The organism is Methylobacterium sp. XJLW, assembly GCF_003254375.1.
Taxonomy (GTDB): Bacteria; Pseudomonadota; Alphaproteobacteria; order Rhizobiales; family Beijerinckiaceae; genus Methylobacterium; species Methylobacterium fujisawaense.
In genome coordinates this window covers 4135001-4249719 of the sequence record NZ_CP016429.1, presented here as the reverse complement: position 1 = coordinate 4249719, position 114719 = coordinate 4135001, and the positions used below count along the sequence as shown (strand labels likewise).

Annotated in this window: 99 protein-coding genes and 1 other RNA gene (1 of these 100 cut by a window edge); 33 read left to right on the top strand and 67 right to left on the bottom strand. The window is 71.0% G+C overall.

Features of this window, described 5'->3' with window-relative positions; all coding sequences use genetic code 11:
* Positions 1-723, top strand: partial view of an NAD(+) diphosphatase gene (gene nudC, locus A3862_RS19670; RefSeq protein WP_043351766.1) — the 3' portion only. The gene continues 180 nt to the left of window position 1, outside the view; the window shows 723 of its 903 coding nt (coding positions 181-903); its start codon lies off the left edge, out of view; the stop codon is at positions 721-723.
* A gap of 15 nt (positions 724-738) precedes the next feature.
* Here nudC and A3862_RS19665 read toward each other — a convergent pair whose 3' ends face one another.
* The 9 genes from A3862_RS19665 to A3862_RS19630 form a co-directional block, all read right to left on the bottom strand.
* On the bottom strand, positions 739-1233 hold the full coding sequence (locus A3862_RS19665) for a cupin domain-containing protein (RefSeq protein ID WP_111473907.1): 495 nt from the start codon (positions 1231-1233) through the stop codon (positions 739-741).
* A 126-nt stretch (positions 1234-1359) separates the two neighbouring features.
* On the bottom strand, positions 1360-2832 hold the full coding sequence (gene cysG / locus A3862_RS19660; RefSeq protein ID WP_043384998.1) for a siroheme synthase CysG: 1473 nt from the start codon (positions 2830-2832) through the stop codon (positions 1360-1362).
* A 108-nt stretch (positions 2833-2940) separates the two neighbouring features.
* Positions 2941-5637: a nitrate reductase gene (locus tag A3862_RS19655; RefSeq protein ID WP_111473906.1), complete on the bottom strand. Its 2697-nt coding sequence runs from the start codon at positions 5635-5637 to the stop codon at positions 2941-2943.
* Between the two features lie 209 nt (positions 5638-5846).
* Positions 5847-7451, bottom strand: a complete 1605-nt coding sequence (locus A3862_RS19650) for a sulfite reductase subunit alpha (RefSeq protein WP_043385004.1) — start codon at positions 7449-7451, stop codon at positions 5847-5849.
* On the bottom strand, positions 7448-9265 hold the full coding sequence (locus A3862_RS19645; protein ID WP_043385007.1) for a NirA family protein: 1818 nt from the start codon (positions 9263-9265) through the stop codon (positions 7448-7450). Before A3862_RS19645 ends, A3862_RS19650 begins: the two co-directional genes overlap by 4 nt.
* Before the next feature lie 10 nt (positions 9266-9275).
* Complete coding sequence (locus A3862_RS19640; protein WP_052083615.1) at positions 9276-10544, bottom strand: NAD(P)/FAD-dependent oxidoreductase; 1269 nt, start codon at positions 10542-10544, stop codon at positions 9276-9278.
* 591 nt (positions 10545-11135) lie between these two features.
* Entirely contained in the window at positions 11136-11312 is a 177-nt protein-coding gene (locus A3862_RS31595; protein ID WP_158498452.1) for a hypothetical protein, read from the bottom strand.
* A gap of 130 nt (positions 11313-11442) precedes the next feature.
* Positions 11443-12444, bottom strand: coding sequence for a CmpA/NrtA family ABC transporter substrate-binding protein (locus A3862_RS19635; RefSeq protein ID WP_043757532.1), 1002 nt, complete (start codon positions 12442-12444; stop codon positions 11443-11445).
* A complete protein-coding gene (locus A3862_RS19630) occupies positions 12441-13028 on the bottom strand; it encodes an ANTAR domain-containing response regulator (RefSeq protein WP_043353887.1) in 588 nt (195 codons plus the stop codon). The genes A3862_RS19635 and A3862_RS19630 overlap by 4 nt, the downstream gene beginning before the upstream one ends.
* Positions 13029-13250: 222 nt before the next feature.
* Between A3862_RS19630 and A3862_RS19625 the strand changes: the two genes are divergently transcribed.
* From A3862_RS19625 to A3862_RS19595, 7 genes are all read left to right on the top strand, one after another.
* Positions 13251-13847 (top strand): hypothetical protein, encoded by a 597-nt coding sequence (locus A3862_RS19625; protein ID WP_043757535.1) that lies wholly within the window; start codon positions 13251-13253, stop codon positions 13845-13847.
* 107 nt (positions 13848-13954) lie between these two features.
* Entirely contained in the window at positions 13955-15844 is a 1890-nt protein-coding gene (locus tag A3862_RS19620) for a glycoside hydrolase family 15 protein (protein ID WP_043757538.1), read from the top strand.
* The gene (gene tkt, locus A3862_RS19615) at positions 15841-17916 is read left to right on the top strand and encodes a transketolase (protein ID WP_043757540.1); all 2076 of its coding nucleotides are present in this window, start codon (positions 15841-15843) and stop codon (positions 17914-17916) included. The genes A3862_RS19620 and tkt overlap by 4 nt, the downstream gene beginning before the upstream one ends.
* A gap of 233 nt (positions 17917-18149) precedes the next feature.
* Positions 18150-20996 carry a bifunctional transaldolase/phosoglucose isomerase gene (locus A3862_RS19610; RefSeq protein WP_111473905.1) on the top strand — a complete coding sequence of 949 codons (2847 nt, stop codon included), beginning with the start codon at positions 18150-18152 and terminating at the stop codon, positions 20994-20996.
* Between the two features lie 111 nt (positions 20997-21107).
* On the top strand, positions 21108-22085 hold the full coding sequence (gene gnd / locus A3862_RS19605; protein WP_043757546.1) for a phosphogluconate dehydrogenase (NAD(+)-dependent, decarboxylating): 978 nt from the start codon (positions 21108-21110) through the stop codon (positions 22083-22085).
* 65 nt (positions 22086-22150) lie between these two features.
* Positions 22151-22876 (top strand): 6-phosphogluconolactonase, encoded by a 726-nt coding sequence (pgl, locus tag A3862_RS19600; RefSeq protein WP_043757548.1) that lies wholly within the window; start codon positions 22151-22153, stop codon positions 22874-22876.
* Between the two features lie 322 nt (positions 22877-23198).
* Positions 23199-23720 (top strand): cysteine dioxygenase, encoded by a 522-nt coding sequence (locus A3862_RS19595; protein WP_043757550.1) that lies wholly within the window; start codon positions 23199-23201, stop codon positions 23718-23720.
* 22 nt (positions 23721-23742) lie between these two features.
* Here A3862_RS19595 and A3862_RS19590 read toward each other — a convergent pair whose 3' ends face one another.
* Both A3862_RS19590 and A3862_RS19585 read right to left on the bottom strand, forming a co-directional pair.
* Positions 23743-24204, bottom strand: a complete 462-nt coding sequence (locus A3862_RS19590) for an Lrp/AsnC family transcriptional regulator (RefSeq protein WP_043757551.1) — start codon at positions 24202-24204, stop codon at positions 23743-23745.
* Positions 24205-24239: 35 nt separating this feature from the next.
* The gene (locus tag A3862_RS19585; protein WP_043355214.1) at positions 24240-25364 is read right to left on the bottom strand and encodes a 2'-deoxycytidine 5'-triphosphate deaminase; all 1125 of its coding nucleotides are present in this window, start codon (positions 25362-25364) and stop codon (positions 24240-24242) included.
* 275 nt (positions 25365-25639) lie between these two features.
* On the opposite strand from A3862_RS19585, the gene apaG reads away from it, so the two are divergent.
* From apaG to speG, 3 genes are read left to right on the top strand one after another with little or no spacing between them, the layout of a single operon-like run.
* Positions 25640-26032, top strand: coding sequence for a Co2+/Mg2+ efflux protein ApaG (gene apaG, locus A3862_RS19580; RefSeq protein WP_043355208.1), 393 nt, complete (start codon positions 25640-25642; stop codon positions 26030-26032).
* 34 nt (positions 26033-26066) lie between these two features.
* Positions 26067-27236: an acetylornithine deacetylase gene (gene argE / locus A3862_RS19575; protein WP_043384180.1), complete on the top strand. Its 1170-nt coding sequence runs from the start codon at positions 26067-26069 to the stop codon at positions 27234-27236.
* The gene (gene speG / locus A3862_RS19570; protein WP_078946951.1) at positions 27233-27802 is read left to right on the top strand and encodes a spermidine N1-acetyltransferase; all 570 of its coding nucleotides are present in this window, start codon (positions 27233-27235) and stop codon (positions 27800-27802) included. The genes argE and speG overlap by 4 nt, the downstream gene beginning before the upstream one ends.
* Before the next feature lie 220 nt (positions 27803-28022).
* On the opposite strand, the gene A3862_RS19565 is transcribed toward speG, so the two are convergent.
* The 4 genes from A3862_RS19565 to A3862_RS19550 form a co-directional block, all read right to left on the bottom strand.
* Positions 28023-29297, bottom strand: a complete 1275-nt coding sequence (locus A3862_RS19565; protein WP_043757553.1) for a hypothetical protein — start codon at positions 29295-29297, stop codon at positions 28023-28025.
* Between the two features lie 169 nt (positions 29298-29466).
* Positions 29467-30510 (bottom strand): Hsp33 family molecular chaperone, encoded by a 1044-nt coding sequence (locus A3862_RS19560; RefSeq protein ID WP_043355216.1) that lies wholly within the window; start codon positions 30508-30510, stop codon positions 29467-29469.
* A gap of 275 nt (positions 30511-30785) precedes the next feature.
* Positions 30786-31766: an ornithine carbamoyltransferase gene (gene argF / locus A3862_RS19555; RefSeq protein WP_051045020.1), complete on the bottom strand. Its 981-nt coding sequence runs from the start codon at positions 31764-31766 to the stop codon at positions 30786-30788.
* 168 nt (positions 31767-31934) lie between these two features.
* Positions 31935-33125: an aspartate aminotransferase family protein gene (locus tag A3862_RS19550; RefSeq protein WP_043384310.1), complete on the bottom strand. Its 1191-nt coding sequence runs from the start codon at positions 33123-33125 to the stop codon at positions 31935-31937.
* A gap of 372 nt (positions 33126-33497) precedes the next feature.
* Between A3862_RS19550 and A3862_RS19545 the strand changes: the two genes are divergently transcribed.
* The 6 genes from A3862_RS19545 (at position 33498) to A3862_RS19520 (ending at position 38907) form a co-directional block, all read left to right on the top strand.
* Positions 33498-33971, top strand: coding sequence for a RidA family protein (locus A3862_RS19545; RefSeq protein WP_043757554.1), 474 nt, complete (start codon positions 33498-33500; stop codon positions 33969-33971).
* Positions 33972-33973: 2 nt separating this feature from the next.
* Positions 33974-34723: a glycerophosphodiester phosphodiesterase family protein gene (locus A3862_RS19540; protein ID WP_043757557.1), complete on the top strand. Its 750-nt coding sequence runs from the start codon at positions 33974-33976 to the stop codon at positions 34721-34723.
* Positions 34724-34765: 42 nt separating this feature from the next.
* The gene (locus tag A3862_RS19535; protein ID WP_052083616.1) at positions 34766-35200 is read left to right on the top strand and encodes a lysozyme inhibitor LprI family protein; all 435 of its coding nucleotides are present in this window, start codon (positions 34766-34768) and stop codon (positions 35198-35200) included.
* A gap of 209 nt (positions 35201-35409) precedes the next feature.
* Positions 35410-36687 (top strand): GNAT family N-acetyltransferase, encoded by a 1278-nt coding sequence (locus tag A3862_RS19530; RefSeq protein ID WP_043355130.1) that lies wholly within the window; start codon positions 35410-35412, stop codon positions 36685-36687.
* Between the two features lie 3 nt (positions 36688-36690).
* Positions 36691-37851, top strand: a complete 1161-nt coding sequence (locus tag A3862_RS19525; RefSeq protein WP_043355132.1) for a M20 aminoacylase family protein — start codon at positions 36691-36693, stop codon at positions 37849-37851.
* A gap of 465 nt (positions 37852-38316) precedes the next feature.
* Positions 38317-38907, top strand: a complete 591-nt coding sequence (locus A3862_RS19520) for a PAS domain-containing protein (protein ID WP_043355134.1) — start codon at positions 38317-38319, stop codon at positions 38905-38907.
* A 16-nt stretch (positions 38908-38923) separates the two neighbouring features.
* Here the strand turns inward: A3862_RS19520 and A3862_RS19515 are convergent, their stop codons facing one another.
* The 3 genes from A3862_RS19515 to modC form a co-directional block, all read right to left on the bottom strand.
* On the bottom strand, positions 38924-40567 hold the full coding sequence (locus tag A3862_RS19515) for a TadG family pilus assembly protein (RefSeq protein ID WP_111473904.1): 1644 nt from the start codon (positions 40565-40567) through the stop codon (positions 38924-38926).
* Entirely contained in the window at positions 40564-40941 is a 378-nt protein-coding gene (locus A3862_RS19510) for a TadE/TadG family type IV pilus assembly protein (RefSeq protein WP_236961402.1), read from the bottom strand. Before A3862_RS19510 ends, A3862_RS19515 begins: the two co-directional genes overlap by 4 nt.
* Positions 40942-41203: 262 nt before the next feature.
* On the bottom strand, positions 41204-42307 hold the full coding sequence (gene modC, locus A3862_RS19505) for a molybdenum ABC transporter ATP-binding protein (RefSeq protein WP_111473903.1): 1104 nt from the start codon (positions 42305-42307) through the stop codon (positions 41204-41206).
* A gap of 62 nt (positions 42308-42369) precedes the next feature.
* Between modC and A3862_RS19500 the strand changes: the two genes are divergently transcribed.
* Positions 42370-43026 carry a glutathione S-transferase gene (locus A3862_RS19500; RefSeq protein WP_043384205.1) on the top strand — a complete coding sequence of 219 codons (657 nt, stop codon included), beginning with the start codon at positions 42370-42372 and terminating at the stop codon, positions 43024-43026.
* Between the two features lie 30 nt (positions 43027-43056).
* Here the strand turns inward: A3862_RS19500 and modB are convergent, their stop codons facing one another.
* The 4 genes from modB to A3862_RS31590 form a co-directional block, all read right to left on the bottom strand.
* Positions 43057-43749, bottom strand: a complete 693-nt coding sequence (gene modB / locus A3862_RS19495; RefSeq protein WP_043345507.1) for a molybdate ABC transporter permease subunit — start codon at positions 43747-43749, stop codon at positions 43057-43059.
* A 15-nt stretch (positions 43750-43764) separates the two neighbouring features.
* Complete coding sequence (modA, locus tag A3862_RS19490; RefSeq protein ID WP_111473902.1) at positions 43765-44580, bottom strand: molybdate ABC transporter substrate-binding protein; 816 nt, start codon at positions 44578-44580, stop codon at positions 43765-43767.
* A 118-nt stretch (positions 44581-44698) separates the two neighbouring features.
* A complete protein-coding gene (locus A3862_RS19485) occupies positions 44699-44839 on the bottom strand; it encodes a hypothetical protein (RefSeq protein ID WP_236961392.1) in 141 nt (46 codons plus the stop codon).
* 213 nt (positions 44840-45052) lie between these two features.
* Positions 45053-45196, bottom strand: coding sequence for a hypothetical protein (locus tag A3862_RS31590; RefSeq protein ID WP_164706382.1), 144 nt, complete (start codon positions 45194-45196; stop codon positions 45053-45055).
* Positions 45197-45494: 298 nt separating this feature from the next.
* Between A3862_RS31590 and A3862_RS19480 the strand changes: the two genes are divergently transcribed.
* Positions 45495-46415: a 50S ribosomal protein L11 methyltransferase gene (locus A3862_RS19480; protein WP_043757570.1), complete on the top strand. Its 921-nt coding sequence runs from the start codon at positions 45495-45497 to the stop codon at positions 46413-46415.
* Positions 46416-46455: 40 nt separating this feature from the next.
* Positions 46456-46644, top strand: a complete 189-nt coding sequence (locus A3862_RS19475; protein WP_043757574.1) for a ribosome modulation factor — start codon at positions 46456-46458, stop codon at positions 46642-46644.
* Here the strand turns inward: A3862_RS19475 and A3862_RS19470 are convergent, their stop codons facing one another.
* Complete coding sequence (locus tag A3862_RS19470; protein ID WP_043757577.1) at positions 46645-46908, bottom strand: hypothetical protein; 264 nt, start codon at positions 46906-46908, stop codon at positions 46645-46647. It abuts the gene before it with no gap.
* A gap of 127 nt (positions 46909-47035) precedes the next feature.
* On the opposite strand from A3862_RS19470, the gene A3862_RS19465 reads away from it, so the two are divergent.
* Entirely contained in the window at positions 47036-48874 is a 1839-nt protein-coding gene (locus A3862_RS19465) for an aminopeptidase P family protein (RefSeq protein WP_043757582.1), read from the top strand.
* Positions 48875-48993: 119 nt separating this feature from the next.
* On the top strand, positions 48994-51165 hold the full coding sequence (locus A3862_RS19460) for a protein-disulfide reductase DsbD family protein (protein ID WP_193376725.1): 2172 nt from the start codon (positions 48994-48996) through the stop codon (positions 51163-51165).
* Positions 51166-51312: 147 nt separating this feature from the next.
* On the opposite strand, the gene phoB is transcribed toward A3862_RS19460, so the two are convergent.
* The 6 genes from phoB to pstS all read right to left on the bottom strand — a co-directional run bounded on the left by phoB (position 51313) and on the right by pstS (position 56876).
* Complete coding sequence (gene phoB, locus A3862_RS19455) at positions 51313-52008, bottom strand: phosphate regulon transcriptional regulator PhoB (protein WP_043345521.1); 696 nt, start codon at positions 52006-52008, stop codon at positions 51313-51315.
* A 188-nt stretch (positions 52009-52196) separates the two neighbouring features.
* Positions 52197-52916, bottom strand: a complete 720-nt coding sequence (gene phoU, locus A3862_RS19450; protein WP_043345524.1) for a phosphate signaling complex protein PhoU — start codon at positions 52914-52916, stop codon at positions 52197-52199.
* Between the two features lie 118 nt (positions 52917-53034).
* Positions 53035-53850, bottom strand: coding sequence for a phosphate ABC transporter ATP-binding protein PstB (gene pstB / locus A3862_RS19445; protein ID WP_043345526.1), 816 nt, complete (start codon positions 53848-53850; stop codon positions 53035-53037).
* Positions 53851-53870: 20 nt separating this feature from the next.
* On the bottom strand, positions 53871-54761 hold the full coding sequence (gene pstA / locus A3862_RS19440) for a phosphate ABC transporter permease PstA (protein WP_075380270.1): 891 nt from the start codon (positions 54759-54761) through the stop codon (positions 53871-53873).
* Positions 54762-54773: 12 nt separating this feature from the next.
* On the bottom strand, positions 54774-55751 hold the full coding sequence (pstC, locus tag A3862_RS19435; RefSeq protein WP_111473901.1) for a phosphate ABC transporter permease subunit PstC: 978 nt from the start codon (positions 55749-55751) through the stop codon (positions 54774-54776).
* Between the two features lie 84 nt (positions 55752-55835).
* Entirely contained in the window at positions 55836-56876 is a 1041-nt protein-coding gene (gene pstS / locus A3862_RS19430) for a phosphate ABC transporter substrate-binding protein PstS (RefSeq protein WP_043345532.1), read from the bottom strand.
* Positions 56877-57143: 267 nt separating this feature from the next.
* Here pstS and A3862_RS19425 point away from each other — a divergent pair, with 267 nt between their 5' ends.
* Positions 57144-57389: a hypothetical protein gene (locus tag A3862_RS19425; RefSeq protein WP_043757586.1), complete on the top strand. Its 246-nt coding sequence runs from the start codon at positions 57144-57146 to the stop codon at positions 57387-57389.
* Positions 57390-57404: 15 nt separating this feature from the next.
* Here A3862_RS19425 and A3862_RS19420 read toward each other — a convergent pair whose 3' ends face one another.
* The 13 genes from A3862_RS19420 to A3862_RS19360 form a co-directional block, all read right to left on the bottom strand.
* Entirely contained in the window at positions 57405-57605 is a 201-nt protein-coding gene (locus A3862_RS19420; RefSeq protein WP_043345537.1) for a hypothetical protein, read from the bottom strand.
* Between the two features lie 116 nt (positions 57606-57721).
* On the bottom strand, positions 57722-59395 hold the full coding sequence (gene recN / locus A3862_RS19415; RefSeq protein ID WP_111473900.1) for a DNA repair protein RecN: 1674 nt from the start codon (positions 59393-59395) through the stop codon (positions 57722-57724).
* A 172-nt stretch (positions 59396-59567) separates the two neighbouring features.
* On the bottom strand, positions 59568-60449 hold the full coding sequence (locus tag A3862_RS19410) for an outer membrane protein assembly factor BamD (protein WP_043345570.1): 882 nt from the start codon (positions 60447-60449) through the stop codon (positions 59568-59570).
* 191 nt (positions 60450-60640) lie between these two features.
* Positions 60641-61588: a UDP-3-O-acyl-N-acetylglucosamine deacetylase gene (lpxC, locus tag A3862_RS19405; protein ID WP_043345543.1), complete on the bottom strand. Its 948-nt coding sequence runs from the start codon at positions 61586-61588 to the stop codon at positions 60641-60643.
* Positions 61589-62026: 438 nt separating this feature from the next.
* Positions 62027-63799 carry a cell division protein FtsZ gene (ftsZ, locus tag A3862_RS19400; RefSeq protein ID WP_043757589.1) on the bottom strand — a complete coding sequence of 591 codons (1773 nt, stop codon included), beginning with the start codon at positions 63797-63799 and terminating at the stop codon, positions 62027-62029.
* A gap of 93 nt (positions 63800-63892) precedes the next feature.
* Complete coding sequence (gene ftsA, locus A3862_RS19395; protein ID WP_043384227.1) at positions 63893-65215, bottom strand: cell division protein FtsA; 1323 nt, start codon at positions 65213-65215, stop codon at positions 63893-63895.
* Between the two features lie 52 nt (positions 65216-65267).
* Entirely contained in the window at positions 65268-66221 is a 954-nt protein-coding gene (locus tag A3862_RS19390) for a cell division protein FtsQ/DivIB (protein ID WP_043757591.1), read from the bottom strand.
* Positions 66188-67111: a D-alanine--D-alanine ligase gene (locus A3862_RS19385; RefSeq protein ID WP_043356331.1), complete on the bottom strand. Its 924-nt coding sequence runs from the start codon at positions 67109-67111 to the stop codon at positions 66188-66190. The genes A3862_RS19390 and A3862_RS19385 overlap by 34 nt, the downstream gene beginning before the upstream one ends.
* A 111-nt stretch (positions 67112-67222) precedes the next feature.
* Positions 67223-68149, bottom strand: coding sequence for a UDP-N-acetylmuramate dehydrogenase (gene murB / locus A3862_RS19380; protein ID WP_043757593.1), 927 nt, complete (start codon positions 68147-68149; stop codon positions 67223-67225).
* Positions 68146-68679 (bottom strand): DUF559 domain-containing protein, encoded by a 534-nt coding sequence (locus tag A3862_RS19375; protein WP_111473899.1) that lies wholly within the window; start codon positions 68677-68679, stop codon positions 68146-68148. The genes murB and A3862_RS19375 overlap by 4 nt, the downstream gene beginning before the upstream one ends.
* A 4-nt stretch (positions 68680-68683) precedes the next feature.
* Entirely contained in the window at positions 68684-70090 is a 1407-nt protein-coding gene (gene murC / locus A3862_RS19370; protein WP_043356325.1) for a UDP-N-acetylmuramate--L-alanine ligase, read from the bottom strand.
* Positions 70091-70139: 49 nt separating this feature from the next.
* Complete coding sequence (gene murG, locus A3862_RS19365) at positions 70140-71249, bottom strand: undecaprenyldiphospho-muramoylpentapeptide beta-N-acetylglucosaminyltransferase (protein ID WP_043757595.1); 1110 nt, start codon at positions 71247-71249, stop codon at positions 70140-70142.
* The gene (locus tag A3862_RS19360; protein WP_043356321.1) at positions 71246-72412 is read right to left on the bottom strand and encodes an FtsW/RodA/SpoVE family cell cycle protein; all 1167 of its coding nucleotides are present in this window, start codon (positions 72410-72412) and stop codon (positions 71246-71248) included. Before A3862_RS19360 ends, murG begins: the two co-directional genes overlap by 4 nt.
* A 263-nt stretch (positions 72413-72675) precedes the next feature.
* On the opposite strand from A3862_RS19360, the gene A3862_RS19355 reads away from it, so the two are divergent.
* Positions 72676-74151 (top strand): methyl-accepting chemotaxis protein, encoded by a 1476-nt coding sequence (locus A3862_RS19355; RefSeq protein WP_043384241.1) that lies wholly within the window; start codon positions 72676-72678, stop codon positions 74149-74151.
* 13 nt (positions 74152-74164) lie between these two features.
* Here the strand turns inward: A3862_RS19355 and murD are convergent, their stop codons facing one another.
* The 9 genes from murD to A3862_RS19310 all read right to left on the bottom strand — a co-directional run bounded on the left by murD (position 74165) and on the right by A3862_RS19310 (position 84521).
* Positions 74165-75529, bottom strand: a complete 1365-nt coding sequence (gene murD / locus A3862_RS19350) for a UDP-N-acetylmuramoyl-L-alanine--D-glutamate ligase (RefSeq protein WP_043384245.1) — start codon at positions 75527-75529, stop codon at positions 74165-74167.
* A gap of 201 nt (positions 75530-75730) precedes the next feature.
* Entirely contained in the window at positions 75731-76816 is a 1086-nt protein-coding gene (gene mraY / locus A3862_RS19345; RefSeq protein ID WP_043356717.1) for a phospho-N-acetylmuramoyl-pentapeptide-transferase, read from the bottom strand.
* A gap of 77 nt (positions 76817-76893) precedes the next feature.
* Positions 76894-78342 (bottom strand): UDP-N-acetylmuramoylalanyl-D-glutamyl-2,6-diaminopimelate--D-alanyl-D-alanine ligase, encoded by a 1449-nt coding sequence (locus A3862_RS19340; protein ID WP_043757598.1) that lies wholly within the window; start codon positions 78340-78342, stop codon positions 76894-76896.
* Positions 78343-78362: 20 nt separating this feature from the next.
* Positions 78363-79820, bottom strand: coding sequence for a UDP-N-acetylmuramoyl-L-alanyl-D-glutamate--2,6-diaminopimelate ligase (locus tag A3862_RS19335; RefSeq protein WP_043757600.1), 1458 nt, complete (start codon positions 79818-79820; stop codon positions 78363-78365).
* A gap of 10 nt (positions 79821-79830) precedes the next feature.
* Positions 79831-81672 (bottom strand): peptidoglycan D,D-transpeptidase FtsI family protein, encoded by a 1842-nt coding sequence (locus tag A3862_RS19330; RefSeq protein ID WP_420845385.1) that lies wholly within the window; start codon positions 81670-81672, stop codon positions 79831-79833.
* Between the two features lie 54 nt (positions 81673-81726).
* Entirely contained in the window at positions 81727-82140 is a 414-nt protein-coding gene (ftsL, locus tag A3862_RS19325) for a cell division protein FtsL (protein WP_043384256.1), read from the bottom strand.
* Positions 82137-83129: a 16S rRNA (cytosine(1402)-N(4))-methyltransferase RsmH gene (gene rsmH / locus A3862_RS19320; protein ID WP_043757603.1), complete on the bottom strand. Its 993-nt coding sequence runs from the start codon at positions 83127-83129 to the stop codon at positions 82137-82139. Before rsmH ends, ftsL begins: the two co-directional genes overlap by 4 nt.
* A gap of 499 nt (positions 83130-83628) precedes the next feature.
* Positions 83629-84027, bottom strand: an RNA gene (rnpB, locus tag A3862_RS19315) — RNase P RNA component class A.
* A gap of 53 nt (positions 84028-84080) precedes the next feature.
* The gene (locus A3862_RS19310) at positions 84081-84521 is read right to left on the bottom strand and encodes a VOC family protein (RefSeq protein ID WP_043757605.1); all 441 of its coding nucleotides are present in this window, start codon (positions 84519-84521) and stop codon (positions 84081-84083) included.
* Positions 84522-84920: 399 nt separating this feature from the next.
* Here A3862_RS19310 and pepN point away from each other — a divergent pair, with 399 nt between their 5' ends.
* Together pepN and A3862_RS19300 are read left to right on the top strand one after the other, a co-directional pair.
* Positions 84921-87542 carry an aminopeptidase N gene (pepN, locus tag A3862_RS19305; RefSeq protein WP_043757608.1) on the top strand — a complete coding sequence of 874 codons (2622 nt, stop codon included), beginning with the start codon at positions 84921-84923 and terminating at the stop codon, positions 87540-87542.
* Between the two features lie 187 nt (positions 87543-87729).
* Positions 87730-90099 carry a PAS domain-containing sensor histidine kinase gene (locus tag A3862_RS19300; protein ID WP_043384266.1) on the top strand — a complete coding sequence of 790 codons (2370 nt, stop codon included), beginning with the start codon at positions 87730-87732 and terminating at the stop codon, positions 90097-90099.
* A 10-nt stretch (positions 90100-90109) separates the two neighbouring features.
* Here the strand turns inward: A3862_RS19300 and A3862_RS19295 are convergent, their stop codons facing one another.
* The 5 genes from A3862_RS19295 to A3862_RS19275 all read right to left on the bottom strand — a co-directional run bounded on the left by A3862_RS19295 (position 90110) and on the right by A3862_RS19275 (position 95229).
* Positions 90110-90364 carry a hypothetical protein gene (locus tag A3862_RS19295; RefSeq protein WP_043757611.1) on the bottom strand — a complete coding sequence of 85 codons (255 nt, stop codon included), beginning with the start codon at positions 90362-90364 and terminating at the stop codon, positions 90110-90112.
* Positions 90365-90705: 341 nt separating this feature from the next.
* Positions 90706-91845 (bottom strand): GNAT family N-acetyltransferase, encoded by a 1140-nt coding sequence (locus A3862_RS19290; RefSeq protein WP_111473898.1) that lies wholly within the window; start codon positions 91843-91845, stop codon positions 90706-90708.
* Positions 91842-93182 carry a lipopolysaccharide biosynthesis protein gene (locus A3862_RS19285; RefSeq protein ID WP_043757614.1) on the bottom strand — a complete coding sequence of 447 codons (1341 nt, stop codon included), beginning with the start codon at positions 93180-93182 and terminating at the stop codon, positions 91842-91844. The genes A3862_RS19290 and A3862_RS19285 overlap by 4 nt, the downstream gene beginning before the upstream one ends.
* Before the next feature lie 56 nt (positions 93183-93238).
* A complete protein-coding gene (locus A3862_RS19280) occupies positions 93239-94171 on the bottom strand; it encodes an SGNH/GDSL hydrolase family protein (RefSeq protein WP_043757616.1) in 933 nt (310 codons plus the stop codon).
* Complete coding sequence (locus tag A3862_RS19275) at positions 94132-95229, bottom strand: OpgC family protein (RefSeq protein WP_043757619.1); 1098 nt, start codon at positions 95227-95229, stop codon at positions 94132-94134. The genes A3862_RS19280 and A3862_RS19275 overlap by 40 nt, the downstream gene beginning before the upstream one ends.
* Before the next feature lie 169 nt (positions 95230-95398).
* Here A3862_RS19275 and A3862_RS19270 point away from each other — a divergent pair, with 169 nt between their 5' ends.
* Positions 95399-95665, top strand: a complete 267-nt coding sequence (locus tag A3862_RS19270; protein ID WP_052083618.1) for a hypothetical protein — start codon at positions 95399-95401, stop codon at positions 95663-95665.
* A 28-nt stretch (positions 95666-95693) separates the two neighbouring features.
* Here A3862_RS19270 and rfbA read toward each other — a convergent pair whose 3' ends face one another.
* From rfbA to rfbC, 4 genes are all read right to left on the bottom strand, one after another.
* Positions 95694-96593, bottom strand: coding sequence for a glucose-1-phosphate thymidylyltransferase RfbA (gene rfbA, locus A3862_RS19265; protein ID WP_043757622.1), 900 nt, complete (start codon positions 96591-96593; stop codon positions 95694-95696).
* Positions 96590-97495, bottom strand: a complete 906-nt coding sequence (gene rfbD, locus A3862_RS19260) for a dTDP-4-dehydrorhamnose reductase (RefSeq protein WP_043757624.1) — start codon at positions 97493-97495, stop codon at positions 96590-96592. The genes rfbA and rfbD overlap by 4 nt, the downstream gene beginning before the upstream one ends.
* A complete protein-coding gene (gene rfbB / locus A3862_RS19255; RefSeq protein WP_043757626.1) occupies positions 97495-98544 on the bottom strand; it encodes a dTDP-glucose 4,6-dehydratase in 1050 nt (349 codons plus the stop codon). The genes rfbD and rfbB overlap by 1 nt, the downstream gene beginning before the upstream one ends.
* Before the next feature lie 91 nt (positions 98545-98635).
* Positions 98636-99187: a dTDP-4-dehydrorhamnose 3,5-epimerase gene (gene rfbC, locus A3862_RS19250; protein WP_043345777.1), complete on the bottom strand. Its 552-nt coding sequence runs from the start codon at positions 99185-99187 to the stop codon at positions 98636-98638.
* A 175-nt stretch (positions 99188-99362) separates the two neighbouring features.
* Here rfbC and A3862_RS19245 point away from each other — a divergent pair, with 175 nt between their 5' ends.
* Entirely contained in the window at positions 99363-100265 is a 903-nt protein-coding gene (locus tag A3862_RS19245) for a DUF6925 family protein (RefSeq protein ID WP_111473897.1), read from the top strand.
* Between the two features lie 8 nt (positions 100266-100273).
* On the opposite strand, the gene A3862_RS19240 is transcribed toward A3862_RS19245, so the two are convergent.
* The 4 genes from A3862_RS19240 to queE all read right to left on the bottom strand — a co-directional run bounded on the left by A3862_RS19240 (position 100274) and on the right by queE (position 103125).
* Positions 100274-100702 (bottom strand): hypothetical protein, encoded by a 429-nt coding sequence (locus A3862_RS19240; RefSeq protein ID WP_043757630.1) that lies wholly within the window; start codon positions 100700-100702, stop codon positions 100274-100276.
* A 27-nt stretch (positions 100703-100729) separates the two neighbouring features.
* Positions 100730-100897 carry a hypothetical protein gene (locus A3862_RS31585; protein WP_158498453.1) on the bottom strand — a complete coding sequence of 56 codons (168 nt, stop codon included), beginning with the start codon at positions 100895-100897 and terminating at the stop codon, positions 100730-100732.
* Positions 100898-100998: 101 nt separating this feature from the next.
* Entirely contained in the window at positions 100999-102282 is a 1284-nt protein-coding gene (locus A3862_RS19235) for a hypothetical protein (RefSeq protein WP_236961390.1), read from the bottom strand.
* A 210-nt stretch (positions 102283-102492) separates the two neighbouring features.
* Positions 102493-103125 carry a 7-carboxy-7-deazaguanine synthase gene (queE, locus tag A3862_RS19230; RefSeq protein WP_043345774.1) on the bottom strand — a complete coding sequence of 211 codons (633 nt, stop codon included), beginning with the start codon at positions 103123-103125 and terminating at the stop codon, positions 102493-102495.
* Positions 103126-103390: 265 nt separating this feature from the next.
* On the opposite strand from queE, the gene A3862_RS19225 reads away from it, so the two are divergent.
* The 5 genes from A3862_RS19225 to A3862_RS19210 all read left to right on the top strand — a co-directional run bounded on the left by A3862_RS19225 (position 103391) and on the right by A3862_RS19210 (position 107821).
* Positions 103391-104923 (top strand): D-alanyl-D-alanine carboxypeptidase family protein, encoded by a 1533-nt coding sequence (locus A3862_RS19225; protein WP_051044599.1) that lies wholly within the window; start codon positions 103391-103393, stop codon positions 104921-104923.
* A gap of 66 nt (positions 104924-104989) precedes the next feature.
* Positions 104990-106081, top strand: a complete 1092-nt coding sequence (locus A3862_RS19220; protein WP_043384296.1) for a CobW family GTP-binding protein — start codon at positions 104990-104992, stop codon at positions 106079-106081.
* Positions 106082-106184: 103 nt separating this feature from the next.
* On the top strand, positions 106185-106796 hold the full coding sequence (locus A3862_RS19215; RefSeq protein ID WP_236961388.1) for a hypothetical protein: 612 nt from the start codon (positions 106185-106187) through the stop codon (positions 106794-106796).
* Positions 106793-107038, top strand: a complete 246-nt coding sequence (locus A3862_RS32130) for a hypothetical protein (protein ID WP_236961386.1) — start codon at positions 106793-106795, stop codon at positions 107036-107038. The genes A3862_RS19215 and A3862_RS32130 overlap by 4 nt, the downstream gene beginning before the upstream one ends.
* A 162-nt stretch (positions 107039-107200) precedes the next feature.
* On the top strand, positions 107201-107821 hold the full coding sequence (locus tag A3862_RS19210; RefSeq protein ID WP_236961385.1) for an endonuclease III domain-containing protein: 621 nt from the start codon (positions 107201-107203) through the stop codon (positions 107819-107821).
* Between the two features lie 3 nt (positions 107822-107824).
* Here A3862_RS19210 and A3862_RS19205 read toward each other — a convergent pair whose 3' ends face one another.
* From A3862_RS19205 to A3862_RS19195, 3 genes are all read right to left on the bottom strand, one after another.
* On the bottom strand, positions 107825-108142 hold the full coding sequence (locus A3862_RS19205; protein ID WP_043349643.1) for an HPr family phosphocarrier protein: 318 nt from the start codon (positions 108140-108142) through the stop codon (positions 107825-107827).
* A gap of 129 nt (positions 108143-108271) precedes the next feature.
* Positions 108272-112624 (bottom strand): translocation/assembly module TamB domain-containing protein, encoded by a 4353-nt coding sequence (locus A3862_RS19200; protein ID WP_043757637.1) that lies wholly within the window; start codon positions 112622-112624, stop codon positions 108272-108274.
* Positions 112625-114583 (bottom strand): autotransporter assembly complex protein TamA, encoded by a 1959-nt coding sequence (locus A3862_RS19195; RefSeq protein WP_043757642.1) that lies wholly within the window; start codon positions 114581-114583, stop codon positions 112625-112627.
* Between the last annotated feature and the right edge of the window lie 136 nt (positions 114584-114719).

Here is a 114719-nt window from a genome sequence, read left to right as displayed (position 1 = left end):
GGCCTCGACGGCGGGACGCGCATCTTCCTCGGGCACCGGGACGGGCAGCCCGTCTTCGCCGCCGCAGCCCCCGCCGAGGCGGCCGAGCGGTTCGCCGAGGCGCCGGTCCGCACCCTCGACCTGCGGTCGATCGCCACCGAATCCGCCGTGGAGGCCGAGGAGCTCGGCCTGCTGGCCGTGGCCAAGTCGATGCTCGACTGGCACGCCCGCCACGGCTTCTGCGCCAAGTGCGGCACCGCCACGGTGGCGAAGGCCGGCGGCTTCCGGCGCGAATGCCCGGGTTGCGACGCCCACCACTTCCCCCGGGTCGATCCGGTGGTGATCATGCTGGTGCGCCGGGGCGACACCTGCCTGCTCGGCCGGGGGCCGCATTTCAAGCCGGGCATGTTCTCGTGCCTCGCGGGCTTCCTGGAGCCCGGCGAGACGATCGAGGACGCGGTCCGCCGCGAGGTGTTCGAGGAGACGCGGATCCGCGTCGGCGCCGTTACCTACCGGACGTCGCAGCCCTGGCCGTTCCCGTCCTCACTGATGCTTGGCTGCGCCGCCGAGGCCCTCGACGCGGCCATCGTGACCGATCCGAACGAGCTGGAGGATGCCCGCTGGTTCGACCGGGACGCGGTCGCGGCGATGCTCGACGGGACGCATCCCGAGGGGATCCAGGCCCCGCCGCCCATGGCGATCGCGCACTACCTGATGCGCGCGTTCGTGGCGGGCGAGACCTGAGCCCCCCGCCCGTTTCTAGCCGGGCTTGCCGGCGTCCCGGCTCGGATCGTCGGCGGGGTTGATGTAGTTCAGCCCGAACGGCCCGGAGCCGTTGACCTGCAGTTCGACCGGCTCGTCGGTGGTCCACAGCGAATGCGGCATGTCCTCCGGCAGGTAGACGAAGCCGCCGGCCTTCAGCACCGAACCCTTGGTCTTGTCCAGGGTCCGCCCATGCGCGTGATGGATCGAGCCCGAGAGGATCGTCAGCGTCTCGGGCTTGGAATGGGTGTGCGGCGCGATCACCGTATTGGCCGGTACCTTCACCCGCAGCACGAAGGCGCCGGGCTTCGACGGATCGCCCGCGATCCGGCTGATCTGGGTCCCTTTGGGCAGGTTGGGCGGGCCAGGCTCGTAGGTGGCGGAGGCGCCATCCGGAACCACCACCAGCCCGGCGTGGTCGGCCGCCGAAGCCGGCCCGAAACCGCCGAGCATCGCCAGCGCCGCCGCGGCGCTGATCCATGACCGTGTCATTCCACCCTCCGTTTCTGCCCAAGGCCTGGGCCCACGGGCAGTTCTGGGTCCGGGCGGGCCGTTTCCCAGGCACGGCAACCGTTTCAGATCGTCGCAAGCCGCGCGGGGCACGCGGGATCCGTGCGGTCAGACGACCATCCGGCTCTGCGCCCCGTCTTCCGTCACGGCGCTCCGCATCTCCGAGAAGGCCGTACCGACCATCAGCAGCGCCGGCCCTTCGAGCCCCGCCGCCTCCACCCGGTCGGCGAGGTCGGCGGCCGTGCCCCGCAGGGCCTGCTGGTTCGGGCGCGTCGCGTTGAACACGAGCAGCGCCGGCGTCGACGGCGCCAGACCTTCCTCCACCGCGCGCGCCAGCAGCGCCCGCAGGGTCCGCTTGGGCATGTAGATCACCGTGGTGACGCTCGGATCGGCGAGCGCCCCCCAGTTCAGGTCGTCCGGCAGCGCCCCGCGGCGGTCGTGGCCGGTGACGAACTGGAGCCGGCGCGCGGCGTCCCGATGGGTCAGGGACACGCCGAGCGCCGCCGCTGCACCCTGCGCGGCCGAGACCCCGGGGACCACGGTGACCGGGATGCCGGCGGCCCGGCAGGCCTCGATCTCCTCGCCAGCCCGGCCGAAGACCAGCGGGTCGCCGGATTTCAGCCGCACCACCTGCTTGCCCGAGCGGGCGAGCTGGACCATCAGCGCGTTGATGTCGTCCTGGCGGCAGGACGGGCCGTGGCCGGTCTTGCCCACCAGCATGGTGCGCGCCTCGCGGCGGGCATAGTCGAGGATCTCCGGGGCGACGAGGTCGTCGTAGAGGATCACGTCGGCGTTGCGGAGCGCCCGCAGCGCCTTGAGGGTCAGAAGCTCCGCGTCGCCGGGGCCGGCCCCGACCAGGGTCACCGCTCCGCCCTTCGGGGCGGCTTCCGTCTCGCCGAGCAACTCCGCGAGATCCGTGTCGGAGGGGGCGCGGTCCGGCTCCGCGAAGGCCCGGTCGGTGAAGCGCTCCCAGAAGGCACGGCGCTCCGCGAAGCCGTGGAAGCGCGCCGTGACGCCGTCGCGCCAGTCGCGGGCGGCGCCGACCCAGCGGGCGAAGCCCCGGGGCAGCATCGCCTCGATCCGGGCGCGCACGGTCTGGCCGAAGACCGGGGCGGCGCCCTCCGTCGAGATGCCCACGACCAGCGGCGAGCGGTTGACGATGGCGCCGAACTTCACGTCGCAGAGATGCGGGCGGTCGACCGCGTTGACGATCGCCCCGGCTCCGCGGGCCGCCACCACGAAGGCGACGCACTCGGCCTCGTCCTCCAGGGCGCCGATGCAGAAGGCCGCGCCCCAGAGGTCGTCCGGCGTCCAGGCGCGCTCGTGCAGCGTGACGTGCCCATCGACGATCTCGCCCGGGACCGCGCGCAGCTCCTCGCCGGGATCGGGGGCGTAGACGTCCACATGGGCGCCGGCCGCCGCCAGGACCTTCACCTTCCACGGCGCCCCGCCGGAGGATCCGGCCAGAACCACCCGCTTGCCGCGCAGGGGCACGAAGACGGGCAGCACCGCCAGCGGCTCCAGGCCGGCGGCCTTGGTCTCGCGGGGGGCGCGGGCTGCGCGCAGGGGGGTCTCGGTCACGGGCCTGTCCTGAATCGTCTCGAACCGGCCTCTCCTGTCCACCCCCCCAGGATGAGGGGGTCCGGTTGGACGGGTCGGTCTGTCCTCGCCGGCAAGTGTATCAGAAAATCACGCGGCGCATGCGGTCTGCCCGGCCAGCATCTTGCGGATCTCCGGTATGCACGAGCCGCAATTCGTGCCGGCCTTGCAGGCGGCGCCCACCGCCTCGACGGAGGCGGCGCCCCCGGCGATGGTGGTGGCGATGACGTCGGCGCCGACGCCGTGGCAGGCGCAGACCACGGGCCCCGCCGAGGCCGTGGCCGCGCGGCCCGAGAGCAGCGCCCGTCGCTCGGCGGCGTCGGGCACCTCGGTGGCGAACAGGGCCTTGGCGGCCTCCCAGTCCGGCCGTTCCCCCGCGGGCGCGTAGGCGAGGCAGGCGACGAGGCGGTCGCCGTCATAGACCGCGCAGCGGTAGCGGTTGCGGGTGTGATCGGCATATTCCGCCAGCTCGCAGCCCGACAGGGCCTCGCTCTGGATCAGGCCGCGCACCATCAGCGCCACTGCCCGGGAGCTGTCGGCGGTGGCGAACTGCGCGCCCCAGCCGCCGGTGATCGCGGCGCGCGCCCACCACCAGCCCTCGGGCATCGCCACCTGCCGGCGCGTCAGCAGGAAGCCGCGGGCGCGGTAGCCGACGGACGCGATGGCCGCCGGGGTCGCCTTGAGTTCGGGCTGGCCCGAGACTGGGTCGGTCATGCCGCGCACCAGCGCGCCGACCCGGGCCTGCGACGCGAAGGCGCCGCCCCAGTGCATCGGCATGAACAGATTGCCCGGCACCACCGTGTCGGTGACCGTCACCTCCAGCTCGGCCGCGCCGTGCTCGGTCGAGAGCCGGGCGATGTCGCCCTCCGCCAGGCCGTGAGCCGCCGCGTCGTCCGGGTGGATTTCGACGAACGGGACGGCCCGGTGCGCCGAGAGGCGCTGGCTCTTCCCGGTGCGCGTCATCGTGTGCCAGTGGTCGCGGACCCGGCCGGTGTTGAGCATGAGCGGGAACGCCGGCGAGGCCGCGAGCGCGAGGGCCGGCGGCTGCACCGCGACGAAGCGGGCGCGCCGGTCGAAGGTGTAGAACCGGCCGTCGCCGAACAGCCTGGCCTTGCCCTGCGGGGCGCCCCGGAAGCCGGAGCGCTTCGGGATGGGCCACTGCACCGGCAGGGTCACGTCGTAGGCGGCGTCGCTGATGTCGGCGAGCGCGCCGAGGTCGAAGTCGCGGGTGCCGTTGTTCTCATAGGCCGAGAGCCCGGCATGCTCGCGGAAGATCGCGGCGGCGGAGTCGAACGCGAAGGCCTTTCCGTGCCCGAGGCGGCGGCCGACATCGGCCAGCGCCGCCCAGTCCGGCCGCGCCTCGCCGGGGCTCGCGAGGAAGCGGCGCTGGCGGGAGATCCGCCGCTCGGAATTGGTGACCGTGCCGTCCTTCTCGCCCCAGGCCTGGGCGGGCAGCAGCACCGTGGTTTTACCCAGGCCCCGGGCGGTGTCGGAATCCGCCACCGCCTCGGACACCACGTAGAGGTCGAGGCCGGCGAGCGATTCCCGGATCGCGTCGGCCCGCGGCATCGAGACCAGCGGGTTGGTGCCCATCACCCACAGCGCCTTGATCTTGCCCCGGGCGATCGCCTCGAACAGCGCCACCGCCTTCATGCCCTCGCCGGTGATGATCCGCGGTGCGCCCCAGTAGCGGCGCACCCGGTCCACCTCCTCGGGGGTGAAGTGCATGTGGGCCGCCAGCATGTTGGCCAGCCCCCCGACCTCGCGCCCGCCCATGGCGTTGGGCTGGCCGGTCAGGGAGAACGGCCCCATCCCGGTCTCGCCGATGCGGCCGGTGACGAGGTGGCAGTTGATGATGCTGTTGCCCTTGTCGGTGCCCTGCGCCGACTGGTTCACCCCCTGCGAGAAGGCCGTGACCACCCGGCGGGTACCGGCGAACAGGGCGTAGAAGGCCGCGATGTCGGCCTCCGGCGCGCCGGTGACGGCGGCGACCGCCGCCACGTCCGGCGCGATCTGGCGGGCGCGGTCGAGGGCGCCATCGAGGCCGGCCGTATGGGAATCGATGAAAGCGCGATCGCGGAAGCCGTTGTCCGACAGGTAGACCAGCAGGCCCGAGAACAGCGCGGTGTCGGTGCCTGGCCGGATGCCGAGGAACAGGTCGGATTCCTCCGCGGTCTGGGTCCGGCGGGGGTCGATGACCACGAACTTGGTCCCGCGGCGCGCCTTGGCGTCGGCCATGCGGCGGAACAGGATCGGGTGGCACCACGCGGTGTTGGAGCCGACCAGCACGATCAGGTCGGCCTCGTCGAGATCCTCGTAGCAGCCCGGCACCGTGTCGGAGCCGAAGGCCCGGCGGTGGGCCGCCACCGCGCTCGACATGCACAGCCGGGAATTGGTGTCCACGTGCGGCGTGCCGATGAAGCCCTTCGCGAGCTTGTTGGCGACGTAATAATCCTCGGTGAGGAGCTGGCCCGACAGGTAGAAGGCGATCGCGTCCGGGCCGTGCTCCTCGGCCACCGCGCGGAGCTTGCCCGCCACGGTGTCGAGGGCCGCATCCCATGAGACCTGCGCGTTGTCGACCTGCGGGTGAAGCAGGCGGTTCTCCAGCGACAGGGTCTCGCCCAGCGCCGAGCCCTTCGAGCACAGGCGCCCGAAATTGGCCGGGTGGTCGGTGTCGCCCGCGATCATGGCGCCGCCCTGCCCGTCCGGACTCGCGAGCACGCCGCACCCGACCCCGCAATAGGGGCAGGTGGTCCGCACCGTCGACGCCGCGACTGGCTGGGTCATGGCTGAAGTCCTCGAAGGTTCGCGCCGCGTCTCCCTCCCCCCTCTGCGGGGGAGGGTGGCCCCCGAAGGGGGTCGGGAGAGGGGAGCGACGCTTCCGGGAGGAGTGCAGCCTTCATGAAGGCCACAGCCCTCTTCTGCACCGTCGCTCCCCTCTCCCGCCCCGCATCCGCGGGGCACCCTCCCCCGCAGAGGGGGGAGGGTTGGGCTGCTCAGTACACGTCGGCCTGATAGCGCCCGGCCTTCTTGAGCGCCGCGAGATACGCCACCGCATCCTCGGGGCTCTTGCCTCCGTGCTGCGCGGCCACGTCGATGATCGCCCGCTCGACGTCCTTGGCCATGCGCTTGGCGTCGCCGCAGACGTAGAAATGCGCGCCGCCCTCGAGCCACTTCCAGAGCTCGGCGCCGTTCTCCCGCATCCGGTCCTGGACGTAGGTCTTCTCCTTGCCGTCCCGGGACCAGGCCAGGGACAGGCGGGTGAGCACCTTGTCGTCCTTCAGCTGAGTCAGCTCGTCCTTGTAGAAGAAGTCGCTGGCTTGGCGCTGGTGACCGTAGAACAGCCAGTTGCGGCCGGGCGCCTGAGTGGCGGCGCGTTCCCGCAGGAACGCCCGGAACGGCGCGATGCCGGTGCCGGGGCCGCACATGATCACGTCCTTCGACAGATCGGCCGGCAGCCCGAAGCCGTGCGCCTTCTGAAGATAGACCTTCACCTTGGTCTGCTCGGGCAGGCGCTCGCCGAGATGGGTCGAGGCGACGCCGAGCCGCAGCCGCGAGCGGTGGTTGTAGCGCACCGCGTCCACCGTCAGGGACACGCGGCCGACATCCATCTTGGGCGAGGACGAGATCGAATAGAGCCGCGGCTGCAGCTCGTCCAAAGCCTCCAGGAAGACCTCGGCGTCGGGCCGCGCGCCCGGGAACTTGTGCAGGGCGCCGAGGACGTCGAGATAGGCGGCATCGCCGTCCGGATCCTCGCCGGAGGCCAGCGCCTGCGCCTTCTTGCGCGCCGCGCCCGAGGTGAGGAGCGACAGGAGCTGGTAGAGGTTGTCCGGCGCGGCACCCAGCGCGTAGTTGATCAGCAGGTGCTCGCGCAGGGTTTTCTCGCCGATCACCCGCTCGGGCCGGGCGCCGAGCTCCGCGATCACCGCGTCGACCAGCGCTGGGGCGTTGGCGGGGAACAGGCCCAGCGAATCGCCGACCTCGTACTGGATCGGCGTGCCGTCCAGCCCGATCTCGATGTGCCACGTCTCCTTCTCGCCGCCCGGATCGTTGAGACGGCGGCGGGACAGGAACAGCGCCTCGACCGGGTTCTCGCGGCAGAAGCCGAGCGGCCCGAGGTCGGCGGCGGCCTTCGGGGCGTCGTCGTCCGCCTTCGGTGCGGCCGGGGCGCCTCCGGCGGCGCCGAACTCCTCGTCCAGCTTCTTGAGCATGCGCAGGGTTTCTTTGCCGCCGGGCTGGCAAAGGTTCAGGCGCGCCTCGTTCTTCAGAAAGATCGCGTTGGCGTAGTCGGCGCAGTTGTAGCCGCACTGGCCGCAATCCTGCTGGGCCATGGCGGCCATCAGCTTCTGCGGCTCGGGCCGGTCCTTGGCCATCTCCATCCGGTCGCCGAGCGGCATCGACGGGTCGTGCCAGGGGGCGTCGTCGTTGTCGGCCAGTTTCGGCCCGGTCGCGGGGCCTTCGCCGGGCGCGAGCGCCGTGGCGCCCGCGACGGCGGGGCCGAGCAGGGCCGCGAAGTAGCCCGAGAGCCAGGCGCGCTGGTCCTCGTTGAAGGGCGCGGTCTCGGGGATCAGGACGAGGGGGGGCGAGACGTGCTGGGTCATGCGGCGGCCTTCAGGGCGGGCTGGTCCTCGGCGGCGTCGCGGAGCGCCTCCGCGCCGGTGCGGCTGGTGAAGGCCTGGAAGCTCTCCTCGGGGCCCTGTCGCAGGGCGAGGTAGGCGCGCAGCAGCGCCTCGACGCGGGAGGGCGCATCCTCGGCCTTCACGGCCTTCCAGATCTCGGTGCCGATCTTCGGGTTCTCGGCGAAGCCGCCGCCGACCACGACGTCGTAGCCCTCGACGGTGTCGCCCTCCTCCGAGACGACGACCTTGGCGCCGATCAGCCCGATATCGCCGATGTAGTGCTGGGCGCAGCTGTGGTGGCAGCCGGTGAGGTGGACGTTCACCGGCACGTCGAGGTTCGGCACGGCCTTCTCGACATGGTCGGCGATGATCAGCGCGTGGCCCTTGGTGTCGGAGGCCGCGAACTTGCAGCCTTTGGCGCCCGTGCAGGCCACGAGGCCGGAGCGGATGCCGGCGGCCTTGGTGGTGAGGCCGAGCGCGTCCACGCGAGCCTCCACCTCGGCGACCTTCGCGTCCGGAACACCGGAAAAAATGAAGTTCTGCCAGACGGTGAGGCGGATCTGGCCGTCCCCGCACTCCGCGGCGATCTTGGCGAGCGCCCGCACCTGATCGCTCGTCATCTTGCCGACCGGCAGGACCACGCCGACCCAGTTAAGGCCGGGCTGCTTCTGGGCGTGGACGCCCACATGGGCGTAGCGGTCGGTGGCTTTACGCGGCGCCACGTGCTCGGGCGCGACCCGGTCGAGCTTGCGGCCGAGCTTGTCCTCGACGGCGGCGAGGTACTTGTCGAAGCCCCAGGCGTCGAGGACGTACTTCATCCGGCTCTTGTTGCGGTTCGTCCGGTCGCCGTTCTCGATGAACACCCGGATGATCGCGTCTGCGACGGTGTTGCAGTCTTCCGGCTTCAGGACGATGCCGGTGTCGCGGGCGAGGTCGCGGTGGCCCGAGATGCCGCCGAGCACGAGGCGCATGTAGATCCCCGGAGGCACCGAAGCGCCGTCGAGAACCTCCACCGCCTGGAAGCCGATGTCGTTGGTCTCCTCCAGGGTCGGCATCACGCCGCTGCCGTCGAAGGCGACGTTGAACTTGCGCGGCAGGCCGTAGAGGGAGCGGTCGTTCAGGATCCAGTTGTGCCAGGACTTGGCGAGCGGGCGCGTGTCCAGCAGCTCCTGGGCGTCGATGCCGGCGGTCGACGAACCGGTGACGTTGCGGATGTTGTCGGCGCCCGCCCCCCGGGCCGTGAGGCCGATATCGGTGAGCCCGTCGAGGAAGGGCTGGGCATGCTCGGGGCCGATCTCCCGCACCTGGAGGTTCGCCCGGGTGGTCACGTGGACGTAGCCGCCGCCATGCTCGTCGGCGAGGTCGGCGACGCCCGCGAACTGCCAATGGTGCAGGATCCCGTTGGGGATCCGCAGCCGGCACATGTACGAGACCTGGTTCGGCGCGACCCAGAACAGGCCGTGGTAGCGCCAGCGGAAATTGTCCTCGGGCTTCGGCTGCTTGCCGGCGGCGGCCTCCTGGATCAGGCGGTTGTGGCCGTCGAACGGGTTCTCGGCGCGCTTCCACTTCTCCTGGTCGCAGAGCTTGCCGCCCGCCTTGACGGTCTTGTCCTGTGCCTTGATGTGGATCGCGTCCGGGCCCGTGGGCTCGGCGGGCGGCGCGGCCGCCCCGGCCCCGCCCGCGGCGAGGCCGCCGGTCATGCGGACGGCGGCGATGCCGGAGGCGAAGCCCTCGAGATAGCGCTTCTGCTCGGCCTCGAACGCGCCTGCGGCGCTCTGGGTGGTGGTCTCGGACATCCGCGCCTCCTCAAGCAGCCAGCGGCTCGGGCACGGGGCGCCCGAACATCAAGTCGTCCACGTTCTCGATCGGGTCGCCGGAGCGGATCAGCCCCTTGCAGGCGCCCTGCTCGGCGATGTCGCCGACGAACACCGCGCCGATCAGCTTCCCATCGCGCACCAGAAGCTTGCGGTAGAGGCCGGCGCCGGGGTCGGAGAGCACGATCGCCTCCGCATCGTCGGGCGTGTCCACGATCCCGGCCGAGAAGACCGGCAGGCCAGACACCTTCAGGCTCGTGGACAGGGCCGTGCCCCGGTACTCGGCCGGCTCGCCGGCGAGGTGGCGGGCGAGCGTCTCGGCGTGCTCGTAGGCGGGCTCGACCAGGCCGTAGATCTGGCCGCGGTGCTCAGCGCACTCGCCGAGCGCGAAGATCCGCGGGTCCGAGGTGGTCATCCGGTCGTCGACCGTGATGCCCCGGCCGACCGCCAGTCCCGCGTCCTGCGCCAGCGCCACCGAGGGGCGCACGCCCACCGACATCACCACGAGGTCGGCCGGGAGCGCGGTGCCGTCCGCCAGGACGAGGCGCTCGACGCGGCCGTCTCCTTCGAGGCGGGCGGTATCCGCCTTGAGGATCACCCGAACCCCCCGCGCCTCCATGGCACGCTTCACGAGCGCGGCGGCATGGTGGTCGAGCTGGCGCTCCATCAGCCGGTCCATGACGTGGAGCAGCGTGGTCTCGACGCCGAGGCGCGCGAGCCCGACCGCCGCCTCCAGGCCGAGAAGGCCGCCGCCGATGACGATCGCCCGGGCGTGCTGCACGGCGGCCTTCCGGATCGCCGCCACGTCGGCGAGGTCGCGGAAGGTGATGACGCCGGGGAGATCCATGCCGGGCTTCGGCAGGCGGATCGGCAGGGAGCCGACCGCGAGGACCAGCCTGTCGAAGGGCAGGACGTGGGTCTCGCCCACGCGGACGTACCCGTTCTCCCGGTCGATCCGGGTCGCCGGCGCGCCGGTGATCAGGCGGATGCCGTGATCCGCGTACCAGTCGAGGCCGCGGAAGGCGCAGGCGGCCTCGTCGACCTCGCCGCCGAGCAGCGAGGAGAGCAGGACCCGGTTGTAGGCGACCGTCGGCTCGGCGCCGATGCAGGTGATGTCGTAACGGCCGGGCGCGATCTCCGTGAGCCGCTCCAGGAATCGCAGGGAGGCCATGCCGTTGCCGACGACGACCAATGTCTCGCGCGGCAGGCCGCTCTCGGCGCGCGCGTCGTGTCCGCGTGTGTCCTTAGGGGATGTCGCCATCGCTCGATCGTGTCTGGAACCTCGATTGCAGGGTCGTTGGCGGACCGCCCACGAAAAAGCCGCTGCCGGTCGTCTCCCGGCAGGCTTCAGCCCCAGGAGAACCGGATCAGCGGCCTCGCTGACGGCGCTGTCCGTCGCCGTTGACGGACGCGGCTCGCCACGCAGGTTCCGTGCCAATCGAAATGCGCCGCACGGCGCGCGCGGACGCTGACGCCGGGGCGAGGCCTGCAGAACGGAGGTGCCCCAGGGGCCGCCCGTCGGCGCTGCACAAAATCTGTGCGGCTCGTCGCAAAAGCGATCACGCGCCAGCGGCGCGGTGGGGCAAGCTGCGGAGGATTAAGGATGTCTTCCGGACTGACGGAGGGTCGGGTTGACGCTCACCGTCGTCGGATCACGACACGGGCAAACTGGAGAGCGAGCAAAAGTCGGTCGAGAATACTTCGACGACGAAATATCGAACTTATATGTGAACAACTTCCGTATTTGAACGGCATTCTACCTGTAACGAATGTCGAAGTCTGTCCTTTTGGACACCGCGGGCAATCAGCTCCCACTCTCGCTGGACGATAACCAGTCCAATTGATGTGGGGGCTACAGCAGCTGCGACAGCATCGCCAGGAGGCCCAGGGTCGGCATCGCGCCGGCCGCCAGCACCCAGTACCAAGCGTGGCGCGCACCGGCCCGCCGGTTGTCGTTGCAGGCGCGGGGGACGCGGCCGCCCCGGCATACGTAGCGTCGAAGTTCGACCCGCCCGCGCGGATGCGACATCAACGATCCAGTTTCGAGTTTGCGACATCCAGGCATGGCGTAGGCACAACGGGCGAGCCCGCCCGACGTTCCGCGGCTGTTCGCGCTGGCGTTGCGGGTGGATGACGAATGGCGCGAAGTGTCGCGGGCCTCAGATGTCGGCGACCGCCTGCCGGTAAAGGTCGTGTCTGTAGACGGTCGTGATCGCCGCCGGGATGTCGAAAGGCCCGGGGATCTGCTGCGCGGCGCGCATCTGCTCCAGCACCCAGCGGGCCTGCGCCGCGCGCGGCTCCTCGATCGCCGCGCCGAAGCGGAGACGCGCACCCGTCTCGGCCATGCCGTCCGGACCGTCGGAAAAGGTCCGCGCGACCAACGCCGGATCGAGATTCAGATAGGTCCGGCGTGCGAGGCGATGGATCAGCTCGGTCCGGTTCTCCGGATCCGCGCACCAGCGTCCCGCCCGGGCGACCGCCCGCACCAGCGGCAGGATCGCGCCGTCGAGCCGTGCGGAGACGGCCAGGACCTTCTCGGTCGCGTTCGGCGCGAGGGCGCTGCCGTGGACGGCGATGCGCCCATGGCCGGCCTCGGCCGCCACGTCGTTCCAGGGTGCGCCGGCGCAGAATCCGTCGACCAGGCCGCGGGCCAGGGCCTCCACGCAATGTTGCGGGGGGACCACGACCGTGCGGAACGCGGCAGGGTCGAGGCTCCCGGCTTCGGCGAACAGCCGTAGCTGGTAGCTGTGGCACGAGAAGGGATGCACGGTGCCGAGGGTGAGCGGGTCTCCGGCGCGGTGCCGCATCTCCGCGACGCCCGCGAAGGCGCGGGCGACATCCGGCAGGGCCTCGCTGTCGGGGGCCATCGCCGCCCAGAGGGTGCGGGACAGCGTGAGGGCATTGCCGTCGGTGCTGAGCTGGAGCGGCACGATCAGGTCGGAGGGCGGCCCGGACAAGGCGAGCCGGCTCGCCAACGCCAGCGGCGCCAGCATGTGCGCGCCGTCGAGGTGCCCCAGCGCCAGCCGGTCGCGCAGGGTCGCCCAGGAGGGCTCGGCGGTGAGGTCGAGGTCGAGCCCCTCGGCCCGGGCGAAGCCCAGTTCATGGGCCGCGATCAGGGGGGCCGCATCGCAGAGCGGGACGTAGCCGAGCTGGAGCCTCATCCGAGCAGGTCCGCGGTGGTGACGATCGCCCGGGCGATGTCGACGATCTTGCGCTTCTCGTTCATGGCCTTGCGGCGCAGCTGCTTGTACGCCTCGTCCTCGGACAGGCCCTTCATGGTCATCAGGATGCCCTTCGCCCGCTCGATCAGCTTGCGGTCGGCGAGTTCGCTGCGCGCCTCCGTCAACTCGCGCTGGAGGCGCGCGAAGGCGTTGAAGCGCAGGATCGCGATGTCGAGGATCGACTTGATCCGTTCCGCCCGCAGCCCGTCCACCACGTAGGCGGAGATCCCGGCATCGACGGCGGCCTGCATCATGGTCGAATCCGAGCGGTCGACGAACATCGCCACCGGCCGCTCGACCTGCCGGGAAACGCCCGACATCTGCTCCAGGATGTCCCGGCTCGGGCTCTCCAGATGGATCACCACCACGTCGGGCTTCAGCGCGGCCACGCGTTCCATGAGGTCGGCGGTATCGGGAATCACCACCACACGCCCGATTCCGGCGGCGCGCAGGCCTTCCTCCAGAATGGCCGCGCGGGCGCGGCTCGGATCGATCACGGCGACGGTGAGATTGGATTCGGTCATCTTGGCCCGGGACGGGGCGGGTCTTCTTCTGGAGGACGGCCCGGCTCGGGCCGCCGCGACCTAAGCAAGGCCCGTGCCCGCGTCGGGGCCCGCCGCGGACGCATCCGCGCAATCCCAATGTACGATGCCGGTAACCGCCGCGCAAAGAAACGGTCCAGCTTCCGCCGCAATGCTGGCCGCATTCTCTTCGCCTCACGGTGGTCAGGGAGATCGGTGATTCGGATGCGCAGGCCAGATCAGCCCGCCCTGACGGATGCCGCGAATGGCCGCGTGTCCATGCCCTTCCTGCCGACGCTGGCCGTCGTGGCGCTCCTGGGTGTGGCCTCGCTCTACTGCCCGTCGTCCAATCCCGTGCCCCCCGGTGCCCGGGCGGGCGGATCCCCCGCTCTCGGACCCACGGATTTCGCACCGGTCGCCGCGGTGGCGTCGCCGATCCGGCCGCCGGCCGCGATCGCGTTCGCCGAGCTGTACCCGCTGGACGCTGCGGTCTCGCGGACGGGGGCCCTGCCCGTCCGTCCGGCGACGGCGGCGCGGGCGACGTCCCATGTGGCGGTGGCGGGTCGGCGTCCCTGCCCGGGCCGGCGCTGCCCCGAGCTGCCCCGCAGCCCGATCGATCCCATGGCGCCCGGACGCGCGGAAGCCGCCGAACCGGCCGAGGATGCGCTGCTCCCTGGGCGGGCCCTGCCGTTTGCCACCTCGGTGGTCGAGACGCTGGTCCCTGCGGCCCGGGCGGTCGGCGATGCCGCGGACTTCGTGCGCAAAGGTGCGGCGTCGGTTCAGGGCTCGGTGGCCTTGGCGGTGGCCGACTGCCTGCGCTGACCGCATCCGCGGGCCGGCCCCAAACCTCTGGATCTCGTGGACGGACGTCCTAGGTGCGTCGCAGCGGATGGACCGAGCTTCCGTCCGCGGACCGGAGCCGGGGCCGGATGGCTGCACGCATCGAGGATTACGCGCTCGTCGGGGATTGCCGCAGCGCCGCGCTGATCAGCCGGCAGGGCAGCGTCGATTGGTTGTGCTGGCCGCGCTTCGACGCGGCCGCCCTGTTCACCAGCCTGCTGGGCACCGAGGCGCACGGCTTCTGGAAGATCTTCCCCGAGGCGGAGCACGTCGAGACCCGGTGGTCCTACCGCCCGGGCAGCCTCGTCCTGGAGACGCGGCACACCACGCGGCTCGGCGAGGTCCTGGTCACGGACTTCATGCCCGTCGGCGACGGATCGCATCTCGTGCGCCTCGTCGAGGGCGTGCACGGGCGGGTCGCCATGCGGATGGAGATGGCGGTCCGGTTCGATTACGGCTCGGCCGTGCCCTGGGTGTCGCGCTCCGAGCTGGGCGACCTGCGCGCCGTCTCGGGACCGCACAAAGTCGTGCTGCGCTCCGATGTCCATCTCAAGGGATCGGAGGCGCAGACCACCGTGGCCGAGTTCACGGTCCATGCCGGCGACCAGCACCGGTTCGTCCTGAGCTACGGGGCCTCCCACGAGGACGATCCGCCCCCGATCGAGCCGCGCAAGGTTCTCGAAGCCACGGATCAGCACTGGCGGGATTGGGCGTGCCGCTGCGCGGGCGGCGCCCCCTGGGACCGGATGCTCCAGCGCTCCCTGCTGACCCTCAAGGCGCTGATCTACGAACCCACCGGCGGCATCGTGGCGGCGCCCACGGCGTCCCTGCCGGAGGGGCTCGGCGGGATCCGCAACTGGGATTACCGGTTCTGCTGGCTGCGCGATTCGACCCTGACCCTGATCGCCCTGATGGATGCGGGCTATATCGACGAGGCCCGGGACTGGCTGGGCTGGCTGCTTCGGGCCGTGGCCGGCAATCCCGAGCAGGCGCACATCCTCTACGGGATCGGCGGCGAGCGGCTGCTGCCCGAGATCGAGCTCGACTGGCTGCCGGGCTACGAGAATTCGAGGCCCGTGCGAATCGGCAACGCCGCCGCCAGCCAATTCCAGATCGACGTCTACGGCGAGCTGTTCGACGCGCTCTATCAGGCTCATGCCCGCGGATTGCCGGTGAGCCAGGACGGCCTGCGGGTCGGCCTCGCGATCCTCGGCCACTTGGAACAGGCATGGCGCGAGCCCGACGAGGGGATCTGGGAGGTGCGCGGCGGGCGGCGCCACTTCACCCATTCCAAGGTCATGGCCTGGGTGGCGTTCGACCGGGCCCTGCGCATGCACGAGATGCACGAATCGGGCGCCACCGAGGAACATGCCAAGCGCTGGCGCGCCATCAAGGACGAGATCCACGCCGAGGTCTGCGCCAAGGGCTTCGACCCCGCGCTCAACAGCTTCGTCCAGTCCTATGGCTCGAAGGCGCTGGACGCGAGCCTGCTGCTCATCGCCCATACCGGCTTCCTGCCGCAGGACGACCCCCGGGTGATCGGCACCGTCGACGCGATCGGCAAGGGGCTGATGCGGGACGGGTTCATCCTCCGCTACGAGACCGAGGGCCAGACGACCGACGGCCTGACGGGCAGCGAGGGGGCTTTCCTGCCCTGCACCTTCTGGTACGCCGACAACCTCATCGGCCTGGGGCGCCGCGACGAAGCGGGGGTGCTGATCGAGCGCCTGATCGGCATCTGCACCGATCTCGGCCTGGTCAGCGAGGAATACGACGTGCAAGCCAAGCGTCTTGTGGGTAACTTCCCTCAGGCGTTCACGCACGTCGCGCTCGTCAACACGCTGCTCAGCTATACGCGCGGCGAAGGGCCGGCGGATCGGCAGGGTGGTAAGGCCAACGGAGCCCCTCCCGCCGTCCTACGGCAGCGCGAAGCCGCGAAACGGACCGCGCGAGGCGAACTGGAAGACGCGACATCATGAGCGGTGCTGACACTCCCGCCAAGGCGGACCTCGCTGAGATCGATACGCTCAGCATCAACACGATCCGGACGCTCGCGATCGACGCGGTGCAGAAGGCCAATTCCGGCCATGCCGGCGCGCCCATGGCGCTGGCGCCGGTCGCCTACACCCTGTGGAACCGCTACCTGCGCTACGATCCGGCCCATCCGCACTGGCCGAACCGCGACCGCTTCGTGCTGTCCTGCGGCCACGCCTCGATGCTGCTCTACGGGCTGCTGCATCTCGCGGGCGTCGCGCAGAGCGACGGCGGCAACGCGCCGGCGGTGTCGCTGGACGACATCAAGAAGTTCCGCCAGCTGGACAGCCGGACCCCGGGCCATCCCGAGTACCACTTCACCACCGGCGTCGAGACCACCACCGGCCCGCTCGGCCAGGGTGTGGCCAACTCGGTCGGCATGGCCATGGGCAGCCGCTTCCTCGGCCAGCACCTGAACAGGCCGAACCTGCCGCTCTTCGACTACAACGTCTACGCGATGTGCTCGGACGGCGACCTGATGGAGGGCGTGGCCTCGGAGGCTGCGTCCCTCGCCGGCCACCTCCGGCTCGCGAACCTCTGCTGGATCTACGACGACAACACCATCACCATCGAGGGCCACACCGAGCTGGCCTTCGGCGAGGAGGTGGCCACCCGGTTCCTCGCCTATGGCTGGCAGGTTCTGCGCGTTGCGGACGCCAACGACGTGCACGCGCTCGCCGGCTCGATCGAGACCTTCCTCGCCACCAACGACCGGCCGACCCTGATCATCGTCAAGTCGGTGATCGGCTACGGGGCGCCGAAGAAGCAGGGCACGTCCAAGGCCCACTCGGACGCGCTGGGCGAAGACGAGGTCAAGGGGGCCAAGCGCGCCTACGGCTGGCCGGAGGACGCGCAGTTTTTCGTCCCGGACGGCGTCCGCGAGAATTTCCGCGATGGGATCGGCAAGCGCGGCGCCGGCCTCTACGACGCGTGGCAGGGCCTGCTGAGCCAGGCCAAGGCGGCGGATGCCGCCCACGCCGAGGACCTGAACGCCTTCCTGGAAGGCCGGCTGCCGCACGGCTGGGACAAGGACATTCCGGTCTTCGAGGCCGACGCCAAGGGCCTCGCCACCCGGGAATCCTCCGGCAAGGTGCTGAACGCCATCGCCCAGCACGTGCCGTTCCTGCTCGGCGGCTCGGCGGATCTGGCGCCGTCCAACAAGTCGAACCTGACCTTCGAGGGCGCGGGCTCGTTCGGCCCGTTCTCGCCGGGCGGCCGCAACCTGCATTTCGGCGTCCGCGAACACGCCATGGGCTCGATCGTGAACGGCCTCGGCCTCTCGGGGCTGCGGGCCTACGGCGCGACCTTCCTGGTTTTCGCCGACTACATGCGCCCGCCGATCCGTCTCGCCGCCCTGATGGAGCTGCCGGTCTTCCACATCTTCACGCACGATTCGATCGGCGTGGGCGAGGACGGGCCGACCCACCAGCCCGTCGAGCAGCTGCTGTCGCTGCGCTGCATCCCGGGCCTCGTGACCCTGCGCCCGGCCGATGCCAACGAAGTGGCCGAGGCCTACCGGGTGATCTTCTCGCTGAGGAACCAGCCGGCCGTGCTCGCGCTCTCCCGCCAGCCGCTGCCGACCCTCGACCGGACCCGGTACGGCGCGGCCTCCGGCACCGCCAAGGGCGGCTACGTGCTCGCCGATTGCGACGGCACGCCCGACGTCATCCTGCTGGGCTCGGGTTCCGAGGTGCAGCTCTGCGTCGGCGCCTACGAGGCGCTGAAGGCCGAGGGCGTGAAGGCCCGGGTGGTGTCGATGCCGTCCTGGGACCTGTTCGAGCGGCAGGATCAGGCCTACCGCGACTCGGTGCTGCCGCCCGCCGTCAAGGCACGGGTGGCCGTCGAGCAGGGCAGCGTCATCGGCTGGGACCGCTACGCCGGCTCCGAGGGCGCGATCATCGGCATGCACACCTTCGGCGCCTCGGCGCCGATCAAGGATCTCCAGACCAAATTCGGCTTCACCCCCGACAAGGTCCTGGAGGCCGCGAAGGCGCAGATGGCCAAGCATAAGCGGTAACAGCTGATGCGCGACGCTTCCCTCGCCCCTCTGCGGGGGAGGGAGGCCCCGAAGGGGGTCGGGAGACGGGAGCGACGGTGCACAGGACGGTGCCGTCCTTATATGAAGGCCGCGACCTTCCCTGAACCCGGGTCCCCCTCTCCCGACCCTCGCTGACGCGAGGGCCACCCTCCCCCGCAGAGGGGGGAGGGAGAGCGCCCGGCAAGTAGCGGCACGCGAGACGAGGAACCGACATGAACGCGCTCAAGGCCCTGCACGACGCACAGGATCAGGCGGTCTGGCTCGACTTCGTGGCCCGCGGCTTCATCCAGAAAGGCGAACTGAAGCAGCTCGTCGAGCGCGACGGCCTGCGCGGCGTCACCTCCAACCCGTCGATCTTCGAGAAGGCGATCGGGCACTCGGACGAGTACGACGACAGCCTGAAGGCCGTTCAGGTGACCGGGGACAGCCGCGTCATCGACCTCTACGAGGGTCTCGCCATCGCCGACATCCAGGCGGCCGCCGACGTGCTCCGCCCGGTCTACGAGGCGAGCGACGGGGCCGACGGCTATGTCAGCCTGGAGGTCTCGCCCTACCTCGCCCTCGACACCGAGGAGACGCTGGCCGAAGCCCGGCGCCTGCACAAGGCGGTCGCCCGCGACAACCTGATGGTGAAGGTGCCGGCCACACCGGAGGGTATCCCGGCGATCCGGCAGCTCACCAGCGAGGGCATCTCGATCAACGTCACCCTCCTGTTCTCGCAGGAGGCCTACGAGGCCGTGGCCCGCGCCTTCATCGACGGGCTCGACGCGCGCGCGAAGGCCGGCCACGACGTCTCGAAGGTCGCCAGCGTGGCGAGCTTCTTCATCAGCCGCATCGACGTCCTGGTCGACAAGCGCCTCGACGAGAAGATCGCCGAGGCCAACGATCCCGACGAGAAATTCGCCCTGGAGCAGCTGAAGGGGAAGGTGGCGATCGCCAACGCCAAGCTCGCCTACCAGCGCTACAAGCGGATCTTCGCGGAGTCCAAGTGGACGGCCCTGGCCGAGAAGGGCGCCAAGGCGCAGCGCCTGCTCTGGGCCTCCACCGGCACGAAGAACAAGGCCTATTCGGACGTCCTCTACGTCGAGGAGCTGATCGGGCCGAACACCGTCAACACCATGCCGCCCGCCACCATGGACGCGTTCCGCGACCACGGCGTGGTGCGGGCGACGATCGAGGAGGACGTGCCCGGCGCCGAGGCCGTGATGGCCAAGCTCGCGCGGTCCGGCATCGACATCGAGGCCGTCGCCGAGCAGCTGGTGAAGGAGGGCGTGCAGCTCTTCATCGACGCCGCCGACAATCTGCTCGGCGCCGTGGCGGGCAAGCGCACCGCGCTCCTGGGGCATCGGCTGGACGGCCAGAGCCTCGTCATGGACGAAACCCTCGCGGCCGAGGCCAAGAAGACCGTCGAATCCTGGCGCGCGAGCGGTTCGATCCGTCGGCTCTGGGCGGGCGACGCCTCGGTCTGGTCCGGCCATGACGAGGCGAACTGGCTCGGCTGGCTGCACATCGTCGAGGAGGAACTGGAGAAGGCCGCCGACTACGCGGCTTTCTCGGACTGGGTGAAGGCGGAAGGCTTCACCGACGTCGTCGTGCTGGGCATGGGCGGATCGAGCCTCGGCCCGGAGGTTCTGAGCCTGACCTACGGCCAGCGCGAAGGCTTCCCGAAGCTTCAGATCCTCGACTCGACCCACCCGGATCAGGTGCGCGCCCTGGAGGCGAGCATCGATCTGGCGAAGACGCTGTTCATCGTCGCGTCGAAATCCGGCTCGACGCTGGAGCCCAACGTCTTCCGCGACTACTTCCTGGCGCGCGCCAAGGACGTGCTCGGCGACCGGGCCGGCGACCACTTCGTGGCCGTCACCGACCCCGGCTCCGACATGGAGCGGGCCGCGAAAGCGGACGGGTTCAAGCGCATCTTCTACGGCGTGAAGCAGATCGGCGGGCGCTACTCGGTGCTCTCGGCCTTCGGCCTCGTGCCGGCGGCCGCCATGGGCCTCGACGTCAAGGCGCTTTTGGAGACGGCCCGCATCATGGTCCGTTCCTGCGGCCCGGCGGTGCCTCCGGCCCAGAACCCGGGCGTGCTGCTCGGGACCGCCATGGGCGCGGCGGCGCTGGCCGGCCGCGACAAGGTGACGATCGTCGCCTCCCCGGCGATCGCGAGCTTCGGCGCCTGGGCCGAACAGCTGATCGCGGAATCGACCGGCAAGCAGGGCAAGGGCTTGGTTCCCGTGGACGGCGAGCCGGTGGGCGTTCCGGCGGTCTACGGGCACGACCGGTTCTTCATCTATCTCCGCCTCGACGGCAACGCCGAGGCGGCGCAGGACGAGGCCCTGCGGGCCCTGGAGCGGGACGGCCACCCGATCGCCCGCATCACCCTCGATTCGGTCGAGCAGCTGCCGCAGGAATTTTACCGGCTGGAGATGGCCACCGCCGTGGCCGGCGCGGTGATCGGCATCAACCCGTTCGACCAGCCCGACGTCGAGGCCAGCAAGGTCGAGACCAAGAAGCTGTTCGCCGAGGCCGAGGCGAGCGGCGCCCTCCCCGCGGAGACGCCGCTCTTCTCGGATGATGCGATCGCCCTCTACGCCGACCCGCAGAACGCGGACGGTTTGAAGCAGGCGACCGACGGCCTGGAGCCTGCGCTCAAGGCGCAGATCGCCCGGCTGAAGGACGGCGATTACCTCGGGTTGCTCGCCTACGTGCCGCGCAACGCCGAGGCCGCCGATATCCTCCAGGAGGCACGGATCGCCGTACGCGACACCCGCAAGGTGGCGACCTGCCTGGAGTTCGGGCCCCGGTTCCTGCACTCCACCGGTCAGGCCTACAAGGGCGGCCCGGATACCGGCGTGTTCCTGCAGATCACCGCGGATCCGTCGCAGGACCTGCCGATCCCGGGCCGCTCCCTCGGCTTCGCCACCGTCGTGGCCGCGCAGGCGCGGGGTGATTTCGCCGTGCTGGCCGAGCGGGGCCGGCGGGCGCTGCGGGTCCACATCAAGGGCGACCTTGAGGCCGGGCTGAAGCGCATCGCGGCGGCCCTCAAGGCTGCCGTGGCGTAGGCGCCGGAGGTGGGGGCGATTCCCGATGAGTCTCAGCGGTCCCGTCTGCACCACCCCCACCCCTGACCCCTCCCCGCACGGGGGAGGAAAACCCCCGAGGAGATGACGGCAATGCAACTCGGCATGATCGGCCTCGGCCGGATGGGCGGCAACATCGTCCGGCGTCTCCTGCGCGACGGACACACGGCCGTGGTGTTCGATCAGAACCCGGAGGCCGTCGCGGCGCTGGTGGAGGCCGGCGCGGTCGGCGCATCGAGCCTCGAGGATCTGGTCTCCAAGCTGGAGGTGCCGCGCGCGGCCTGGGTGATGTTGCCGGCCGGCGCGATCACCGAGCAGGCGGTCCAGACGCTGTCGAGCCTGATGCAGGCGGGCGACTGCGTCATCGACGGCGGCAATTCCTTCTACGGTGACGATGTCCGCCGTGGGCTCGCTCTGAAGGAGAAGGGCCTGCACTACGTCGATGTCGGCACCTCGGGCGGCGTCTGGGGCCTGGAGCGCGGCTACTGCATGATGATCGGCGGCGACACGGAGACCGTCGACCGCCTCGACCCGATCTTCAAGACCCTGGCGCCGGGCGTCGGCGACATCCCCAAGACGCCGAACCGCGAGGGGCGCGACCCGCGCGCCGAGCAGGGCTACATCCATGCCGGGCCGACCGGTGCCGGCCACTTCGTCAAGATGGTCCATAACGGCATCGAGTACGGGCTGATGCAGGCCTATGCCGAGGGTTTCGACATCCTCCGCCACGCCAATGCCCAGGAACTGCCGGCCGAGCGCCGCTTCGACCTCAACATGGGCGACATCGCCGAGGTCTGGCGGCGCGGCAGCGTCGTCTCGTCGTGGCTCCTCGACCTGACCGCCCAGGCGCTGGCGGGCGACGAGCAGCTCACCGACTTCTCCGGCTACGTGGAGGATTCGGGCGAGGGCCGCTGGACCATCAACGCCGCCGTCGAGGAAGGCGTCCCGGCGACGGTGCTCTCCGCCGCCCTCTACCGCCGCTTCCGCTCCCGGGAGCACGCGAGCTACGCCGACAAGCTGCTCTCGGCGATGCGCAAGGGCTTCGGCGGCCACCAGGAGCCGAAGGGCTGAGCCGGCCGCCTCGGGCCGCCCGCAGACCGACCCGTCCGACCCCCGAAGCCGCAGGGCCGTCACCCATGAGCCTTCCCGCCGGAAGCCACATCCTGAAGGACCCGGAGGCGGTCGCCCGCGCGGCGGCCGAGCGGCTCATCGAGGCCTGCGGCGAGAGCCGGTCCGAGCGGATCGCGATCTGCCTTTCGGGCGGTTCGACGCCCAAGGTGCTGTACGGCCTGCTGTCGGGGCCGGACTACGCGACCCGACTCCCCTGGGCGCGAATCCACTGGTTCTTCGGGGATGATCGCGCGGTGCCGTGGGACGACCCGCGCAGCAATGTCCGGATGGTCCGGGAGGCGTTCGGGCACGGTGCCCCGATCCCGCCAACGCACCTCCACTTCATCCCGTCCGACGCAGGCCCGGACGCGGGCGCCCGCGCCTATGAGCGGACGCTTCTCGACTTCTACGGCGCCGAGCGCCTCGATCCGGCGCGGCCGCTGTTCGATCTCGTTCTGCTCGGCCTCGGCGAGGACGGGCACACCGCCTCGCTGTTTCCCGGCACGCCTGCCGCCGACGAGGCCCGGCGGCTCGTCGTCCCCGTGCCCGAGGCCGGCCTGGAGCCGTTCGTCCCGCGGATCAGCCTGACGCTGCCGGCGCTCGCCTCCTCGCAGCACGTGCTGTTTCTGGTCACCGGCGCCGGCAAGCGGGCGCCCCTCGCCCGGCTCGCCGCGGGCGAGAGCCTGCCCGCCGGCCGTGTGACCAGCACGGGCGCCGTGGCGTGGCTGCTCGACGAGGCCGCGGCCGGCTGACACCCTCGGTGGTTCTCGCCGGCGGCATCGCGGGCTCATCCGCCGCCTTTTCCCGGCAGGAACCGATCCCCGGACAGCTATGGCGTCGGGACGGCCGGACGTTCGCCGCCGGCACGCCCAGTTCCGTCATGACGGCATCGGCTTCGCCGGGATAGCGGAGGGCGCGCAACGGGATTTCGTCCGATCGCCGCGTGGCGCAATCCCATTGCTCGATCGGGCGACATCGCGGTCAAGAATGCAACCCCGCGCCGTCGGGCCTGCGGTACGCTTCGCGCAGCCTCGTGAAGGGCGCCGCGTGAAGGGCGCCGAAGGAGACCCGCCGATGCCGCAGACGACCATCCCGACGGAAGTTGAGGCGATGATGGCGAGCCTCGCCCGTTCCGCGGGCCGCTCGCCGGAGGCCTATCTGGCCGCGGCCCGGGCCACGCTGGTCCGCATCCTGAACCAGCCGGATCTCCTCGACCCGTCGCGGCTGGTCGGCCGCGGTCCGGGCCTGAGCCGCAATCTGCTGTTCGGCACCGAGGCGATCAGCGTCTGGGCGATGGTGTGGGCGCCGGGCGCGGTGACGCCGGTCCACGACCATCACTGCTCGTGCTGCTTCGGCCTGCTGCGCGGCCGGCTGCGGGAAACGTGGTACCGCCCGATGAGCGAGACCCACGCGGTGGCGACGCAGGACGTCGTCCGCGAGCCCGGCTTCGTCGCCTGCATGATGCCGTCGGGACCGAACCTGCACCGGATCGCCAATGACGGGCCGGACGCGGCCGTCTCGATCCACGTCTACGGCTACGACCACCGGGCGCAGGATTCGTCGATCCACCGGACCTACGCGGTCGCGGCGGGCTGAGTCGCGCCGCGGAGCGACCGCGTCACGTCACGTAGATCGTCGGGACCGCGGTCGTGTACTTCATCTCCTCCATGGCGATGGAGGAGGACAGGTTCGAGAAGTCGAGCTTGGCGATGAGGCGCTGGTAGACCGCGTCGTAGGCCTCGATGTCCGGCACCACGATCCGCAAAAGGTAGTCGATCTCGCCGGTCAGGCGCCACGCCTCGACGATCTCCGGGAAGCCGGCGACGACCCGCCGGAACGCGTCGGACCAGTCGGCGGCGTGACGGGGCGCCTTCACGGCCACGAACACCGTGGTGGGGACGTTGACCTTGCGGCGATCCACCAGGGCGACCCGGCGCCGGATCACGCCGGAGTCCTCCAGCTTCTTCACCCGGCGCCAGCAGGGGGCCGCGCTGATCCCGACCTGCTCGGCGAGTTCGGCCACCGGGAGGGTCGCGTCCTGCTGGAGGAGGTCCAGGATCTTCCGGTCGACCGCGTCCATGCGAACGATGCTCCCGTCGACGGCTCCGGGCCGGATTACAACGCGAAGTGCTTCGAGAGCTTGAGGCCCTGGGCCTGGTAGTTCGACCCCGCCCCCGCCCCGTAGAGCGTCTCCGGGAGGTCGAGCATGCGCTCGTAGACGAGGCGGCCGACGATCTGCCCGTCCTCCAGCAGGAACGGCACGTCGCGGGAGCGGACTTCCAGGACGGCCCGCGCCCCCTCCCCGCCGGCTCCGGCATAGCCGAAGCCCGGATCGAAGAAGCCGGCGTAGTGGACCCGGAACTCGCCCACCAGCGGATCGAACGGCACCATCTCGGCGGCATGGTCCGGCGGCACCTGGACCGCTTCCTTGGAGGCCAGGATGTAGAATTGCCCGGGATCGAGGATCAGGCTGCCCGATCCGTCGGCCGCCAGGGGCTCCCAGAAATCCGCGGCGCGATGACGGCCGGGGGCGTCCACGTCCACGAGGCCGGTATGGCGCTTCGCCCGATAGCCGACGAGGCCGTCGAAGCCGGAGAGGTCCACCGAGACCGCCACACCGCCCTGAAGGGACGGACTGCCCACGTCGACCAGCGCCGAGCGGGCATGGAGGAGGCCGAGCTCGGCCTCGGTCAGCCGTGGCGCCCCGCGGCGGAAGCGGATCTGCGACAGGCGCGAGCCGGTCCGCACGAGGACCGGGAAGGTGCGCGGCGAGATCTCCGCGTAGAGCGGCCCGTCATAGCCGGGCTCCACCTGATCGAAGGCCTCGCCCCGGTCGGTGATGACTCGGGTGAAGACGTCGATGCGCCCGGTCGAACTTTTGGGGTTGGCCGCCGCCGCGAGGTCGCCCGGCAAGGCGAGGCTCTCCTGCAGCTCGGCGATGTAGACGCAGCCCGTCTCCAGGACGGCACCCGGTCGCAGGTCGACGGCGTGCAGCGACAGCCGGTCGACGCAGGCCTGGACCGTCCGGCCGGAGCCCGGCAGGAAGCTCGTCCGCACCCGGTAGGCCTTGGCGCCCAGGCGCAGGTCGAGGCTCGCGGGCTGGATCTGGTCGGGCGCGAAGGGCGTCGCGGCGCGGATCCCGCCCGCCCTGGCCAGGGCGGCGATCGCCTGGGCCGGCAGAATGCCGGACCGGCCATCCGCGCCCGAATCGGCGGCTCCCGTGGCTGCGCCCGCGTTCATCGCGCCCATGACTCCTTCGCGCGCCCGGCAGGTCCGCGTCGGCGAGCGTTGTCGGCCGGGACCCGCTAACGCGGGCTTAACCGCTTCCGAGGGCCGCGTCATGTCGGCGCCGCGACCCGGCCGGTCGCGGCGCCCGGCCCGGGGCCGGGATCGGGACGACGCGAGGTAGTCCGCCGCAATTGACGGCGATTCCGCCGCCTACTACGACCGGCCAGGAAGCGCGTTCCTTTCGGCTTCTGCGAATCGCACAGTCCGAAGAAGGGCCAAATAGGGCGATGTACAAGGCCGAGACGCGGGGAATTAGTGTGACCGTGCAATCTCGCTTCGTCGAGGAGGAATCCTCGCCGAATGAGAGCCGTTACTTCTTCGCCTACACGGTCGAGATCGTGAACAACGGCAGCGAGCAGGTTCAGCTGCGCTCGCGGCATTGGCGCATCATCGACGGCCACGGCGCCTGCCAGGAGGTGCGCGGCACCGGCGTGGTCGGGAAGCAGCCCGTGCTGGAGCCGGGCGAGTCCTTCTGCTACACCAGCGGCTGTCCCCTCAACACGCCCGACGGGTTGATGGCCGGCAGCTACACCATGGCGACGGTGGCCGGCGAGAGCTTCGAGGCCGAGATCCCCGCCTTCTCCCTCGACAGCCCGCACGTCCGCCGCAGCCTGCACTGAGGTCCCGGCCCGGGGCCTCGCCCCGGAGGAATCCATGTCCGCGACCGGCGAGCGGCTCAGCCCGCTCGACATGCTCGCCCGCCTCGTGTCCTTCGACACGGAGAGCGACAAGTCCAACCTCCCGCTGATCGAGGCCGTCTGCGATTATCTGGGCGGCTGGAACGTCCCGTATCTGCATCTGCCGAACCCTGGGGGCGACAAGGCGGCCGTCCTCGCCACGATCGGGCCGATGGTCGATGGCGGCGTCGTCCTGTCCGGACATACCGACGTGGTGCCGGTGACGGGGCAGGCCTGGACCAGCGACCCGTTCACGCTGCGCCTTGCCGACGGCCGGGCCTACGGGCGGGGCGCGGTCGACATGAAGGGTTTCGACGCGCTGGCCCTGGCCCTGGTGCCCGACATGCTCGCCGCCGGCCTGAAGCGGCCGATCCACATCCTGCTCTCCTACGATGAGGAGACGACCTGTCTCGGATCCATGGACGGGATCGCGCGGTTCGGCGCCGACCTGCCGCGGCCCGCCGCGGTGATCGTCGGCGAGCCCACCGGCATGGAGGTGGCAGACGCCCACAAGAGCATCGTCACCTGCCTCACCACGGTTCACGGCCATGAGGCCCATTCGGCCCGTCCCGCCCTCGGGGCGAACGCCGTCTCGGCCGCCTGCGATCTCGTGGCCGGCCTCAACCGGATCGCCGATCTGATGATCGAGCGCGGCGACCCGTCCGGGCGGTTCGACCCGGCCTCGACCACGGTCCATGTGGGGACGATCCAAGGCGGGACCGCCCGGAACATCCTGGCCAAGGAGTGCCGCTTCCTCTGGGAGTATCGCGGCCTCCCGGATCTCGACCCGGCCGAAATTCCGCGCCTCTTCGCCCAGGAGGTCGATCGGGTCACCCGCGAGCGCCTGAACCGCTACGGCGCGTATGGGCGGATCGAGACCCTTGAGGAGGTGGACATCCCGGGCTTGGCCCCCGAGCCGGGCTCGGAGGCCGAGCGGCTCTGCCTGCGTCTCGCCGGACGCAACCATACCGTCGCCGTCCCCTACGCCACCGAGGCCGGACGGTTCCAGGCGGCGGGCCTCCCGACGGTGGTCTGCGGCCCCGGCGACATCGCCCAGGCGCACCAGCCCGACGAGTTCATCACCCTCGACGCCCTCGGCCAGGGTGAGCGGTTCCTGCGCAACCTGATCGAGGCGTGTGCGTCATGAACGCGATGAGCGGAATCACCATCAAGCTGCGACCGCTGGAGCGGGAGGACCTGCGTTTCGTCCACCAGCTCAACAACAACGACAGCATCATGCGCTACTGGTTCGAGGAGGCCTACGAGTCCTTCGCCGAACTCCAGCAGCTCTACGAGCGCAACATCCACAATCAGACCGAGCGCCGTTTCATCGTCGCCGATCCGAGCGGAGAACCGGCCGGACTGATCGAGCTGGTCGAGATCAACCACCTGCACCGGCGCTGCGAGTTCCAGATCGCGATCCATCCGAGCTTCCAGGGGCGCGGCTACGCGTGGCAGGCCACCCGTATCGCTATGGATTACGCCTTCAGCGTGCTCAACATCCACAAGCTCTACCTGCACGTCGACCGGGACAATGCCCGGGCCGTGCGGATCTACGAGCGCTGCGGCTTCCATCCCGAGGGCGTGCTCAAGGACGAGTTCTTCGTGAACGGGCGCTACCGCGACGCCGTGCGGATGTGCCTGTTCCAGCCCGAATATCTCAGGGCCCGCGGCGGTGGCGGCGACATCGCGGAGCCCGTCCTGAAGGCGTGAGACCGTTCGGCCGGAGGGCTGGGGGCGAGGCAGCCCCTCGCATCAGCCGCGACGCCGTCGAAGATTGTCGCCGAGGCCATCCTGCACGTCCGGGCTCCGCGATGCCGCACGGCGGATGTTCACCGACCGGCCTCGCTCCGCGTCCTGAGACGGGGCGCGAGGCCGTCGACTGACACAGAAGGGGGGAGGAGCGCCACGGCTCCTCCCCCTGATCGTCGCGTCAGTTGCGGCCGGCACCCGCCTGACCGCCCGACCGGCCGGCACCCTGCGCACCATCCATGCCGGCCTTGCCGCCGTTCATGCCGCCACGCTCGGCGCCGCCCATCCGGCCGCCTTCGGCGCCGGACTTCATGCCGCCCGCTTGGCCGCCGCGATCCGACGCGTTGCGGATGCCGTCCTGCTGGCCGCCGCGCATGTCGCTGTTGCGCATGCCGTCCGTCTTGCCGCCCGTCTTGCCGTCCATCTTGCCGTCCATCTTGCCGTCCCGACCGGCGGCCCGATCCATGCCGCGATCCTGGCCGCGGTCGTTGCGGTCCGTCCGGGTGTCGTTGCGACCCTCGGTCCGCGAGACGTCGCGGATGCCGTCCCGGCCGCCGCGGTTGTCGAAGCGCGCGCCGGCCCGCTGCTCGGAGCGGAAGCTCGCGCTGACCGCGCCGCCGCCGCTGAGACGGCGATATTCCGCGGAGCCGTAGCGCACCCGCTGACCGCGGATCGTCACGAAGCGATCCTCCTGGACCGAGACGAGGCGACGGTACTCGGGCGAACCGTAGAGGACGCGCTGGCCGCGGACGACGACGTAGCGCGCGCGGGGTCCGGTCTCGCGGATGCTGACGAGACGACGGTACTCGGGCGAACCGTAGAGGACGCGCTGGCCGCGAATGACGACATAGCGGACGCGCGGGCCACGGTTCTCGGTGACGATCAGGCGCCGATACTCGGGGGAGCCGTACACGACGCGGCGGCCACCGATGAACACGTAGCGCCCCTCACGGCGGAAGCCGCCTTCGAAGCGCTCGGACCGGACATCGGTACGGCTCACATCCGTCCGACCGCGGAAATCAGCACGGTCGCCACGCCGCTCACCATGACGGTCGCCATGTCGATCACCGTGCCGGTCGCCGCGCTCGACGCGGTCGCCGGTGCGATCGCCGCGCTCATTCCGCTCGGCGCGGTCGCCATCCCGACCGCCACGCTCGGCACCGGCCCGATCCTTGTCCTGGGCCATGCGACCCTCGCCGCCGGCCTCACGGCCCTGCGCGGACCGGCCCGTCTCGGCGGCCCCGCGCTCGGAGCCCGCCTGGCGGCCGGCCTTCATGTCGCCTTGCGCGCCACCCTGCGCGCTACCCTGCATCCCGCCGCGCTCGCCGCCGCCGGCCTTCATGCTGGACTCGGCAGCCCCCTGACCGCCACGCCCGCCCATCTCGGCGCCACCCTGCTGGGCATAGGCCGAGGTGCTGATCAGCAGCGCAGCCAAACCAATCGACATCTTCCGCATGGCGAAACCTCCAATGTTGAATCTGCCACGCAACGTCGAAGGTCGCGAAACGGTTCAGACTGGAGGATCCAAAAATTCACGCAACGAATACCGATCTTCGTGCGTTTCGCGCGGAAAAGCTTGGCCATAAGCACGGGTCTGCGGACCCGTGCTTGCGCCGATCGGCGCTCTACTGGGTCGGCTGTCCGGCAACCTCCGCCTCGACCTCCTGGGGATCGAGATCGTAGCGCCGGGAGCAGAACTCGCAGGTGATGACGATGCGTCCGTCATCGGCCACCATGTCGTGGCGCTCCTGCGGGGAGAACGAGCGGATCATGCCCATCACGCGCTCACGCGAGCAGCGGCAGGTCTCCCGGACCGGCTGGCGGTCGAACACCCGCACCCCGCGCTGGTGAAACAGCCTGTAGAGCAGCCGCTCGCTGGAGACATGCGGATCGACGAGTTCGTGATCCTCGATCGTGGCGACCAGCGAGCGGGCCTCGACCCAGGCATCGTCCTCCGGTGCCTCGCCCGAGAGATGCCTGTGCCCCTCCGGGATGTCGCCCGGCGGCAGATCGGCGAGGCGCGCCCGGTCCACCGACTGAGGCAGGAACTGCACGAGGAGCCCGCCGGCCCGCCAGCGTCCGGCCCCCTCCTCCACGGCCTCGGCCACGGCGAGGCGCACCTGTGTGGGGATCTGTTCCGACTGCCGGAAGTACTGATACGCGGCCTCCTCCAGGCTCTGGCCCTCAAGGGCCACGACGCCCTGGTAGCGGCTGGCGGCCGTGCCCTGGTCGATGGTCATGGCCAGATGGCCGGTGCCGATCAGGTCGGAATCCGCGAGCGGGCCGGTGCCGAGGGCGGCCACGCGTGCCGGGTCGAACCGCGCGGTGGCGCGCAGCCGGTCCGGGGCCTCGAAATCGACCACGATCATCGCGACCGGACCGTCGGTCTTGGTCTGGAGCTGGAACCGGCCCTCGAACTTGAGGGAGGAGCCGAGCAGCACCGTCAGCGCCGCCGCCTCGCCGAGGAGGCGTGCCACCGGGTCCGGATAGCCGTGGCGGCGCAGGATCGTATCCACGGCGGGACCGAGCCGCACGACGCGTCCGCGCACGTCCAGCGCCTCGACGGCGAAGGGCAGCACGGCATCGTCCGCCCCTGCCTGGCCGTTGCCGGCATTCTCGGGCTGCGACGGGGAATGAGACGGGGAATGCGACTGGGTTCCTGAGGTCATGCCCTCTCCGATCGATGCGTCCGGCATGTCGTGCCGGCGAGGCGTGGATCCGTCCTCCCGGCGGACCGGGCGGCGTGAGGCGATGACCTTGGCGGAGCGATCGGATCCCTCACCCCGACCGGCCCGGAGTCGGAGCCGCCGCGCTGCGCGCGCCGTCCGTCGCCGGGATGCCGCCTGACGGCAGCCATGATGGGGAGGCGGACGGCACCGGCCGACCGCTCACGCCCATATGGTGCACCGACCCCGCCAGCGCGAGGCCGGTGACATCGACCGGATCAGAGCCCGTTCGCGCCCAGGCACCAGGCTAGGATGCCCTTCTGCGCGTGCAGGCGATTCTCGGCCTCGTCGAACACCACGGAGCGCGGGCCGTCCATCACGTCGGCCGTCACCTCCTCGCCGCGATGGGCCGGGAGACAGTGCATGAAGATCGCGTCCGGATTCGCCGCCGCCATCAGCTTGGCGTTGACCTGATAGGGGCTGAGCAGGTTGTGCCGGTGGGCCTCGTCGTCGTCGCCCATCGACACCCAGCAATCGGTGACCACGGCATCGACGCCCTCCACCGCCGCGAAGGCGTCGGTGGTGACGTGGATGTCGGCGCCCTCCTGCTGCGCCCAGGCGAGGAGCGCGGGGGGCGGGGCCAGCTCGGGCGGGCTCGCGATGTTGAGCGTGAAGTCGAACCGCGCGGCCGCATGGACCCAGCTCGCCAGCACATTGTTGGCATCGCCGGACCAGGCCACTTTGCGGCCCTTGATCGGCCCGCAATGCTCCTCGAAGGTCAGCACGTCGGCCATGATCTGGCAGGGATGCGAGACCTTGGTCAGGGCGTTGATCACCGGGACGGTGGCGTACTCGGCCAGTTCCAGCATCTGACCGTGGTCGAGGATGCGGATCATGATCGCGTCGACGAAGCGGGACAGCACCTGCGCGGTGTCGCCGATGGTCTCGCCGCGCCCGAGCTGCATCTCCGAGCCGGTGAGCATCAGGGTCTCGCCGCCGAGTTCGCGCATGGCGACGTCGAAGGACACGCGGGTGCGGGTCGAGGGCCGGTCGAACACCATCGCCAGGGTCTTGCCCGTGAGGGGGCGCTCCGCGGCCAGTTCGCCCTTCCGACGGCGCCCCTTGATGGCGGCGCTGGCATCGAGGACCCGGCGCAGCTCTGCTCCGGAAAAGTCCTTCAGATCGAGGAAATGACGAGGGCCGGCACCGTTCAGGTGCCTGGCCGGGGCCTGTGCCCGGCCGTCAATCTGGGCTTTCATCGCGTCACAATAACTAGAGTCTGCTCAACGATCACCTGATCATGAACCGCACTCTACCTCCTGGCAGGGGCATCTCCGTCAGGCGCGGCGGGATCGACCGCGCCCGGAAATGCTTCGGGCCGCCCCCCGGCATCCGGAGGGCGGTGTTCTGAAACTCTCGGATCGGTCCTACTCGGCCGCGCCGCGCACGGCCTCGAAGCTGGACGCCGCCGCGTCCAGGCGCCGGACCGCCTCGTCGATCTCGGTCTCGCCGATGGTCAGCGGCGGCAGCAGGCGGACGATGTTGTCGCCCGCCGGGATCACCAGCAGGTGCGCGTCCCGCGCGGCGGCGGCGAAATCCGTGTTCGGCACGCCGAGCTTGAGGCCGAGCATCAGCCCCTCGCCGCGGATCTCCTCGATGACGTGCGGATGGCGATCGCGCAAAGCCGCGAGCTTCTGCTTGAGCAGCAGGCCGGAGCGGGCGACGCGATCGAGGAAGCCCTCCTCCAGCACGACGTCCAGCACGGCGTTGCCCACCGCCATGGCGAGGGGGTTGCCGCCGAAGGTGGTGCCGTGCGTGCCGGCGGTCATGCCGCGGGCCGCCTCGCGGGTGGCGAGGCAGGCGCCGAGGGGAAAGCCGCCGCCGATGCCCTTGGCCGCGCTCATGATGTCCGGCGTGATGCCGGACCATTCATGGGCGAACAGCCGGCCGGTGCGGCCGACGCCGGTCTGGACCTCGTCCATGATCAGAAGCAGGCCCTTCGCGTCGCAGATCTCGCGCAGCCGGCGCAGGTCCGCGTGGGGAATCACCCGCACGCCGCCCTCGCCCTGGATCGGCTCGATCATCAGTGCCGCCGTCTCCGGCCCGATCACCGCCTCCAGCGCCGCCCAGTCGCCGGCCGGGACCTGATCGAACCCCTCGACCTTCGGCCCGAACCCCTCGATGTACTTCTGCTGTCCGCCGGCCGCGAGCGTCGCCAGGGTCCGCCCGTGGAAGGCGCCCGCGAAGGTGACGATCCGGTACCGCTCCGGATGGCCGTCGGCCGCGTGGTACTTGCGGGCGATCTTGATCGCCGCCTCGTTGGCTTCCGCGCCCGAGTTGCAGAAGAACACCACGTCCGCGAAGGTCGCATCGACGAGCCGCTGCCCGAGGCGTTCGCCGCCGGGGATCTGGAACAGGTTCGAGGTGTGCCAGATCTTGCCCGCCTGCTCGGTGAGCGCGCCGACGAGATGCGGATGGGCGTGGCCGAGGCCGTTCACCGCGATGCCGGCGCCGAAATCGAGGTATCGCTCGCCGCCCTCCGTCACGAGCCAGGCGCCCTCGCCGCGCTCGAAGGCGAGCGGCGCGCGGACGTAGGTCGGCAGAAGGGCTGACGTCACGGGTCCCATCTCCGTTTCATGCAGGATCCGGGAGCCAGCGTTGAGCCGGCTCCAAATGAAAGTGCCGCCTCAGTCCTGGGCGGCACGCGCGCGATTACTATGAAAGAGCCGGCTCCTGTCAACGTTTCAATGTCAGGTGGGCCCGCCGGGCAGGCCTGCACGGAGCACGGACAGAGCTGATCTCTGGGACAAATCCGCGGCTTTGCCGTGCGCCGTCGGCGAATCGCGAGCCCGCGAAACGGAGGCTGGACGGCCGCCGCCGCGGCCGGTCATCGAGGCCGCGATCCGAGCCTTCGCGGCGCGCGGCCCTTGCGCCGCGGGGCGCGGCCGTGCTCCTGCTCCCGCGGATTCGCAGGAACCAGGGAGAACCCGATGAGCTCGATCAAGGAACGCCTGGAGGCGCTGGGCCTGACCCTGCCCAAGGCGGCCGCGCCCGTCGCCAACTACGTGCCGTTCGTGCGCACCGGCAATCTCGTGGTGATCTCCGGCCAGGTCTGCTTCGGCGCTCACGGCGCCATCGCGGCCGAGCACAAGGGCAAGGTCGGCGGCGGGGTCTCGGCGGAGGCCGGCAAGGCGGCCGCCCGCCTGTGCGCCCTCAACGTCCTCGCCCAGCTCGAGGCCGCGGTCGGCGACCTCGACCACGCGGTGGTGCAATGCGTGCGGCTCGGCGGCTTCATCAACGCGGCGCCGGGCTTCTCGGCGGTGGCCGGGGTGATGAACGGCGCCTCCGACCTGATGGTCGAGCTGCTCGGCGACCGCGGGCGCCACGCCCGCTCCACCGTCGGCGTCGCGGAACTGCCCCTCGACGCCGCCGTCGAGGTCGAGGCGATGTTCGAGGTCCGCTGACGGTGGGCGCCCCCGACTGGCTCACCGCGCGGCCGATCGCCCATCGCGGCCTGCACGACCGGGCGGCGGGCCGGCCGGAGAACACGCTGGCGGCGGCCCGGGCGGCGGTCGCGGGCGGCTTCGCTATCGAGTGCGACGTCCAGTTGAGTGCCGACGGCGAGGCGATGGTGTTCCACGACGCCGCCCTCGGCCGCCTCACGACGGCGCGCGAGGCGGTGGACGAACGGTCGGCCGCCGAACTCGGGACGCTCAAAGTCGCCGGGTCCGCGGAGACGATCCCGACGCTGCCGGCCTTCCTGGCGGCGGTGGCCGGGGTCGTGCCGGTGGTGATCGAGGTGAAGTCCCGCTACGACGGCGACCTGCGGCTTGCGAACCGCACCGCCGAGGTCGCCGCGGCCTATGCCGGGCCGGTGGCGCTGAAATCCTTCGACCCACAGGTGGTCGCGGCCCTGCGCGATCTCTGCCCTGCCACGATCCCGCGGGGCATCGTGGCGGAGACCACGCAGGACGATCCCGCCTACGCGGCGCTGACGCCCTCGCTCCGCCGGTCGCTCTCCGACCTGCTGCACTTCGCCGAGACCCGGCCCGACTTCCTGTCCTGGCGGGTGGACGACCTGCCCTGCGCGCCGACCTATCTCTGCCGGCTGCTCGGACGGGTCCCCGTGATGACCTGGACGGTCCGGACCGAGGAGCAGCGCTCCCGGGCCGCCGCACACGCGGACCAGATGGTGTTCGAGGGATTCGTCCCGTAAATTTTCCTAAGACCCGTCCGATTCGTCACGACGAAGACCGCCATGACCGTTTCGAGTGAATCGCGCGCACGGTTCGTGCGGCACTGCGGCGCCCTCGCCCTCGCCGCGACCCTGCTCTCCCCGGCGCCCGCCGCGGCGGCCGACCCGTGCGAGGGCACGACCCAGGCGGATCTCAACGCCTGCGCGGGTGCCGATTACCGGACCGCCGATACGGCGTTGAACGCCGTCTATGGGCAGTTGATGAAGAAGGTCGGTCCGAAGACGAAGGACGCCCTGCGGGGCGCCCAGAAGGCCTGGCTGTCGTACCGGGACGCGACCTGCTTCCTCGAGACCATGGGTTTCGACGGGGGCTCGGCCTACGCGATGGAATACAACGGCTGCCTGAAGGGCCTGACCGACGCGCGGACCAAGATCCTGAAGGGATATCTCGACTGCAAGCCGGAGGACGTGTCCTGCGTGGGCCGGCTCGGGGAGTGAGCGCGGGCCGCGACGGCGGCGTCCCGTTCGGGTCTCAGGCCCGTTTCCGCGCCGTCGCGCACGCCGTCGAGCAAGCCGTCGAGGAAGCGCGCGACGGCGGGTCCGGCGCGCGCAGCGGGTGACGGCGGCGGCCATCTGACAAGGCAGCCATGGCTGCCGTGCGCATCCGCCCGCTTGCTCCCTGCGGGGCACAGGCTAGATTCCGGCCCATGAAGCAAGCACCCGGGCCGACGCCGGAGACCGCCGCACTCACCGTGCGGGCGCTTCCCGGATTGAAGGAGATCGGCGCCGCGGATTGGGATGCCTGCGCCTTCTCGGCCGAGACGCTGGCGGCGGGCGACGAGACCCACAATCCCTTCCTGTCGCACGCCTTCCTGTCGGCGCTGGAGGATTCGGGCTGCGTCTCCCGCAGGACCGGCTGGCTGCCGCTCCACATCTCGGTCGAGCGCGACGGCGAGCGCCTCGGCGTGGCGCCCTGCTACCTGAAATCCCACAGCCAGGGCGAGTACGTGTTCGATCACGGCTGGGCCGACGCCTATGAGCGGGCCGGCGGCGCCTACTACCCGAAGCTGCAAGTCAGCGTGCCGTTCACGCCGGTGACCGGCCCCCGCTTCCTGATCGCGCCGGGCGCCGATCCCGACGAGGCCACCGCCGGCCTCGTCGCGGGCCTGCGGGCGCTGCGGAGCGAGACCAAGGCCTCCTCGATCCACGTCACCTTCATGCGCGAGGCCGAGTGGGAGCGGGCCGGCGCCGCCGGCTTCCTGCAGCGCACCGACCAGCAGTTCCACTGGCAGAACGACGGCTACGCCACCTTCGACGACTTCCTGGCCGCCCTCGCCTCGCGCAAGCGCAAGACCATCCGCAAGGAGCGCCGCGACGCCCTCGCGCCCGGGATCACCGTGGAGCACCTCACCGGCGCGGACATCACCGAGGCCCATTGGGACGCGTTCTACGCCTTCTACATGGACACGGGCTCCCGGAAATGGGGACGGCCCTACCTCAACCGCCGCTTCTTCTCGCTCCTGTCCGAGCGCATGGCCGACCGGGTGCTCCTCGTGATGGCCAAGCGCGCGGGCACCTACATCGCCGGGGCCATCAACCTCATCGGCGACACGGCGCTCTACGGGCGCAACTGGGGCTGCATCGAGGACCACCCCTTCCTGCATTTCGAGATCTGCTACTATCAGGCGATCGACTTCGCGATTGCCCGAGGCCTGAAGCGGGTCGAGGCGGGCGCCCAGGGCGAGCACAAGCTCGCCCGCGGCTACCGGCCGGTCCTGATGCATTCGGCCCACGACATCGCCGACCCGGCCCTGCGCCGCGCGGTGGCCGATTACTTGCAGCGGGAGCGCGCCCACGTCGCCGAGGCGGTGGACGTCCTCGACACGTTGACGCCGTTCCGGCGCACGGACGAGGGCGGTGCCTGCGACGGCGCTGCGCCTTCCGAAACCTCGCCCTCCAAGACGTCAGCCCCCGAGAGTCCGTAAGACATGAGCCCGATCGACCGCATCCAGACCTATGCCGACGAGCTGACGGCCCTGCGCCGCGACCTGCACGCCCATCCGGAGCTCGGCTTCGAGGAGGTGCGCACCGCCGGCATCGTCGCCGACCTCCTCGAGACCTTCGGCTGCGAGGTGCATCGCGGCGTTGGCGGCACCGGCGTGGTGGGACTGCTCAAGGGCCGCACCGACAACGGCCGCCGGATCGGCCTGCGCGCCGACATGGACGCCCTGCCCATCGAGGAGGAGACCAACCTCCCCTATCGCTCGACCTATGCCGGCAAGATGCACGCCTGCGGCCATGACGGCCACACCACGATGCTGCTGGGCGCGGCGCGCTACCTCGCCGAGACCCGCGACTTCGACGGCACCGCGGTGTTCGTGTTCCAACCGGCCGAGGAGGGCCGCGGCGGCGCCCGGGCCATGCTGAAGGACGGGCTGTTCGAGCGCTTCCCCTGCGACGAGATCTACGGCCTGCACAACCAGCCGGGCGGCGGCCACGGCATGATCAAGCTGCGGCCGGGGCCGATCATGGCGGCGGCGGACTTCTTCGACATCCACATCCGCGGCAAGGGCATCCACGCGGCCCAGCCGCACCGGGGCGTCGATCCGATCATCATCGCCACCGGCCTCGCCCAGGCCTTGCAGTCGATCGTGTCGCGCAACGCCGATCCGCTGAAATCCATCGTGCTGTCGATCACCCGGATCGAGGCGGGCTCCGCCTACAACGTCATCCCGGAGACGGCCCATCTCGCCGGCACGATCCGCACCTTCGACAAGGAGATCCGGGCCCTCGCCGGCGCCCGCATGCGCGAGCTGGCGGCGGGCTTCGGCGCGGCCTACGGCGCCGAGGTCACGGTCGACCTGCAGGACGTGTTCTCCGTGTTGGAGAACGCCCCCGAGCAGGCGGCCGCCGCCACGGAGGTCGCCACCGAGCTGCTGGGCGCCGACATGGTCGAGGCGAATGTCGTGCCGAAGATGGGCAGCGAGGACTTCGCCGACATGACCATGGCGGTGCCCGGCGCCTATGTCTGGCTCGGCGCCAATCCGGGTCCCGGCCTGCACAATGCCGGCTACAACTTCGACGACTCGATCATCCCGATCGGCAGCGCCTTCCTCGCCCGGATGGTGGAGCGGCGCACCGCCGCCTGACGCCCGGAGGCCCCCGCCGTCCGGAGCTGTCCGGATGGCGGGCGATGATGGGTCTGGGCGCAGGCGACCGTCGACAGACCGACCGATCGGTGCGATTCTTGACGCAACCAGCCCGCGAACCAACACGGGCCGTGATGGGAGGGCGCCATGTCACCGGAGATACGGGAATCCCGCGCGGCGCTGATCCTGCTCGCCGCCTCGGTGGGAGCGGTTCTGATTTTCGGCGCGTTCACGCTGCTCACGCAACTCGGGTGACGTGCTGCCGGGATTGCAACTTGGGCGGGTCGTTAGGCGAGCGCAACGAAGTGGACCCGCTGCCGGAAAAAGAGAATCGTGATGGAGGCTCAGTCGCGTACCGGGATAGATGCCTCGCTATGGGTTGAGTTAACTGCTCATTAATTCTATCAAAGGTTGTATGTCTCCGGCGAATGCGTGCATGCGGCACGCCGGAATCGGAGATCGCCCATGATTGCCGACGCGATCCAAGATCCCCGTCCTCGGCCCGTCGATCTCGCGGCCGCGCTGAACGCGTCCGGGATCATCGGTGCGTGGTCCTGGTCGCCGCGGGACGAGCGGTGCATCCTCGATGCCGGCGCCGCCGACGTTCTGGCCGGGGATTCCGGGCTCGCCGGGCGTCCGCTCCCGCTCTCGGTCGCCAAGGCCTGCGTTCATCCCGAGGACCGGCCGGCCGTGGTGCGGCAGTTCAAGGCGGTGCGCGCGCGCGGCGGCCTGTTCGTGGCCGAGTACCGGACGCTGTCGCCCTCCGGCCAGGTCCGCCGGATCCTCGATCGCGGTCGCATTCCGGCGGGCGCGTCGAGCCGGCGCCTCGGACACGGCATCATCATCGACGTGACCGATGCGTCGCCGCCCGCGGCTGCGGCGGCGGAGCCCGCGGACGCGCTCACGCAGGCGGTGGATCGGGCCCTCGAATGCCGCGACGCCCTGGAAGGGGTGGCGGATACCGAGCTTCAGCTCCTCGTCGACATGCTGCTGCTGCACCTGGGCCGGCACATCGCCAAGGCTTCCACGACCGGTGCGCGCGGTCGCGGCCACTGAGCCGGGCCGGCCCGGCTCACTGCACCAGAACGGCCTGGCTGCAGAGGGTGCCGTCGACATCGAGATCGGCGTAGCCGAGGCGCAGGCCGAGGCTGCGCAGCACGTTGTCGAGCACGAGGTCGATCGCGGGCGCCACGGCGCCCAGGGTCGTCGTCAGGGCCGACTGGAGCAGCGGAGCCACGCCGATCCCGTTGATGTTCAGCGTGAGGTTGCGCAGCAGGCTGCCGGTCAGCGACTGGGTCAGGTTGCCCGACGCGACCGAGCGCACGGTGTGGTTGGCGATGTCCGCCTCCGAGAAGGTCAGGGTCTGCGCGCCCGTACCCAGTGTCACCAGCGCGCGGCCGGAGACGGTGATCAGCGGCAGGGCGATCAGGGGCGCCGGTTGCGAGAGGTCCGGACCTGTGCTGCCGCCGTTGATCGCCGTGCGCGGCACGCCGGCGATCGCGAGGGTCGCCAGCCCGGTCTGCGCGTCGAGGGTGACCTGACGTCCGCTGGGCCCCGCGCAGGTGAGCGCCCGCAGGGTCGCCTGGGCGGGCGCCACCTCGGCGTAGACCGGCAGGGTGAGGCTCCCGAGTCCGAGGGGTGCCGTGACCGTGGCCTCGATCAGCAGCCGGGTCTGCGCGGTCTGCACGGTGGCGTTCGGGCTGCCCGGGCGGACCCAGCCCGAGCTGCGCTTGCGCTCGCCGATCGCCAGGGTCAGGCGGGTCGCGAGCAGGCCCGGAATGGTCGCCCCGAGATCGACCGCCACCTGGTTCTGGCCGTTCGCCAGCGCGGCCGCGGCACCCAGAAGGTTCAGCACGTTGAGGGAGGGGCCGGCGAAGCCCCGGGGCGGCGCCAGCGCCGCGGCATCGCCCAGCCCGTCCACCTGGCCGATCGCGATGAGGTTGCCGGCATTCGGCAGGGCGTTGAGGATTCCCGAGATGGCCGAGACGACGCTGCCATTGTCCTGCGCGGCGACCCGGAGCGCCATCAACATCTGCCCGACGCTGGCCTGCGCCTGGACGATGTCGGTGTAGTTCGCCGCCTGCATGTTGAGGCTCGTCCCGAGCGCGTCGAGCACCCGCAGGCCGTCCACGCGGGCGCTCGCCAGGGCGTCGTAGTCGCTGACGCTGAGCGACAGCTTGGCGCCCAGAAGCGCGCCGAGCAGGGCGTTGGCGATGCCGCCCTGGAGTTGCAGGGTGCCGGAACCGATCGTGAAGGCGGCGAACTGCGCGCTCGCCGCGGTGCCCGTGACCCGCAGCGGCACCGCGGCCGGAAGGCCGATCGCCCGGCCGAAGGTCACAGGGACCGAAGTCGAGAGACCGACCCGCACGGCGTTGGCCGGGCTGCCGCCGGCCTTGAACCGGCTGCCGGGCGCGGTTCCCGGCGCGCTGGCGTCGTAGCTGCCCGGGCTGACCGTGGCGGTCGCTGTGGCGTAGCCGTTGTCGCCGAGGGAGCGCCGCGCCGCCGTGTCCGCCTGGGTCGGATCGACGGCCGCCAGCATGGCGGCGATGTCCACCGCCCCCTGTGCCTTGCGCCGCGCCTGGAAGACCATGCCGAGGTCGATCCCGACCGCGCCCGCTCCCATCAGCATCGCGCTGCCGAGGGCCACCAGGATCGCGACGTTGCCGCCCCGGGCCGCCCGGAAGCGCCGTGCCCGGCCTGCGCGCGGCCCGGTCACAGGCCGCCCTTTCGAACGCTGACGGTGCTGCGCAGCACGCTCGGCAGCATCGGCAGCAGGCGGGAAAAGACGTTGATGCCCAGCGTCGTGGCGTCGAGGGTGACGGTGACCGTGTACACCGTGGCGTCGCTGGGATCCGGCCCGACCTGCACGACGATGCTGCCCGGCCGGAACATCGCGCCGGCGTTCAGGCTCTGGTTCACCATTTTCTGGGCGAGGCTGGCGCGCTCGGAATCGGTGACGCCCGCCACGGAGGCGCGTGCCGCCTCCGCGGCGATCTGGCGGAGGTTGTGGGCCGCGCCGAGACAGATCCCGAACACCGCGATCCCGGCGAACAGCAGGAGCAGCATGGGCGCCACGAGGGCGAACTCCACCGCGGAGCTGCCCCGCCGGCAGGTCCACCCCTTCGGCGCGCCACGCCGGCGCAAGCGCCGCAAGTCCATCGCATCGCCCTCCACGGGTCGCGCAGCCCGATGACTGCACGACCTATGGTGGCGCCGATCTTCTAACCAATGGTTGTTTTAATCGTCGATTATACAACCTTTGGGCGAAAACAGCCGCTCCGGTGCGGCGCCGGCAGGGGGGACCGCGCTGCGCCACCGCGTGCGGCGCCGACGCCGTCGCGCCGGGGCGGCCTCAGATGGCCGTCGGCGGCCGCAGCAGACCGATGCCGGCGGGATCGAAGGCCGCGCTCTTGATAATGGCATGAACGTCGCGCCCCGGCACCAGCCCGAGTTCGCGGACGGCAGCGGCGGTGACGCGCGCCACGAGGCGCGCGCCGTTGCAATCGATCTCCACCGCCGTCTCGGCTCCCGCCGGGGCGAGCCCGCAGATCCGGCCCGCCAGCACGTTGCGGGCGCTGAGCCCGCGAGGGCGCTCTGTGGCGACGAGCACGTCGCGGGCGGGAATCCGGACGCGCAGCCGCGTTCCGGGCGGGCGCGACAGCCCCGGCACCAGCAGGCGCCCGGCGGCGCCCGTCAGACGCGTGAGCCCGGTGGCGTCATCGATGGCCTCGACGACCATGTCGAGCAGCGCGCCGGCTTCGGCCTCGTGGATCGGGACGAGATCGGCCCGGCGCAGGATCGTTTCCGCGGGGCCGGCGGCGGCCACGCGCCCGGATTCCAGCACGATCACCGTGGTGGCGAGCCGTGCCACCTCGGACACTGCGTGGCTGACGTAGAAGATCGGGATGCCGGCCTCGTCGCGCAGGCGCTCGATATAGGGGAGGATCTCGGCCTTGCGGGCCTCGTCCAGGGCCGCGAGGGGCTCGTCCATCAGCAGGAGGCGCGGTCTGGCCAGGAGGGCCCGGCCGATCGCCACCCGCTGGCGCTCACCCCCCGAGAGCCCGGCAGGCCGCCGGTCGAGGAGATGGTCGATCCCGAGCATGCCCGTCACCGCCGCGAAGGCCACCGGGTCGGCACGGTGCCGGGCGAAGATGCGGCCGTAGCCGAGGTTGGTCCGGACGCTGAGATGCGGGAACAGCCGCGCATCCTGGAACACCACGCCGACCTGTCGCCGATGCGGCGGCAGGATCAGTCCCGCCGCGGTATCGACCCATGGGGCCCCCCCGACCGTGATCCGGCCCCGATCCGGGCGGGCGAGGCCGGCGATCAGGTCGATCAACGTGGTCTTCCCCGAGCCCGAGCGCCCGAACAGGGCGGTGAGCCCCGGCCCGGCCTCGAAGGCGGCCTCGAGCGCGAAGGCGCCGCGCCGGATCTGGACGTCGACCTGGATGCTCACGCGGCGGGACTCGGGTAACAGGGGCCGCGGCGCGTTCCGGCGCCGGCCCGGACTCGCCCGCGATGATTACGGTCCATCACCTCGAGAACAGCCGGTCGCAGCGCGTGCTCTGGCTGCTGGAGGAACTCGGCCTGCCCTATCGCGTGACGCGCTATGCCCGCGATCCCCGGACCCTGCGCGCGCCCCCCGAGCTCGTGGCCGTGCACCCGCTCGGCAAGGCGCCGGTGATCACCGACGGCGAGACGGTGGTCGCCGAGACCGGCGCCATCGTCGCTTATCTCACGGAGCTGGCCGGCGCGAGGCTCGTGCCCGAACCGGGGACGGAGGCGCGGCGGCGCTACGTCTACTGGTCGCATTACGCCGAAGGGTCGGCGATGCCGCCGCTGCTGCTGAAGCTGGTCTTCGGTCGGCTGGCGCCGAGCAGCCCTTGGCTGCTGCGGCCCCTCGTGCGCCGGATCGCCGACACGGTGCTGCGGGGCTTCGTCGATCCGGATCTGCGCCGGCATGCAGCCTTCTGGGAGGCGGAGCTCGCGGACCGGCCGTATTTCTGCGGCACCGATTTCTCCGCGGCCGACATCCTGATGAGCTTCCCGCTGGAGGCTTTCGCGGCGCGCGGCACGGGAACGGGCCCGCAGGTCACGGATTGGCTCGCACGCATCCATACCCGCCCGGCCTATCAGAGGGCGCTGCAGCAGGGCGGCCCCTACGCCTATGCCTGAGCGGGTCTCCCCCTTGGCGGCGGCGGCCATTCAGCCCGCCCCCAGCCGTCGACCGGCCCGCGTGGCGAGGACTTCCGAGATCAGAAGGGCCGAGACCGACAGCGCGATCGAGATCAGGGTGAGGCGCAGGGCAGGCCCCTCCCCGCCGGGCACCTGCGTCAGCGTGTAGATCGCCGACGGCAGCGTCTGGGTCTCGCCGGGGATGTTCGACACGAACGTGATGGTCGCGCCGAACTCGCCCATCGCCTTGGCGAAGGCCAGCACGGCCCCCGCGAGGCAGCCGGGCAGGCTGAGCGGCAGCGTGATGGTCAGGAACACCGCGAAGGGATTCGCCCCCAGCGTCCCGGCCGCCTGCTCCAGCCGCCGGTCGACCGCCTCGATCGACAGCCGCATCGCCCGCACCATGAGCGGGAACCCCATCACCGCGCAGGCGAGCGCCGCTCCGGTCCAGCGGAAGGACAGCACCACGCCGATCTCGGCGAGGGGGGCGCCGAGCAGACCGCGCCGGCCGAAGGCCAGCAGCAGCAGGTAGCCGGTGACCACCGGGGGGAGGATCAGCGGCAGGTGGACCAGCCCGTCGAGCAGGGCGCGGCCGGGAAAGCGGCGCCGCGCCAGCAGCCACGCCACGGCGAGGCCGGGCACGAGGCTCGCAAGCGTCGCCACCGTCGCCACCCGAAGGCTCAGGCCGACGGCGGTCCACTCCTCCGGGGTCAGACCGAACACGGGGCCGGCGCGCCGCTACTGGCTGGCGCCGGGCTGCGCAACCACCGTGAAGCCCTGGCGCTCGAAGAAGCCCCGGGCCTCCGGGCCGCGCAGGTAGCCGAGCAGGGCTCCGGCATCCGGGTTGCGCGAAACCTTGGTCACGGCCGCCGGATAGATGATCGGCGGGTGGCTGTCGGCCGGGAAGGTCGCCAGCACGTGGACGCTCGGGTCCGCGGCGGCGTCGGTGGCATAGACGATGCCGAGGGGCGCCTCGCCCCGCGCGACGAGCAGCAGGGCGGCGCGCACGTTCTCCGCCTGCGCCACCTGCCCCTTCACGGCGTCCCAGGCGCCGAGCTTCTCCAGGGCCGCCTTGCCGTACTTGCCGGCCGGGACGGCGTCGATCGTCGCCATGGCCAGCCGGCCGCCGCCGAGAATCTGCGTCAGCGTGGTGCCGAGGTCCGGCGCCAGGGCGATCTGCGGGGCCGCGGCGCCGTTCTTCGGACCCGGCGCGATCAGCACCAGGGCATTGCGCAGGAAATCGATCCGCGATCCGGTCTTCAGGAGCCCGGCCCGGTCCACGTAGTCCATCCAGGCGAGGTCGGCCGAGATGAACAGGTCCGCCGGCGCCCCCGCCTCGATCTGCTTGGCGAGGGCGTTCGAGCCCGCATAGGAGACCCGCGCGGTCTTGCCCGTCGCCCTGGTCCAGGCGGCCGAAGCGTCGTCGAGGGCGTTCTTGAGGCTGGCGGCCGCGAACACCACGACGGGCTCCTCCGCCCGCGCCGCCCGATCCCCGGGGGCGAGCGCCAGCGTTGCGAGGGCCAGCGTGGCCAGGATCCGTCGGGTCAGGCGCATGGATGGGGTCTCCCCGGTCGCGACCCGCTATATCCGGCGGGGAACGACGGGGATCATAGGGACGTGGCGGCCGCCGGCCAAGGCCGGCGGTCACGCCGGGAAGGATGCCCTCGTCGGATCACCCCAGATTGGCGTCGCGGCGATCCTTGGGCTCGGCCTCGGCGCGGTGCAGGCGGCTCAGCAGAACCAGGAGGTGGCCCGGGAGGGGCCCGTCCGGTGCGGGGCCCCCGAAGATCCGCTCACGCGGTCGGGACTGCACGGCCGTGCCTGTGACGACCACGGGCCCACGGGGGCCGGAACGCCGGGACTTGGTCACGCTGTACGCACCCTGCTCAATCGTGATTCACGTAAAAAGCCGGCAAAAACGCCGCCCGAAGCGGCTGGTTCCACGGCCCCGGTGGATCATGTGATTAACGCGCGACCATCGTGCCGCATCCCTGGGCAGTCGCGCGCACGAATCGAAAGGCGGGGCTCACCAGGTCCGGATGTCGCGGCCTTCCACCGGCTGACTCTCCGGCGCGCCGCTCATGCCGTCCGCAACCAGCAGCGCCCACAGCGTGGCCGCGGCCGTGGTCACAACCGCGAAGGCGACGCTGATAAGGAAAGGCGATGTCATGGCAGCACGATCGTCTGTCAAAACCGGCGCGCCGCTCCACGAAGTGCGGCGCGCCTGAGTCGAGGGTCTGGCCTTGGGGAAGCCGAGATTGTTTAAGCACGCGCGATGCCCCTGGACACTGATTTAGATCGCTGAGATCACAAGTATTCACCCTTGTGTCTGTCCGGCAACAAAGGGCGGGACCGCGTGTCGGCCGCGCGTCGGCCGTGTCTCCCGGGCCTCCCTGCGCCGGCGGGGACCGTATTTTTTCGCGCCAGCCCCTGGGCTGCAGCGCGCCCCGGCGTTACAGCCCGGCATCATGCTCGAAGGCCTGCCGCCCCACCGCCCGTCTCACGTCCTGCGCCTGCTGACCGATGAACGGTCGGCCCGGGCGATGACCGACCTCCTGGGTGAGATGTTCGATCCCATGGACACGGCCGTCGCCGCCTTCGAGGACGAGGACGGCCGCACGTGGCGCCTCGAAGCCTATTTCGCCGACGCGCCCGACGAGGATTACGTCCGGGACCTGATCCGGCCCGTCATCGGCGATGCGGCGGATGCGGCCGAGTTTCGCACCATCGAGCAGCAGGATTGGGTGCGCGCGTCGCTCGAGGGGCTGAAGCCGGTCCGGGCGGGACGCTTCCTCGTCCACGGCTCGCATGACCGCGACGCCGTGCGGGGCAACGATCTGCCCATCGAGATCGAGGCGGCCCTCGCCTTCGGTACCGGCCACCATGGGACCACCCTGGGCTGTCTGCGCGCGCTGGTCTCGGAGCTGAAGCGCCGGCGCCCGGCCCATGTCCTCGATGTCGGTACGGGAACCGGGATCCTCGCCTTCGCGGCCGCCAAGGCCCTGCGGCAACCCGTCGTGGCCGGCGACCTCGACGCGGAGGCCGTGCGCACGGCCCGCGAGAACGCCCGGGCCAACGGGCTCGGGCCCTATCTCAAGCTCTACGAGGGGCCGGGGGTGCGCCACCGCCTCGCCGACCGACCGCGCCATTTCGATCTCGTCTTCGCCAACATCCTGGCCCGGCCCCTACGGCTCCTCGCGCCGACGCTGACGCGCGTGGTCGCCTCCGGGGGCGTTCTGGTCCTGTCCGGCCTGATCGCGCGCGACGTGCCCGGCGTCCTCTCGGCCTACCGCCTCCAGGGCTTCTCCCTCGTCCGCCGCGGCATGATCGAGGGCTGGGTCGCCCTGGTCCTGATGCGCGGCGGCGCCGCCCGCCGCCCACGGCCCTGAGGCGCCCCGAACCGGCGGCGCGCCGGCGCGTTGATTGGCCATGAGCCAGACGTCGCTCCATGATCCGCCCGCGGACCCCATCGCCGAGGGCGCCCGCGCCCGGGCCCAGGGCCGTCCCAAGGACGCGTGCCCCTATCCGGCGAATTCGCCCGCACGCGTTGCGTGGTTCGAAGGCTATGACGGCGCGCCCATCGAGCGCATGCCGGACCTGCCGGTCACGAAGCGCTGATCAGCGCGCGGTGCGGAGGCGGCCCGACGGCGTCGAACCATCCGAGGTGGGGGCGGTTTCTGTTGCTGTTTCCGCCCCGTCTGCCCGCGACACGGGAGCGCCGAGCGCCGCCATCAGAACGCGCAGACCGTCCACCCATTCCTCGAGTTCGGCGAGCGAATCGAATCCGTCCCGGCGAACCACCGTGTCGGGTTCGATCGTCACGATGGCGTCGAAGCGGCCATCGGGTCTGTCGCTGATCCGGTAGTAGACGCGGCGTGGCATGTCTGAGGAATAGGCCAAATCCGGCGGCGTGATAAGATTGTTAGCAATCTTTTAGGCACCGCACCCGGGCGCCTCCTCTGAGGACGGGGTGTTGCGGCGTGGGAGCGGCGGGCGCTAGGCTCGCCTCATGACTGAGCCCCGTCCGCCCCAGCCGCGTCAGCGCTTCCAGAGTTTCGACGACCCGAGCCACCGGAAGGGCGCCGAGCGGATCGAGGCCTTGCGGGCCGCTCTCCGCGAGCACGGGATCGACGGTTTCGTCGTGCCCCGGGCGGACGAGCACCAGTCCGAATACGTTCCGGCCGACGCCGAACGGCTGGCTTGGCTCACCGGCTTCACCGGCTCTGCGGGGACGGCCGTGATCCTGATGGAATCCGCGGCGCTGGTCGTCGACGGCCGCTACACCCTGCAGGCGCCCGAACAGGTCGATACCGGCATCCTCACGGTGGTGCCGCTGGCCGAGTCGACGCCGGAAGCCTGGATCGGCGTCAACCTCAAGAGGGATCAGGTTCTGGGCTACGATCCCTGGCTGCATACACCCGACGGTCTCGCACGCCTGGAGCGGGCCGCCACCCGGGCCGGCGGCACCGTGCGGGCCGTGCCGAACCTCGTCGACGCCGTCTGGGCGGGCCGCCCGAGGGCCCCCGCCGGACCGGTTGTGCTCCATCCGGATGCCCTGTGCGGCGAGGCCTGCACCGACAAAATCGGCCGGATCCGGGCGGCCCTCGCCGAGGGCGGCTGCGATGCCCTGGTCATCTCGGATCCGCACAATCTCGCCTGGGCCTTCAACCTGCGCGGCTCCGATGTCGGTCACACGCCCCTGGCCCTCGGCTATGCCATCCTGCCGCGCGAGGGGTTGGCGCGGCTGTTCCTGGTCTCGCCCGAGGTCGATCCGGCGCTGCGCGCGGTGCTGGCCCCGATCGCCGAGATCCTGCCCCGGGCGGAACTGGACGACGGGCTGGGATCCCTCGCCGGCGTGCGTGTCCGCCTCGACGCGGCGACCGGCGCCGTCGCCCTGAAGGAAAAGATCGAGGCTGCCGGCGGCACCGCCGATGTCGGCAAGGATCCGATCACCGGCATGAAGGCGGTCAAGAACGCCGCCGAGATCGCCGGTGCGCGCGCCGCCCATGTCCGCGACGGGGCGAGTGTCGTGCGGTTTCTTGCCTGGCTCGACGGTGCGGCCGCGGCCGGGGGCCTCACCGAGATCGCCGCCGTCGAGGCCCTTGAGGATTTCCGCGCGGCGGGCGGCGATCTGCGCGAGGTCTCGTTCCCGACGATCTCGGGATCCGGGCCGAACGGCGCGATCGTCCATTACCGGGTGAGCCGCGCCACCGACCGGACGGTCCGGACCGGCGAGTTGTTCCTGATCGATTCCGGTGCGCAGTATCCGGACGGCACCACCGACATCACCCGCACGGTCGCGGTGGGCACGCCGAGCGCCGAGATGCGCGACCGTTACACCCGGGTGCTGAAGGGCCACGTCGCGATTGCCCGGGCGGTGTTTCCTGTCGGCACGACCGGCGCTCAGATCGACGCCTTCGCCCGGGCGCCGCTCTGGCAGGCGGGACTCGACTTCGATCACGGCACCGGCCACGGCGTCGGCGCCTTCCTGTCGGTGCACGAGGGACCGCAGCGGATCGCCAAGACCGGCACGGTGGCGCTGGAGCCCGGCATGATCCTGTCGAACGAACCGGGCTATTACGCCCGCGGCGCCTACGGCATCCGGATCGAGAACCTCGTGCTGGTCGAGCCCCGCACGATCGCGGGCGGCGAGCGCCCGATGTTGGGCTTCGAGACCCTGACGCTCGCCCCCTATGATCGGCGGCTGATCCAGCCGGACCTGCTCGAACCGGAGGAGCGCGCCTGGATCGATTCCTATCACGCCCGGGTGCGCGAGACCCTGGCGCCCCGGGTCGATGCCGGGACGCGCGACTGGCTGGAGCGTGCGACCGTGCCGCTCGCGGACTGAGCGATCGGCGTGGGATCCCGGGCGCGGCCCGTGGTAAGACCCACCGCCATCGAAACGCCCGCGCTGGCCCGGATACACCGCGCGTGAAACCGCGCCCGCCCTGCGCGCGAAGGGACAGCATGATCCGCCGCCTCGCCATTCTGATCCTGGCCTTCGCCGCGAGCCTCTCGGCCGCCGCAGCCCAAGGGGTCCCGCAGGGCTTCCGCACGCCGGCCGACCTCGTGCGGGCGAGCCTCGTGGCCGAGCCCGCCTCGGTCGCCGGCGCGCAGCCGTTCACGCTGGCGGTGCGGATGCAGATCAAGCCCGGCTGGCACGTCTACTGGCGCAACCCGGGCGATTCCGGACTGCCTCCGGAGGTGACCTGGACCCTGCCGGCCGGCTTCAACGCCAGCGCGATCCGGTGGCCGGCGCCGGAGCGCATCCCGATCGCGACCCTCATGAATTACGGCTACGAGGGTGAGGTCACGCTCCTCGTGCCCGTGACGCCGCCGCCGAGCCTCGACCCGGCCAATCCCGTTCAGATCCAGGCGAAGCTGACCTATCTCGTCTGCAAGACCGAGTGCGTCCCCGGTTCGGCCGATCTCGCCCTCACCCTGCCGGTGGGCAAGGCCGAGCCGGACCCGGCCAACGCCGCACTGTTCGCGCACGCCCGGGCTGCCCTGCCCGCGCCGGCGCTCTGGCCCCTGCGCCTGTCGAGCCAGGGCGACACGCTGCAGCTCGATTTCGCCGCGACCGGCCTGAAGCCCGAATCCATCCGGAACGCCGCCTATTTCCCCTATGCCGAGACGGCGATCGACAACGCCGCCGCGCAGGTGATGACCGTCGACGAGACCGGTCTGCATCTGACCATCGCGCGCAGCAGCCCGACCGATCCTGTGCCCGCGGCCCTGCCCGGCGTCCTGACGATCGACGAGGTCGGCATGGACGGCACCCGCCGCCTCGCCTTCGCGTATGGTGACGAGCCGGTGCTTCCTGCCGTCGCGGCTGCGTCGAGCGCGCCGAATCCGGCCGGAGCCCCGCCGGCCGCCGCCGAGTTCGACGCGCTGACCCTCGCGACCGCCGCGGCCTTCGCCTTTTTGGGCGGCCTGATCCTAAACCTGATGCCCTGCGTCTTCCCGGTGCTGTCCATCAAGGTGCTGAGCCTCGTGCGGCATGCCGGCGAGGGCCCGGCGCGGCTGCGGCTGCACGGCCTCGCCTACACGGCCGGCGTGCTGGCGAGCTTCCTCGGCCTCGCATCCCTGCTGATCGCCCTGAAGGGCGGTGGGGCCGCGATCGGCTGGGGCTTCCAGCTGCAATCGCCCGCCATGGTCGCAGCCCTCGCCTATCTGCTGTTCGCTATGGGCCTGAGCCTGTCCGGAGTGGTCCATGTCGGCGGCCGGCTCGCCGGCCTCGGAGACGGCCTGACCCGGCGTGCCGGCCTGAGCGGCTCGTTCTTCACGGGTGTGCTGGCGACCCTGGTGGCGACCCCCTGCACGGCGCCGTTCATGGGCTCGGCGGTGGGCTTCGCGCTGACGCAGAGTGCCGGTGTCGCGCTCGCCGTCTTCGCGAGCCTCGGCCTCGGCCTCGCCCTGCCCTTCCTGGTGCTGACCCTCTGGCCGCCGGCCCTGCGGGCGCTGCCGCGGCCGGGCGCCTGGATGGAGACCCTCAAACAGGTCCTGGCCTTCCCGGTCTACGCCACCGTGGCCTGGCTGATCTGGGTTCTGGCGCAGCAGGTCGATCCGCGTGGGCTGCTGGCGGCGCTGATCGGCCTCGTCCTGGTGGGCTTCGCCGCCTGGGCCTGGGAACACGGCCGCGCCGCCGCGCCCGGGGCGGGCCGGGTCGCGCGGGTCGCTGCGGCCCTCGCGCTAATCGCCGTGTCGGCCCTCGCCGTGACCCTTCCGCGGGACCGCGCCGCGCCGTCGGCGCAGGCCGCCGCCGACGGGGTCGAGCCCTTCACTCAAGCGCGTCTCGACGCCCTGGTGGACGCGCACCGCCCCGTCTTCGTGGACATGACCGCCGCGTGGTGCATCACCTGCGCGGTGAACGAGGCGACCTCGCTCAACACCAAGGCCGTGCGGGCCGCGATGGCCGAGCGCGGCGTGACCTACATGAAGGGCGACTGGACCAACCAGAATCCCGAGATCACCCGTCTGCTGGAGAAGCACGGGCGCAGCGGCGTGCCGCTCTACCTCCTCTATACCGGAACCGGAGCGCCTCAGGTGCTTCCGCAGATCCTCACCGAGGGGACGGTTCTGGCGGCGCTCGACGCCGTGCCGGTCGCGTCCGGCCGGAGCGCGGCGCTGACCCGCTGAATCTGCGCGAGGCCCGGGGGGCCGCCGGGCCTCGCAGCATCCGCCGGCCTCGAACGTCCCTGGCTCCCTTCGCTGCAAGCGGGCGGGCGGCGCGGCCGACCGGCCTCCGGCCCGGAACCCTTTGTCCCGGAACGCTTCGCGCCCCTCTCAAGCGTCGAGCGAGAACGTCTCGTCGAAGGCGTAGCCCGAGCCGCGGACCGTACGGATCGGGTCGGCTTGGCGCGGGCCGTTCAGTGCCTTGCGCAGCCGCCCGACATGGACGTCGACCGTGCGCTCGTCGATGTAGACGTCGTGTCCCCAGACCCCGTCGAGGAGCTGCTCGCGGGAGAAGACCCGGCCCGGCGCCAGCATCAGGAATTCCAGCAGACGGAACTCTGTGGGGCCGAGATGCAGCTCCTCGCCGCCGCGGCGGACGCGATGGCCGGTGCGGTCGAGTTCGAGGTCGCCCGCCGCCAGCCGGTCCGAGACATGGGCGGGCTTGGCCCGGCGGAGCAGCGCGCGGATCCGGGCAAGCAGTTCCGGGACGGAGAACGGCTTGACGATGTAGTCGTCGGCGCCCGTCCCGAGACCGCGGATCCGGTCGCCCTCCTCGCCCCGGGCGGTGAGCATGATCACGGGCAGCCGCTCGGTCTCCCGGCGCGCCCGGATCCGCCGGCACAGCTCGATGCCCGACAGGCCGGGCAGCATCCAGTCGAGCAGGACGAGATCGGGGATCCGCTCCGCCAGGAGCAGCTCCGCGTCGTCGCCGCGAGCCGCGGAATCCACCAGAAAGCCCTCGGCTTCCAGATTGTAGCGCAGCAGCGTGGTCAGCGCCTCCTCGTCCTCGACGATCAGGACTTGCATGCTCACGTTCGAAGATCCGTTCACGAAGCGGCGCCATACGGCCTGCAGGCGCGCCGACGCTCCTTTGAGCCGGCGGGCAGGCGGAGGGTGCAGGAGGCGCCGCTCAGCCTCAACCCGCACGCTCCGATTCTCGGGCGGCGCCCCACAGGAGCGCGCGCAGGCCGACGCCTGGACCGGGGGCGGCCCGCTTACGGAGCCGGCACCCCGTCCACGGTCGCATAGTTCGACGCATCGTTCTTCGGCCGGTCGCCCGCCAGGGCCTCGCCCGTGGCGAGATAATGGATCGTCTCGGCGATGTTGGTGGTGTGGTCGCCGATCCGCTCGACGTTCTTGGCGCAGAACAGAAGATGCGTGCAGAACGAGATGTTGCGCGGATCCTCCATCATGTAGGTCAGGAGCTCGCGGAACAGCGAATTGTACAGGGCGTCGATCTCGCCGTCCCGCTCCCAGACATCGTGGGCTGCCTGGACGTCGCGGCTCGCATAGGCGTCGAGAACGTCCTTGAGCTGGCCCTCCGCGAGGTCGCTCATGTGGCGCACGCCGAGAACGATCTTCTGGGCCGGCGCCTGATCGGAGATCGCCACCACCCGCTTGGCGACGTTCTTGGCGAGGTCGCCGATCCGCTCGAGGTCGCCGGAGACGCGGATCGCCGAGATCGTCTCACGCAGATCGATCGCCAGGGGCTGACGCCGGGCGATCAACAGCACCGCGCGCTCCTCGATGTCCCGCTGCAGGGCGTCGAGGCGCTTGTCGGCGACGATCACCGCCTGGGCGAGCGTGTCGTCCCGGCGCACGAGGGCGTCCGTCGCCTCCGCGGTCATCTTCTCGGCCACGCCGCCCATCTCCGAGATCGAGCGACGCAGGTTCTCCAGGTCGGTGTCGTAGGAGGTGACGATATGGCCGGGCATGGCGAATCCTTCGATGGGTCCCGGGGGCGGCGCTCCGGGGAGGCCCTCGGGGACCCGCCGGCCCTCCGCGGATGCGGCGACCGGACGACCTTCCCCGAGACCGGAGCGTTCAGGCAGACTAGCCGAACCGGCCGGTGATGTAGTCCTGGGTGCGGCGTTCCGTCGGGTTCATGAACATCCGGTTGGTCGGACCGAACTCGATCAGCTGGCCCAGATACATGAAGGCGGTGAACTGCGAGATGCGCGCCGCCTGCTGCATGTTGTGGGTGACGATCACGATGGTGAACTCGTCGCGCAACTGCTCGATCAGCTCCTCGATGCGGCCGGTGGAGATCGGGTCGAGGGCCGAGGTCGGCTCGTCGAACAGGATCACCTCTGGGCGCTGCGCCACCGTGCGGGCGATGCACAGGCGCTGCTGCTGGCCGCCCGACAGGCCCGTGCCCTGCTGCTTGAGCTTGTCCTTCACCTCGTCCCAGAGGGCGGCCTTGCGCAGGGAGGCCTCGATCCGGCCGTCGAGTTCGGATTTCGGCAGCTTCTCGTAGAGGCGCAGGCCGAAGGCGACGTTGTCATAGATCGACATCGGGAACGGCGTCGGCTTCTGGAACACCATGCCGATGCGCGAGCGCAGCTCGTTCAGGTCGATGGAGGGGCTGAGGATGTTCTCGCCGTCCAGGAGGATCTCGCCCTCGGCCCGCTGCTCCGGATAGAGGCTGTAGATCCGGTTGAAGCAGCGCAGCAGGGTGGACTTGCCGCAGCCCGAGGGCCCGATCAGCGCCGTGACCTGCCGGTCGTGAAAGTTGAGGTTGACGTCCTTCAACCCGTGGAAGCTGCCGTAGTAGAAGTTCAGGCGCTTCACGGCGATCCGCACGGGACCGCCCTCGTCGGCGCGGTTGCGGTTCAGCTCGACCGTGGGGATCGCGGAGGCGGCGTTCATCGTCGTGTCCTCGAAGGGTCTCAGCGCGAGGTCTGCGGCTTGATCACAAGGCGGGCAATGATCGACAGCACCAGGATGGTGGCGGTGATCAGAAGCGCGCCGGCCCAGGCGAGGCCCTGCCAGTTCGGGTAGGGCGACAGGGCGAACTGGTAGATCATCACCGGCAGGTTCGCGACGCCGCCCATCAGGTTGGCCGAGAACCAGGAATTGTTGTTGAGCGCGGTGAACAGCAATGGCGCCGTCTCGCCGGCGATGCGCGCCAGGGCCAGGATGATCCCGGTGACGATGCCGGCCGAGGCCGCCCGCCACGTGACGTTGATGATCACCGTCGAGGGCGGCGCCCCGAGCGCCGCGCCGGCCTCCCGCAGGGTTCCGGGGACGAGCCGCAGCATGTCCTCGGTGGTGCGGACGATCACCGGAACGGCGATGATCGCGAGCGCGACGCCGCCGGCCCAGCCCGAATAGGTGCCCATCGGCCGCACCATCAGGGTGTAGACGAACAGGCCGATCAGGATCGACGGCGCCGAGAGCAGGATGTCGTTGAGGAAGCGGATCAGGGCTGCGAGCTTCGAGCCGCGCCCGTACTCGGCCAGGAACGTCCCGGCCATGACGCCGACCGGCGTCGCGATCACGATGCCGATCCCGGTCAGGACGAGGCTGCCCAGAATGGCGTTGGCGATGCCGCCGCCCTCGGATCCGGGGCCCGGCGTCGGGTTGGTGAACAGGGTCGGCGTGAAGCCGCGCACGCCCTGGACGATCAGCATCACCAGGATCGAGCCCAGGACCAGGGCGCCCACCAGAGTCGCCCCGGTGCAGGCAACCCGCAGCGTGCGGTCGGCGATGCGCCGGCCCTGACGGACCCGGCCGGAGCGGCGCCGGGGCGCCGCGGTCATCGTGGGGGAGGCGTCCATCGCGCGTGCTCCTCAGGCGGCCTGGACGCGGCGCGTCAGCAGCCGGGCGATGATGAGAACCACGAAGGTGATCACGAACAGGATGCAGCCCAGAGCCATCAGGGCGTTGAGCTGGAGGCCGTCGGCTTCGTTGAACTCGTTGGCGATGCGCGACGCGATGGTCGAGCTCGGATCGAAGATCGAGGCCGAGAGGCGGTTGGCGTTGCCGACCACGAAGGTCACCGCCATCGTCTCGCCCAGCGCCCGGCCGAGGCCGAGCATGATCGCCCCGATGATCGAGACCGAGGCCTGCGGCACCAGCACGTGGCGCACCACCTCCCAGGTGGTGCAGCCGATGCCGTAGGCGCTCTCGCGCAGCACGGTCGGGATCTGGTCGAGCATGTCGCGGGCGATCGAGGCGATGAACGGCACGATCATGATCGCCAGGATGATCCCGGCGGTGAAGACGCCGACGCCCGAGGGCACCCGGGCGTAGAACAAGGTGCCGACGATCGGCATGCCCTCGACGAGGTTCGAGGCCGGGATCTGGATGTAGCGCGCGAAGAGCGGCGCGAACACGAACAGGCCCCACATGCCGTAGATGATGCTGGGCACGGCGGCGAGCAGCTCGATCGTCATGGCGACCGGCTTGCGGGCCCAGCCCGGGCAGAGCTGGGTGAGGTAGACCGCGATCCCGAGGGAGACGGGGACGCCGATCAGGAGCGCCAGGAAGGCGGAGGCGACGGTCCCGATCACCGCCACCAGGGCGCCGTACTGCTCGGTCCCGACGTTCCAGGCGCTGGAGGTCAGGAATCCGAAGCCGAATTCGCGGAAGGCGGGCCAACCGCCGTAGAGGATCGAGCCCAGGATGCCGGCGAGGACGAGCAGCACCAGCAGCGCTGCGGCATACGAGGAGGTCCGGAACAGGGTGTCGAGGCTCCGGCTCGGCGCCTTCCGCGCCGTCGCGGAACGGGTTCGGCCGAGGGCGATCGATTCAGTCAAAGCGGGCATCCGCTGTTCTCTGCGAAGACGGCGTGGTAGCGCGGGGCGTTCCGAGAAGCGAGGGAGGAGGTTCGCACCTCCTCCCGGCCACGCTCACATGTTGAAGACGGGCTTACCGTCCTTGCCCTTCACGTCCTTCCACTCCTGGTGGATCAGCTCGACGACGTTGTCCGGCAGCGGGACATAGTCGAGGTCGACGGCGAGCTTGTCGCCGTTCTTGTAGGCCCAGTTGAAGAACTTGAGCACATCGGCGGACTTGGCCGGATCGACGGCATCCTTGTGGACCAGGATGAAGGTCGCCGCCGTGATCGGCCACGCCGCCTCGCCCGGCTGGTTGGTCAGGGAGATGCCGAAGCCCGGGGTCGCCTTCCAGTCGGCGCTCGCCGCCGCGGCCTGGAACGCCTTGTCGTCGGGCTGCGGATACTTGCCGGCCTTGTTCTGCAGCAGGGCGTAGGAAAGCTTGTTCTGCTTGGCGTAGGCCGACTCGACGTAGCCGATCGCGTTCGGGACCTGCTTCACCGTGGCGGTCACGCCCTCGTTGCCCTTGCCACCCTGCCCCACCGGCCAGGAGATCGTCGTGGCGGCGCCGTATTCCTTCTTCCAGGGCTCGGAGACCTGGGACAGGTAGGTGGTGAAGATGTTGGTCGTGCCCGACGCGTCGGAGCGGTAGACCGGGGTGATGTTGGAGTCGGGAAGCTTCAGCCCGTCATTGAGTTTCGCGATCCGCGGATCGCTCCACTTGGCGATCTTGCCGGCATAGATGTCGGCCAGCACGTCGCCGGTGAGCTTGAGCTTGCCCGGCTCGATCCCGGGGATGTTCACCACCGGCACGACGCCGCCCATCACGGTCGGGAACTGGACGAGACCGTCCTTGGCGAGCTGCTCGGGCTTGAGGGGCGCGTCGGTGGCGCCGAAATCGACCGTCTTCGCCTGGATCTGCTTGATGCCGCCCCCGGAGCCGATCGACTGGTAGTTGAGGCCCGAGCCGGTCTCCTTGCGATAGGCCTCGGCCCACTTGGAGTAGACCGGGAAGGGGAACGTAGCCCCGGCGCCGGTGATATCGGCGGCGAGCGCCGCGGACGCCAGCTGAACCGTCGCGAGGCCGACGGCGAGCGCGTAAGCGAAGGGTCTCAAGGGATTCTCCGTTGCCGTCGGGCAAGAGCCTGCGCTGCCCTGCCGGCAAGCCCATGCCCGCGGCAGAGCTCTGCGGCCGATCTTCCGAAGAGACCCAGCGCCGGCCGCCCGATGGAGGGGCGCATACGACAGGCAGATGACACCGGGATGACATCGCGCCGCGGGCCCGACGGCACGGTTCGTGGTTCTCGCGCGTTCATAACCCGCATGGGCAGCGGGAATGCCGGGGCAATGCCAGCGGCAGTGACAGCGGGAGGACGTCGGATCGTGGGCGGCGAGGAGGTCGATACGGGGGCGGATGCCGACCCGGTCTGGTCGGCCCTGCATGCGGAGCGGGAGGCCGTGGAGCGTGCCCTCACGCTGGCGCAGGCGCGCCAGAAATTCTCCACCGATCCGGAGCTGGCGGACGCAGCGCGGCGCGAGGAGGCCGAGCTGCTGGTCAACCTCGACCGGGTGCTGACGTTGATTCGTGCCGCCGAGTATCGTCGACGGCCGGGGGCGCGCCGCTGGTAGCGGCGCGGGGCCGGATCAGATCGCCCGGCGCAGCTCCCGCTCCTTCTGGCGCAGTCGCAGAAGCAGCTCGACGTGCGTGTCGGTGATCGGCTGCGTGTCGACGCTGCCTTCGTAGACCGTGCGAAGGTTGAGGCCGAGCTGGCGCGTGTCGAGCGCCCGCTTCAGCGACTGTCCCGCAGGCAGATGCCCATCGGACTCGACGATAGCCGGCTTCATGGCTCCCTCCCGCCCTTCGACCGCCCATGCCTTCCGCGGTACCGGGATGACGGCACTTTCAAGTCGAATAGTTAACGCATCGTTAAGCTCAACCAACGGTTAAGGCTGTCGCCGGGCTACGCCTCGGCGCCCTGAAGCAGGCGCGCGGCTGCCGCCCGGGCTTCGTCGGTGACGGTGGCACCCGCCAGCATCCGGGCGATCTCCTCCCGGCGCTCGGCGACCGGCAGGCTCGACACGCGGGTGGCGACGCGGCCGGCCCCCTTCACGGGCGCCTTGGCGATCAGGAAATGCGTCTCGGCGCGCGCGGCAACCTGGGGAGCATGGGTCACCGCGACCACCTGCACGGTGGCCGCCAGCCGGGCGAGGCGCAGCCCGATGGCGTCCGCCACCGCGCCGCCGACCCCGGTATCGATCTCGTCGAAGATGAGGGTCGGAGCGGAGCCCTTGTCGGCCAGCACCACCTTGAGCGCCAGCATGAAGCGCGACAGCTCGCCACCCGAGGCGACCTTCATCATCGGACCGGGCTTGGTCCCCGGGTTTGTCTGGGCCCAGAACTCGACGCGGTCGGTGCCGGCGGCATCGCGGGAATCCGGATCCGTGACGATCTCGGTGATGAACCGGGCCCGCTCCAGCTTGAGGGGCGGCAGCTCGGCCTTCACGGCGGCGTCGAGCTGCTTGGCCGCCCGGCGGCGCCCGGCGCTGAGCTTCTTGGCAGCCTCGGCGTAGGCGGCCTCCGCCGTCGCGAGCCCCTCCTCGAGGCCGGACAGCGCCGCCTCGCCGGCATCGATGGCCGCGACGTCGTTGGCGTAGCGCTCCGCCAGGGCGGCGAGGTCGTCGGCGGGCACGTCGTACTTGCGCGACGCGGCGCGCAGGGCGAAGAGCCGCTCCTCCACGCGCTCCAGGTCGCGGGGATCGAACTCCGTCTCGGCCACCGCCGCATCGAGGACCGCCCGGGCTTCGTCGAGGGCGACCATCGCGGCGTCGAGGGCGTTCACGCACGGGTCGACGAGGGCCGGCAGCTGCGCGGCGCGGCGCTCCAGCTTGCGCAGGGCGGCCGAGAGATGCGGCACGCCGGAATGGGGTCCGCCGACCGCCTCCAGCGCCTCGTTGAGTTCGCGCGCCACCTTCTCGGATTGCTGCATGATGGTGCGGCGCTCGGCGAGCTGCGCCTCCTCCCCCGGAAGCGGCGCGAGTTCGGCGAGTTCCTCCACGGAATGGCGCAGGAAGTCGGCCTCCTTGCGGGCCGTCTCGACCCGGGCGCGGTGCTCGGCGAGTTCGGTCCGAGCCGTCCGGACGGCCCGAGCGGCGGTGCCGACCTTGGCGAGCTGGGGCTGAAGCCCGCCGAAGGCGTCCAGGATCGCGCGGTGCGAGGCGGGGTCGGCGAGCGCCCGGTCGTCGTGCTGCCCGTGGATCTCCACGAGGGCCGCGCCGATCGCCCGCAGGACCTGCACGCCCACCGGCTGGTCGTTGACGAAGGCGCGGGTCCGGCCGTCCGCCATCTGGGTCCGGCGCAGGATCAGGTCGCCTTCGGTGTCGATCTCGGCCTCCTCCGCGATTCGGCGCGCGGGATGGTCGACGGGCAGGTCGAAGACCGCCGTGACCACGCCCTGCGCCTCGCCGTGACGCACCAGGCGGCCGTCGCCACGACCGCCGAGGGCCAGGGCGAAGGCGTCGAGCAGGATCGATTTGCCCGCGCCCGTCTCTCCGGTCAGGACGCTGAGTCCCGATCGAAAATTCAGTTCGAGCCTGTCGATCAGGACGATGTCGCGAATCGCGAGCTGCGCCAGCATGCGGCGACGGGGATTCCTCAGGACGGGACCGCACACATAAGGCCGCTGCGGCGCGGATTCACCCCAAAAATGCGTCGCACCACGCAAGGGGGCGCCGCAACGGGAAAGGCCCGGAGCGGCGGCTCCGGGCCTCGATCTGTGCGCGGGACGGCCCGGTTGCGGGCTCCGATGCCTACTCGGCCGAGGCGGTCTTGCCGGTGACCGTGCGGTAGATCTTCGAGAGGAACGAGGACTTCTCCTCGCGGGGCTCGAGGCCGCCCTGAGCCAGGAGCGCGTGGGCGTCCTTGTACCAGGGGCTTTCCGGGAAGTTGTGTCCGAGCACCGCGGCGGCATTCTGCGCCTCCTGGGTGATGCCCAGCGCCCAGTAGGCCTCGGTCAGGCGCTCGAGCGCCTCCTCGGCGTGGCGGGTGGTCTGGTACTTGGCGACCACGTCGCGGAAGCGGTTGATCGCCGCCGGGAAATTCCGCTTCTCGAGGTAGAAGCGGCCGATCTCCATCTCCTTGCCGGCGAGCTGATCGCGGGTGATCTGGATCTTCGCCTTCGCGTCGGCAGCGTATTCCGATGTCGGATACTTCTGCACCAGTTCCTGGAGGGCGACGAGCGCCTTCTCGGACCGGTCCTGATCGCGGGTGACGTCCGGGATCTGCTTATAGTTCGACATCGCCATCAGGTACTGCGCGTAGGCGGCGTCCTTGCTGGCCGGATGCCGCTGCAGGTAACGCTTCGACGCGCTGATGGCGTCGTCGTATTTCTGGCCTTCGTAGTTGGCGTAGGCCGTCATCAGCAGTGCCTTCCGAGACCACTCGGAATACTGATACTGCTTGTCCAGATTGTCGAATTTCTTGACCGCGCCCTCGTAGTCGCTGTCCTCGAGCTTGGCCAAGCCATCGCTGTACAGCTTGTCGGCCGGGACGTCCGGGACGACTTCGGGTTTGTACTTCTCAGCGAAGATGCTGGTCGGGTCGAAGTCGCAGCCGCCGAGGCCCAGGCCGAGGATGGCCACGAGGGGCGCCGCGAAGGCCGCTCCCCGGCGATGACGAATGGTGACAGGCATCTGGCGCTCTTTCCCGGAACCGGCGCCGTCTCGCGCCGTCATGCCATCGCGTGGGTGGATCCGGCCCGCCCCGGGCCGTGCCCGCCGTTCACGGACCGTTAAACCGTGCCGTTCGATTCGGGCACGAAAGCGGCAAGGCTGCGGCAGCCAGGATCGGTTGCCGGCTGTGTCCCACCGGCCACAGGCGCTTTCTAGAGGTCGCCCGCGAAGGCGGCGATGCCGAGGCCGACGCCGAGTTCGGACAAAACGGTCTCGCGGCGCGAGCCCTGCGCCTCGACGATGGCGTAGTTCGCCCGGTCGGCGAAAAGGGCCGAGAGCACGCCGACATTCATCCGGTGGCCGCCGCAATAGGAGCGGTACGCGCCCTGGATCGGCAGCCCGGCCAGCGCCAGGTCGCCGATCGCGTCGAGGATCTTGTGGCGGACGAATTCGTCCTGGAAGCGCAGCCCCTCGGGGTTGACCACCGCGGTCTCGCCGACCGCCACGGTGTTCTCCAGCGAAGCGCCGAGGGCGAAGCCCGCCTTCCAGTAGCGCTCCACGTCCCGCATCATCCCGAAGGTGCGGGCGCCGGCGATCTCGCGGCGATAGGTGGCGGGCGAGAGGTCCATCGCCTTGCGGGAGCGGCCGATCACCGGGCTCTCGAAATCGATCTCGACATCGAGGCGGAAGCCGCGATCGATCGGACGCAGCTCCGCGAAGGACGTGCCGGTCTCGATGCGGACGTGGCGGAGGATCTTGAGCCAGCGCCGGGGGGTGTCGCAGGTGGCGATCCCCACTTGGTCGATCGCCTGGACGAAGGGGAGCGCGGATCCGTCGAGGATCGGCATCTCCGGGCCGTCGATCTCGATCAGGGCGTTGTCGACGCCCAGGCCGAACAGGGCGGACATCAGGTGCTCGACGGTGGCGACTGCGCCCGTCTCGACGTCACCCAGAACGGTGCAGAGTTCCGTGGCGGAGACGAGGGCGTGGTGTGCCTTGATCAGGCGATCGTTGCCGTGAGTGGTGCCGGTGCGGAGGAAGGCGATGCCATGATTGGCCGGAGCGGGCCGGATCGTGATCTCGGCGGGATTGCCGGAGTGAACTCCGATGCCCGAGAGAGTCGCCGGCCCTTTGAGGGTCGTCTGTTTGTGCGTTCGCATTCCTTAGCCCCCGGGCGCGACCAGATCCCGACACCCCGACCGGGGGTGAAGAGAAAACCGACTGATCCGTCCGCTGCTTGATGCCCTAGCCCACGCGATCAGGTTGTGTCCCGATGCGTGTCGTCTCGATCACATGGTTTCTATAGCTGCACCGCACAGGGCAGCCAAATCACGGATTCTTACGGTCTGTTACAGACACGCTTACCGGCTCGTTGCCGCAAAACGCTGGTCCACCAAAGGCTTAAAGCTTGGTTAACGCATGGCTAACCCGCGGCCGTTCTGTGGCGCGGATGCACCACGGTCCCGGCCTCGCGAGACGCCGCATGCCCACGCGATGGGGCCTGTTTCAGGCTGTAACAACCACGAGTTGCTTTGTTGCAGCGCGAAGGGGCCGGCGGTTTCCCGCCGGCCCCCTGCCGTGTCCGAGATCTCGGCCTGTCAGTTCGCCTGACGGCGCAGGAAGGCGGGGATCTCGAGCTGATCGTCGTCCATCATCCGGGGCTGCGCGGAGACCCGGCCCTGCGCGTCGAGGTTGCCCTGGGCCGGGCGGTATTGCGGCACCGCGGGCGCGGCCGGGGCACGGGGGGCCGGCGGCACGTGGGACTGGGCCATGTGCGGTTGGGCCATGTGCGGCTGGGCCATGTGCGGCTGGGCCAAATGCGGCTGCGGGGCGGCGGGAGAGGCCGGCCGGGCCGCCGGGGCGCCCTCCATGTCCTCGCGGCGGCCGCCGAAGCCCACGGTGGCGAGCCGGCGCAGCAGCGAGGTCCGCTTGGATTCCGGAGCGGCCTCCTCGGCCGCGCGGTTCGCCATGATCTGGGTCTGGGCGATCGGCGGCAGCTCGTGGATCTGCGGCATGCGCGGAGCGCGGGCGAGCGGCGTGCCCGTCGGGGCGGCGGGACGCGGCGGCACGAACGGGCCAGCCTCGATGGCCGGTGCCGGCTCGGCCCGCTGCGGTGCGGGAGCCGGGACGAACGGTGCCGCGGCGCGCGCCTGGGCCGGGGCGAGCACGACGTCGTCGCGGGTCACCGGCGCGGCGCTCTCCATGCGGCTCTCGATCCGCGGCTCGGCCCGCATCTCCGTGCTGGGCTGCGGCACGGGGGCCGGCGCGGCCGACTCGGTGCGGATGCTCGGCACCGGCGAGGCGGCGCGAGAGCGGGCCTCGGCGCGCAGGCGCTCGGCAACCTCGGCGATGCGCTGCTCGGTCTCGGCGATGGCCGGGTTGTTGGGCGAGTTCGCCGAGATCAGCAGCGGCTCGATGCCGGTGGCGACCACCGACACGCGGATGATGCCGTCGAGGCTCTCGTCGAAGGTGGCGCCCAGGATGATGTTGGCGTCCTGGTCGACTTCCTCGCGGATGCGGGTCGCGGCCTCGTCGAGCTCGTACAGGGTTAGGTCCGAGCCGCCCGTGATCGAGATCAGCAGGCCGCGGGCCCCCTTCATGGAGACGTCGTCGAGGAGCGGATTGGCGATGGCCGCCTCGGCGGCGCGGTTGGCGCGCTTCTCGCCGGAGGCCTCGCCGGTGCCCATCATGGCCTTGCCCATGCCCCGCATGATCGCGCGGACGTCGGCGAAGTCGAGGTTGATGAGGCCTTCCTTCACCATCAGGTCGGTGATGCAGGCGACGCCGGAGTAGAGCACCTGGTCGGCCATCGCGAAGGCGTCCGCGAAGGTGGTCTTCTCGTTGGCGACCCGGAACAGGTTCTGGTTCGGGATCACGATCAGGGTGTCGACCGCGGCCTGCAGCTCCTGGATGCCGGATTCGGCGGTGCGCATGCGGCGCATGCCCTCGAACTGGAACGGCTTCGTCACGACGCCGACCGTCAGGATGCCCATGTCGCGGGCCGCACGGGCGATGACCGGAGCGGCGCCGGTGCCGGTGCCGCCGCCCATGCCGGCGGTGATGAAGCACATGTGGGCGCCCGAGAGCTGGTCACGGATCTCGTCGATCACCTCGTCGGCGGCGGCCGAGCCGACCTCCGGGTGCGAGCCGGCCCCGAGGCCCTGCGTCACGCCCAGGCCCATCTGGATCACCCGCTCGGCCTTCGAGGAGGTGAGCGCCTGGGCGTCCGTGTTGGCCACGACGAATTCGCAGCCGAGCAGGCCCGACTCGATCATGTTGTTGACGGCGTTGCCGCCGGCGCCGCCGACGCCGAAGACGGTGATGCGGGGCTTGAGTTCCCGGATGTCCGGCGCCTGGAGGGTGATGGCCATGGTGTCGAGCCTCTCGCTAACTGTGCTTTCCGTGCGACGCCTGGGCGCCGGATACTCTTCGATCCGCCCGTCCGCGGGGGCGGATGCGAAACCCTAGAAGCTGTCCCGGAGCCAGCGGCCGACCCGGTTCAGGTAGTTGTCGGTTCCGGTCGCCGCGAAGGCGCCGTGCCCCCGCGGCTCGAAATGCTCGGCATGCGCCACCTGCGGGTAGACCAGCAGGCCGACCGCCGCCGAGAAGGCCGGGCCCTTTGCGGCTTCCGGCAGACCCCGGATCCCGAGGGGCCGTCCGATTCGCACCTGACCCTGGAGGACGCGGCGGGCGACCTCCGGCAGGCCGACGAGCTGGCTGGCGCCGCCGGTGAGAACCACACGCCGTCCGGCCTGGGCCGCGAAGCCCGCGTCCCGCAGGCGGTCGCGGACCAGCTCGACCACCTCCTCGACCCGCGGCTTGATGATCCGCACGAGCTGCGAGCGCGGGATGTGGGCCGGGGCCTCGCCCTCGTCCTCGCCGACCCCGTGCACCGCGATCATGTCGCGGTCGTCGGAAGGCGTGGACAGGGCCGAGCCGTAGAGGGTCTTCAGCCGTTCGGCCGCGGCCATCCGGGTGGAGAGGCCGCGGGCGATGTCCATGGTGACGTGGTGCCCGCCCACCGCCAGGGCGTCCACGTGGACGAGGTGCCCGCCGGAGAACACGCCGACGCTGGTGGTGCCGCCGCCCATGTCGACGACGCAGACGCCCATCTCGGCCTCGTCGTCCACGAGCGCGGAGAGTCCGGCCGCGTAGGGCGTGGCGATCACCGCCTCGACGCCGAGGTGGCAATGCTCCACCGCCAGCATGACGTTGCGGGCGGCGGCCAGCTCGCTGGTGACCACGTGCAGGTCGACGCTGAGCGCCTCGCCGATCATGCCCGACGGGTCGATGACGGCGCCCTGCCCGTCCAGGGCGTAGCCGGTGGGCAGGGCGTGCAGCACGGCCCGGCCGGGGCTGACGCCGTGGGCGCTCGCGGTCTCGAGCACCCGCTCGACGTCGCTGCCCGTGACGGTGCCGGAGCGGACGTTCACCCGCGCCTGGAAATGCTGAGAGGCGAGCCGGCCGCCCGACATGTTGACGATGACCGACTGGACCTCGACCTTGGCCATCCGCTCGGCGGCGTGGACCGCCTGACGGATCGCGCCCTCGGCGGCGGCGAGGTCGACGATGGCGCCGCCCTTCAGGCCGAGCGAGCGCTGGTGGCCGATGCCGATGATGCGCGCGAGGTGGGTGCGCCCGCGCAGCGTGGTGAGCGCCTCGGCGGGCTGCAGCTCGGCGATGAGGCAGACCACCTTGCTCGTGCCGATATCGAGCACCGAGAGGGTGGTCGAGCGCCGGGCGGAGAGCGGCTTCAAGCGCGGCGTGAGGCCGTGTTGGCTGTGCATTGACGCTACCGGACGCGGGAGGCGGGACGGGCGGAGATCGACAGGAAGGGCATCAGCTGGCCGCGCCCTTCTTCTTCGCCTTCTGGGCTTCCGCACGGGCGGCGGCGGCCTCCTCGGTCAGGCGCACCACGAGGCGGTCCGGCATGCGCAGGTCCACCGCGATGATGTCCTTCTCAAGCAGGCCGGCCTCGCGCTCGAACCGGACGAGGCGGGCGAGCGCCGCGGCCGGGTCGGCCTCGGGCAGGCGCACGTCGATGCCGTCGAACTTGAGGGTCCAGCGCCGACCGGACACGTAGGTGCCGGCCTTGATCCGCTCGGCGAGCGGACCGGCGGCGGCGATGAGGGCGAGATATTCCGGAAGCTTGGTGTTGGCGTCGTCGCCGACCACCAGGGGGAGGCTGGCATAGCGGTCGTCCCGCATGGCGTCGATGACGGTGCCGTCGGCGGCGATCACGCTGATCTCGCCGTTCTTCTGCCAGAGGGCCGCGGGCTCGCGCTCCACCTGGGTGATGGCGATCTCGTTGGGATAGATCTTCCGGACGGAGGCCTGGGCGATCAGCGGCACGCGCAGCAGCCGCTCGCGGACCTCGTTGACGTCGAGGAAGGGAACCGAGGAGCGCCAGTCGATGCCGGCGGCGGCCAGCACCTCGCGCTCGTACATCCGGGAGATGCCCGAGATGGTGACGCGCTCGACGCCGAAGCCCGCGACGCGCGCGGCGATGTCGAGGGGACGGCCCTGCTCCGCCACGAAGGCGTCGTAGCGGCCGCTCGCCACGAAACCGGCGAGCGCCATGGCGGCGGCGGACACGGAGACCGCCACCACGCCGACGCCGCGCGGCAGGCGCTCGCTCAGGCGCTGACCCGAGCGGGCCCGGCGGACCGAGAGCGACCGAGGCGAGACGCGGCCGGCGAGCCGGCCCAGGATCGCGCCAGCGAGGCGCGCGGGACCGATCCGGCCGGCGGCGTCGCCGCTCAGCGATTCAGGGAAGCGTCCTCCACCATCCATCGGACGAGCTCACCGAAACTCAGGCCCGCATGGGCCGCCATCTCCGGCACAAGGCTCGTCTGGGTCATGCCGGGTTGCGTGTTGACCTCCAGCACGACGAGCAGACCGGTTCCACCCGGTGTGTCGTCGTAGCGAAGGTCGGCACGGCTGACGCCCCGACAGCCCAGTGCTTGATGCGCCGTTAACGACAGTTCTTGGACACGCTGGTAAACATTTGGTTTAAGTTCGGCCGGGAGCACGTGCACCGACCCCCCCGGGGCGTATTTAGCGTCGTAGTCGTACCAATCCCCCGTCGCGGCCTTCACCTCGATCACGCCGAGGGCCCTGTCGCCCATCACCCCGCAGGTGAGCTCGCGGCCGGCTATGTAAGGTTCTACAAGGACTTGCTCGCCGAACGTCCACTCCTCGGAGGCGAGGATCTGGGGCGGGTGCGAGCGCCCGTCGCGCACGATGATCACACCCACCGAGGAGCCCTCGGCGATGGGTTTCACCACATAGGGTGGCGGCAGGGGGTGTGTCCTGGCGGCCTCACGACGGTTAACGATCCGGCCTTCCGGCACGTCGACGCCGGCCGCGCGCATGACGGTCTTGGCCTGCTCCTTGTTCATCGCGAGCGCCGAGGCGAGGACGCCGGAATGGGTGTAGGGGATCCTGAGGATCTCCAGGAGACCCTGGATCGTGCCGTCCTCCCCGTCCGGGCCGTGCAGCGCATTGAAGGCCACGTCCGGCTTGAGCGCCGTCAGCACGGAGGCGATATCGGGACCGACATCAACCCGGGTGACCCGGTAGCCCTCGCCTTCGAGGGCGTCGGCGCAGGCCTTGCCGGAACTGAGCGAGACTTCGCGCTCGGCGGAGGTGCCGCCCAGCAGGACGGCGACGTGCTTGGACATCAGGGCACCTCGAATAGGTCGGCTTCAAACAGACTCTGCAGGGACCGGACGGTCACCGGTGGCAGACGAGCACCGTATCCCGGCCGCATCGGCGAGGCGGGAACACCGCGCTCACCGGGGAGCGGCCGCCGCGCCGATCCGCCGGATCTCCCAGCGCAGCTCGACGCCGCTCGTCTCGCGCACCCGGCGACGGACTTCCTCGCCGAGTCCCTCGATATCGGCGGCGGTCGCCTGGCCGGTGTTGATCAGGAAATTGCAGTGCATCTCGCTGACCTGGGCGCCGCCCCGGGTCAGGCCCCGGCAACCGGCGGCGTCGACGAGCTGCCACGCCTTGCCGCCCTCGGGATTGGCGAAGGTCGAGCCGCCGGTGCGCTCGCGGATCGGCTGGGCGGCTTCGCGGGCGGCCGTGACCCGCTCCATCTCCGCCTCGATGGCGGCCCGGTCGCCGGGCTTGCCCCGGAACAGGGCGCTCGTGAAGATGACGTCCTCCGGGGCATCCGAATGCCGGTAGGAGAAGCCCATGTCGGCGTGGCTGAAGGTGCGCAATGCCCCCCGGCGGTCGATTCCGCGCGCTTCCACCAGCACGTCGGTGGTCTCGCCGCCATGCGCGCCGGCATTCATGCGCAGCGCGCCGCCGATCGAGCCCGGGATGCCGCGGTAGAAGGCGAGCCCGTCGAGACCGGCCTCGGCGGCCGCCTTGGCGAGGCGCATGTCGGGAACCGCGGTGCCCACGGCCAGCGTGTCGCCGTCGATCGCGATGCTGCCGAACGCCTTGCCGCCGAGCCGGACCACCACGCCCGGCACCCCGCCGTCGCGGACGATCAGGTTCGAGCCGAGACCGATGACCGTGACCGGCACGTCGGGGTCCAGGGTGGCGAGGAGGCGCGCGAGATCCTCCTCGTCGGCCGGGGTGAACAGGACCTCGGCGGGGCCGCCGACCCGGAACCAGGTGAGGTCGGCCAGCGGCTGGTCGGCGAGCAGGCGCCCGCGAAGATCGGGCGCGGCGGCGCGGATACGGTCGTGGAGGGATGCGGTCATCTTTGGATCTCCCCGCTCCCCGCCTGCGGGGAGAGGGATGCGACGACCGTGTCGTCGCATCGGGGCGGCAGCCGAGGGTGAGGGGGCGGCTCCAGCTGTGGCTTGACTGAAGCCGCCCCCTCACCTTCGCCCTTCGGGCGTTCCGTGCCGACGACGGGGTCGTCGTGACCCTCTCGCGGCAAGCGGTGAGAGGGGGGCGGCACGGACAAGATCGTGTCTCGGACGCCGGCGACGGTGTTCACGATCCCGACGTTCCAGAACCCCAGGACGCGAGAGCCCTGTGCGGTCAGCCACGGGGCCCGAACGCCATGGTCGCTGTCCGCGTGGTGGTCGCCAGTCCGCTCGCCAATCAGGCGTGACGTTCGGGAGTCGAACTCCGCGACAGAGCGCCTGATCGATTCCTGCCGGACGACCTCGGCCCCGCCGAGACGCCGGTCCCGCAAGCGACACCGGAGGCGGCGCTCGGCCTCGGTCTGTGATCCGCGCAGGCATCGCCGGAAACGGGCCGGTTCCGGATCGGCCCCGCGCATCCCCTTACCGTCCCCGCGCGGCCAATTCGCCCGGCAGCGCGTAGGCCCATTGGGTGATCGTACCGGCCCCGAGGCACACCACGTAGTCGCCCGGCTTGGCGAGCTCCGCGATGATCCCCGAAAGTTCCTCAGGCCGCTCCAGCGCCCGGGCGTCGCGGTGGCCGCGGGAGCGCAGGCCCGCCACGAGGCTGTCGCGGTCGAAGCCCTCGATCGGCGTCTCGCCGGCCGCGTAGACCGGCGCCACGATCACCGTGTCGGCATCGTTGAAGCAGGTGCAGAAATCGTCGAAGAGCGATTGCAGCCGGGTATAGCGGTGTGGCTGCACCACGGCGATCACGCCGTGCTCGGTCGAGGCGCGCGCGGCCTTGAGCACCGCCTTGATCTCCACCGGATGGTGTCCGTAATCGTCGAAGATCGTCGCGCCGTTCCACTCGCCGGTGCGGGTGAAGCGCCGCTTGACGCCGCCGAAGCCGGCGAGCGCCTGGCGGATCGCGTCGGGCTTCACGCCGAGCTCGTGCGCCACGGCGAGCGCCGCGGTGGCGTTGAGCGCGTTGTGCTTGCCCGGCATCGGCAGGACCAGGTCCTCCATCTCCATCCGGTAGCCGGGGCGGCGGTCGCGGATCATCACCCGGAAGCGGCTCTGGCCGCCGCGCAGGTCCACGTCGATCAGGCGCACGTCCGCCTGCGGGTTCTCGCCGTAGGTGATGATCCGCCGGTCCTCGATATGGCCGACGAGATCCTGCACCACCGGATGGTCGATGCACATCACCGCGAAGCCGTAGAACGGGATGTTGTCGATGAACCGCCGGAACGCGTCCTTCACGGCATCGAACGAGCCGAAATGATCGAGATGCTCGGGGTCGATGTTGGTGACGATGGCGACGTCCGCCGGCAGCTTCAGGAAGGTGCCGTCGGACTCGTCGGCCTCCACCACCATCCAGTCGCCCTCGCCCATGCGGGCATTGGTGCCGAAGGCGTTGATGATGCCGCCGTTGATCACCGTCGGGTCGAGGTTGCCGGCCAGCAGCAGCGTCGCGACCAGCGACGTGGTCGTGGTCTTGCCGTGCGTGCCTGCGATGGCCACGCAGGACTTGAAGCGCATCAGCTCCGCCAGCATCTCGGCCCGGCGCACCACCGGCAGACGGCGCTCCCGGGCGGCTTGCAGCTCGGGATTGTCGCGCTGGATCGCCGTGGAGACGACGACCAGGGCCGCCTCCTCGACGTTCTGGGCGTCGTGGCCCACGAAGGTGCGCATGCCCTTCTCGGCGAGACGGCGGACATTGGTGTTGTCCGAGGCGTCCGACCCCTGCACCGTGTAGCCGAGGTTGTGCATCACCTCGGCGATGCCGGACATGCCGATACCGCCGATGCCGATGAAGTGGATGGGTCCGAGCTTGTCGGGCAGCTTCATGGGTCGAACCGTCTGGTGTCGGGATCGCCGGTGCGGAATCCCGGGAGGATCAGGTGCGGGCGGCCGTCTCGACGACGACCTCGGCCAGCCTCTCGGCGGCGTCATGGATGCCCGCGCTTCTGGCCGCATCGGCCGCTGCGGTCAATTTTGCCGGCGTCTCGAAGCAGGCCGTGAGGTCCGCGGCGAGGCGCTCGGGCGTGAAATCCGACTGTTTCACCGCCAGCGCCGCGCCGATCGCGTCGAGGGTCGCGGCGTTGGCAGCCTGGTCCTGATCCAGCGAGCCGGGCAGCGGGACCAGGATCGCCGGGCGGCCGATCGCCGCCAGTTCGGAGACCGTCGAGGCGCCCGAGCGCGAGACCACGAGGTGGCTCGCGGCCATGCGGGCCGGCAGGTCCTTGAAGAACGGCGCCGCCTCGATCCCCGCAAGCCCCATGGCGAGGTAGCGGTTCTGCACCGCCGTCAGGTCCTCGGGCCGGACCTGCTGGACGAGGTGCAGCCGGGCGCGCAGCGCGGCGGGCAGACGGGCGATCGCCTCGGGCACGACCTCGCCCATGACCCGGGCGCCCTGGCTGCCGCCGAAGACCAGGAGCCGCAGGGCGTCATCCGGACCGAAGGGGGGATACGGGATCTTCGCCGCCTCGATCACCGCCGGGCGAAGCGGGTTGCCGGTGTGGATCCGCGGGGCTTTGGCCTTCTCGGGCACGCCGCGCACGTCCTTGAAGCCGGTGGCGATGGTGCGGGCGCCCCGCGCCAGGAAGGCGTTGGCCCGGCCCATCACGGCATTCTGCTCGTGCAGGATCGTCGGCACGCGCAGGATCTGGCCGGCCAGCACCGGCGGGACGGTCGGATAGCCCCCGAAGCCCACGATGGCGGCCGGGTTGATCCGTCGGATCTCCTTCGCGGCCACGCCGAAGCCGCGGCCGAGCGTCAGCACGGCGCCGGCCCGCTTCAGCGGCGAGCGGCCGGACGGCGTCGCCGAGGCGATGGTGACGACCTCGGAGGCCGGGAACTCGGACGCGATGGCATCGACCCGGGCGTCGGTGGCGAGGGCCACCCGGATGCCGCGGGCGCGCAGCGCGTGGGCGAGGCTCTCGGCCGGGAAAAGGTGTCCGCCGGTGCCGCCCGCGCAGAGCAGGATCGTGGGGGTGAAGACCGTCACCGCATCACTCCGGCGACGGTGGCGGGCGCGGTGCCGGGGGGCTTCTGGCTGAGCATCACGGTGCGGGGACGCTTGCGGGTCAGGGCGACGAGGAAGCCGGTGCCGAGCGCCAGCGAGATCAGCGAGGAGCCGCCGTAGGAGACGAAGGGCAGCGTCATACCCTTGGCGGGCATCAGCTGGGTGTTCACCGCCATATTGATGCAGGCCTGGAGGCCGAACAGCGTGGTCAGGCCGGTGATCGCTAGCCGCGAGAAGGTGTCGTCGGTGCGGCGGGCGAGCTTGAGGCCGCGCAGGACGATGAAGGCGAACAGGGCCACGAGGCACAGGCAGACGATCACGCCGAACTCCTCGCCGGTGACCGAGAAGATGAAGTCGGTATGCGCGTCGGGCAGGTGGCGCTTGGCCACGCCCTCCCCCGGTCCGGTGCCGAACCAGCCGCCCGAGCGGAAGGATTCCCGCGACCAGAAATCCTGGAAGCCGCCGCCGGAATCCCGGTCGAGGAACTTGTTGAAGCGCTCACGCACGTGATGGAAGAACAGATAGGCAGCGAACACGCCTCCGAGGCCCAGCACGCCGAGGACGGCCACCCAGATCAGGTGGAGGCCGGCCACGAAGAACAGCGCGCACCACACCATGGTAATCAGCATGGTCTGGCCGAAATCGGGCTGGAGCAGCAGCGGCACGATGGTGATCGGCAGCAGCAGCAGGGCGAGGATCCCGCCCGGCATGTCGCGGCGCTGGGCGCCTTCCGAGAAGGCCCAGGCGGCGACGACCACGAAGGCGGGCTTCACGAACTCCGAGGGCTGCAGGCCGAAGGAGCCGAACTGGATCCAGCGGTGCGCGCCCTTGATCTCGGGCCCGAACTTGCCGGCGAGCAGGCACAGGACGACGCCGCAGACCCAGGTGACCAGCGCGAGCCGCCGGATGCCGCGCAGCGACAGGAACGACACCGCGCAGATCAGCAGGATGGTCGGCGCGAGGTACATCGCCTGCCGGTTGAGGAAGTAGAAGGTCGGGAGGCCGATGCGTTCGGCCACCGGGGGGCCGCCGCCCATCAGGAAGACCAGACCCGCGATCATCAGCGCGAACAGGGCCGCGAGCAGACCGCGGTCCACGGTCCACCACCAGTCCGTCAGGGGCGTGCGTTCCGCGCGTGACATCATGCCGGGCAACGACTCCAGGCCGCGCGGATGCCGATCCGCGCGGGTCGGGCCTGATCCTGTGCAGGAATGGTAAACGGAGCCTTATGGTCGCCGCGTGGGCTTTCGGCCGCCGCGAAACCGGCCTGCGGTGGAGTGCTGTATTCGACCGGTTTTATACTGGTATAAAGACACCCTATGTTAATCTTCCCATTGCAACTTTCAGGTGTACCCCCGGCGGGTCGAGGCGCGCTGCGCCTGGCCCGCCCAGAGGAAGCCGACGCGCCATGTTTTCTGCCCTGAACGTCCGTGAAGCGCATGCCAAGCTCGCGGCCCTCGACCGGGTTCAGGGCGTGATCGAGTTCGATCTGGCCGGGCGGATCCTCTCGGCGAACCGCAATTTCCTCGACGTCGTCGGGTACACGCTGCCCGAGATCGTCGGGCAGCACCACAGCCTGTTCATGGATCCGGCCCAGCGGGACGCGCCGGACTACCGGGCCTTCTGGGAACGCCTTCGGTCCGGCGCATTCGAATCCGGTCAATTTCAGCGGGTCGGCCGCGGCGGCCGGCCGATCTGGATCCAGGCCTCGTACAATCCGATGCTCGACGTCCGCGGCCGCCCCTACAAGGTGGTGAAGTTCGCCACCGACATCACGCAGCAGCGGACCGAGGAGGCCGACCGCGCCGGCCAGATCGCCGCGATCGACAAGGTGCAGGCGGTCATCGCCTTCGATCTCGACGGCACGGTGACGGCGGTCAACGACAATTTCCTGACCGCGATGGGCTACACCCGCGACGAGGTGATCGGGCAGCATCACAGCCTGTTCGTGGACCCCGCCCACCGCGAGAGCGAGGGGTACCGGGCCTTCTGGGCGGCCCTGCGGAACGGAACCTATCAGGCCGCCCAGTTCCGGCGGATCGGCAAGGACGGCCGCGAGGTCTGGATCCAGGCCTCCTACAACCCGATCCTCGATGCCGCCGGACGCCCCTACAAGGTGGTGAAGTTCGCCACCGACATCAGCGATCAGGTCCGGCTGCTCGCCAATCTCCGGACGCTCATCGACCAGAATTTCGGCGAGATCGAGCAGGCGGTGACGCATTCGACGAAGGCGGCCGCGCTGGCCTCGTCGGCGGCGGATTCCACCGCCGGCAACGTCCAGACCGTCGCGGCCGCGGCCGAGGAACTCGCGGCGTCGGTGGCGGAGATGTCCCAGAGCATCGTGCGCTCCCAGGGCGCCACCGACACCGCCTATGCCTGCGTCCAGGACGCGGATGGCCACACCAAGCGCCTCGCCGAGACCGCCACCGCGATGACCGGCATCGTCGGCCTGATCCGGGATATCGCCGGCCAGATCAACCTGCTGGCGCTGAACGCCACCATCGAGGCCGCCCGGGCGGGGGCGGCGGGCCGCGGCTTCGCGGTCGTGGCCTCGGAGGTGAAGGCGCTGGCCGATCAGGCGGCGCGCGCCACCGGCCAGATCAACGGCGAGATCGCCAGCGTGCAGCGCGTCTCGCAGGAGGTCGTGCAGGCGCTCAGTTCGATCGGATCCTCGGTCTCGGTGATGCGCGAGACCGTGGTGGCCACCGCGGCCGCCATCGAGGAGCAGAGCACCGTGACCCGGGACCTCGCCGAGAACATGCAGAGCGCCGCGGGCGCCGTCACGGCCATCACCGGCAATATCGGGGCGATCGTCCAGTCGGTGGCCAACGTCTCGCAGGCGGTCGGCACCACCCGCGACGCCGCCAAGGTTCTCGCGCGCTGAGAGCGGCGCACCCTCAGGGCAGCGCCTGGACCAGCTCGCGGAAGCGGTTGCCGCGGATCTCGAAGTTCCGGAACTGGTCGTAGGACGCGCAGGCCGGCGACAGCAGCACCACCGGCTCCGGCGCGCCCGAGGCGGCGGCGTTCTCGGCAGCCTTCGGGACGGCGTTCTCGAGCGTCTCGCAGCGGGTGTAGGGCACTGCGCCCTCCAGGGTCGCCGCGAAGGCATCCGAGGCGGCGCCAATCAGGTAGGCGTGGGCGACCCGCTCGAAATACGGCACCAGCGGGAAGATGCCGCCCTCCTTGGCCTTGCCGCCGAGGATCCAGTGGATGTCCCGGAAGGCGGTGAGCGCCTTCTCGGTGGAATCGGCGTTGGTCGCCTTGGAATCGTTGACGAACAGGACGTGGCCGCGCCGTCCCACCTCCTCCATCCGGTGCGGCAGGCCCGGAAAGGACGTCAGACCCGCCTGGATCTGCTCCGGCGACAGGCCGAGGGCCCGCGCCACCGCCACCGCAACGCCTGCATTCTGCCAGTTATGTGCCCCCCGGAGGGAGCCGATCCCATTGACGTCCGCGAGCGCCGTGCCGTCGACGTCGCGGACGATCCCCTCGCGCACCGTCAGCGCGTCGGTGCACAGCACGTCGCCGTGGGGCACGTGGACGCGCACGAGGTCGGCGCCGCGCCGGTCGGCGATCGCCCGGCTCGGCGCGTCGTCGATGCCGACCACCGCGAGGCCGGCGCCCTGGATCAGGCGCTCCTTGATGGCCGCGTACTGCTCCATGGTGCCGTGGCGGTCGAGATGGTCGGGGGTGATATTCATCAGCACGCCGACGCTCGGGTCGAGGCTCGGCGTCAGGTCGATCTGGAACGACGACATCTCGATCACGTGGACGCGGTCCGCCGCGGGGGGCTCCAGCGACAGGATCGCGGTGCCGATATTGCCGCCCATCTGAACGTCGCGGCCCGCCTGGGCGAGGACATGGGCGATCAGCGCCGTGGTGGTCGACTTGCCGTTGGTCCCGGTGATCGCCACGAACGGCGCCCCCGCCGCCTGGGCCCGCCGCTCCCGGCAGAACAGCTCGATGTCGCCGATGATCGCGACGCCCGCGTCCCGGGCGAGCCTGACGCTCCAGTGCGGCTCGGGATGGGTCAGCGGCACGCCCGGGCTGAGCACGAGGGCGGCGAAGCCGGACCAGTCGGCCTCGCGCAGGTCCCGCGTCTCGATCCCGGCCTCCCGCGCCCGCGCGAGGCTGTCGGCATTGTCGTCCCAGGCCTGCACCCCCGCGCCGCCGGCCTTCAACGCCAGGGCCGTGGCAAGTCCGGAGCCGCCGAGTCCGAACAGGGCGACGGTCTTTTCCTGGAAGACGGTGACGGGGGTCATGCGGAACTCTGGATGCGGCAGCCGAACCCGGCCGATCCCGCCCGCCGTCTCATCCCGTCGTGCCGGCGCGCGGCGGAGGTCTCGAAGGGCTCCAGGGATCGCGTGGCCGGCTGGAGGGCTCCTTCGAGGCTGCTGCGCAGCACCTCAGGATGAGGGCGAGCGTGGGATCGCCCACTTTCATCGCCCCTCTAGCACAGTTTTTCAGCGCAGCTTCAGCGTCGCCAGACCGGCCATCGCCAGGATCACCGCGATGATCCAGAAGCGGATCACCACCTGCGGCTCCTTCCAGCCCTTTTGCTCGAAATGGTGGTGGATCGGCGCCATGCGGAAGACGCGCTTGCCCGTGAGCTTGAACGAGGCAACCTGGATGATCACCGACATCATCTCCAGGACAAACAGCCCGCCGACGATGGCCAGGACGATCTCGTGCTTCGTCGCCACCGCGATGGAGCCCAGCAGGCCGCCCAGCGCCAGGGAGCCGGTGTCACCCATGAAGATCTGGGCCGGCGGCGCGTTGAACCAGAGGAAGCCGAGACCGGCACCGATCACCGCGCCGCAGACCACGGCCAGTTCGCCCGTGTCGCGGACGTAGTTCACCTGCAGATAGCTGGCGGTGAACGAGTTGCCGACGAGATAGGCGATGAACCCGAAGGTGCCGCAGGCGATCATCACCGGCACGATCGCCAGGCCATCGAGGCCGTCGGTCATGTTCACGGAATTGCCTGCTCCGACGATCACGAAGGCGCCGAACAGCGGGTAGAACCAGCCGAGATTGAGGAGGGCGTCCTTGAACACCGGGAAGGCGAGCTGGTTCTGGAGGGCGGCGGGGGAATAGACCGCGACGGTGAAGCAGGCCGCCATGGCGATCACGGCCTCCAGGGCGAGGCGGAACTTGCCCGAGAACCCCTTGTGCGACTGCTTCGTGACCTTGAGGTAATCGTCGTAGAAGCCGATCGCACCGAAGCCGAGCGTGACGGTCAGCGTCACCCAGACATAGTGGTTGCGCGGGTTGGCCCAGAGCAGGATCGCCACGACGGCGCCGGCCAGGATCATCAGGCCGCCCATGGTCGGCGTGCCGCGCTTGGTCAGCAGATGGGTCTGCGGCCCGTCCTCGCGGATCGGCTGACCCTTGCCCTGGCGGATCCGCAGCAGCGAGATGATCCAGGGGCCGAACCAGAACACGAACAGGCCCGCGGTGAACAGCGCGCCGCCGGTGCGGAAGGTGATGTAGCGGAACACGTTGAGCGGCGTGAAGGCGCTGCTCAGGTCCGAGAGAAGGTACAGCATCCGGGCGCTCGGCCCCCTTGTTCAGGCTCAGGTTTCGGGGAGCGGCGCCGGCTGCGCCGAACGCGCGGACGTGCCGGTCACGGGACGGCCTGGGTCCGCCGGGTCGGATCGACCGCGTAGCGGGCTTTCAGCGCCTCGACAATCCGGCCCATGCGGCTGCCGTTCGATCCCTTTACCATGACGACGTCGCCGGATCTGAGATTCCGGGCGAGCGGCTCGAGCAGGTCGGCGGCGGTGTCGGTCACGGCGCCGCGGCGGCTCACCGGCAGGGCCTCGAACAGGTGGCGCATCAGCGGACCGGCCGTGAAGACGAGGTCGATCCGTGCCGCCTCGATCGCCTCCGCGAGGCCGCGGTGCAGGTCGGGCGCGGCGGCGCCGAGTTCCAGCATGTCGCCCAGCACCGCGATCCGGCGTCCGCGGGGTCCGGTCTCGATCCCGGCGAGCGTCGCCAGCGCCGCGCGGACCGCGACGGGGTTGGCGTTGTAGCTCTCGTCCACGAGGTAGGCGGTGCCGCCACCGATCTCGAGGGCGGTGCGCTCGCCGCGGCCCGCCGGCGGCGTCAGGCTGCCCAGAGACAGGGCGGCGCGGGCGAGGTCGGCCCCGAGGCTGTGGACCACCGCCATGACGCCGAGCGAGTTCAGCGCCGCGTGCCGTCCGGCCGTGCCGAGCTTGTAGGTGACGGGCTGGCCCATCACCGCCGCGTCGATCACCGACAGGTCGGGGCGGAGCACGATCTTCAGGGCGCGCACGTCGGAATCCGGGTGCTCGCCGAAGGTGACGACCCGTCCCGCCCGGGAGGCCTGCGCGTGGGCCGCGAGCCGGTCGAAATGCGGGACGTCGCGGTTGACGATCGCCACGCCGCCGGGCTGGAGCCCGGAGAAGATCTCGCCCTTGGCGTCCGCGATGGCGGCGAGCGAGGCGAAGTGTTCGATATGGGCGGGCGCGATGGTGGTGATGAGCGCGATGTCGGGGCGGACCTGGGCGGTCAGCGGCACGATCTCGCCGCCGTGGTTCATGCCGATCTCGAACACGCCGTAGCGCGTGGAGCGCGGCATCCGCGCCAGGGTCAGGGGCACGCCCCAATGATTGTTGTAGGAGGCCGCCGAGGCGTGGGTCTCCCCCTGCTCGGCCAGGACGTGGCGCAGCGCCTCCTTGGTCCCGGTCTTGCCGACCGAGCCGGTGACGGCCACGACCTGCGCGCCTGTCCGGGCGCGGGCGGCGGCGCCGAGACGCACCATCGCGGTGAGTACCGGGTCGGCGCCCGCTTCGGGCACCGCCAGGACGGGACCGTGGGACGCGAGGTCCCCGAGGCGGGACGCGCTCACCACCGCGGCGCCGGCCCCGCGGCCCAGGGCGTCGGGAACGAAGTCGTGGCCGTCGCGTGCATCGCCGCGGATCGCGAAGAACAGGTCGCCGGGCTGGAGCGTGCGGGTGTCGATCGAGGCGCCGCCGATGGCGCGCGCGGGGCCGATCAGTCGGCCGCCCGTCGCGGATTCCAGCTCCTCCCGCGTCCAGAGTGCGGTCATCGTCGATTCCCCCGTCGTCCTCAGGCCGCCGCGGCAATCGCGGCACGCAGGACCGCATGGTCCGAGAACGGCAGCGTGCGATCCCCCACGATCTGGCCGGTTTCATGGCCCTTGCCGGCCACGACCAGGACATCGCCCGGTCCGAGCCGGCCGACGGCGCCGTGAATCGCCTCGGAGCGGTCGCCGATCTCCTCTGCGCCCGGAGCGGCGTCCAGGATCGCCCGGCGGATGGTGGCGGGATCCTCGGTGCGCGGGTTGTCGTCCGTGACGATGACGACGTCGGCGAGCCGCTTCGCGATGGCGCCCATCAGCGGCCGCTTGCCCCGGTCGCGGTCGCCGCCGCAGCCGAAGACCACGATCAGCCGGCCCGACGCGAACGGGCGGAGCGCGGCGAGCACGCTCTCCAGGGCCTCCGGCTTGTGGGCGTAGTCGACGAGGCAGAGCCCGCCCCGCGCCTCGCCGATCCGCTCCATGCGGCCGGGGACGCCGGTGAGATGGTCGAGCGCGGCGAAGACGCCGTCGGGATCGGCGGCGCCCGCCGGTGTGGCGAGGGCGAGGCCGGCCGCCACCAGGGCGTTCTCCACCTGGAATTCGCCGACGAGCGGCAGGCGCAGATCCCGGGCCCGGCCGGCGAACAGGACCCGGGCGGCCTGCGCGAACCCCTCGGTCCGGACGGATTCGACGTGCAGATCCCGGCCGCCCCGCCCGACCGTGCGGACCGGACGCCCTGCGCCTTCGGCCGCGGCGATCACCCGCTCGGCATAGGCGCCGTCGGCATTGACGATGGCCGGGCAGCCCGGCGGCAGCAGGTCTGTGAACAGGCGCAGCTTGGCCGCGAGGTACTCCTCGATGCTCGCGTGGTAGTCGAGATGGTCCCGCCCGAGATTGGTGAAGCCCGCCGCGTCGAGGCGCACGCCGTCGAGCCGGCGCTGCTCGATCCCGTGGGAGGAGGCCTCCATGGCGAGGTCGGTGACGCCCTCGGCGGCGAGACGCGCCAGCGTCCGGTGCAGCGTCACCGGGTCCGGGGTGGTCAGGGAGCCGTACTGCGCGCCGCGGTTCGTGACGATTCCGACGGTGCCGAGGCTCGCGGCGTCGCGGCCGAGGCGGGCCAGGATCTGGCGCACGAAGTCGGCCACCGAACTCTTGCCGGCGGTGCCGGTGACGGCCACCACGGTCCCGGGCTGCGCGCCGGCGAGGCGGGCCGCGGCGAGAGCGAGCGACCGGCGCGCGTCGGCGACCGGGATCCAGGCGACCGCGTCCGGCAGGTCGGCGGGGCGGGGCCCCTCCCCGGCCACCGCGGCGGCGCCGCGCTGGGCGGCCTGCGCGGCGAAGCGCCGGCCATCGGCCTTCGTGCCCGGCACCGCCACGAACACCGTGCCGGTGGCGACCTGCCGGCTGTCGGCCGTGAGGTCCGATACGGTCAGGTCCGCGGCCGGGCCGGTGGCCTCGGGGAAGAGGTCGGCGAGCCGCGCACTCATGAATCCACCCTCATGGGCCGCCGAGCTGGTTGACGTGGTAGGCGTTGAGCTTGACCATCTGCGGGAACGGCCTCACCGGCGGCTCGAATTGCGGCGGCAGGCCGAGGATCGGCGCCACGCGCTCGATCACCTTGCCGGTGACCACGCCGGAATTCCAGGCCGCGGTGGCATAGCCGCCGGATTCCGGCAGGCCCTGCGGCTCGTCCATGATCGTGACGAACAGGTACTTCGGGTCGTTCATCGGCGCCGCCGCCATGAAGGTCGTGAACAGGCGGTTGTGAATGTAGCGTCCGCCGATCACCTTCTCGGCCGTGCCGGTCTTGCCGCCGACGAAGTAGTACGGGACCGCGGCCTTCTTGGCCGAGCCCTCGGAGGCGTTGAGCCGCATGATGTAGCGCATCGCCTCGGAGGTCTGGCCCGACAGGACGTGGGTGGATCGCGCCTTGTCGTCGGGGTTCGCCTTGAGGAAGGTCGGGGTGATCAGGTCGCCGCCGTTGGCGATGGCCGCCACCGCCGCCGCCGCCTGGATCGGCGCCACCGCGATGCCGTGGCCGAACGCGATGGTGATGGTGTTGATCTCGGTCCAGCGGGACGGAACGATCGGCGCCGCGCTCTCGGGCAGCTCGGTCCGCAGCCGGTCGAGCAGGCCCATCTTCTTCAGGAAAGCCTTGTGACCGGGCACGCCGACGCCGAGCGCCATCTTGGCGGAGCCGATGTTGGAGGAGTGGGTGAACACCTCCGGCATGGTGATGACGCGGTTGGTGCCGTGGTACTCGTGGATCTTCTGGCGGCCCCAGTTCAGCACGCCGCCCCGGGTGTCGAAGGTCGAGTTGACGTTGTACTTTCCGGAATCGAGCGCCATGGCGAGCGTCATCGCCTTGAAGGTCGAGCCCATCTCGTAGACGCCGACATTCATGCGGTTGATGCGATCCGGCGAGAGCGCATCCTTGGGATCGTTCGGGTCGAAATCGGGCATGGACACGAGCGCGATGACCTCGCCGGTCTTCACGTCGAGGATCATGGAGGCGCCGGCCTTGGCCTTGAAGTGGTCGATGCCCCAGGCCAGCTCGTCGCGGACGGCGAACTGCGCGCGCAGGTCGATCGACAGCTGCACCGGCTTCAGGTCCGCCTGCTTGTTGATCAGCCCGAAGCTGTTGAGGGCCTGCAGGCCGGTGGAGTCGATGTACTTCTCCATGCCGGCGATGCCGATGCCGTCGAGGTTCGTCGCGCCCAGGATGTGGGCGGCCGCGACGCCGTTCGGGTAGACGCGCTTGTGGTCGGGCAGGAAGCCGATGCCCGGGATGCCGAGCCGGTGGACCTCGGCCTGCTGCTTCGGGGTCAGCTCGCGCTTCACCCAGACGAAGCCGGCGCCCTTCTTGTCCTTGCGCTGGGTGAGCTTGGCGCGCAGCTCGGAGGCGTTGAGTTCCGGCAGGACCGCGGTGAGGAGTTCCACCGCCTCGTCCTTGTCGTAGATGTTCCCGGGTTCGGCGAAGACCGAGACCGTGCGGATGTCGGTGGCCAGGATCTCGCCGTTCCGGTCGATGATGTCGGGCCGGAAGGCGGTCGAGGATGCGGCCGCGACCCGGTGCTCCTGGCTGGGCGGATCCCCGAAGATCGCCATCATCAGGAGCTTGGCGGAGATCGTCCCGAACACGCCCACGAAGACCAGGCCGACCAGGGCGACGCGCATGTGCGAGCGCTCGATGGCCAGCCGGAACATGCTCCGCAGGAGCAGCTTTGCGCGCTCCGACGGCGGCACCGGCTCGCGCGCCTCCTCCTCGACAGGGCGCGGCGCGCCCGCGGCATGCGCCAGCGCGGCAGCCTCGAGAAGCGCGGCCTCGTGGTCCGACACGGCGGGCTCGACCGTCGGCTCTAGGGTCTGGGCGGCGTCATCGGACACGGGGGATTACCTCGAAGCCGTCGGCGGGGTGCGGGTCGTGGTGACGGTGCGGGTGATCGCGCCGGTCGTTCGCGGCTCGATCGTGCCCTTGTCTTTGGGGGTCGCCGTGGCGGCGAGCAGGCGGCCGATCTCGTCTCCGCGCTCCTGTCGGGCGGGCAGGTCCGAGAGGCGCGCCAAGTGGCTGGTGCCGATCGGCTCCAGAGCCAGATGTTTGTCGACGGCCGCCTGGAGGCGGTCGGGCCGGGTCAGAAGCTGCCACTCGGCACGCAGCACGGCGATCGCCTGCCGTTCCTTGTGCAGGGCCGTCTGGAGCTTGGAGACCTGACCGCCCTGGTAGAGCGTGTCGTACTTGATCGAGTAGGCGTAGATCGCCGAGGCGACGAGGCCGGCCACCGCCAGCAGGTTCAGCAGGCGGATCATCGGCGATGGCCTCCGCGGGCCGCATCCGGCAGGCTCGCCAGGGCGGTCAGGGCCGCCAGCGGTTCGGGAATGTCGGATTCGGTACGCTCCGCAGCCCGCAGCTTGGCGGACCGGGCGCGCGGGTTGCGGGCGGTCTCGGCCTCGCCCGGCAGGACCGGGCCCTTGGTGACGAGACGGAAGCTGCGGACGGTCTCGACCGGGGCTCCCGGGAGATGGCGAGAGCCCTGCGCGGAGCGGCCGCTCCGCGCGGCGAAGAACTGCTTGACGATCCGGTCCTCGAGCGAATGGAACGTCACGACGGCGAGCCGGCCGCCCGGCCTGAGCACGCGCTCGGCGGCGTGCAGCGCCCGCACCAATTCGCCGAGTTCGTCGTTCACGGCGATGCGCAGGCCCTGGAACGTCCGCGTCGCCGGGTGAATGTGGCTGCCGGGCTCGACGCGCACGACGCTGGCGACCAGCTCCGCGAGCTGCGCCGTGGTCTCGATCCGGCCGCGGCGGCGCGCCTCGAAGATGGTCCGTGCCACCGCGCGCGAGCGACGCTCCTCGCCGTAATGATAGAGGATGTCGGCGAGCACGGTCTCGTCGGCCTCGTTCACGAGGTCCGCGGCGCTCGGCCCGTCGCAGCCCATGCGCATGTCGAGGGGCCCGTCGCTCCGGAACGAGAAGCCCCGTTCCGGCACGTCGAGCTGCATCGAGGAGACGCCGATATCGAGGACCACCCGGTCGACCTGCGCGAGACCCGTCTCCGCCAGGAGGGTGTCGAGCGCGCCGAAGCGGCCGGGCAGGAGGCGCAGGCGCCCCCCGGATTCCGCGACGAGCGCCTGCCCGGCTGCGATCGCCGTGGGGTCCCGATCGATCGCGACGACCTGCAGGTCCGGATCCGCCGCCAGGAGGGCGCGGGTATAGCCGCCGGCACCGAACGTGCCGTCGACCGCGATCCCGCCCGCGGTGCCGAGCGCCTCGACGACTTCATCGAGGAGGACCGGCACGTGCGGTTCCGACGGCGCGACGGCGCCGCTGTGGCGGGGCGAGCTCTCGGGAGAAGGACGGCGCCGGCTCACGGGCGCCTCGCCGACGGGGCGCGACGCGGGTTGCGAGAACCGGCGGAGGATCGGCGCGGTCCGGAGATCCGGACGCGGAAGCGGCTCGTGCGTCTCATGGTGCCCTGTGCCGGGCCGCGCGAGCGCGGCGCGCGTGACGGGAACGGCACCGGATGCGGAGCGCGCAAAACGCCGCGCACGGACGGGACCTGCAGGAAGGCAGGTTGCGCCCGGCGATCCGATACACGCCGTTGACGGGAGGATGCCGGGTATCATGGGCCTCGGAGGATCGTCAACGCACAAGCTTGGCGCTGCCGCGCCGAACGATCTGAACCCGGCAAGGTTAACCGAAGGTTTTTTCCGCACCGGAATCTTCGGCGCGGCGTGCTGCGGCGCGGGCGCGGCGCCGGGCCGATAAGGCGTTGAGGACGCAGGGCTTATCGGGATGTGGATCAGCCGGCCTATAAGCCGGGTTCTGTAGGGCCGGAGCGCTCGCGCGCGCCGACGTGGCGGCCATTCCTCTGGGACGGTCGTTGCCGACCGCCTCGAGCAACCAACCCGGGCGACTGGCCTGGAGAGCCGGCCTGCCCTTCTCGCGAAGGGCGCGCCGCCCCTATTCGGTCTTGCTCCCGGTGGGGTTTGCCGTGCCGTCCGCGTTGCCGCGTCCGCGGTGCGCTCTTACCGCACCCTTTCACCCTGACCCCGGACGGATCCGGGGCGGTCTGCTTTCTGTGGCACTGTCCCTGGGGTCGCCCCCGCCGGATGTTATCCGGCACCGTCTCTCCATGGAGCCCGGACTTTCCTCCCCGGACACTCGCGCGTCCGGAGCGGCCGCCCGGCCGGCTGATCCGCGGGCAGATGCGCCCGCGGGGCCGTCCGGGTCAAGGGAGTCGACCCGCGCTACCAGGTGCCGGTGTTCTCCATGGACGTCCACGGCTCCTGCGGCGCCTTGGCGCCGCCCTTCTGGAGGATCTCGATGGAGATGCCGTCCGGCGACTTCACGAAGGCCATGTAGCCGTCGCGCGGCGGGCGGTTGATGGTCACGCCCTTCTCCTGCAGCCGCGCGCAGAAGGCGTAGATGTCGTCCACCTGATAGGCGAGATGGCCGAAGTTGCGCCCGCCCGAGTAGGTTTCCGGATCCCAATTGTAGGTCAGCTCGATGAGCGGGGATCGTGTGGCCGTGGCCCGCTCGACGTCGCCGGGGGCGGCCAGGAACACGAGGGTGAAGCGCCCCTTCTCGTTCTCGACGCGGCGGACCTCCTTCAGGCCGAACGTGTTGACGTAGAAGGCGAGGGCCCGGTCGAGGTCGGCGACCCGGACCATGGTGTGCAGGTATTCCATCGGACCTATCCTGTGGCTGGTCGGAGGTGGATCGTGCGTCCTGTTCGGGACGCGCGTCCCGCCTCCGGCTGATCGCCACCGCTAGCTAGCGGCCGGCCCGGCGGTGAGAAGGCCGCGCGCGCCGGACGGGCCATAAATCGACCCTGGCGCTCCTGCGTCCCGTGACGATCCGGCGTCCGGCGCGAGGGAGGCTACCGCCAAAAGACGACCGCGGACGCGTCCGTTGCCGCGGCCGGCCGCCAGCGCCGGGCGATGCGGCGCGGTGATCGGATCGGTTTGACGCGCGAAGGCTGTCCCGACGGCGCGCTGTCTCTCCGGGGCCGTTTCGGCAGCTCCGATCGTTGCGCCGCGCGCGCCGAGGGACCAGAACGGGCCCATCCCGCACCCGGAGTGAGCCGAATGCGCACCGAGACGCCGCCGCTGATCCGCCTCGAGGAATACCGGCCCAGCGACTACCTGATCGATCGGGTCGACCTCGACATCCGTCTCGACCCGCACGCGACCCGCATCGACGCGACCTTGACGCTGCGGCCGAACCCGGCCGGTGTGCCGGCGGCTCCGCTCACCCTCGACGGCGACGATCTCCGGCTGGTCTCGGCCGAACTCGACGGGGCGCCGCTGGCGCCCGACGTCTACGCGGCGACGCCGTCCGGCTTCATCCTCCGCGATCCGCCTCCGCGGCCCTTCGCGCTGCGCCTCGTTACGGAGGTGGATCCGACCGCCAACACCAAGCTGATGGGGCTCTACCGCTCGAACGGGGTCTACTGCACCCAGTGCGAGGCGGACGGCTTCCGGCGGATCACCTACTTCCTCGATCGTCCCGACGTGCTGGCGGTCTACACCACGCGCATCGAGGCCGACCGGACCGAGGCGCCCGTCCTGCTCGGCAACGGCAATCCCGTCGAGGCCGGCGATGCCGGGCCCGGCCGCCATTACGCCCTCTGGCACGATCCGCACCCCAAGCCCGCCTACCTGTTCGCCCTCGTGGGCGGCCGGCTCGGGAAGGTCGAGACCCCCTTCACCACGATGGAGGGCCGCACCGTCAGCTGCGCGGTCTACGTCGAGCCCGGCAAGGAGGACCGGGCGGGCTACGCCCTGGACGCCGTCATCCGCTCCATGGCCTGGGACGAGACGGCCTTCGGCCGCGCCTACGACCTCGACGTGTTCAACGTCGTCGCGGTGTCCGACTTCAACATGGGCGCCATGGAGAACAAGGGCCTCAACATCTTCAACGACAAGTACGTGCTGGCCAGCCCCGAGACCGCCACCGATGGCGATTACGCCGCCATCGAGGCGATCATTGCCCACGAGTACTTCCACAACTGGTCCGGCAACCGCGTCACCTGCCGGGACTGGTTCCAGCTCTGCCTGAAGGAGGGTCTCACGGTCTTCCGCGACCAGGAATTCTCCTCCGACATGCGCTCCAGGCCGGTGCATCGCATCGCCGAGGTGCGCTCGCTGCGGGCGCGTCAGTTCCCCGAGGATGCCGGGCCGCTGCGGCATCCGGTGCGGCCGCGGGCCTATGCCGAGATCAACAACTTCTACACGGCGACCGTCTACGACAAGGGCGCCGAGATCGTCCGGATGCTGCGGACCCTGATCGGTCCCGAGGCCTTCCGGGCCGGCATGGACCGCTACTTCGCCGACAACGACGGGCGCGCCGCCACCGTGGAGGATTTCCTCGCGGCCTTCGCGGCCGTGACGGGGCGCGACCTCGATGCGTTCGCCCGCTGGTACGAGCGCCCCGGTACGCCCCGCCTCGCCGTCACGGCCGCCTACGATCCGGCCGCCGCGCGTTACACCCTCCAACTCGCTCAGAGCCTGCCCGGCACCGCCGACTCCGACGAGACACCCCTGGTCATCCCCGTGGCCCTCGGCCTCGTGGGGGCCACGGGGCCACTGACCGGCGCCACCTGCCCGGATGTGCGGGACGGTGTCTACGTGCTCGACCGCCCGGAGTCCGCGATCGTGTTCGACGCCGTCGCCGAGGAGCCGGTCCCGTCGCTCCTGCGCGACTTCTCCGCGCCGGTGAAGCTCGATCTCGGCCTGACGGATGCGCAGCGGATGCTGCTCCTGGCACAGGACAGCGACCCCTTCAATCGCTGGCAGGCCGCGCAGGACGTGGCGCTGCGGCTGATCCTCGACCCGGACGCCGACCGGACCGAGGCCTTCGCGGCGGCGCTCGGCCGCTTCCTCGACGGCGAGGCCCTGGCCGACCCGGCCTTCGCGGCGCTGGTCCTGGCGCTGCCGAGCGAAGGCGAGGCCGCCGACGCCGTCCCGGCCGAGGTCGATCCCGACGCCATCCACCGGGGGCGTTCCGATCTGCGGACCCGTCTCGGCCAGGTCCTGCGGCCGCGGCTCGAAGCGATCGACGCGGCGCTCGTGCCGGACGCGGGTGTCCCTTACAGCCCCGACGCCGCCTCGGCGGGGCGCCGGTCGCTCCGCAACGCTGCCCTCGACCTGATCGCCGCCGGGGATCCCCGGACCGGCGCGGCCCGCGCCGCCGAGCGGCTGGCCGAGGCGACCAACATGACCGACCGGCTCGCCGCCCTAGGCACCCTGGCGCTGATTCCGGGCGAGACCCGCGAGGTTGCCCTCGCGGAGTTCGCAACGCGCTACGCCGACGAACCCCTCGTTCTCGACAAGTGGTTTGCCATCCAGGCCCAGATCCCGGAACCCGGCACGCTCGACCGGATCGCCCGGCTCCAGGAGCACCCTGCCTTCACCATGACCAATCCGAACCGCGTCCGGGCGCTGATCGGAAGCTTCGCGTTCGGCAACCCGACCCAGTTCGCCCGGCCGGACGGGTCGGGCTTCGCCCGCGTGGCCGATACGGTCGCGGCGCTTGATTCGACCAACCCACAGGTTGCCGCGCGGCTCCTCACGGCCTTCGGATCATGGCGTCGGCTGGAAAAATCACGCGGCGCCAAAGCGGTCGAAATGCTGAATGGGATCAAGGCGATCCCCGGCCTTTCCCGGGACACGGCCGACATCCTCGCCCGCACCCTTGGAGACGGCTAAGCGTCTGAACCTGCGGTAGAAATTGATTCCCGGGCGGCCGCGCAACACCCGACGGGCGTCAAGTCGTTATGGTAAAAAACCCGTGGACAAACGGCCCCCCGAGGTGATTGTATTCACTCAGATTCGGGGGGCCTTCGGGGGCCGGGCGCCCGTACCGGATCGCTGTTCCCACGGGTGAGGTTCGGCCATGCCGGAGGCGGCTTCCGCTTCCTTCTCCGCGCGTGCGGATTCGAATCTCACGATCTCCTGGCCGATGCGGACCCGGGATCCGCGGCTCGGCCAAGCCGAACGCTGGCTGCGCTACGCCGTGCCGGGGACGCTGGCGGTGTTCCTGGCCTGCCTCGTCGGGCTCGCGGCGCTTCACATCCAGGGCCAGCGGGCCGAGATCCTGGCTGGTGCCCGGGCCGAGGTCGAAGGCTTCGCCCGTCTGGCCGCCCGGGCGGTGGACCCGACCGGTACCGTGGCGGAGGACCTGCGGGCGCTGATGCCGGAGAGCGAACGGCATCCCGGCCGCCGCCTGCTGGTGGTCCGCCCCGACACCCGCATTCTCGCCGCCCATCCCCCGCTGCCCGCCGACCGGACGACGCTCGCCGCCGTCCTCGGCGACAGCGAGCCGCTCTCCGGCCTCGGCGAGCGCGCCGGCGCCATGGCCCTCGAACTCCCCGGGGGCGAGAGCGTGCTCGCCGCCATGCACAGCCTCCCGGGCGGCGCGGGCCAGGTGGCGGTGCTGCAGCCCATCGAGCCGCTGCTGCGTGGCTGGAGCGCCCGCACCCGCGACCAGATCGTCCTGATCGCCGCCGCCGCCCTCGTGATCGTCGGCGTCGGACTGGCCTACGGGCTGCAGACCCGTCAGGCGGCCCGGGCCGACCGCGCCCGCGAACAGATCCGCGGTCGCCTCGAGACCGCCCTGCGCCGGGGTGCCTGTGGGCTGTGGGACTGGGACATCGCCCGGGGCCGGATCTACTGGTCCGACTCGATGTACACGCTGCTCGGCTACCGGCGACAAAACGAGTATCTCTCGTTCGGCGACGTCAACGGCTTGGTCCATCCCGATGATGGCGACCTGTACAGCCTCGCCCGGGGGCTCGCCGCCAATCAGACGCATATCGACCACGCCTTCCGGATGCGCGGCGCCGACGGGGCCTATGTCTGGCTGCGTGCCCGGGCCGAGGTCGTGGCCGACGCCGCCGATGGTGGCCGCCACCTCGTCGGCATCGCCACCGACATCAGCGAACAGCGGGCCCTCGAAGAGACCAACGCGGCGGCCGACATGCGCCTGCGCGACGCCGTCGAGGCGATCTCGGAGGCGTTCGTGCTCTGGGATACCGGCAATCGGCTGGTCCTGTGCAATTCCAAGTTCCGCCACCTCCACGCCTTGAGCCCGGAGGATGCGCAGGCCGGGCGAAGCTACACGGACGTGATGGGTCGCGGCGTGCTGCCTCAGGTCCGTCGGGAATCACCCGAGGCGGGCATGGCGTTGACCAGCATGGCGGCCCGGACCTTCGAGGCCGAACTCACCGATGGCCGCTGGCTGCAGATCAGCGAACGGCGCACCAAGGATGGGGGCTACGTCTCGGTTGGGACCGATATCACCAGCCTGAAGCGCAATCAGGAGCAGCTCCTCGCGTCCGAGCGCGAACTGATCGAGACCGTGAAGGACCTCAAACGGTCCCGCCGGACCCTCGAGCTTCAGACCCAGCAGCTCGCCGACCTCGCCGAGCGCTATCTCGACCAGAAGGCAGTCGCCGAGGCCGCGAACCAGGCCAAGGCCGAATTCCTGGCCAATATGAGCCACGAACTGCGCACGCCGCTCAACGCCATCATCGGCTTTGCCGACGTGATGGAGAATGCCGTGCTCGGCCCGCTCGGCACCCCGCGCTACACCGAATATTGCCGCGACATCCGCGAGAGCGGCTCGCATCTGCTGTCCATGATCGACGACATCCTCGACATGGCCCGCCTCGAGGCCCGGCGGGTGCGGCTGATCCCGAAGGCGATCTCGGCGGAGGCCGCCATCACGGCTGCGCTCGCCCCGGTCGAGCCGGCCGCCCGCGAGAAGGCGATCACCGTCAGCGTCGACGTGACGTCCGGGCTGGACCTGCTAGCCGATCCGCAGGCGATCCGGCAGATCCTCGCCAACCTCCTGCAGAACGCCGTGAAGTTCACGCCCGCCGGCGGGCGCGTCGCGGTGCGCGCGCGCCGTGCCGGGGCGTGCACGCATCTGTACATCGAGGACAACGGCATCGGCATTCCGCGCTCCGATCTCGACCGGCTCGGCCGGCCCTTCACCCAGGTCGAGACGCAAATGACACGCAGCCACAAGGGATCGGGTTTGGGCCTCGCCATCACCCGCTCGATGGTCGAGCTGCATGGCGGTTCGCTTCGGATCCGTTCCGAGGAAACGGTGGGCACGATCGTCCTCGTGCGCCTGCCGGCCGTGCCGGCCGACCGTTTGGATCCGCCGGTCCCCCTCGCGGCGGCCGGCCCCGGGTTAAAGACCCTGAGTGAGACGCCGCGGTCGGGTCGCGGCGCGGCCGGCCGATCCGCCGCGGCCTGACCGCACCCTCTCACGACCGCGGATCGAGACCGCCGAGGCGCGCGCGGCGCCCCTGTTCCACGTGCCAGCGCGCATCCGCCACGGCCCGCGCCAAGCTCCGGATGCGCCATTGGCGATAGAGGGACAGGACAGGGTTGCGACCTAGCCCGGCTTGATGTCGGCTCAGGCGTCGCAGCAGGTCCGGCAGCTGCGCCGAAGCCGCGTCGCCGGTGGCGATGTCGATCGCCCGCAGTTCCGCCCGGAGCCCCGCTTTCCAGTCGTCCATGATGCCCCCTCTGCGCTGATCGCCCGACGCGACCGGGCCGCGGTTCCGAGCGGCCCGGCTGCCGGTCCTCCCGCGGCATGGCTACCCGGCGCCAAACCCCAGGGCCGGTCCGGTGGTGGCCCGGCAGGTGGTCCGTGCGGCGGACCGGACGTGGAGAATACGAGCGATGCGGTCGCGGGCAACGCGTAGCTTCGCCCTGGCGGCCTGGCTCGGGCGCGCCGCCGGGCCGGCCTGCGCGCGGAGCACGGGCGCCGTCATCGGCCTTCCCGGGGCGGATGACCGGAGATCGCGCTCGCAAATCTCCCCAGGGCGCCCGTGGGTGCGACCTGCGCCGCGCCGATCTAGCGCCGCCGCAGCGCCCGCTTGGCGGCGGCGCGCGCGTCGCGCTCGAATCGGGCGAGCCGGACGCGCCGCTCTAGGGAGATCACCTGCCGACCGGGCGGAACGGCGATGACCTCGGCGATCGGGGTCCGGTCGCGGTAGAGGCTTTCCAGAGCCGAACCGTCCAACGTCGCCGAGTCGAGGCGTTCGGCGAAGCCGGTCTCGTGGCAGGCCCGCACGATCTCGGCTTCCAGCAGGAGGCCCGGGGCGTGGCTGCGCAGGCCTTCGTCGTAGGCGGTCTTCAGCAGGGTCGCGGTGCCGCCGGTGACCAGGGCCAGGCTGACGGCAATCGGCCGCCCGTCGAGGGTCAGCGCATCGGCCCGGACGCCGACCGGGCCCGGTGTCGCCGTGAACAGGGCGCGGGCGAGCGCGGCGCTCTCCGGGCGGCAGGCCATGGCGGTGCCGGCCTTTCCCTTCCAGCCGACGCGCTCCAGATCGAGAAATGCCGCAACGAGGCGGGCGAGGTCCGGTCCGTCCGCGGCGCTCACATGGGCGACGGCGCCGGTCTCCGCCAGACGGCGCGCCCGGCGGCGCAGATCCTTGAAGCGCGCCCGGTTGGGATGATCGGCGAGGAACGCCGCTTGGTCGGCGCGCCGGTCCATGACCGGCCGGTCGAAGGCCGCCACCGTGCCGATCGCCCAGCCGCGCCGGCGCATTTCCGCCAGCATGTCCGGCACGGCGCCTTCTCCGGTCGGCAGCAGAGGCCAGCGCCACGCCCGGCCACCGGAAGCCGCCTCGAGCCCGGCCACCAGCGCCCGCGCATGGGCCGTCCGGTCCGGGCCGTCGGCGATCAGCGACGCGGTGGCGGTCACGTAGGGGGAGAGGAACGGCCGCAGGATCCGGCTGCCGAGACCGCACAGGTCGCGGGTCGGCGCATACGGCAGCAGCGCCACGAGCCGGTCTCCCTGGCGGACCGTGACATAGCGCAGAGCGGCCGACAGGAGTCCTGCGGCCCGATGGGCATCGATCACGTGCCGCGCGAAATGCGGATGCGGGGCGGTGCTCGCTGCGACCAGCGCATCCCAGGCGACGGGATCCGGTGCGTCGGTCAGCGCGAACGCGACGTCGGAGGGCGCGCGGAGGGGGTTCGCCGCGGTCATCGGGCCATCCCGGTGGCCCAGACCGGGGTCGGCAGCCCGTGGATCCGCCCGGCGGCCCGGGCCAGAAGGGCGGCCCGGCCCATGGTCGCGAGCGCCACCGCCATGGCGGCGCCGAGCGTCCCGAAGGCCGGAACCAGGGCGAGGCACAGACCTGCGGCGGCGACGAGGCTCCCCACGGTGATGCCGGCACAGAGCCGCTCGCCGCCCAGCATGGTGAGGAGGTCCTCTCCCGGCCCGAACAGGCTCGCTCCGACGCTGCCGGCGATCAGGATGCACAGGATCGGCACGCTGGCGCCGAGTCCCGGGCCGAACATGGCGAGCAGCAGGGGGCTGACGGCCAGGATCGCGCCGCCGACCACGAGCGTCGCGGCTGCCGTCATGCGGCCCTGGCGGCGGACCAGCTCGGCGAGCAGGAAGCGGTTGGCCTGTGCCTGGGCGGCGCTGTAGCGCTGGAGCGTCGCCGCGCTGACGGCGTAGTGGACGAACACGACGAATTGCTGGATCCGCGTCGCCGCGAAGTAGACCCCGACCTCCGCCGGGCTCACCAGGGCACCGAGCACGATGACGTCGACGAAGGTGAAGCCGGCATTGGCGAGGTCGATGGCGGCGATCGGCAGGCTCGTCCCCAGCCAAGCCCGCCACCGGTAGCGGTGCGGCCCGGCCGGCAGACTCCGCCGAAGTCGCGCGGCGAGCAGGGCAGCCTGCAGGCCCGTGGCGCCGGCGGCGGCGATCAGCATGCAGGCCATCGCCACTTCGGCGCGGGGCGGCGCGCCGAGCAGGATCGCCGCGATCATGCAGCCCATCATCAGGGTCTGGCGCAGGAGGTAGGGCGGCGCGATGGCGAGCCCGACCCAGTTCTGGCTGCGGGCCACGCCCTCGAGGTAATCCTGGAGCGCGAAGAGCGGCATCACGCCGAGCGCGACCGCGATCGGGGCCCAGTAGGCCGGGGCGAACAGGTCCGGTTCGAGCATCAGCAGGGCCGCACCGAGCCCCGCGATGGCGAGGGCCGCACCGCCGGTCACCAGGGCGCCGGCCCGGATATAGCCCCGCGCGAGGTCGAGATCGCCCTGCGCCTGATCGCCCGGCACGAAGCGGCAGGCGCCCTGCGACAGGCCAAGGGTCAGGGTATGGCCGAGCATCGCGGTCCAGACCCAGACCGAGGCGAAGATCCCGTAGGCGTCCCAGCCCATCATCCGGGCCGCGAGCACCTGGGCGCCGTAGGCGAAGCCGGCTGCCCCCACGCGGATCGCGAAGACCGTGAGGGCCGCCCGCTGGGGACCGGTCTTCAGAGCCCGGAGGTGCCGGAACGCGCGGAGAGGGAGAGCCGTGGCTGACACTACGCGCTCCGCGCCCGTCCTGAACTCGGCGGGAGGCCGATCTCTGGCCGTCCGGTCTAGCCCGGGGCGCGTTGCGGCTCGGTTAAGGGCGGCTGGGCCGGGGCCGCCTTGGGTTCCTTCGGCGTCTCGGTCCGCATCAGGGAGGTTGCGATCGTCAGGGCGACATGCTCGGCCATGCACCGCAACCCGAGATCGTTGAGCCGAAACTGGCGGCCGAGCATGTGCCCCTCGCCCTTGTCCGTGCGGCTCGACAGGTAATGCAGCGCCTCGTAGCGTCGCACGAGCGGCACGCCCTGCTGGGTCGCGACGGTGCGGACTGCCTCGACGATCCGGTTGTAGTCGACGTCGGCCGCCATGCTGGCGGTATAGATCGGGTCGACCAGCACCACGTCAATTTCGTGAGAGCGGATCCAGCCGACGGCCTCGGCCAGCGCGCTCGCGAAGGCGTCGACGTCGACGCGGGCGATGGCATCGTGTGTGCCGACCTGCCAGACCACGAGGTCGGGCTCGGCCTCGGCCACCATGGTCCTCAGGCGCTCGGCGGCCCCGGAGGCGATCTCGCCCGGAAGGCCGCGATGGTCGATCGTCACGTCGACCTTCGGCAGAGCGTGCTCCAGGGCGGCTTCGAGCTTGGCCGGATAGGAGGCGGACGCCCCGGGCGCCGCGCTGCCGCCGATCGCCAGGATCTTGAGCGGGCGGTTCTCCGCCAGTGCCGCCTTGACGGCGCCCAGCTGGGCCACGGTGTACAATTGTGCGCCGGGAACCCGGCACTCCAGGGAGAGGGTTGGATCACCCGGCGCTGGAATGGTGGGCTGCTCCGCCGCGGCCGATCCGACCGGAATGCCCCACAGGCTGGCCGTCAGGACCCAGGTGGCCAGCGCCGGGGCGAGCCCGCCGGCGGCACCGGTCCGGACGGCCCGGGATGGGCGCACAGGATACCCCGCCCGCATCATGCCCGCGGTCGCGACGATCTGCTGCGGCTGCGCCATTCGACGAACCATGCCGTAAACCCCAGCCCGACGAGGCCCGAGCCGGCGACCAGCATATCGATCGGCACGCCGCCGCCAGTCTGGAAACGCACGAGCTGCCCGATCAGGCTCAGGATCGAACCCATCGAGAAGACAGCCAGCGAGTTCCGGCCCATCTGAGTTAGATAACCGACAATGCGACCGATTCGGGGGGCGAGTACCCTGTAAAGGGGCGCAAACGCTAACAATACCCCCAAGAAATGAAGCAGCCGGGCCGGTGTGAGGTAGGTCTTCTCGAACGTGAAGAGCAGGCGCGGCTCCGGAACGAGCATCGGATCCGGGCGGATCTCCGTCACCGCGAGCAGGATCCCCAGGAGAACGATGACGACGCCCATCGGAAACAGGCGTCGCGCCCAGCGGCGCAGGATATCGGAGCGCAGGTTCCAGCCCTGAAGCACGAAGCCGAGTACGAGCAGAAGCTGCCAGCAGAACGGATCGAAGAACCAGTCCCCTTCCCCCGGCCAGGACGGAAGGTTCCAGCCGAAGATGAGGCTGGCGAGATACACGCCCACGGAGAGCGCCAGGGCCGCGAGCAGGCTGACGCGCCCGACGAGCACGAAGACGGGCGCGATACCGATCAGCAGCACGTAGAGCGGAAGGATGTTGAAGTAGCCGAGCTGGTAGGTCAGCAGCGCCATGCCGCAGACCGATTGGATCGGGTCCGCAAAGAAGCCGCCGGCATTGTGCCATTCGAGGATGAGCGGGTTGTCGAGCAGCAGCGCCGCGCCCGCGATGATCGCCAGCGCCAGCAGCATGACGGTGAGCTGCGCCCGGTAGACCTCGACGGTGCGGGCCAGCAGCCGCACCACGCTCCGTCCGGGCGGCTCGGGGTTGCCGTCGCGACCCCGTGTGGCGATGCCGATCGACCAGCCCGCGAGGAACACGAACAGCTCGGCCGCGTCCGAGATGCCGTATTGCGAGAAGGTGTAGCGCTCGAAGGTGTTGCCGGGGATGTGGTTGATGAAGATCGTGATCAGGGCGAAGCCGCGCCAGAAGTCGATCGCGTTGGGGTCCCGCATCGTCGCGGCGGCTCCGGGTTTCGACGCTTCAGAATGTCGGCTGCGGGAACGCGGCTCCTGATACGGCGCCGCATCGGTTCTGCAAAGGCGAACAAAGGTAGGGATCGGCCCGTGGGGTCGAACCGGATGGTCACACCCGCGTTATGGCCCGGCACGGAGTTCCAGACAGATGACCCGACCGCTCACCACCCTCGGCCTCGCGATCTTCCTGCCGGTCCTGGCGGCCAGCGCCGCGGCGGCGCAGGCTCAGACCGGCACCGGCGGCGGTCCCGCCTCGACGGCGACCGCGCCGAACACCTCCTCCCTCGGCCGTGTGATGCCGCCGAGCCGGGGGGCCGGCGCGGCGACGCCCGACGACCGGCGCACGCTCACGCCGAACGAGGCGCAGAACGATCGGATCATGCGGGGCATCTGCATCGGATGCGCTCCGAAATAGGAGGCGCGTCCGACCGAGGGCACTCCGGCTACTTGCCGCGACGCAGCCGCAGGTCGTCCTCGCTCTCGCGGGCGAGCCGCAGCAGGTTCTGGCCGTAGGCGGTCTTGGCGAACATCTCGCCCCGGGCCACGAGCTGGTCGCGGGAGATGAAGTGCTGGAGGTAGGCGATCTCTTCCAGGCAGGCGACCTGCAGGCCCTGGCGGTGCTGCAGGGTGCGCACGAACTCGCTCGCCTCCAGCAGGCTGTCGTGGGTCCCGGTGTCGAGCCACGCATAGCCGCGCGACATGCGCTCCACGTGCAGTTGCCCGCGTTGCAGGTAGGCCTCGTTGACGCTGGTGATCTCCAGCTCGCCGCGGGCCGAGGGCTTCACGTCGGCGGCGATGTCGAGCACCTGATTGTCGTAGAAGTACAGGCCGGTCACCGCCCAGGTGGATTCCGGGTTCTGCGGCTTCTCGACGATCTTGGTCGGGCGGCCCGCCTTGTCGAGGTTGACCACGCCGTAAGCCTGCGGGTTGTCGACGTGGTAGGCGAAGACGGTCGCGCCCTGCTTGCGCACGGCGGCGCGATCTAGGAGTTCGCCCATGCCGGCGCCGAAGAACAGGTTGTCGCCGAGGATCAGCGCCACGTCGTCGTCGCCCACGAAGTCGCGCCCGATGACGAAGGCCTGGGCGAGGCCTTCCGGCCGCGGCTGCAGCGCGTAGGAGAATTTCAGCCCGAACTGCTCGCCGGTGCCGAACAGGCGCTTGTAATTGTCGAGGTGCTCCGGCGACGAGATGATCAGGATCTCGCGGATGCCGGCCAGCATCAGCACCGAGACCGGGTAGTAGATCATCGGCTTGTCGTAGACCGGCAGGAGCTGCTTGTTGATCGACAGCGTGGCCGGGTGCAGGCGCGTGCCGGATCCGCCGGCCAGAACGATGCCCTTCATGGCTTGGAAACTCCCTCTGAAACCGGCCCGACGAGCCGGTCCAGGATATCGTCGAGCGCTGCCTGCCAGGCCCGCGGCGCGATGCCGTAAGCGGCCGTGAGGCTGTCGGTGGACAGGCGCGAATTGGCCGGCCGCCGGGCCGGTGTCGGATAGGCGGAAGTCGGGATGCCCTTGACCGGCACCGAGCGGCCGCCGCGGCGGGCCGAGCCCGCCACGATCGCCTCGGCGAAGCCGCACCATGTGGTGTCGCCGGCGTTCACGCAGTGAAACGTGCCAGTGGGAGCGTCCGCATCCCCGGCCATGCGCTGCGCGATCGTCGCGAGGGCGGCGGCGAGGTCGGCGGCCGAGGTCGGGCAGCCGTGCTGGTCGTCGACGACGGTCAGGGCATCGCGCTCGGCCGCGAGCCGCAGCATCGTCTTGACGAAGTTGCCCCTGTGCGGGCTCACCACCCAGGCGGTGCGGACGACGGCGTGGCGCGGATTGCCGGTGCGCACCGCCAGCTCGCCGGCGGCCTTGCTGGCGCCGTAGACGCTCTGCGGATCGATCGGTGCGTCGGGCGCGTAGGCGCCGTCGGGCTTCGTGCCGGCGAAGACGTAGTCGGTCGAGACGTGGACCAGCGGGATGGATCGCGCCGCCGTGGCGGCCGCCAGGATCGCCGGCGCGAGCGCGTTGAGGCGCCACGCCGCGACCACATCGGACTCGGCCTTGTCGACGGCCGTGTAGGCGGCGGTGTTGATCACCGCCCGGTAGTCGCGCGCGGCGAGCGCCGCCGCGACGGCATCCGCGTCGGTGATGTCGAGATCCGCGCGGCCCGGTGCGTGCACGCGGACGCCGTGCGGCCAGGACAGGGCCTGCAGCTCGGTGCCGACCTGGCCCGCGCCCCCGAGGACGAGGATGTCCATCAGCCGTTCAGTCCCAGGCGCTCGCCCTTGTACCGGCCCTCGCGGATCGGGCGCCACCAGCCCTCGTTGGCGAGGTACCAAGCGACGGTCTCCTCCAGCGCCTGCTCGAAGGTCTTCTGCGGGCGCCAGCCGAGTTCGGCCTCGGCCTTGGTGCAGTCGATGGCGTAGCGCCGGTCATGGCCCGGGCGGTCGGCCACGAAGCTGATCAGCTGCTCGTGCGGGGCGTTCTGCGGACGCAGCCGGTCGAAGGCCGCGCACAGCGCTTTCACCACCGCGAGGTTGTTGCGCACCGCCCGGCCGCCGAGCAGGTAGGTCTCGCCGATCCGGCCGCGCTCCAGAACGGCGACGAGGCCCTTGGCGTGATCCTCCACGTGGATCCAGTCGCGCTCGTTCAGGCCGTCGCCGTAGACCGGCAGCTTCTTCCCCTCCAGGGCGTTCAGGATCATCAGCGGGATCAGCTTCTCGGGGAAGTGCCGCGGCCCGTAATTGTTCGAGCAGTTGGTCACCAGCACCGGCAGGCCGTAGGTCTCGTGCCAGGCGCGGGCGAGGTGGTCGGAGGCCGCCTTCGAGGCCGAGTAGGGCGAGCGCGGATCGTAGCGGCTCTCCTCGGTGAAGAACGCGTCCGGCGGCAGCGAGCCGTAGACCTCGTCGGTGGAGACGTGGAGGAACCGGAAGCTCTTTTTGTCCGCCTCCGGCAGGGCTTCGTAATAGCCCCGCGCCCCATCCAGCATGGTCTGCGTGCCGATGACGTTGGTGCGCACGAAGGCGCCCGGATCGGTGATCGAGCGGTCGACGTGGCTCTCGGCCGCCAGATGCATCACCGCCTGCGGCTTGAAGTCGGCGAAGGCCTTCTGCACGGCGGCGCGGTCGCAGATGTCGGCCTCGACCAGGCGATGGCGCGGGTTGTCGGCGAGCGGCGCCAGCGAGACCGGGTTGGCCGCATAGGTCATCGCGTCGAGGGTGCAGACGTCGTGGCCGAGATCGTTGACGAGGTGCAGCACCAGCGCCGAGCCGATGAAGCCGCAGCCTCCGGTCACCAGGATGCGCATGGCGTGTCACCTCTTCGGATAGGTCAGAAACGGAATAGCCGGGCAGCGTAAGACTGGCCGGCGTGACGAAATTGCGGCCGGGCCGCGCGGCTCAGAAGACTTGGCCGAGATCGGCGAGGCGCGGGGCGCGGCGATCCTTGTCGGACAGGATCGCCGCCTCGCCCGAGACCGGCCACGGGATCCCGACTTCGGGATCGTTCCAGGCGAGCGCCCGGTCGTGCTCGGGGCTGTAGTATTCGTCGACCTTGTAGGCGACCATGACGTCGGGGGTCAGGGTGCAGAAGCCGTGGGCGAAGCCGTGCGGGATGTAGAGCTGATCGCCCGTCTCGGCGTCGAGGGTGACGGCGACGTATTTTCCGTAGGTCGGCGACCCGCTGCGGATGTCGACCGCGACGTCGAGGATCGCGCCCTGGAGCACGCGGATCAGCTTGGCCTGGGCCCGGGGCGCGATCTGGAAGTGCAGCCCGCGGATCGTGCCCTGCGGCGCCGAGAAGGACTGGTTGTCCTGTACGAACGGCGTCGTGATGCCGACCCGCGCCAGGGCGTCGGCCCGGAACGTCTCGGAGAACCAGCCCCGCGTGTCGCCGAAGCGCTTCACCGCGATGCGCTTCACGTCCGGGATCTCGGTCTCGATGACGTCCATGCCAGCGCCCTTCTTGCGGATCCCGTCGCGAGGTCCAGCGGACGTCTCCGCATCGGTCGTTCCGGGCCGCGCGCCCGCCTTGCCGACCACAACCTCGGTGATGCCCCGCGACTTCCGGTCATTCGCCGTCCGTGTCAAGGCGTGCCCGCTGCGGTGGCGTGCGTGCGAGGAGCCGATGACGGCCGGACCGGGATCCGCGGTGGAGACCCTGCTGCGGGCCCAAATGGCCGATCCGGCCTGCACGTGGAGCCTCGGCAGCTACGGAGCCGGCGCCGTCTTCGCGCGGGACCCTGACGAGGCGGCCCGGCCCCTCGAGAATGGGGGGATCGGCATCGTCACGGCCCGGGGCGCCCTCGCCCTCGTGGTGCCGCCGGATCTCAGGCCGTTCGCCTACGAGACCGGTTTCAACGACGGTTGGAGCCAAGCGGTCGCGCTCTGCCTCCCCGAAGCGGCCTGTGCCATGGGCGGGCGCACCGTACTGACCGAGCTGGGGCCCGATGCGGCGGCAATCCGGCCGCAGGACCGCGCCGCGTCCCTGTTCGACCTCGGCCTCGGCCTGCGCGCCGTGGATGCCTGCCTGCGGGTGGCCGATCCCGAAGGCATCCGTAGGCTTCGGGCGCTGGCGGGCCGGCCGTCCGGCGATGCGGGAATCCTGCGGTCGCTCGCGGCGCACCCGGATCGGGTCTTCATCACGCGCTGCGGGCGCATCGAGGTCTTCGCCCCGGGGGCCGATCCGGCCGAAGCGGGGTCCGGACCGCAGAGCCACGTCCTGCCGCAGCTGCTGCGGCTCGGACGGACCCATGCGGCCACCGCGCCGATCCCGCAGGGCTGGGTGCCCTGCGGCGCGCTCCATCCGGCGCATCCGGCCCGGGACCGGCCCGGTCGGCCGATCCCGTTCGATGCCGGACGCCACGCGGCGTTCGCGCTGGTGCTCGACGCCTGGGGCGATCCCGCGCTGGTCGCCCTGCGCCGCACGATCCTGGCCGGGCAGGATCCCGATCCGTCGCACGTCGACGGACGGTTCGCCCGCCTGGCGGTCCGAGCGGCGCGCGCCCAGCGGAGGGCCATGGCAGGCTGAGCGGGACGTCACAGGTCCGGCGGCGCCGGCACGAAGAGCGGCGCCAGCTCGGGCTGGCCGCCGGCCGGCATCCACGCTCCCCCGAGCGGATGGATCGGCGTGTCCGCCCACAGGGCGCCCGAACGCGCCATGCCGACGAGCGCGGAGAGCGGGAACGGCCCCGTCACCGCGTCGCGATAGAGATAGAACCGCATCGCCGTCTCCTCCGGCGGGGCCGGCGGCGTCCGATCCAGAAGGCGCAGCGGGGCGTCGGTAGCGAAGGCTGCCGGATCGACGGTCGGGAGGTGGCGCTCGGCTTCGCCCCGGGCGACCCCGAAGAAGGCCGCGACCATGTCGAGGCCGGCCTGAGCGGCGGCTTCCTCGAAGTCCAGACTCCCGCGTGTGGCGAGCACGGCTCGACTCAGCGCCGAGTAGTTCAGCGAGAACAGGGCCGTCATGGCGGTGCGGTCCGGGCCCGGCGGCGCCTATTTGCGCATCTTGTGCAGGATGCGCGGCGACGTGCGCCCGGGAACCTGACCGTCCTGGTCGAAGGTCCCGATCGCGATCGTGCCCTCCGGCACGCGGATGGCGGCCGCCAGTGCCTCGACGAAGGGCCGGAATTGCGAGCCCTCGGCGCTCAGGAACGGCTCCATCCATCCGGAATCCTGAATGAGCACGAGCTGATGGGCGGCGGCCTGGACCGGGGGCGACCAGAGGACGAGCAGCGCGAGCGCCGCGCGGGTCGGAAGCGACCTCAGGCCGTCTGAAGCCGCAGCGCGTGGCAGCTGCGCCCGGACCGGGTCCAGAGGTACAGCGCGTTGTCGTGCAGGAGCGCGTCGGCGTCGCCGCGTGACGCCACCTCCAGGGTGATCGGAAGGCGGTGGAGGCCAACCCCGTGGGCGTGGTGCAGGACGTGGCCGATCACCGGTTCGCGGAGAGCGGCGCCCTGGAGGAATGCGGCGCGCGGAGCGTCGATGTCCAGGGCGAGGAGCACGGTATCGCGGGGCAAGGCCAGCAGCGGAACGAGGAGAGCGCCCGCGTGCGCTCCGAGCGTGAGCGTCTCGGCCGGCGGCTGCCAGGGCAGGTCGAAGCGGTCCGCGCCCCAGTAGGCGACGGGTCCGGCGGCGAGGCGCGGCCCGTCGAGGGGGCGGAGCGTCCGGTCCGGCGTCACTGCGGCGAGGTGGTAGCGACCCTCCAGGATGCCGAGCTGGTGGTGCTGGTCGGCCCGATCGCGCCACGGCGCTTGCGCGGTGATCGGCGCGAAGCCGTCCGGCCAAGCAACGAAAGCCGCGCCTGCGCCGCCCGCCCGGAACGCGACGAACCCGTCGGGTCCAGTCCAGAACATGTCGCCCAGGCGGTTTTTCCAGGGACCTGAGAACCGGCTTCCGGACGCGGATCTGTCGAGGTCCAGCAGGGCGAGGGCATCCGAGCCGACCGTGCTGCGGCACAGGATGAGCCGCCCGTCCCGTTCGGCCAGGGCGAGGAGGTCGATCCCGTCCCAGCCTGGAGCGGAGAGAAAGCGCAGGCGCGGTAGGCCGACTTCGCCGGAGGCGAGGCGGAGACCGAGTTGCGGAAGTCCTGCCGAGACCAGCGCGTCGGCGGTGGTGTAGGCGATCCCCGCGGGAGACGCCGTCGGCGTGGTTCGCGGTGCAGCGGCGGGCAGACGGCCGAGGGGCAGGAACGTCCGGCCGTCCCAGGTGTCCAAGGCGCCCAGGTTTTCCTGAAACAGGTGGAGCGCGGCCGGGCGCCCGGCCCGGAGCAGCACCGGCACGCCGCTCGGCAGAGGAAGCTCGGTCAAGCTGCCGCGGTCGATCTCGAGCGTGGCCGGCTCCTCGGCGGTTGCGGGGTTGCGCAGGATCTCGCCGGTTGCCGGTGCGTGGGTGAAATGCGCTGGATAGGGGCGGGCTTGGGTGTCCCGCCGGATGCCGATCTGGGCGATCCGCGCGTCATCCGCGGCGATGCGGATTCCGTTTATCTCGGCCGCCACCGGTACCCCGCCCCGGAAATGCCAAAGCTGACGGCCGGACAGGTTCGTCACATGCGGATCGGGATCGACCGGCCAGATCCCGTGGCATTCGGAAGCGTGCGCATTCCGCGCTGGCGCGGAGATGATCCGCGGCTGTGAGAAAGATCCATCGGCGCTCAACGGCCCTGTTCCGCAGCTGAAACACAGGGCTGATCGTTTCCGATTCTCCGCGCGATGGGAGGAGCACTGTCGAGCGGCGTCCCCCGTCTTGCGCTGATCTTGTCAGGGAATGCCGATGATCTTGTGGGTTTGCAGCGACAGCCGCCAGCGGGCATCGCGGCGGCAATAGGCGATCGCCGCCTCCGTGCTGGCGGCGCGGTCCGGCCCGTCCATGGGCTGGAGGAAGCGGTGCTGGAATGCGAGCCCGACGAAAGCCGCCGGATCGGCGTCCGCCTGCGGATAGACAAGCTTCAGTTCATGGCCGGAGGTCTGCGCCAGGGCGTTGCTTCCCTTGGGGCTGACGCAGATCCAGTCGATACCGGGCGGCGCGGGCAAAGTCCCATTGGTTTCGATCGCGATCTCGAACCCGGCCGCGTGGACGGCCTCGATCAGGGGCGTGTCGAGCTGGAGCAGCGGCTCGCCGCCGGTGAAGACGACGTAGCGGTTCTCGGCGCCTCCCGCCCAGGTGGCGGCGATCGCGTCGGCGAGCGCCGCCGCATCCGTGAAGCGGCCGCCGCCCTCCCCGTCCATCCCGATGAAATCCGTGTCGCAGAATCGGCAGGCCGCTGACGCGCGGTCGGCTTCGCGACCGGACCACAGGTTGCAGCCGGCGAAGCGGCAGAACACGGCGGCGCGGCCGGCCTGGGCGCCCTCACCCTGAAGTGTGTGGAAAATCTCCTTGACCGCGTAAGCCACAACTGTCCCAGTCACGTCCGCGCGCGGTCCGCTCCGCGCTCTGACTGCACATAAGCCGTGCCTGTCCGGTGGGCCACCGACAACCGCGCCGAGCAGACGCGCGGTGCGATCTCGCCTTGCTCTTGCCATGGTGGACTCGTTCATGCCGAGATGCAGTCCGGCGACCGCTTTCGGCCGGCCGGGTTGCGCCGCTCTCCGGCTGGCCGGCCGGAAAACCGACGCCCCGCGGCGTCGACCAGGCGATCCTCTGATGAGTCGGGCTCGAATGTCCTCTTCTCTCTACCGACGCGTCACCGTCGGGTTTGCGGCGCTGACGGGTCTGCTCGGGGCGGGCCTGATCGGGATCGGCGCCGCGAATGCCGTGACGGTGCCGATCCTCGTGGCGGACGTGGATTCCGGCAAGGTGATCTACGCGCAGGCGCCGACCGATCCCTGGTATCCGGCCTCGATCACCAAGCTGATGACCACCTACGTCGCCCTGGATCTCGTGCGGCAGGGCAAGGTCTCGCTCGACTCGATGATCACCATCTCGGCCGCCGCCGCCGCCGAGCCGCCCTCGAAGATGGGCTTCAAGCCGGGGACACAGCTCACCCTCGACAACGCCCTGAAGATCATCATGGTCAAGTCGGCGAACGACGTCGCCTACGCGATCGGCGAGTCGCTCGGCGGCACCGTCGACAACTTCGCCGCACTGATGAACGAGACTGCCCAGCGGATCGGCATGCATGACAGCCGCTGGTACAATCCCAACGGCTTGCCCGATCCGCGGCAATGGACCTCCGCCCGCGACATGGCGGTTCTCGCCCGGTCTCTGATCCGCGATTTCCCGGATTCCCACGACCTGTTCTCGATCTCGGCGATCCAGTTCGGCCGCGCCGTGATGGCGAACCACAACGGGCTGCTCGGACGCTATCCCGGCACGGATGGCATGAAGACCGGCTTCATCTGCTCGGGCGGCTTCAACGTGGTGGCGACCGCCACGCGCAACGGTCGGCGGATCGTCACCATCGTGATGGGGCAGCCGAGCCCGCGCGAGCGCGACGTGAAGGCCGCCGACCTGTTCGACTACGCCTTCGGCCAGAGCGCCGGCTGGACGAGCCCGACCCTCGACGCGCTCCCGGCCTCGGCCTTGTCCGCGCCGCCGGACATGCGCCCCTTCATCTGCGGCGGCAAGAAGCCGCCGGCCATCGAGGACGGGGCCGGCGCACTGAGCGCTCCCGGTTCCGCCGCGCAACTGATCGGCGGCTCGGCGGCGAATTCGCCGGCGCTGGCGCTGGCCGCCTTCTCCAATCCTGCCCTGCGGGCCCGCTCCCTGCCGCCGCGGGCGCCGCTTCAGCCGATCGCCGTCTGGATCGGCCGCAACCCGGCGGAAGGCCAGAACATCCTCGACGCGCAGGAGGCCGAGCAGAAGGCCGCCGCCGCCAACACCCGCGCCGCCAAGCTCGAGGCCGCCAAGGCCAAGCGCGCGGCGGCCCTTGAGGCAGCCAAGCAGGCCCAGGCGGCCCGGCTCGAACGCGCCCAGGCCGCGAAGGCCGCCGCCAAGACGGCCCCGAAGGTCGCCGCGAAGCCGGGTCACGGCGTGCCGCGGAACGCGAGCGCCTACACGGCCGACGAGACGCCCGGGATGCCCGAGGCCAAGCCCGGCAAGGGCCTGACCAAGTCCGCGCCGAAGGCCGCCGCCCACAGGTCCGGGTCGACCAAGGGCGAGACCAAGCCCGATGCCAAGCCCGATGCCAAGGCGGCGGCCAAGGCGCCGGCCAGGAAGCCGGCCGCCAAGAAGGCCGCGGCGGACGAGTAGGCCATCGCGGGTGTCCGGCGTGGCGCCGCGTTGCCGCGGAGCCCGACGCACCCCACTTCGCCGCCTATGTCAGACACCATCGTGCCCGCTCCGGACCCGCGTCGCCCGGAGCCCATCCCGCTGACCGTGCTCACCGGCTTCCTCGGCGCCGGAAAGACCACCCTGCTGAACCGGCTGCTGCGCGATCCCGCGCTCGCCGACACGGTGGTGATCGTCAACGAGTTCGGCGAGATCGGCCTGGATCACCTGCTCATCGAGACCGTCGACGAGGACATGATCCTTCTCGGCGCCGGCTGCCTGTGCTGCACGGTGCGGGGCGACCTGATCGCCACCCTCGAGGATCTGCTGCGCAAGCGCGACAACGGCCGGATACGGCCGTTCCGGCGCGTGGTGATCGAGACGACGGGCCTCGCCGATCCGGCACCGATCCTCCACGCCTTGATCTACCATCCCTATCTGGTGCTCCGATACCGCCTCCAGGCCGTGGTGACCCTGGTGGATGCGCTGACCGGCGCCGAGACCCTCGACGCCCATCCGGAGGCCCTGCGGCAGGCCGCGGTCGCCGATCGGATCGTGCTGACCAAGACCGATCTCGCGGGCGACCTGTCGGGCATCCGCGCACGCTTGGCGGCGCTCAACCCGGCCGCCCCGATCGTCGCGCCGGACGCCCCCGCGGAGGCGCTCCTCGGGGGTCTGTTCGGTCTCGACGGCAAGGCGGCCGACGTGCGTGCCTGGCTCGGCGACGCGGCGCTGGCGCAGGATCGCCACCACGCCGACGTGAACCGCCACGACGCCGCGATCCAGGCGATCTGCCTGACCAGCCCGGCGCCCGTGCCGCGCCCCGCCTTCGAGATGTTCATGGACCTCCTGCGCTCCGGCCACGGTCCGAAGCTGCTGCGGCTCAAGGGCATCGTCGCCCTCGCCGACGATCCCGAGCGCCCGCTCGTCGTCCACGGCGTCCAGCACGTGTTCCACGCGCCGATCACGCTGCCGGCTTGGCCTGATCCAGACCACACCTCGCGGCTCGTGCTGATCCTGCGCGATCTCGATCCCGCCTTCGTGCGCCAGCTCTGGGACGCCTTCCTGGGCCGTCCCCGGATCGACGCGCCGGACGCCGCGGCGCTCACCAACAACCCCCTGGCGATCCCCGGCCCCTGACGCCGGCGGGCGGCACCATCCTTGAAGCCATCGAGCCGAATGGCGCCCCTGAGGCGCCGGATCGTCCCGGATCGGGACGGATCGTCGACAGGCAGGACACGCGATGGTGCGACGCTTCACCGTGATACAGGGCGGCCTGTCCGAGCGGGCGGACGACACGGCAATTCCGGATGCCGGAGCCGGTCCGCAGGCCGAGACGTGGCGGGTCGATCTCCAGCGGCCCGGTGCCGTGGATGCGGCGGCGGTCGCCGCCTGGCGGGCCATGCTGGTGCGCAATGCCGTCAGCGATCCGCTGCGCGACCCGGATCATCTCCTGCCGCTGGCCCAGCATCGTCCGGCGGCGCGTTCCGTCGCCGTCGCCCTGGCCTGGAGCCGGGATGCGCGCGACGGCCGCGAGACGCTGCGCGGGGTCGTCCCGCTGGCGATGCCCCATTCGGTCTGGGGCGGCCGGGCCCGGCCCTGGCAGCCCGCGGAGCCTGACGCCGCAGCCCTGGTGGAGCACGCAGCCGCCGAGGCCGTGGACCGGGCCTTGCGGGAACGGCTCGGGGCGCTGCGCCGCCCGCTCCGCCTGATCGGTGAGTCCGCGCCCGTGCAGGATCCGGGACCGCCGCGTCCCATCCTGGCGGCGAGCCGTCCGGCGCGACCGCGTTCGGTTCCGGCCGGGAACCTGATCGGCATCCGCCCGGCAGGCTGGGAGCCCGCGGACTGGCCGTGACCGAACCAGCCGCCGTCCGCGATGCGGTCGAGACCTTCCTCGCCCTCGACGCCCGGACGGCTGCGCGGCCGATCATCGCCGACCCGGCCGAGGCATCGCTGGTCCGGGTGGTCACCCGGCTGTTCGCCCGTCGCGGCGCGCTGCAGGTCGAGTTCCGGCGCCGGGCCGGCGCAGTCGTGTCCGGAACGCTCCACCTCTGCGCCGGCTCCAATGCGGTACCCTGGCGGCGGGCCCGGGCCTGAGCGGTCAATCCGCCGCGCGCAGGGAGCCTGTCGCGGGAGGCGTCCGAACCCTAGCTGGCGCCCATGACCCGCGACCTGACCCATGGCATTCGATCCGCTCCGCGCCGAAAGGCCGCCGCGGGACCGGCGTCTGAAGCCGGTCAGGCGGGAGACGCCGCCACGGTGGCCGCGGTCCTCGCGCGTCTCGCGGACAGGGATCCGGATCCGAAGGCCGGATTCGACCGCACCGACCCGTTCCGCCTGCTCGTGACCGTGCTGCTCTCGGCCCAGTCCACCGGACCGACCGTTTCGCGGGTCGCAGAGGCATTGTTCGCCGAGGTCCGCGATCCCGCCGGCATGGTGGCGCTCGGGGAAGCCCGGATCGTCGAGATCATCCGGCCGGTCGGGCTCGGGCCATCCAAGGCGCGCAACATCGTCAAGCTGTCGGCGGCCTTGGTGGCGGATTACGGCGGCGGCGTCCCGCGCAGCGCCGCGGAGATGTGCCGCCTCCCGGGGATCGGCCGCAAGAGCGCGGAGGTGACGGCGAACTTCGCCTTCCACGAGCCGGTGATCGCGGTCGACACCCATGTCTTCCGGGTCTCGAACCGGATCCCTCTGGCCCCGGGCCCGACGGTCGACGCGGTGGCCGACGGCCTCGCCCGGAGCGTGCCGGAGGGCTTCAAGGACAATGCCCATGTCTGGCTGTTCCGACACGGGCGCGACATCTGCACCGCCCGGAAGCCTGCCTGCCCCCGATGCCCCGTCTCCGACCTTTGCGCGTGGCCGGGCCGATCGACGGCCTAGCCGCTACTCGTCTTCGCCGAAGCGGTTGGCGAGCAGGGCCTCGATGGCGTCGAGACAGTCTTCCGCATCCGGGCCCACGGCCGTGACGGCGATGCGTGTGCCCATGGCGGCCCCCAGCGTCAGCAGGCCCATGATGGAGCGTCCGCCCACGGTCTCCCCCGCCCGGGTCACCGTCACGGCGGCGTCGTAGCGTTCAACGGTCTGGACGAACTTCGCGGATGCGCGGGCATGGAGGCCCCGCCTGTTGATGATCGGGAGCTTGCGGAGAAGGCCGCCCTCCGGAACCGGCGGATCGTCATCCGTCTCGAAAAGCTCGTCCATCGTCCGTCGTGTTTCCCGCCCGATCGGCGGCCCTGGCGGCCGCCTGTGCCGAACCTAAACCATTGACCGGGCGTGTCGATCCCGTAGCCTTGCTGAGGACGCGCAAGCCGGTCCTGTGGATCGGGCCGGCTACCACTCGTACTCGGCGCCGACGCCGAGGCTGGTGCGGCCGTCGCTCCCGGCCTCGCCCTTCAGCTTGATCCGGCGGGTGACGTCGAAATCGACGCCGACGGCCGTGTCGGCAGGCTTCGCCCCGGCCTTCACGCCGACGCTGACCCGATCCGAGATGTAGCGCGAGGCGCCGATCGCCGGCCCGCCGCTCGCGCCGGTGGAAACGTCGAGGCTGTCGAGGCCGAGGCTCTTGCGGGCCTGCTCGAACATGTCGGGCCCCGCGGCGCCCCCGGAGAGCTGGGCGACCGCCTGGGCGAGCTGCAGGGCCTGGAACGGCGACAGGCCGGCCGACGCCTTCTTGAACAGGATCCGCGACAGGATCTCGTCCTGCGGCAGGGCTGGATCCGAGGTCAGGGAGAATTGCGGTGCGTCCGCGAAGCCGGAGACCGCGATGCGGGCGGTCACGTCGGTGGCCTTGGTCTCGGCGACGAAATCGAGTTCCGGCGTGGTCAGGCTGCCCGCGAAGGTCAGCCGGCCGCGGCTGAAATCCAGGCGCTGGCCGACAAGTTCGAACTGACCGCGCCGCAGCGAGAAGGCGCCGTTCGCGTTGGGCGACGCGGAGGTTCCGGTGACACGCAGCGCGCCGCCGAGTTCCGCGTCGATGCCCCGCCCGCGCACGAAGATGCGGCTCGGCGCATCGATCGTCACGTCGAGGGTGGCGTCGAACGGCACGGCCGGCTTTCCGGACCGCCGCCCGGGACGTGCCGCGGCCTTCCTCTCTGCCCGCTGCGCCAGGCGCGCGCGCAGCTCCGGCGGCGTGTTGACGTGGCGGACCCCCGGCAGCGGCCGGATGGTGGCCGGGAGCCGATCCGGGACCGCGACATCGATCGACACGACATCCACGCGACCGGCGATCCGCGGTGTCCGCGCCAGCGGACCCGCCAGCGTGACGTCGACGCTCGACACGGCCGTCATCAAGGGGCTCGACACGAGTTCGGCCTTGTCGGCAACGACATGGAAACTGCCCGGGAAGTCGGGCGCGAGGGAGACGCGGCCGGTGACCGAGACCCGGCCGCCGTTGCGGGCGCTCGCGGTCAGGCGCTCGACCACCACGCTGTCGCCGCGACCGGTGACGCGCCCCTCGATCCCGGTGAAGCGGAGGCCGTTCAGCGGATCGGTGAAGCTGCCGCCGGTCAGCACCGCCGCGCCCTGCGCCCGCGGCGCCGCCAGCGTACCGGTGACGCCGCCGTCGATGGCAACCTTGCCGGTGACGCTCTGGCCGCCGACGCTGAGCAGGGAATTGGCGAGGGATGCGTCCAGGGTCCCACGTGCGCGCAGGTCCAACGGCCCCCCTGCCTCCACGGGCAGCGATCCCGAGACCGTCAGGGCGACGCCGCGCCCTGCCGTCACTCGACCGTCCAGGCTCGCCTGCCCATCCGACAGGGTGCCCTTGGCGGTGGCGTCGATCGCCGGAAGTCCGGCCTGCCGCGTCTGCGGGGCGACGAGCTTCGCGACGCTGATCGCGTAGCGTCCCTCGGGGCGCGTGACAGGCCCGTGGAGATCGGCTTCGCCGTCCAGGGTCCCCGAAAGGGCGAGGCTCGGCGCGGCGATCCGGGCGAGCGACAGGGGTAGCGACCGGATCGCCACCCGCAGGTCGAGAGCCTGCCCGACACGGCCCGCGGCCGTGATGCGACCCGCGCCCGCCGCGATGGACAGGCCGTCGATCACGGCGCCGCCGTCCCGAAGCGTGATCGCCGCCGGCCCGGTGAGGGCGAAGCGATCGCCGCCCCGGGCGGCCGACAGACGCTGGATCTCGATCCGCGTGTCCTCGGCCGGAACGACCCGCGCGGCGCCATCGAGATTGAAGCCGCGCGACCGGGCGGTCAGGGTCACGTCGCTGAAGGCGGGGCTGCCGTTGGCGAGGAGCCGGATCGTGTCGACCTGCTGGCCGGCGGCCACAAGCCGGTCGGCTTCGAGCCGCCCTTCGAGAACGGGATGCGCGCGCAGGTCGCGGCCCGAGAGATCCGCATCGAGACGCGCGAGGCTGGTCTCCCCGTATCGGAGCGCGGCTCCGGTGGCGCGGATGGCCGCATCCTGGCGGCCGCCGTCACGGGCGAGGGTCAGCGCGGCGTCGAGTCGGCCCGTGACCGGCTCCGGGACCAGGGGCGCGATGTCCGTCAGATCGCCGGCCCGCACGGTGAGCGCGCCGGCCGACAGCCACGTGTCGGCCGCGACCATGGCGTGGCCCGCGACGGCGACAGAGCCGAGATCGAGACCGAGCCGGTCGAGGACCCAATCGCCGCCGACGCGCGCGAGGTGGGCACCGCCCGTGAGCGCCTTGCCGGCGACGTCGCCGCTGAGTCGGACCGTTCCGTCCGGGGCGAGGAGCGCGTCCCGCAGGACCGCCTCGGCGCGCAGGTCCCGGATCGGCTTTCCCGCCGCGGTGGCGGACGGCGCCGTCAGAGCCGCGGTCACATCCGGATGTTCCAGAGATCCGGTCAGGCGCACATCGATGCTGGCCTTGCCGGTGAGGCGTCCGTCGAGATCCGCGAGGCTCCTGAGATCGAGCCGCCCGGTGACATCCGCCCGGGACGCCGTCGCCTCGCCCTGCAGGGTCGCGGCGACGCCGGCCCCCTCCAGGCGCAGATGGTCGAAGCCGTAGCCGTCGAAGGTCTGGGAGACGCGCCCCTGAAGGGTCGGTGCGCGGCCGAGGGTGCGGTCGGCGGCCTGGATCCCGGTGACGAGGCCGCTCGTGGTCACGGCGAGGTCGGCCGCGATGGCCTTGCGCGCCGGATCGCCGCTCAGCCGCGCCTTGGCGTCGAGGCTGCCCGCAAGGCCCTGGCCCGCGAGACCCGAGAACACCGAGAGGTCCGGCAGGGCCGCGTCTACGGTGCCCGTCAGGGTGTTCTGGCCGACGCGACCGACATAGGCCGCCCGCGCCGTGTCGGAGTCGAGCCGGAGCGCCGCGATATCGACCACGCCGTCTGCGCCGGCCGAGGCGCGGAGCGTCACGTTGGCCCGGCTGCCGATCGCCCGGCGCAGGGCCGGGTCGGCGAGCTTCAATCCCTCGACCCGGCCGTCCGCCGTGATGGCGAAACGCTGCGCCGATGGGTCGCCCTGCGGGTCGATCCCGAGGCTGGCCTCGATCCGGTCCAGGCTGGAATCGCGGCTGCGCAGGGCAGCCGCGTCGAGGCGGCCCCGGACCGTCGGTGCCGCGAGCGGTCCCTTCAGGCTGCCGTCGAAGACGAGCTTGCCGATCTCGGCCTCGCCGGCCCGGGTGACGTCGCCCTCCGTGGGCAGGGCGCGGGCCTGGAGCGTCAGGTCGGCGACCCGGTCGCGGGTCAGGCTGCCGCCAGCGGCCAGACGCGCCGTGCGGGAGGTCAGTTCCAGCCGGTCGATCCGGAAGGCGCCGCTATCCGCGAAGGCGATGCCGCCGTCGAGCTTGGTGGTGCCGGCGAAGATCGCGGCCGCCGGGCCCGGCATCAGGCCCTCGATCCGTGCCGCGAGATCCAGGGCGAGGCGCCGCTCGGCCCCGATCCGGGAGATCTTCGCACCGCCCTTGGCACCGATGTCGGGTCCGGCCGTGAAGTCGAGCTTGGCCCCCCAGGCGTCCAACGTCCCGGTTCCATCGAGTTCGAAGTCGATTGGCGGCGTGCCGGGCAGGTTGGCCGCCTTCGAGAGCAGGCCGCCCGCCGGCTCCACGAGGTTCGCCTTCAGCTCGAGCCGCTCGCCGTTCGGCACGAACAGCAGCGACAGCAGGAAGCGGCCCGGCGTGTCGAGGCGCAGGGCCCTGGCCTGGAGGTCGAGCCCTTCGCTGGCGGCGCCGAGCTTCGCCCGGCCCTCCGCGGACAGCCGCGCCGGCTGCCCGGCCACCGCCTCGCCCAGCGTCAGCTCGGCCAGCTTGAAACCCTTGATCTCGACCTTGACGGGCAGGTCCGGGAGCAGCCGGCCATCGGGCTTCGCTTCGGGCGGCGGTGGACCGGGGATCGGTCGCCGCAGCACGTCGAGATGCCCGATCTCGAGGCTGTCGACCTCCAGGCGTCCCGACAGAAGGGCGAGCCGGCGCCAGACGATGCGGGCCCGGTCGAGTTTCAGCCAGACGCCGTCGCGGTCGCTGATCGCCACGTCCCGGATGGTGGCGTCGGAGGACAGGGCGCCGTCGATGGCGCCGATCGCCACCCGGGACGAGGGCGTCGAGAGCGCCCGCGACAGGAGTCCGCCGAGCACGGACTTGTCCCCCTCTTCGGCGGAGGTCAGCGTGACGGCCCAGGGCAGCGCCAGAATCAGGCAGACCAGGACGAGGCCAAGCCACCGGCCGCCGCCGCGGTTCGGCGTGGCGCGGCGTCGCGTGAGTCCGGTCCGAAGAGCCATTCAGAACGCCTGTCCCAGGCTGAGATACAGGACGGCCGGCCGCACGTGCCCGCCCTTATAGGGATCGAGCGGAAAGGCGAGATCCGCGCGGATCGGGCCGATACCGGTGTAGTAGCGCAGGCCGATGCCCACGGATTTGCGGATCTTCTCATCGAAATCCGGCGTCGCCGAGGCGAAGGCGGTGCCCGCGTCGAAGAACGGCACCACGCCGATCGTGTCCGTGACCTTGATGCGCGCCTCGAGGGAAGCCTCGAGCAGGCTGCGGCCGCCGATCGGGAGGTTGTAGGGGCCGATTGGTCCGAGGGTCCGATACGGATAGCCGCGCACGGAGCCGCCTCCGCCGGCGAAGAACCGGAAATTGTCCGGGATTTCTCCCAGCGGCGCCCCGGAGACCGAGCCGAAGCCGATGCGGCCGGCCAGGATCATGCGGGCTTCGTCGTCCAGGGCGTAGTAGGTCGAGCCCTGCGCCTTGGCCACGACGATCCCGGGCGACGAGATCGCGCCGGGATAGACCGCCAGCGACGCGATCGCCCGAATGCCCCGCGTCGGGTCGAGGAGGCTGTCGGTGGAATCGTAGGTCACCGAGGCGGGGACGCCGATCAGCCGGTAATTGACGGTACCGAGGGCATCCTTCGACCGGCCCGCCTGGGCGTCGAGCCCGATCTGCGCCGAGAACGTGTCCGAGAAGCGGTGGCGGATCGCCCCAGAGACACCGCCGCCATCCACGAGATAGCTCTGCTGCACCTCACGCGTGATGAAGGCGTTGGCCAGCAGATCGTTGCGTGTGCCCCACAGGGCCGGCTGGACGTAGGTCGCCGAGAGCCGTCCGCCGAGGCCGTTCGTGCCGATTCCCGCAACCTTGCGCTGGTTGGCGAAGGGGTCGTTGCCGAGGCCCAGATAGTAGATGTCGGCGTCCACCCGGAAGGACTCGCCGCCACCGAACAGGTTGCGATTGGCGTAGTAGGCCCGCACGCCCGGCCCGTCGACGGTGGAATAGCGTGCCGAGACACCCACGAGGTTGCGCTCGCGTTCGGTGACCTCGACGAACAGCGGCAGGTTTCCGTCGGCGTCGAGCGCCGTGCCCTCGCGGACGCGCACGCCGCCGATGCCCTCGATCCGCGCCACCGACCGGCGGATCGCCGCCACCGCCTGGGGCGAATACGGGTCGCCCGGTTCGGCATAGATGAAGGAGCGGATGGTCGCCGGGTCGATCCCCGGTGCGCCGCTCACCGCGACCGGACCGAGACCTGCGACCGGGCCCGGCGCCACCGTGAAGGTCACGTCCATGACGTGGGCGGAATCGTCCACCACGGGGTCGCGAGCGACGACTTTTGCGAAGGGATGGCCCTGCGCGCGGAACTGGTCGACGATCTGCGCTTCCCGGGCGAGCACGGTGACCGAGCGGGCCGGAACATCCTCGTCCACGCGGGTGATCCGCGCGGGCAGGACGGATTCCGGAAACGGGTTGCCCGCCGGATCGCGCACGGTGATCCGGCGGAGATGGTAGAGGGGGCCGAGATCGACCGCGATCCGGACCGGGACGAGGCCGCGGTTGCGCCATGCCTCCGCGGCGGCGACCGCGACCGGTGCCTGCTCCGCCACCGGCGCGCCGTCGATCCGGATCGTGACGGTTCCCTGGTAATAGCCGTAGCCCGAAAGCACGTCGGCGAGCTTGGCGCGGTCGGCCTCGGCCCGACGCAGCAATCCCTCACCGTCGGGCGGTGGGTCCTGCCTCAGGCGATGGAGGGTGGACGTGTCCTGCAAAGCCCGGAGCACGTCGGAATCGTCGGTCCCGGTGATCCGCAGCGTGTATGGCAGCGCGGTCGGACTCGGCGGCGGCGGTTCGGGCTCGCTGGCGAACAAACCGAACAGGTCGAAGGCGCGTGCGGGTTGAGCGCCCGCAGCGACCAGCAGGGCGAAGGCCAGGGCAGCCAGCCTCGGCGGCGATGCGCGACGCATCCCCGGACGGACCGCACGATGAATGGGAGCGGAGACGCGCAAACCGCGGTCTTCAGCTCCGATTGAGGTCGGCCGTGCCGCCCGCCTGTGAGATCATTGCCGCTCCCCCCTTACGCCGTGTCACGACGTACCCCGG

Coding starts and splice junctions, on each gene's coding strand:
- A3862_RS19630 (WP_043353887.1), bottom strand. CDS start 13,028: ATGACCGAATCCAATCTCACCGTCGCCGTGATCGATCCGAGCCGCGCC.
- pstA (WP_075380270.1), bottom strand. CDS start 54,761: ATGGACGCCTCCCCCACGATGACCGCGGCGCCCCGGCGCCGCTCCGGC.
- A3862_RS19470 (WP_043757577.1), bottom strand. CDS start 46,908: ATGCCACGCCGCGTCTACTACCGGATCAGCGACAGACCCGATGGCCGC.
- gnd (WP_043757546.1), top strand. CDS start 21,108: ATGCAACTCGGCATGATCGGCCTCGGCCGGATGGGCGGCAACATCGTC.
- A3862_RS19340 (WP_043757598.1), bottom strand. CDS start 78,342: ATGACCGCACTCTGGACGCGGGAGGAGCTGGAATCCGCGACGGGCGGC.
- A3862_RS19655 (WP_111473906.1), bottom strand. CDS start 5,637: ATGACCCAGCCAGTCGCGGCGTCGACGGTGCGGACCACCTGCCCCTAT.
- A3862_RS19335 (WP_043757600.1), bottom strand. CDS start 79,820: ATGAGTGCGCGGCTCGCCGACCTCTTCCCCGAGGCCACCGGCCCGGCC.
- pepN (WP_043757608.1), top strand. CDS start 84,921: ATGCGCACCGAGACGCCGCCGCTGATCCGCCTCGAGGAATACCGGCCC.
- A3862_RS19625 (WP_043757535.1), top strand. CDS start 13,251: ATGCGCAGGCCAGATCAGCCCGCCCTGACGGATGCCGCGAATGGCCGC.
- A3862_RS19610 (WP_111473905.1), top strand. CDS start 18,150: ATGAACGCGCTCAAGGCCCTGCACGACGCACAGGATCAGGCGGTCTGG.
- A3862_RS19200 (WP_043757637.1), bottom strand. CDS start 112,624: ATGGCTCTTCGGACCGGACTCACGCGACGCCGCGCCACGCCGAACCGC.
- A3862_RS19275 (WP_043757619.1), bottom strand. CDS start 95,229: ATGCGGGACCCCAACGCGATCGACTTCTGGCGCGGCTTCGCCCTGATC.
- argF (WP_051045020.1), bottom strand. CDS start 31,766: ATGAAAGCCCAGATTGACGGCCGGGCACAGGCCCCGGCCAGGCACCTG.
- murC (WP_043356325.1), bottom strand. CDS start 70,090: ATGAAGCTGCCCGACAAGCTCGGACCCATCCACTTCATCGGCATCGGC.
- A3862_RS19295 (WP_043757611.1), bottom strand. CDS start 90,364: ATGGACGACTGGAAAGCGGGGCTCCGGGCGGAACTGCGGGCGATCGAC.
- A3862_RS19585 (WP_043355214.1), bottom strand. CDS start 25,364: ATGAACGCGGGCGCAGCCACGGGAGCCGCCGATTCGGGCGCGGATGGC.
- A3862_RS19390 (WP_043757591.1), bottom strand. CDS start 66,221: ATGGATGGTGGAGGACGCTTCCCTGAATCGCTGAGCGGCGACGCCGCC.
- A3862_RS31590 (WP_164706382.1), bottom strand. CDS start 45,196: ATGACATCGCCTTTCCTTATCAGCGTCGCCTTCGCGGTTGTGACCACG.
- pstC (WP_111473901.1), bottom strand. CDS start 55,751: ATGCCCGCTTTGACTGAATCGATCGCCCTCGGCCGAACCCGTTCCGCG.
- apaG (WP_043355208.1), top strand. CDS start 25,640: ATGTACAAGGCCGAGACGCGGGGAATTAGTGTGACCGTGCAATCTCGC.
- A3862_RS19270 (WP_052083618.1), top strand. CDS start 95,399: ATGACCCGACCGCTCACCACCCTCGGCCTCGCGATCTTCCTGCCGGTC.
- A3862_RS19565 (WP_043757553.1), bottom strand. CDS start 29,297: ATGCGGAAGATGTCGATTGGTTTGGCTGCGCTGCTGATCAGCACCTCG.
- A3862_RS19420 (WP_043345537.1), bottom strand. CDS start 57,605: ATGAAGCCGGCTATCGTCGAGTCCGATGGGCATCTGCCTGCGGGACAG.
- A3862_RS19385 (WP_043356331.1), bottom strand. CDS start 67,111: ATGTCCAAGCACGTCGCCGTCCTGCTGGGCGGCACCTCCGCCGAGCGC.
- A3862_RS19225 (WP_051044599.1), top strand. CDS start 103,391: ATGTCCTCTTCTCTCTACCGACGCGTCACCGTCGGGTTTGCGGCGCTG.
- pgl (WP_043757548.1), top strand. CDS start 22,151: ATGAGCCTTCCCGCCGGAAGCCACATCCTGAAGGACCCGGAGGCGGTC.
- A3862_RS19620 (WP_043757538.1), top strand. CDS start 13,955: ATGGCTGCACGCATCGAGGATTACGCGCTCGTCGGGGATTGCCGCAGC.
- A3862_RS19205 (WP_043349643.1), bottom strand. CDS start 108,142: ATGGACGAGCTTTTCGAGACGGATGACGATCCGCCGGTTCCGGAGGGC.
- tkt (WP_043757540.1), top strand. CDS start 15,841: ATGAGCGGTGCTGACACTCCCGCCAAGGCGGACCTCGCTGAGATCGAT.
- A3862_RS31585 (WP_158498453.1), bottom strand. CDS start 100,897: ATGGAGCCGTTCCTGAGCGCCGAGGGCTCGCAATTCCGGCCCTTCGTC.
- A3862_RS19520 (WP_043355134.1), top strand. CDS start 38,317: ATGATTGCCGACGCGATCCAAGATCCCCGTCCTCGGCCCGTCGATCTC.
- A3862_RS19500 (WP_043384205.1), top strand. CDS start 42,370: ATGATTACGGTCCATCACCTCGAGAACAGCCGGTCGCAGCGCGTGCTC.
- A3862_RS19525 (WP_043355132.1), top strand. CDS start 36,691: ATGAGCCCGATCGACCGCATCCAGACCTATGCCGACGAGCTGACGGCC.
- ftsA (WP_043384227.1), bottom strand. CDS start 65,215: ATGCACAGCCAACACGGCCTCACGCCGCGCTTGAAGCCGCTCTCCGCC.
- A3862_RS19280 (WP_043757616.1), bottom strand. CDS start 94,171: ATGGCGCAGCCGCAGCAGATCGTCGCGACCGCGGGCATGATGCGGGCG.
- argE (WP_043384180.1), top strand. CDS start 26,067: ATGTCCGCGACCGGCGAGCGGCTCAGCCCGCTCGACATGCTCGCCCGC.
- A3862_RS19595 (WP_043757550.1), top strand. CDS start 23,199: ATGCCGCAGACGACCATCCCGACGGAAGTTGAGGCGATGATGGCGAGC.
- A3862_RS19535 (WP_052083616.1), top strand. CDS start 34,766: ATGACCGTTTCGAGTGAATCGCGCGCACGGTTCGTGCGGCACTGCGGC.
- A3862_RS19530 (WP_043355130.1), top strand. CDS start 35,410: ATGAAGCAAGCACCCGGGCCGACGCCGGAGACCGCCGCACTCACCGTG.
- pstB (WP_043345526.1), bottom strand. CDS start 53,850: ATGAACGCCGCCTCCGCGATCCCCACGGTCGAGCTGAACCGCAACCGC.
- murB (WP_043757593.1), bottom strand. CDS start 68,149: ATGACCGCATCCCTCCACGACCGTATCCGCGCCGCCGCGCCCGATCTT.
- A3862_RS19290 (WP_111473898.1), bottom strand. CDS start 91,845: ATGACCGCGGCGAACCCCCTCCGCGCGCCCTCCGACGTCGCGTTCGCG.
- A3862_RS19310 (WP_043757605.1), bottom strand. CDS start 84,521: ATGGAATACCTGCACACCATGGTCCGGGTCGCCGACCTCGACCGGGCC.
- A3862_RS19410 (WP_043345570.1), bottom strand. CDS start 60,449: ATGCCTGTCACCATTCGTCATCGCCGGGGAGCGGCCTTCGCGGCGCCC.
- A3862_RS19475 (WP_043757574.1), top strand. CDS start 46,456: ATGAGCCAGACGTCGCTCCATGATCCGCCCGCGGACCCCATCGCCGAG.
- A3862_RS19215 (WP_236961388.1), top strand. CDS start 106,185: ATGGTGCGACGCTTCACCGTGATACAGGGCGGCCTGTCCGAGCGGGCG.
- A3862_RS19640 (WP_052083615.1), bottom strand. CDS start 10,544: ATGGCGACATCCCCTAAGGACACACGCGGACACGACGCGCGCGCCGAG.
- murD (WP_043384245.1), bottom strand. CDS start 75,529: ATGACCCCCGTCACCGTCTTCCAGGAAAAGACCGTCGCCCTGTTCGGA.
- A3862_RS19465 (WP_043757582.1), top strand. CDS start 47,036: ATGACTGAGCCCCGTCCGCCCCAGCCGCGTCAGCGCTTCCAGAGTTTC.
- A3862_RS19460 (WP_193376725.1), top strand. CDS start 48,994: ATGATCCGCCGCCTCGCCATTCTGATCCTGGCCTTCGCCGCGAGCCTC.
- A3862_RS19480 (WP_043757570.1), top strand. CDS start 45,495: ATGCTCGAAGGCCTGCCGCCCCACCGCCCGTCTCACGTCCTGCGCCTG.
- ftsL (WP_043384256.1), bottom strand. CDS start 82,140: ATGATCCGCCTGCTGAACCTGCTGGCGGTGGCCGGCCTCGTCGCCTCG.
- A3862_RS31595 (WP_158498452.1), bottom strand. CDS start 11,312: ATGTCGCATCCGCGCGGGCGGGTCGAACTTCGACGCTACGTATGCCGG.
- speG (WP_078946951.1), top strand. CDS start 27,233: ATGAACGCGATGAGCGGAATCACCATCAAGCTGCGACCGCTGGAGCGG.
- phoB (WP_043345521.1), bottom strand. CDS start 52,008: ATGCAAGTCCTGATCGTCGAGGACGAGGAGGCGCTGACCACGCTGCTG.
- A3862_RS19635 (WP_043757532.1), bottom strand. CDS start 12,444: ATGAGGCTCCAGCTCGGCTACGTCCCGCTCTGCGATGCGGCCCCCCTG.
- A3862_RS19245 (WP_111473897.1), top strand. CDS start 99,363: ATGACGGCCGGACCGGGATCCGCGGTGGAGACCCTGCTGCGGGCCCAA.
- A3862_RS19300 (WP_043384266.1), top strand. CDS start 87,730: ATGCCGGAGGCGGCTTCCGCTTCCTTCTCCGCGCGTGCGGATTCGAAT.
- A3862_RS19645 (WP_043385007.1), bottom strand. CDS start 9,265: ATGTCCGAGACCACCACCCAGAGCGCCGCAGGCGCGTTCGAGGCCGAG.
- A3862_RS19560 (WP_043355216.1), bottom strand. CDS start 30,510: ATGACCTCAGGAACCCAGTCGCATTCCCCGTCTCATTCCCCGTCGCAG.
- modA (WP_111473902.1), bottom strand. CDS start 44,580: ATGCGCCTGACCCGACGGATCCTGGCCACGCTGGCCCTCGCAACGCTG.
- rfbD (WP_043757624.1), bottom strand. CDS start 97,495: ATGGACATCCTCGTCCTCGGGGGCGCGGGCCAGGTCGGCACCGAGCTG.
- A3862_RS19240 (WP_043757630.1), bottom strand. CDS start 100,702: ATGACGGCCCTGTTCTCGCTGAACTACTCGGCGCTGAGTCGAGCCGTG.
- ftsZ (WP_043757589.1), bottom strand. CDS start 63,799: ATGGCCATCACCCTCCAGGCGCCGGACATCCGGGAACTCAAGCCCCGC.
- A3862_RS19360 (WP_043356321.1), bottom strand. CDS start 72,412: ATGATGTCACGCGCGGAACGCACGCCCCTGACGGACTGGTGGTGGACC.
- A3862_RS19355 (WP_043384241.1), top strand. CDS start 72,676: ATGTTTTCTGCCCTGAACGTCCGTGAAGCGCATGCCAAGCTCGCGGCC.
- A3862_RS19665 (WP_111473907.1), bottom strand. CDS start 1,233: ATGACACGGTCATGGATCAGCGCCGCGGCGGCGCTGGCGATGCTCGGC.
- A3862_RS19590 (WP_043757551.1), bottom strand. CDS start 24,204: ATGGACGCGGTCGACCGGAAGATCCTGGACCTCCTCCAGCAGGACGCG.
- A3862_RS19195 (WP_043757642.1), bottom strand. CDS start 114,583: ATGCGTCGCGCATCGCCGCCGAGGCTGGCTGCCCTGGCCTTCGCCCTG.
- A3862_RS19545 (WP_043757554.1), top strand. CDS start 33,498: ATGAGCTCGATCAAGGAACGCCTGGAGGCGCTGGGCCTGACCCTGCCC.
- rfbC (WP_043345777.1), bottom strand. CDS start 99,187: ATGGACGTCATCGAGACCGAGATCCCGGACGTGAAGCGCATCGCGGTG.
- A3862_RS19220 (WP_043384296.1), top strand. CDS start 104,990: ATGTCAGACACCATCGTGCCCGCTCCGGACCCGCGTCGCCCGGAGCCC.
- phoU (WP_043345524.1), bottom strand. CDS start 52,916: ATGCCCGGCCATATCGTCACCTCCTACGACACCGACCTGGAGAACCTG.
- A3862_RS19375 (WP_111473899.1), bottom strand. CDS start 68,679: ATGCGCGGGGCCGATCCGGAACCGGCCCGTTTCCGGCGATGCCTGCGC.
- lpxC (WP_043345543.1), bottom strand. CDS start 61,588: ATGCGAACGCACAAACAGACGACCCTCAAAGGGCCGGCGACTCTCTCG.
- mraY (WP_043356717.1), bottom strand. CDS start 76,816: ATGCTGTACCTTCTCTCGGACCTGAGCAGCGCCTTCACGCCGCTCAAC.
- rfbB (WP_043757626.1), bottom strand. CDS start 98,544: ATGCGCATCCTGGTGACCGGAGGCTGCGGCTTCATCGGCTCGGCGCTG.
- A3862_RS19650 (WP_043385004.1), bottom strand. CDS start 7,451: ATGACCCAGCACGTCTCGCCCCCCCTCGTCCTGATCCCCGAGACCGCG.
- recN (WP_111473900.1), bottom strand. CDS start 59,395: ATGCTGGCGCAGCTCGCGATTCGCGACATCGTCCTGATCGACAGGCTC.
- rfbA (WP_043757622.1), bottom strand. CDS start 96,593: ATGAAGGGCATCGTTCTGGCCGGCGGATCCGGCACGCGCCTGCACCCG.